General features: G+C 72.3%; 75 protein-coding genes and 1 pseudogene (1 of these 76 only partly in view). 32 read left to right on the top strand and 44 right to left on the bottom strand.

Features of this window, described 5'->3' with window-relative positions:
* Window positions 1-385: 385 nt before the first annotated feature.
* Window positions 386-1,393: a stage II sporulation protein M gene (locus ACSLTV_RS12365; protein WP_432135410.1), complete on the bottom strand. Its 1,008-nt coding sequence runs from the start codon at window positions 1,391-1,393 to the stop codon at window positions 386-388.
* A gap of 97 nt (window positions 1,394-1,490) precedes the next feature.
* Between ACSLTV_RS12365 and ACSLTV_RS12360 the strand changes: the two genes are divergently transcribed.
* Entirely contained in the window at window positions 1,491-2,471 is a 981-nt protein-coding gene (locus ACSLTV_RS12360) for an RDD family protein (protein WP_432135560.1), read from the top strand.
* A gap of 26 nt (window positions 2,472-2,497) precedes the next feature.
* Here ACSLTV_RS12360 and ACSLTV_RS12355 read toward each other — a convergent pair whose 3' ends face one another.
* The 8 genes from ACSLTV_RS12355 to ACSLTV_RS12320 form a co-directional block, all read right to left on the bottom strand.
* Window positions 2,498-3,112, bottom strand: coding sequence for a hypothetical protein (locus tag ACSLTV_RS12355; RefSeq protein WP_432135411.1), 615 nt, complete (start codon window positions 3,110-3,112; stop codon window positions 2,498-2,500).
* A gap of 175 nt (window positions 3,113-3,287) precedes the next feature.
* On the bottom strand, window positions 3,288-4,745 hold the full coding sequence (ahcY, locus tag ACSLTV_RS12350) for an adenosylhomocysteinase (protein ID WP_435612109.1): 1,458 nt from the start codon (window positions 4,743-4,745) through the stop codon (window positions 3,288-3,290).
* Window positions 4,746-5,041: 296 nt separating this feature from the next.
* A complete protein-coding gene (locus ACSLTV_RS12345; protein ID WP_432135413.1) occupies window positions 5,042-6,022 on the bottom strand; it encodes a cation diffusion facilitator family transporter in 981 nt (326 codons plus the stop codon).
* A gap of 153 nt (window positions 6,023-6,175) precedes the next feature.
* Window positions 6,176-7,327: a mannose-6-phosphate isomerase, class I gene (gene manA, locus ACSLTV_RS12340; protein WP_432135414.1), complete on the bottom strand. Its 1,152-nt coding sequence runs from the start codon at window positions 7,325-7,327 to the stop codon at window positions 6,176-6,178.
* Between the two features lie 59 nt (window positions 7,328-7,386).
* Window positions 7,387-8,517: an SIS domain-containing protein gene (locus ACSLTV_RS12335; RefSeq protein ID WP_432157731.1), complete on the bottom strand. Its 1,131-nt coding sequence runs from the start codon at window positions 8,515-8,517 to the stop codon at window positions 7,387-7,389.
* A 472-nt stretch (window positions 8,518-8,989) separates the two neighbouring features.
* Window positions 8,990-9,160, bottom strand: a complete 171-nt coding sequence (locus ACSLTV_RS12330) for a Trm112 family protein (RefSeq protein ID WP_432135416.1) — start codon at window positions 9,158-9,160, stop codon at window positions 8,990-8,992.
* Window positions 9,161-9,586: 426 nt separating this feature from the next.
* Window positions 9,587-10,951 carry a phosphomannomutase/phosphoglucomutase gene (locus ACSLTV_RS12325; protein WP_432135417.1) on the bottom strand — a complete coding sequence of 455 codons (1,365 nt, stop codon included), beginning with the start codon at window positions 10,949-10,951 and terminating at the stop codon, window positions 9,587-9,589.
* A 157-nt stretch (window positions 10,952-11,108) separates the two neighbouring features.
* Window positions 11,109-11,531 carry a DUF3499 domain-containing protein gene (locus tag ACSLTV_RS12320; protein ID WP_432135418.1) on the bottom strand — a complete coding sequence of 141 codons (423 nt, stop codon included), beginning with the start codon at window positions 11,529-11,531 and terminating at the stop codon, window positions 11,109-11,111.
* Window positions 11,532-11,794: 263 nt separating this feature from the next.
* On the opposite strand from ACSLTV_RS12320, the gene ACSLTV_RS12315 reads away from it, so the two are divergent.
* A complete protein-coding gene (locus tag ACSLTV_RS12315; RefSeq protein ID WP_432135419.1) occupies window positions 11,795-12,253 on the top strand; it encodes a metallopeptidase family protein in 459 nt (152 codons plus the stop codon).
* A 129-nt stretch (window positions 12,254-12,382) separates the two neighbouring features.
* On the opposite strand, the gene ACSLTV_RS12310 is transcribed toward ACSLTV_RS12315, so the two are convergent.
* The 3 genes from ACSLTV_RS12310 to ACSLTV_RS12300 all read right to left on the bottom strand — a co-directional run bounded on the left by ACSLTV_RS12310 (window position 12,383) and on the right by ACSLTV_RS12300 (window position 18,030).
* Entirely contained in the window at window positions 12,383-13,897 is a 1,515-nt protein-coding gene (locus ACSLTV_RS12310; RefSeq protein ID WP_432135420.1) for a DUF5719 family protein, read from the bottom strand.
* Entirely contained in the window at window positions 13,894-17,565 is a 3,672-nt protein-coding gene (locus tag ACSLTV_RS12305) for a glycosyltransferase (RefSeq protein WP_435612108.1), read from the bottom strand. The genes ACSLTV_RS12310 and ACSLTV_RS12305 overlap by 4 nt, the downstream gene beginning before the upstream one ends.
* A 201-nt stretch (window positions 17,566-17,766) precedes the next feature.
* The gene (locus tag ACSLTV_RS12300) at window positions 17,767-18,030 is read right to left on the bottom strand and encodes a WhiB family transcriptional regulator (RefSeq protein WP_003975777.1); all 264 of its coding nucleotides are present in this window, start codon (window positions 18,028-18,030) and stop codon (window positions 17,767-17,769) included.
* Between the two features lie 697 nt (window positions 18,031-18,727).
* Between ACSLTV_RS12300 and ACSLTV_RS12295 the strand changes: the two genes are divergently transcribed.
* The 4 genes from ACSLTV_RS12295 to ACSLTV_RS12280 all read left to right on the top strand — a co-directional run bounded on the left by ACSLTV_RS12295 (window position 18,728) and on the right by ACSLTV_RS12280 (window position 22,708).
* A complete protein-coding gene (locus ACSLTV_RS12295) occupies window positions 18,728-19,246 on the top strand; it encodes a cysteine dioxygenase (RefSeq protein WP_432135422.1) in 519 nt (172 codons plus the stop codon).
* Between the two features lie 34 nt (window positions 19,247-19,280).
* Window positions 19,281-20,240, top strand: coding sequence for a 2-phospho-L-lactate transferase (gene cofD / locus ACSLTV_RS12290; RefSeq protein WP_432135423.1), 960 nt, complete (start codon window positions 19,281-19,283; stop codon window positions 20,238-20,240).
* Window positions 20,241-20,290: 50 nt separating this feature from the next.
* Window positions 20,291-21,607, top strand: a complete 1,317-nt coding sequence (locus ACSLTV_RS12285) for a coenzyme F420-0:L-glutamate ligase (RefSeq protein ID WP_435612111.1) — start codon at window positions 20,291-20,293, stop codon at window positions 21,605-21,607.
* Window positions 21,608-21,727: 120 nt separating this feature from the next.
* Window positions 21,728-22,708: a DNA-3-methyladenine glycosylase family protein gene (locus ACSLTV_RS12280; RefSeq protein WP_432157735.1), complete on the top strand. Its 981-nt coding sequence runs from the start codon at window positions 21,728-21,730 to the stop codon at window positions 22,706-22,708.
* 512 nt (window positions 22,709-23,220) lie between these two features.
* On the opposite strand, the gene ACSLTV_RS12275 is transcribed toward ACSLTV_RS12280, so the two are convergent.
* A complete protein-coding gene (locus ACSLTV_RS12275) occupies window positions 23,221-24,303 on the bottom strand; it encodes a sugar phosphate nucleotidyltransferase (RefSeq protein WP_432135425.1) in 1,083 nt (360 codons plus the stop codon).
* A 180-nt stretch (window positions 24,304-24,483) separates the two neighbouring features.
* Window positions 24,484-26,133 carry a peptidoglycan recognition protein family protein gene (locus tag ACSLTV_RS12270; RefSeq protein ID WP_435612107.1) on the bottom strand — a complete coding sequence of 550 codons (1,650 nt, stop codon included), beginning with the start codon at window positions 26,131-26,133 and terminating at the stop codon, window positions 24,484-24,486.
* A gap of 127 nt (window positions 26,134-26,260) precedes the next feature.
* Between ACSLTV_RS12270 and ACSLTV_RS12265 the strand changes: the two genes are divergently transcribed.
* From ACSLTV_RS12265 to ACSLTV_RS12250, 4 genes are all read left to right on the top strand, one after another.
* Complete coding sequence (locus tag ACSLTV_RS12265) at window positions 26,261-27,019, top strand: TIGR03089 family protein (RefSeq protein WP_432135427.1); 759 nt, start codon at window positions 26,261-26,263, stop codon at window positions 27,017-27,019.
* A 270-nt stretch (window positions 27,020-27,289) separates the two neighbouring features.
* Window positions 27,290-28,510, top strand: coding sequence for an LCP family protein (locus ACSLTV_RS12260; RefSeq protein ID WP_435612106.1), 1,221 nt, complete (start codon window positions 27,290-27,292; stop codon window positions 28,508-28,510).
* A 269-nt stretch (window positions 28,511-28,779) separates the two neighbouring features.
* Window positions 28,780-30,543, top strand: coding sequence for an LCP family glycopolymer transferase (locus ACSLTV_RS12255; RefSeq protein ID WP_435612105.1), 1,764 nt, complete (start codon window positions 28,780-28,782; stop codon window positions 30,541-30,543).
* A 316-nt stretch (window positions 30,544-30,859) separates the two neighbouring features.
* Window positions 30,860-32,488 (top strand): LCP family protein, encoded by a 1,629-nt coding sequence (locus tag ACSLTV_RS12250; RefSeq protein WP_435612104.1) that lies wholly within the window; start codon window positions 30,860-30,862, stop codon window positions 32,486-32,488.
* A gap of 107 nt (window positions 32,489-32,595) precedes the next feature.
* Here ACSLTV_RS12250 and ACSLTV_RS12245 read toward each other — a convergent pair whose 3' ends face one another.
* Window positions 32,596-33,624, bottom strand: coding sequence for a glycosyltransferase family 2 protein (locus ACSLTV_RS12245; RefSeq protein ID WP_435612103.1), 1,029 nt, complete (start codon window positions 33,622-33,624; stop codon window positions 32,596-32,598).
* Between the two features lie 130 nt (window positions 33,625-33,754).
* Here ACSLTV_RS12245 and ACSLTV_RS12240 point away from each other — a divergent pair, with 130 nt between their 5' ends.
* Window positions 33,755-35,224 (top strand): LCP family protein, encoded by a 1,470-nt coding sequence (locus tag ACSLTV_RS12240; protein ID WP_432135432.1) that lies wholly within the window; start codon window positions 33,755-33,757, stop codon window positions 35,222-35,224.
* Window positions 35,225-35,438: 214 nt separating this feature from the next.
* Here the strand turns inward: ACSLTV_RS12240 and ACSLTV_RS12235 are convergent, their stop codons facing one another.
* Window positions 35,439-36,071 (bottom strand): HAD-IA family hydrolase, encoded by a 633-nt coding sequence (locus ACSLTV_RS12235; RefSeq protein WP_432135433.1) that lies wholly within the window; start codon window positions 36,069-36,071, stop codon window positions 35,439-35,441.
* Window positions 36,064-37,350, bottom strand: a complete 1,287-nt coding sequence (locus tag ACSLTV_RS12230; RefSeq protein WP_432157742.1) for an LCP family protein — start codon at window positions 37,348-37,350, stop codon at window positions 36,064-36,066. Before ACSLTV_RS12230 ends, ACSLTV_RS12235 begins: the two co-directional genes overlap by 8 nt.
* Window positions 37,351-37,469: 119 nt before the next feature.
* Here ACSLTV_RS12230 and ACSLTV_RS12225 point away from each other — a divergent pair, with 119 nt between their 5' ends.
* Entirely contained in the window at window positions 37,470-38,027 is a 558-nt protein-coding gene (locus ACSLTV_RS12225; RefSeq protein WP_432135435.1) for an acyl-CoA thioesterase, read from the top strand.
* Between the two features lie 149 nt (window positions 38,028-38,176).
* On the opposite strand, the gene ACSLTV_RS12220 is transcribed toward ACSLTV_RS12225, so the two are convergent.
* On the bottom strand, window positions 38,177-39,334 hold the full coding sequence (locus tag ACSLTV_RS12220; protein WP_432135436.1) for an acyl-CoA dehydrogenase: 1,158 nt from the start codon (window positions 39,332-39,334) through the stop codon (window positions 38,177-38,179).
* A gap of 204 nt (window positions 39,335-39,538) precedes the next feature.
* Here ACSLTV_RS12220 and ACSLTV_RS12215 point away from each other — a divergent pair, with 204 nt between their 5' ends.
* Entirely contained in the window at window positions 39,539-40,885 is a 1,347-nt protein-coding gene (locus tag ACSLTV_RS12215; protein WP_432135437.1) for a UDP-glucose dehydrogenase family protein, read from the top strand.
* Window positions 40,886-41,006: 121 nt separating this feature from the next.
* Here the strand turns inward: ACSLTV_RS12215 and ACSLTV_RS12210 are convergent, their stop codons facing one another.
* Complete coding sequence (locus ACSLTV_RS12210) at window positions 41,007-41,516, bottom strand: CGNR zinc finger domain-containing protein (RefSeq protein WP_432135438.1); 510 nt, start codon at window positions 41,514-41,516, stop codon at window positions 41,007-41,009.
* 109 nt (window positions 41,517-41,625) lie between these two features.
* Between ACSLTV_RS12210 and ACSLTV_RS12205 the strand changes: the two genes are divergently transcribed.
* Both ACSLTV_RS12205 and ACSLTV_RS12200 read left to right on the top strand, forming a co-directional pair.
* Complete coding sequence (locus ACSLTV_RS12205; RefSeq protein WP_432135439.1) at window positions 41,626-41,985, top strand: VOC family protein; 360 nt, start codon at window positions 41,626-41,628, stop codon at window positions 41,983-41,985.
* An 18-nt stretch (window positions 41,986-42,003) separates the two neighbouring features.
* A complete protein-coding gene (locus tag ACSLTV_RS12200) occupies window positions 42,004-42,393 on the top strand; it encodes a VOC family protein (RefSeq protein ID WP_432157743.1) in 390 nt (129 codons plus the stop codon).
* Window positions 42,394-42,500: 107 nt separating this feature from the next.
* On the opposite strand, the gene ACSLTV_RS12195 is transcribed toward ACSLTV_RS12200, so the two are convergent.
* The 4 genes from ACSLTV_RS12195 to ACSLTV_RS12180 form a co-directional block, all read right to left on the bottom strand.
* Window positions 42,501-43,628 (bottom strand): dipeptidase, encoded by a 1,128-nt coding sequence (locus tag ACSLTV_RS12195; protein ID WP_435612102.1) that lies wholly within the window; start codon window positions 43,626-43,628, stop codon window positions 42,501-42,503.
* 609 nt (window positions 43,629-44,237) lie between these two features.
* On the bottom strand, window positions 44,238-45,419 hold the full coding sequence (locus ACSLTV_RS12190) for a dipeptidase (RefSeq protein ID WP_432157761.1): 1,182 nt from the start codon (window positions 45,417-45,419) through the stop codon (window positions 44,238-44,240).
* Window positions 45,420-45,427: 8 nt separating this feature from the next.
* Window positions 45,428-45,952: a 5-(carboxyamino)imidazole ribonucleotide mutase gene (gene purE, locus ACSLTV_RS12185; RefSeq protein ID WP_432135441.1), complete on the bottom strand. Its 525-nt coding sequence runs from the start codon at window positions 45,950-45,952 to the stop codon at window positions 45,428-45,430.
* Complete coding sequence (locus ACSLTV_RS12180; RefSeq protein WP_432135442.1) at window positions 45,949-47,109, bottom strand: 5-(carboxyamino)imidazole ribonucleotide synthase; 1,161 nt, start codon at window positions 47,107-47,109, stop codon at window positions 45,949-45,951. Before ACSLTV_RS12180 ends, purE begins: the two co-directional genes overlap by 4 nt.
* Before the next feature lie 140 nt (window positions 47,110-47,249).
* Here ACSLTV_RS12180 and ACSLTV_RS12175 point away from each other — a divergent pair, with 140 nt between their 5' ends.
* On the top strand, window positions 47,250-47,813 hold the full coding sequence (locus ACSLTV_RS12175) for a GtrA family protein (RefSeq protein WP_432135443.1): 564 nt from the start codon (window positions 47,250-47,252) through the stop codon (window positions 47,811-47,813).
* A gap of 152 nt (window positions 47,814-47,965) precedes the next feature.
* On the opposite strand, the gene ACSLTV_RS12170 is transcribed toward ACSLTV_RS12175, so the two are convergent.
* Complete coding sequence (locus tag ACSLTV_RS12170) at window positions 47,966-49,234, bottom strand: ATP-binding protein (RefSeq protein ID WP_432135444.1); 1,269 nt, start codon at window positions 49,232-49,234, stop codon at window positions 47,966-47,968.
* 49 nt (window positions 49,235-49,283) lie between these two features.
* The gene (locus ACSLTV_RS12165) at window positions 49,284-49,961 is read right to left on the bottom strand and encodes a response regulator transcription factor (protein WP_432135445.1); all 678 of its coding nucleotides are present in this window, start codon (window positions 49,959-49,961) and stop codon (window positions 49,284-49,286) included.
* Window positions 49,962-50,496: 535 nt separating this feature from the next.
* On the opposite strand from ACSLTV_RS12165, the gene ACSLTV_RS12160 reads away from it, so the two are divergent.
* Window positions 50,497-51,993 (top strand): oligopeptide:H+ symporter, encoded by a 1,497-nt coding sequence (locus ACSLTV_RS12160; RefSeq protein ID WP_432135446.1) that lies wholly within the window; start codon window positions 50,497-50,499, stop codon window positions 51,991-51,993.
* Window positions 51,994-52,083: 90 nt separating this feature from the next.
* Here ACSLTV_RS12160 and ACSLTV_RS12155 read toward each other — a convergent pair whose 3' ends face one another.
* The 6 genes from ACSLTV_RS12155 to ACSLTV_RS12130 all read right to left on the bottom strand — a co-directional run bounded on the left by ACSLTV_RS12155 (window position 52,084) and on the right by ACSLTV_RS12130 (window position 58,233).
* A complete protein-coding gene (locus tag ACSLTV_RS12155) occupies window positions 52,084-53,382 on the bottom strand; it encodes a hypothetical protein (protein WP_432135563.1) in 1,299 nt (432 codons plus the stop codon).
* A gap of 179 nt (window positions 53,383-53,561) precedes the next feature.
* Window positions 53,562-54,902: a hypothetical protein gene (locus tag ACSLTV_RS12150; protein ID WP_435612101.1), complete on the bottom strand. Its 1,341-nt coding sequence runs from the start codon at window positions 54,900-54,902 to the stop codon at window positions 53,562-53,564.
* Window positions 54,899-55,906, bottom strand: coding sequence for a hypothetical protein (locus tag ACSLTV_RS12145; RefSeq protein ID WP_435612100.1), 1,008 nt, complete (start codon window positions 55,904-55,906; stop codon window positions 54,899-54,901). Before ACSLTV_RS12145 ends, ACSLTV_RS12150 begins: the two co-directional genes overlap by 4 nt.
* A gap of 95 nt (window positions 55,907-56,001) precedes the next feature.
* Window positions 56,002-56,757 (bottom strand): LPXTG cell wall anchor domain-containing protein, encoded by a 756-nt coding sequence (locus ACSLTV_RS12140; protein WP_435612099.1) that lies wholly within the window; start codon window positions 56,755-56,757, stop codon window positions 56,002-56,004.
* Between the two features lie 353 nt (window positions 56,758-57,110).
* Window positions 57,111-57,587, bottom strand: coding sequence for an ATP-binding protein (locus tag ACSLTV_RS12135; RefSeq protein WP_432135448.1), 477 nt, complete (start codon window positions 57,585-57,587; stop codon window positions 57,111-57,113).
* 268 nt (window positions 57,588-57,855) lie between these two features.
* The gene (locus tag ACSLTV_RS12130; protein ID WP_432135449.1) at window positions 57,856-58,233 is read right to left on the bottom strand and encodes an STAS domain-containing protein; all 378 of its coding nucleotides are present in this window, start codon (window positions 58,231-58,233) and stop codon (window positions 57,856-57,858) included.
* A gap of 251 nt (window positions 58,234-58,484) precedes the next feature.
* Between ACSLTV_RS12130 and ACSLTV_RS12125 the strand changes: the two genes are divergently transcribed.
* From ACSLTV_RS12125 to ACSLTV_RS12115, 3 genes are all read left to right on the top strand, one after another.
* Window positions 58,485-59,378, top strand: coding sequence for an RNA polymerase sigma factor SigF (locus ACSLTV_RS12125; protein ID WP_432135565.1), 894 nt, complete (start codon window positions 58,485-58,487; stop codon window positions 59,376-59,378).
* 347 nt (window positions 59,379-59,725) lie between these two features.
* Complete coding sequence (locus tag ACSLTV_RS12120) at window positions 59,726-61,375, top strand: ricin-type beta-trefoil lectin domain protein (protein ID WP_435612098.1); 1,650 nt, start codon at window positions 59,726-59,728, stop codon at window positions 61,373-61,375.
* Complete coding sequence (locus ACSLTV_RS12115; protein WP_435612097.1) at window positions 61,372-61,755, top strand: transposase; 384 nt, start codon at window positions 61,372-61,374, stop codon at window positions 61,753-61,755. Before ACSLTV_RS12120 ends, ACSLTV_RS12115 begins: the two co-directional genes overlap by 4 nt.
* Here ACSLTV_RS12115 and ACSLTV_RS12110 read toward each other — a convergent pair.
* From ACSLTV_RS12110 to ACSLTV_RS12095, 4 genes are all read right to left on the bottom strand, one after another.
* The gene (locus ACSLTV_RS12110) at window positions 61,663-62,349 is read right to left on the bottom strand and encodes a DUF6193 family natural product biosynthesis protein (protein ID WP_435612096.1); all 687 of its coding nucleotides are present in this window, start codon (window positions 62,347-62,349) and stop codon (window positions 61,663-61,665) included. The genes ACSLTV_RS12115 and ACSLTV_RS12110 overlap by 93 nt on opposite strands.
* A gap of 28 nt (window positions 62,350-62,377) precedes the next feature.
* Window positions 62,378-69,433 (bottom strand): polymorphic toxin-type HINT domain-containing protein, encoded by a 7,056-nt coding sequence (locus tag ACSLTV_RS12105; RefSeq protein ID WP_435612095.1) that lies wholly within the window; start codon window positions 69,431-69,433, stop codon window positions 62,378-62,380.
* Between the two features lie 118 nt (window positions 69,434-69,551).
* The gene (locus ACSLTV_RS12100) at window positions 69,552-73,163 is read right to left on the bottom strand and encodes a LamG-like jellyroll fold domain-containing protein (protein WP_435612094.1); all 3,612 of its coding nucleotides are present in this window, start codon (window positions 73,161-73,163) and stop codon (window positions 69,552-69,554) included.
* Between the two features lie 602 nt (window positions 73,164-73,765).
* The gene (locus ACSLTV_RS12095; RefSeq protein ID WP_435612093.1) at window positions 73,766-74,317 is read right to left on the bottom strand and encodes a hypothetical protein; all 552 of its coding nucleotides are present in this window, start codon (window positions 74,315-74,317) and stop codon (window positions 73,766-73,768) included.
* Window positions 74,318-74,535: 218 nt separating this feature from the next.
* Between ACSLTV_RS12095 and ACSLTV_RS12090 the strand changes: the two genes are divergently transcribed.
* Window positions 74,536-75,540 (top strand): DMT family transporter, encoded by a 1,005-nt coding sequence (locus ACSLTV_RS12090; RefSeq protein WP_435612092.1) that lies wholly within the window; start codon window positions 74,536-74,538, stop codon window positions 75,538-75,540.
* On the opposite strand, the gene hutI is transcribed toward ACSLTV_RS12090, so the two are convergent.
* From hutI to hutU, 4 genes are all read right to left on the bottom strand, one after another.
* Window positions 75,480-76,694, bottom strand: coding sequence for an imidazolonepropionase (gene hutI / locus ACSLTV_RS12085; protein WP_432135452.1), 1,215 nt, complete (start codon window positions 76,692-76,694; stop codon window positions 75,480-75,482). The two genes, ACSLTV_RS12090 and hutI, sit on opposite strands and share 61 nt — an antisense overlap.
* 77 nt (window positions 76,695-76,771) lie before the next feature.
* Window positions 76,772-78,106 (bottom strand): formimidoylglutamate deiminase, encoded by a 1,335-nt coding sequence (locus ACSLTV_RS12080; protein WP_432135453.1) that lies wholly within the window; start codon window positions 78,104-78,106, stop codon window positions 76,772-76,774.
* Window positions 78,103-79,326 carry an allantoate amidohydrolase gene (locus tag ACSLTV_RS12075; RefSeq protein ID WP_432157756.1) on the bottom strand — a complete coding sequence of 408 codons (1,224 nt, stop codon included), beginning with the start codon at window positions 79,324-79,326 and terminating at the stop codon, window positions 78,103-78,105. The genes ACSLTV_RS12080 and ACSLTV_RS12075 overlap by 4 nt, the downstream gene beginning before the upstream one ends.
* A complete protein-coding gene (hutU, locus tag ACSLTV_RS12070; protein WP_435612091.1) occupies window positions 79,323-80,987 on the bottom strand; it encodes a urocanate hydratase in 1,665 nt (554 codons plus the stop codon). Before hutU ends, ACSLTV_RS12075 begins: the two co-directional genes overlap by 4 nt.
* Window positions 80,988-81,139: 152 nt before the next feature.
* Between hutU and ACSLTV_RS12065 the strand changes: the two genes are divergently transcribed.
* The 5 genes and pseudogenes from ACSLTV_RS12065 (at window position 81,140) to ACSLTV_RS12045 (ending at window position 85,641) form a co-directional block, all read left to right on the top strand.
* Window positions 81,140-82,705 (top strand): diaminopimelate decarboxylase, encoded by a 1,566-nt coding sequence (locus tag ACSLTV_RS12065; protein WP_435612090.1) that lies wholly within the window; start codon window positions 81,140-81,142, stop codon window positions 82,703-82,705.
* Window positions 82,706-82,889: 184 nt separating this feature from the next.
* Window positions 82,890-83,282, top strand: coding sequence for a hypothetical protein (locus ACSLTV_RS12060; protein ID WP_432135457.1), 393 nt, complete (start codon window positions 82,890-82,892; stop codon window positions 83,280-83,282).
* Window positions 83,279-83,755, top strand: a pseudogene (locus tag ACSLTV_RS12055) (transcriptional regulator); the annotation flags it as partial. The gene ACSLTV_RS12060 and the pseudogene ACSLTV_RS12055, both read left to right, overlap by 4 nt.
* A gap of 991 nt (window positions 83,756-84,746) precedes the next feature.
* Window positions 84,747-85,253 carry a roadblock/LC7 domain-containing protein gene (locus tag ACSLTV_RS12050; protein ID WP_432135458.1) on the top strand — a complete coding sequence of 169 codons (507 nt, stop codon included), beginning with the start codon at window positions 84,747-84,749 and terminating at the stop codon, window positions 85,251-85,253.
* A 13-nt stretch (window positions 85,254-85,266) separates the two neighbouring features.
* Window positions 85,267-85,641, top strand: a complete 375-nt coding sequence (locus ACSLTV_RS12045; RefSeq protein ID WP_432135459.1) for a hypothetical protein — start codon at window positions 85,267-85,269, stop codon at window positions 85,639-85,641.
* A 164-nt stretch (window positions 85,642-85,805) separates the two neighbouring features.
* Here ACSLTV_RS12045 and ACSLTV_RS12040 read toward each other — a convergent pair whose 3' ends face one another.
* Both ACSLTV_RS12040 and ACSLTV_RS12035 read right to left on the bottom strand, forming a co-directional pair.
* Window positions 85,806-86,390: a hypothetical protein gene (locus ACSLTV_RS12040; protein WP_432135460.1), complete on the bottom strand. Its 585-nt coding sequence runs from the start codon at window positions 86,388-86,390 to the stop codon at window positions 85,806-85,808.
* Window positions 86,391-86,517: 127 nt separating this feature from the next.
* The gene (locus ACSLTV_RS12035) at window positions 86,518-87,354 is read right to left on the bottom strand and encodes a MurR/RpiR family transcriptional regulator (RefSeq protein WP_432135461.1); all 837 of its coding nucleotides are present in this window, start codon (window positions 87,352-87,354) and stop codon (window positions 86,518-86,520) included.
* Window positions 87,355-87,837: 483 nt separating this feature from the next.
* Between ACSLTV_RS12035 and ACSLTV_RS12030 the strand changes: the two genes are divergently transcribed.
* Window positions 87,838-88,290 carry a hypothetical protein gene (locus ACSLTV_RS12030; protein ID WP_432135462.1) on the top strand — a complete coding sequence of 151 codons (453 nt, stop codon included), beginning with the start codon at window positions 87,838-87,840 and terminating at the stop codon, window positions 88,288-88,290.
* Between the two features lie 473 nt (window positions 88,291-88,763).
* Here the strand turns inward: ACSLTV_RS12030 and ACSLTV_RS12025 are convergent, their stop codons facing one another.
* Window positions 88,764-90,152: a cystathionine beta-synthase gene (locus ACSLTV_RS12025; protein WP_432135463.1), complete on the bottom strand. Its 1,389-nt coding sequence runs from the start codon at window positions 90,150-90,152 to the stop codon at window positions 88,764-88,766.
* Window positions 90,153-90,301: 149 nt separating this feature from the next.
* Here ACSLTV_RS12025 and ACSLTV_RS12020 point away from each other — a divergent pair, with 149 nt between their 5' ends.
* The 4 genes from ACSLTV_RS12020 to ACSLTV_RS12005 all read left to right on the top strand — a co-directional run bounded on the left by ACSLTV_RS12020 (window position 90,302) and on the right by ACSLTV_RS12005 (window position 95,226).
* Window positions 90,302-91,333: an SGNH/GDSL hydrolase family protein gene (locus ACSLTV_RS12020; RefSeq protein ID WP_435612089.1), complete on the top strand. Its 1,032-nt coding sequence runs from the start codon at window positions 90,302-90,304 to the stop codon at window positions 91,331-91,333.
* Window positions 91,334-92,115: 782 nt separating this feature from the next.
* Window positions 92,116-92,796 (top strand): PH domain-containing protein, encoded by a 681-nt coding sequence (locus tag ACSLTV_RS12015; RefSeq protein ID WP_435612088.1) that lies wholly within the window; start codon window positions 92,116-92,118, stop codon window positions 92,794-92,796.
* 150 nt (window positions 92,797-92,946) lie between these two features.
* Complete coding sequence (locus ACSLTV_RS12010; RefSeq protein ID WP_432135466.1) at window positions 92,947-94,167, top strand: acetyl-CoA C-acetyltransferase; 1,221 nt, start codon at window positions 92,947-92,949, stop codon at window positions 94,165-94,167.
* A 270-nt stretch (window positions 94,168-94,437) separates the two neighbouring features.
* Entirely contained in the window at window positions 94,438-95,226 is a 789-nt protein-coding gene (locus ACSLTV_RS12005; RefSeq protein ID WP_432135467.1) for a hypothetical protein, read from the top strand.
* A gap of 3 nt (window positions 95,227-95,229) precedes the next feature.
* Here ACSLTV_RS12005 and ACSLTV_RS12000 read toward each other — a convergent pair whose 3' ends face one another.
* The gene (locus ACSLTV_RS12000; protein ID WP_432135468.1) at window positions 95,230-95,541 is read right to left on the bottom strand and encodes a hypothetical protein; all 312 of its coding nucleotides are present in this window, start codon (window positions 95,539-95,541) and stop codon (window positions 95,230-95,232) included.
* A 102-nt stretch (window positions 95,542-95,643) separates the two neighbouring features.
* Between ACSLTV_RS12000 and ACSLTV_RS11995 the strand changes: the two genes are divergently transcribed.
* Window positions 95,644-95,874, top strand: coding sequence for a DUF4287 domain-containing protein (locus tag ACSLTV_RS11995; RefSeq protein ID WP_432135469.1), 231 nt, complete (start codon window positions 95,644-95,646; stop codon window positions 95,872-95,874).
* Window positions 95,875-95,943: 69 nt separating this feature from the next.
* Here ACSLTV_RS11995 and ACSLTV_RS11990 read toward each other — a convergent pair whose 3' ends face one another.
* Window positions 95,944-96,360 carry the 3' end of a Bax inhibitor-1/YccA family protein gene (locus ACSLTV_RS11990; protein ID WP_432135470.1) on the bottom strand. The gene runs 450 nt beyond the window's last position, so the window shows 417 of its 867 coding nt (coding positions 451-867); the start codon falls outside the window, past its right edge; it ends in the stop codon at window positions 95,944-95,946.

Raw genomic sequence — 96,360 nt, 5'->3', positions numbered from 1 at the left:
TGTACTCACCCTCTCGGGCTTTCCTCCGGGCGCTTCCCTTCGGTCTTGCGTTTCCGACTCTATCAGATCTTTTCTCGACCCGATTTCCTCGGTGCTTTCCGGGCCCCGCTTTTTCTTCGCGGTTTCCCTTCCGGCGTTTCCGACTTTATCAGAACTTCTGGGCCGGTCTGACCGGCGGCCATTTGTTTCCGATTCATCGGGGGGCTCTGTGGAATCGAACCGATGGGAATCGTCGTTCCGTGAAGCCGATGTAGATACTAGCCGATGCCGACCGGATGACATCCAGTTCCAGGCAACTGTTCGAATCTACCTCCCCGCGCGACCCGTGTCAACGGCTCTTGTGGGGCGAAGAGGACAATAGCAGCTCAGCAGGCGTCCTCGCACATCAGGCGGCTGTGGGCACGGTGGCGCTGCGCTCGGCCGCCTGGATGTCGCCCGTCTCGCCGGACCGCGCGGCCCGCCCACCGAGCACGTACACGTAGGTCAGGAAGGCGAGCTCGGCCAGCACGCCGATGGTGATGCGGGCCCAGGTGGGCAGGCCGGACGGCGTGACGAAGCCTTCGACGGCGCCGGAGACGAAGAGGACCAGGGCGAGGCCGATGGCCATGCCGAGGGCCGCGCGGCCCTCCTCGGCGAGGGCGGTACGCCGGGTCCGGGGGCCCGGGTCGATGACCGTCCAGCCGAGACGCAGTCCGGTGCCGGCGGCCACGAAGACGGCCGTCAGCTCCAGCAGTCCGTGCGGAAGGACGAGGCCGAGGAAGGTGTCGAGTCGTCCGGCCGAGGACATGAGGCCGAATCCGACGCCCAGGTTGAGCATGTTCTGGAAGAGGATCCAGAGCACGGGCAGGCCGAGGAAGACGCCCAGGACCAGGCAGAGGGCGGCGGCCTGGGCGTTGTTCGCCCACACCTGGGCGGCGAAGGCGGCCGCGGGATGGCTGGAGTAGTAGGTCTCGTACTGGCCGCCGGGGCGAGTCAGCTCGCGTAGCTCGCTGGACGTCGCGATGGTGGCCTGTACTTCCGGGTGAGTGCCGATCCACCAGCCCAGGAGGACGGCGACCGCGGTGGAGATCAGGGCGGTGGGTACCCACCAGTGACGGGACCGGTAGACGGCGGCGGGGAAGCCGCGGGTGAGGTAGCGGGTGGCGTCGCGCCAGGAGGCGCGGCGGGTGCCGGTGACGACGCCACGCGCGCGTGCCACGAGCTGGCTGAGCCGAGCGGTGAGCTGGGGATCGGGAGCGCTGGACCGGATCAGGGACAGGTGTGTGGCGGTGCGCTGGTAGAGGGCCACGAGTTCGTCGGCTTCGGCGCCCGTCAGGTGGCGTCGGCGGCGCAGCAGGGCGTCCAGGCGCTCCCACTCGGCCCGGTGAGCGGAGACGAAGACGTCGAGGTCCATCGGTGTTGTCCTGCTCCGCTTCGTGCCGGGGTCGGATACGGCCCTCAGCTTGGCAGACTGGCTGCTCTCCGAGCAGGTCGGGAAAGGGGCGGCGGACGTGAGTGAGCTGGTGACGGGTGAGGCGGTGGCGTTGGAGGTGCAGCCCGCCAAGCTGCCCAGCAGGGCCCTGGCCGTGTTGCTCGATCTCACCGTGGCCTTGGTCGCGTATGTCGTCGTGGTGATCGGGTTGGTGGTGACGACGGCCTCCCTCGACGAAGCGGCACGGGTGGCGTTGTCGATCGCCGCTTTCCTGCTGGTGCTGGTGGGCGGGCCGATCGCGGTGGAGACACTGAGCCATGGGCGGTCGCTGGGGAAGCTGGCGTGCGGTTTGCGGGTGGTGCGGGACGACGGGGGCCCGATCCGGTTCCGGCATGCGCTGGTGCGGGGTGCGGTCGGGGTGGTGGAGATCCTGCTGACGGGCGGGGTGGTGGCGTGCATCGCCTCGTTGGTGTCGGCGCGCGGGCGGCGGCTCGGGGATGTGTTCGCCGGGACGCTGGTGGTGCGGGAGCGGGTGCCGGCCGGGCTGAACGGTCTTGTACCGCCGCCTGAGCCGTGGCTGGTGGGACGTTTCTCCGAGCTGGATCTGTCGGCGGTGCCGGACGGTCTGTGGCTGGCGGTCCGGCAGTACCTGGGGCGGATGGGACAACTGGATCCGCAGGTGGGATGGGCGATGGCGGAGCGTCTGGCGGGTGATCTCGCGGCGCTTACGGGGGCGCCCGTTCCGCCGGGAGCGCCACCCGCCGCGTATCTGGCGGCGGTGCTGCGGGAGCGGCAGGTGCGGGAGATGCGGCGCGCGGCCGGGGGTGGGGCAGTGGCGGGGGCAACGTACGGTCAGCCGGTGGGGGGCGCGTACGGCGCGCCGGTGGCTGGAAACAGTCCTGTGGCGGAGGTGTACGACTCCGCCGGTTCGGCGGGTGCCCCTTCCCCGGCTGCTTCCGGCGGGGGGCCGGGCGACGGCTCGTCCCCGGCCCCCGGGGTGCGGGCCGGGGACGAGCCGGCCGCCGGGCGGCCGTCGACGGGGTTCGTTCCGCCTGCTTGATCAGTCGGATCGGTCAGTCGGATCGGTCAGTCGAAGGCCGACGGTGGGGATTCGAGGTCTTCGAGTTCGATGCCGGGGGCGGCGAGGACGACGTCCCCGGCGATGTGGACCGTGTGCTGTTCGCCGGTGTCCAGGGCTGTGACCTGGTATTCGTCCACGGTCAGGGGGCCGTTGTCAGTGGCGTGTGCTTCTCTGTTCACCAGGGCCCAGGAGTGGTCCTCGGTGCGGGGCGCGAGGACGGGGTCCGTGAAGGTCACCACGCGCAGGCGGGTCGTGGGGGCGGAGGGGGTGAGGCGCAGGAGCCGGGTGGTGGCGACGAGGAAGGCGGGAGAGGTGCCGGCGAAAGTATGGGCGCGCACGTTGCCTTCGGTGGCTTGGCTGCCGGTGGGGTCGGTGCGGACCCAGGTGACGCCGTCGAGGGCGGCGCCGCGGACCTGCCAGCCGCCCGCGTGGAGTTCCAGGCGGAGGGGGCGGCCGAGTTCGTCGAGGGTGAGGTCGACGGAGCCGTGGTGATCGCCGCCGGGAGTGGTCAGCTGGGCGACGTAGCGCCAGCCGGACGGGCCGGGGGCGCAGTGGAAGTGCTCTTCGGCGAGGGGGGTGTGGTCGTGCGGGTCGTGGAGCGCGTAGCGGCCGCGGGGCATGAGGGTCCTGGGGTCTGACGGGCGGGGCGGGATGTGCCGGTCGCTCTGCCGAGCGGTCGGCGGCGGTCCCGTCGGCGGCCGAAGGGACAGGCCCCCGACACGGGGGTGCGGGGGCCTGTCTCCGAGGTGCGGGCGGCCACCGGCCCGGTGTGGTGTGCGGGCCGGTGGTGCGGGATCAGTAGCGGTAGTGGTCCGGCTTGAAGGGGCCCTCGACCTCGACGCCGATGTAGGCGGCCTGCTCGGGGCGGAGCTTGGTGAGCTTCACGCCGAGCGCGTCCAGGTGGAGGCGGGCGACCTTCTCGTCGAGGTGCTTGGGCAGCGTGTAGACGCCGGTCGGGTAGGCGTCGGGCTTGGTGAACAGCTCGATCTGGGCCAGGGTCTGGTCCGCGAAGGAGTTGGACATCACGAACGACGGGTGACCGGTGGCGTTGCCCAGGTTCAGCAGGCGGCCCTCGGAGAGGACGATGATCACCTTGCCGTCGGGGAAGGTCCAGGTGTGGACCTGGGGCTTGACCTCGTCCTTGACGATGCCGGGGACCTTGGCGAGGCCGGCCATGTCGATCTCGTTGTCGAAGTGGCCGATGTTGCCGACGATGGCCTGGTGCTTCATCTTGGCCATGTCCGAGGCCATGATGATGTCCTTGTTGCCGGTCGTGGTGATGAAGATGTCGGCCTTGTCGATGACCTCGTCGAGGGTCGTGACCTGGTAGCCGTCCATCACCGCCTGCAGGGCGCAGATCGGGTCGATCTCGGTGACGATGACGCGGGCGCCCTGGCCGCGCAGGGACTCCGCGCAGCCCTTGCCGACGTCGCCGTAGCCGCAGACGACCGCGGTCTTGCCGCCGATGAGGACGTCGGTGGCGCGGTTGATGCCGTCGATCAGGGAGTGGCGGCAGCCGTACTTGTTGTCGAACTTCGACTTGGTGACGGCGTCGTTGACGTTGATCGCCGGGAACAGGAGGACGCCGTCGCGCTGCATCTCGTACAGGCGGTGGACGCCGGTGGTGGTCTCCTCGGTGACGCCGCGGATCTCGGAGGCCAGCTGCGTCCACTTCTGCGAGCCGTCCGTGATGGTGCGGTGCAGGAGTTCGAGGATGACGCGGTGCTCGTCGGACTCGGCGGTGTCGACGGACGGGACCTTGCCGTCCTTCTCGTACTCGACGCCCTTGTGGACGAGGAGGGTGGCGTCACCGCCGTCGTCGAGGATCATGTTGGGGCCGCCGGTGGGGCTGTCCGGCCAGGTCAGGGCCTGCTCGGTGCACCACCAGTACTCCTGAAGGGTCTCGCCCTTCCAGGCGAAGACGGGGATGCCCTGGGGGTTGTCGGGCGTGCCGTTCGGGCCGACGGCGATGGCAGCGGCGGCGTGGTCCTGGGTGGAGAAGATGTTGCAGGACGCCCAGCGGACCCGGGCGCCGAGGGCGGCGAGGGTCTCGATCAGGACGGCGGTCTGCACGGTCATGTGCAGGGAGCCGGTGATGCGGGCGCCGGCCAGCGGCTGTGCCTCGGCGTACTCCTTGCGGATCGCCATCAGGCCCGGCATCTCGTGCTCGGCGAGCGTGATCTCCTTGCGGCCGAACTCGGCCAGGGAGAGGTCGGCGACCTTGAAGTCCTGTCGGTTGTCGACAGTCGTCATGGGAGGCTGCTCCTCGGGGTTGGGTCGAGGTGTGGGTACGGCTGGTCTGCGCGGCGGCGGACACAGGGGTGCCCGAAGAGGACACGGGCATGTCCACGTGCGCGCAGCGCAGTCCGTCGGAGGCCCTCTCTCCCTCGGTCGGTCCGTGCTGGGACCGCCCGACCGCCATCAGCAGCGACGTCTGGCTCCGTTCCAAGCTACCTGATGGGCGCTGCCGTCCCCAGTCCGTCTCCGGACAGATCACGCCGATCACTGGGGGTGACCGGCGGGAGAGCTGCCGTGGGTGGGGGGCGCGGTCAGTGGTCGGTGTTCTGGAGGGCGGGTCCGCCGGGGGTGGCCTCGGGGTCCGGGCCCTTGGCGGCCTCGGTCGCGCTGTAGATGTCGGGTTCGAGGTAGATGACGCGGGCGATGGGGACGGCGTCGCGGATGCGGGCTTCGGCTGCGTCGATGGCGGTGGCGACCTCGGCGGCGGTGTCGTCGTGCTGGACGGCGATCTTGGCGGCGACGAGGAGTTCCTCGGGGCCGAGGTGGAGGGTGCGCATGTGGATGATGCCGGTGACGGTGTCACCGTCGACGACGGCGGCCTCGATCTTCTTGACCTCCTGGGCTCCGGCGGCCTCGCCGAGGAGGAGGGACTTGGTCTCGGCGGCGAGGACGAGGGCGATGAGGACGAGCAGGACGCCGATGCAGAGAGTGCCGATGCCGTCCCAGACGCCGTCGCCGGTGAGCAGGGTCAGGCCGACGCCGCCGAGGGCGAGGAGCAGGCCGACGAGGGCGCCGAAGTCCTCCAGGAGGACGACGGGCAGTTCGGGCGCCTTGGCGCGGCGGATGAACTCCTTCCAGGACTCCTGGCCCCGCAGTTGGTTGGATTCCTGGACGGCGGTGCGGAAGGAGAAGCCCTCGGCGAGGATCGCGAAGACGAGGACGCCGACCGGCCAGTACCAGTGGTCCAGTTCGTGCGGGTGCTTGATCTTCTCGTAGCCCTCGTAGATGGCGAACATGCCGCCGACGGAGAAGAGGACGATGGAGACGAGGAAGGCGTAGATGTAGCGTTCGCGGCCGTATCCGAAGGGGTGTTGCGGGGTGGCCTCGCGCTGGGCCTTCCTGCCGCCGAGGAGCAGCAGGGCCTGGTTGCCGGAGTCGGCGACCGAGTGCACGCCCTCGGCGAGCATCGAGGAGGAGCCGCTGAAGGCGAACGCCACGAACTTGGATACCGCGATGGCGAGGTTCGCGCCCAGTGCTGCCACGATCGCCTTGGTGCCGCCTGACGCGCTCATGTCCCCGCGTGTTCCTTCCGCTCGTGCGTTGCCGATGGTGCGGTGCCGTGGTCGGCCGAGCCACCGTCGGCCGTGCCGCGGCCGGCGGTGGTGCCGGTGGGTCATTCTTGCAGCACGGTGCGGTGACGGCGGCTCAGCCGTCCACAGGGGCGGTCATACGATCACAGTGGCGCGGAAGAGGGTGCCGGAGCCGGCCGCCTCGGCCTTCTCCCCCGCGGGCACGAACACCGAGCCGCCGGGGGTCAGCCGGTGCTCGCCGACGCGGACGGTTCCCGCCGTGCAGAGCAGGATCTGCGGGGTGCGCAGGGTGAGGTCGTGGGCGGCGGTGCCCTCGGGGAGGACGTAGCGGGAGAGGCGGAACTCGTCGATGGGGGTCTCGTAGACCTCCTCGCCGTCCGGGGCGGCCTCGGGGCGCAGGACACCGGGGTCGCCGGGCTCGAAGCGGACGACGCGCAGGAGTTCGGGGACGTCGACGTGCTTGGGGGTGAGGCCGCAGCGCAGGACGTTGTCGGAGTTGGCCATGATCTCGACGCCGAGGCCGCTCAGGTAGGCGTGCGGGATGCCGGCGCCGAGGAAGAGGGCCTCTCCGGGCTGCAGGCGGACGTGGTTGAGGAGCATCGCGGCGATGACACCGGGGTCGCCGGGGTGGTGGTGGGCGATGACGGCGTAGGGGGCGTGGTCGCCGCCGAGGCGGTCGCAGGCTGCCGCGGCCTGGGTGACGGTGTGGGCCATCTCGTGGCGGTCGGCGGTGAGGACGGCGGTGAGGACCTCGCGCAGGGCGGCGTCCTCGGGATGGGCGCGCAGCGCGTCGACGTACGGCTTGAGGGAGTCGACGCCGAGGGCTTCGAGCAGGTCGGCCGCGCGCGCGGGGTCGCGGAAGCCGCACAGTCCCTCGAACTCGGTGAGCGCGCAGATCAGTTCGGGCTTGTGGTTGGGGTCCTTGTAGTTGCGGTGGCCGGCGTTCGCGGGGATGCCGCGGCGCTCTTCGTCGTCGTATCCCCGCTCGGCCTGGGCGCGGTCGGGGTGGACCTGGAGGGAGAGGGGGGCGGCGGCGGCGAGGAGCTTGAGGAGGAAGGGCAGGCGGGGGCCGAACCGGGTGACGGTCTCGCGGCCGAGTTCCCCCTCGGGGCCGGCCTGGATGACCTCGTCGAGCGTGCCGCGCGGGGTGCGCGAGGGGGCGCCGGGGTGGGCGCCGAGCCACATCTCCGCCTGGGGTTCGCCGGTCGGTTCGACGCCGAGGAGCCGGGGGATGGCGGTGGTCGAGCCCCAGGCGTAGGGGCGGACGGTGTTGTCGAGGCGGTCCATGCGGTTCTCTCTGCCTGCTCTCTCTCGGTGCGGCGCGTGCGTACGCCCGGGGGGTTACATCAGGCCCCCGAGGCGAGCGCCAGGTAAACGGCGGCGAAATCCGTGATGGCGATCAGTTCGGCGAGTGTCTCCAGCTCGTCGCCGGGTTCGGGTTCGAGTTCGCTGATCGGTGTGTCGTGGCTGAGGACCAGCTCACGGGCGGCGGGTGCGGCGGTGAGGCCGCCGATGGGGCGGTCGCGCAGCAGTACCACGCGCGCGTGCAGGGCGGCCGGCTCCTCGACGCGGTCGCGGAAGAAGTCGTCGGGGTCGGCGCTGGCGGCGAGCGGGCCGGCGAGCAGGGCGCTGTGCTCGGCGAGCGCCTCCGGGAGTTCCGCGACGAGGGAGGGGCGGCCGGCGAGTTCGGCGAGGGCCGCGGCGAAGCGGCGGCCGGCGGGGCCGGCGGAGGCGCCTTCGGTCCACACGACGGGCAGCGAATCGGCGAGTTCGGCGGCGAGGGTCTTGGCGGGGTTGCTGTAGGTGGCGATGGCGGGGCCGCAGCGTTCGGCGACCTGGTCGAGGCGGTCGGCGACCTTCCGCAGGGTCTCGGCCGGGGCGGGGATCAGGGCGATGCGGTCCAGGAGGGCCAGCAGCGGGGTGAGCAGGGCCCACAGGACGCCGGGGGCGGAGGCGGCGAGGGGGATCTCGTCGGGTTCGTAGGGGGCGGTCGCCATCGGGACGAACAGGCCGTGCGCGACGCCTGGCGTCTCGGTGAGCGGGGAGCGGGCGGGGGCGACGGCGACGACGGTGCAGCCCCGGCGGTACGCCTGCTCGGCGAGGAGGCCCAGGCCGGGTTCGCTGCCGTCGGGGGTGGCGATGAGGAGGAGGTCGACGGAACCGGCCCAGCCGGGGAGTTCCCAGCGCAGGGCGCCGGCGGCCGGGGCGACGCCGGTGGGTGCCAGTCGGGTGACCGGGCAGGCGGCGCCGGCGAGGGTGCCGAGGAGGTCGGCGACACAGGTGGCGGCGGCGCCGGGGCCCGCGATCATGACGGCGCGCGGGCGGCCGTCCGGCTTCAGCTCGTGGACGCCGGCCTCGGTGGCGTGCCGCGCGGCGGTACGGACGCGGGCGCCCGCCTCGGCCGCACCGCGCAGCAGCGCGCGGCGGTCGACCTCGGCCAGCGCTTCCGGCGTGTCGAGCAGCGATTCGTCGAACATGGCGTCAGTCTCCGGTCGCCGTTGGTCGTCGGGGGTGGGGCGCTGTGAGGGGGCGCCGGGGAGGTTCGCTGGTGGTGCCGGGGCGGAGCGGGGTGGGTGTGGCGGTGGCCCGGGCGGGGCGCCGGTGCCGGTCGGGGTGTCGCCGGAGCCCGGGTCTCGCCGGTAGGGGGCACGTCGCCGGGGAGCGGGTGCCCCGCGGGCCGGGTGGGCCATCGGCCGGCGGGGTGCTTCGCCGGTGGTCCGGGAGGGGGCTTGCGTGGGGCGGCGCCAAGTGGCGCGTGATCGCTCGGGGTCGCCGTGCGGTCGTACGCCGGGGGTGACGGGGTGGTCGCTCCGCGGCGGGGCCCGGACCGGGGCCGCGGGCGCCTGGTCGGCCCGCCGGAGGGCCGGGGTCCGTACGTGCCGTACCCGTCCGGCCGGGGCGGTGCGGACGCGGCCGGCGCGGGCCGGCGCTTCGGGCGGGCGCCCCGGGTCACGCGGGGCGGCGGGCCTCGTCGACGAGCAGGACGGGGATGCCGTCGCGGACCGGGTACGCCAGGCCGCAGTCCTGGCCGGTGCAGATCAGCTCGGCGTCCCGTTCCTCGAGGGAGGAGTGGCAGGCCGGGCAGGCGAGGATCTCCAGGAGGCCGGCTTCGAGCGGCATGGGGTGTCCCTTCGGAGTGAACGGCGCGGGGTGCGTCCGGGTACGGATGCGCCTGGTCAGCGTACCGCCGGTGGGGGCCGCGGTGCGGGTTGGAAGGGAACGGGGCCGCGGGACGTGCGCGGCGGCCCGCGATGCGCCGGTCGGGGGCTGGACCGGAGCCCGGGCGGCGGTCGCCCGAGCCCGCGCCCGGTCGGTTGCGGGCGGCCGGGGCGCCGTTGGAATTGCGGGCGCGGTCGAGCCGGCGCGCGAGCGCCACCCGCGCGCCTCCCGCCCCCGGCTCACGTCCACGCGCCCCCTGCTGCGCCCCGGCGCCCCGGTGTCGCGGCCACGCTCCCGCCCCGGTGCGCGCGCCCCGCACGGATTCCGGGCCGTGCGCGCTGCCCGGGCCGCGTGGGGGCCCCGGGCAGCGAGAGGCGGGGAGGCGGGTCAGCCGCGGATGACGGCGAGGACCTCGTCACGGATCTTGGCCATGGTGGTCTCGTCGCGGGCCTCGGCGTTGAGGCGCAGAAGGGGCTCGGTGTTGGAGGGGCGGACGTTGAACCACCAGTCGGCGGCGGTGACGGTGAGGCCGTCGAGTTCGTCGAGGGTGACGTCCTCGCGGTCGCCGTACGCCGCCCGGATCGCGGCGAGCCGGCCGGCCTGGTCGTCGACGGTGGAGTTGATCTCGCCGGAGCCGGCGTAGCGGTCGTACTGGGCGACCAGTGCGGAGAGCGGGCCGTCCTGGCCGCCGAGGGCGGCGAGGACGTGCAGGGCGGCCAGCATGCCGGTGTCGGCGTTCCAGAAGTCCTTGAAGTAGTAGTGGGCCGAGTGCTCGCCGCCGAAGATCGCGCCGGTGCGGGCCATCTCGGCCTTGATGAAGGAGTGGCCGACCCGGGTGCGGACCGGGGTGCCGCCGTTCTCCTCGACCACCTCGGGGACGGTCCACGAGGTGATCAGGTTGTGGATGACCGTGCCCTTGCCGCCGTGGCGGGCGAGCTCGCGGGCGGCGACCAGGGCGGTGACCGCGGACGGCGAGACGGGGTCGCCGTGCTCGTCGACCACGAAGCAGCGGTCGGCGTCGCCGTCGAAGGCGATACCGAGGTCCGCGCCCTCCTCACGGACCCGCTGCTGCAGGTCCACGATGTTGGCCGGGTCGAGGGGATTGGCCTCGTGGTTGGGGAAGGTGCCGTCGAGCTCGAAGTACATGGGGATCAGGGTCAGCGGCAGGCCCTCGAAGACCGTGGGGACCGTGTGGCCACCCATGCCGTTGCCCGCGTCGACGACGACCTTGAGGGGGCGGATGGAGGCCAGGTCGACGAGGGAGCGCAGGTGCGCCGCGTAGTCCCGCAGCGTGTCGCGGCGGGTCACGGTGCCCGCCTCGGCCGCCGGCTCGGGGGCGCCCGACTCGCGTCGGCGCTCGACGAGTTCGCGGATGTCGGCGAGGCCGCTGTCCTGGCCGATGGGGGCGGCGCCCGCGCGGCACATCTTGATGCCGTTGTACTGGGCGGGGTTGTGGGAGGCCGTGAACATCGCACCGGGCAGGTCCAGGGCGCCCGAGGCGTAGTAGAGCTGGTCCGTCGAACACAGGCCGATCTCGGTGACGTCCACACCGCGGGCGGCCGCGCCGCGCGCGAAGGCGGCGGCCAGGCCGGGGGACGAGGGACGCATGTCGTGGCCGGTGACGATGGCCGTCGCGCCGGTCACCTCCGCGAAGGCCGCCCCGAACAGTTCCGCCAGCGACTCGTCCCACTGATCCGGGACCACCCCGCGTACGTCGTACGCCTTCACGATCTGCGACAGATCAGCAGCCACGGCCAACCCTCCTGGAAGTCCTATCGGTCACCCCAAACTACCCGCCCCGGCCGACAGTCCGCTGTGGGGCGGCCGACTGGACCCCAGCCGTGACCGCAGGTCGAAGGGGTATGGCCGGATAGCGACAGGCGCTGTCACAACTCGACCGTTGCAGGCGTCAGTTGTCGGGTGAGCGCAGGACGCGCAGGTGGCCCCGGCGGGCGACTTCCATGGGGTCGGCTGCGCGGCCGCCGCCCGCTGCTCCGGCCGCCCGCTCCTGGGGGCGGGCCGCCTCGCGGACGGCGTTGGCGAGGGCCTCCAGGTCGTCGCCGCTGGGGCGGGCCGGAGCCGAGCCGTCGAGCAGGCGGACGACCTCCCAGCCACGCGGCGCGGTGAGGCGCTCGGAGTGCTCGGCGCACAGGTCGTAGCAGTGGGGTTCGGCGTAGGTGGCGAGCGGGCCGAGGACCGCGGTCGAGTCGGCGTAGACGTACGTCAGCGTCGCCACGGCGGGTCGGCCGCAGGCGGTTCGCGAACAGCGACGTACAGGGCTCACGACGTTGGACGGTACCGCACTCTTGAGCGGGCCGCGACGACTCTCCACCAGGTCACTCCACCGTGTCGTGTTGTGAAACGCCTCACGGGCACCTCCTGTCATACCTCGCTGACCTGCGTGAACACCAGTCTTATCCCGATACGGTCCGCGCCGGGCCGGGCACAGTCAGGGACAAACGACCGCAATTGGGCATGAGGTCGCCGCTCTGGGAGTGATACGGAATCGAGTCCCAGGTTGGCCGGAACGGTCGGTCCGCGACATGGCGTGCGGGACAGGTGGCCGGGCGTGGCGAGGACTACGCTTCAGTAGTGATGGACAACCCCGTACCGCCCCGTGCCGCAGGCCCCGGGCCCCGCCGTCGTGATCGTCACGGTCGGGGCATGCGCGGGCCCATCGCGCCGCCGCAGGTGCCGTTGGCCGCCAGTCGTGCGGAGGCGTTCGCCGATCTCGTGCAGGACTCCGTCGAGCGGCTGGAGCGGCGGTGGCCTCAGCTCGCCGAGATCGACTTCATGGTGCTGGAGGTGCCCCGGCTGGACGGGCCCGCGGGGCTCGACGGCCGGTGGAACGACGAGGCGGTGCCGCTGGGCGGTGTGATCCCGGCGCGGGACGGGCGGCGGGCCCGGGTGGTGGTGTACCGGCGGCCGGTGGAGATCCGCACCAAGGGACGGGACGAGCGGGCGGCGTTGGTGCACGAGGTGGTCGTGGAACAGGTCGCCGAGGTGCTGGGGCTGACGCCGGAGACCGTAGATCCGCGGTACGGGGAGGACTGACGGTTCCGGGCGGCCCGTGAGCCGGTGGAGGGGGCGGGCGCGGGTGTGCTCGCCCGGACCTGCGGGACGGCAGTGCGCGGGAGTTCCGGTGCCGGGGCGAGCGAGGCCGCCCCGGCACCGGGGGAGCCGCTACTTGAGCAGGACCGTCAGGTCCTCCCGCGCGTCCGGGACGGTGACCGTGCCGTGGTCGTCGGGCAGGGTCTGGACGGTGAAGGCGGCGGTGTCGGTGTCGGTGGACCTCAGGGTGCGGGAGGCGTAGACGGGGGCGCCGGAGAGGTGTTCGACCGTGAGGGCGTACGTGCCCTTGAGGCCGGCCGGGGCGGGCGGGGTGATGTCCTGGGTGGTGCCGGACTTGATCGTGTAGGTCTTGCTCACCGGCGTGCCGCCCTCGCTGCCCGCCGACGCGGTGACCTTGACCTGGGCCGTCCCGGTGGGGGCGGTCAGGGAGAGGGTGGTGCCCTTGGCGCTGTTGCCGACGGCCGACGCGCGCGTGCCCACGGCGGCGGTGGCGGGAATGAACGCCGACTCCTGTGCGTCGCCCTTGCCGCGCACGACCCGGACGGCCGCGACCACCGGCACCGACCGGTCCGTCGGGGTGAGGACCAGGGAGCCGGCCTCGCCGCGCGTGATGTCACCGAGGTCCGCCGCGGCCGTCATGCCGGCCTTGACGTGCAGCGTCTCGTGCCCGGCGGGGTTGATCAGGCCGGAGACGGATGCCAGCTGGACCTTGAGGTCGGCGTCGGAGCCGCCGGGCGCGAAGGCGACCAGCCGGACCGACACGGCGTCCTTCGGGATGCCCGGGATGACGAGGCTGCCCGCGGGTTCGGCGGTCGCGGCCAGCCAGTCGCCGCCCAGCTTGTCGTCCAGGGCCTGTACGGCGGCGGCGACGCGCCCGCTGCGGACGTTCACGTGGACGGTGAGCTCGTCGAGCTTCTTGTCGGTGAGCGTGGACAGCAGGATGGGGTCGCTGGAGTGCGGTTTGACGGTGAGGTTCTCGCCGGCCGTGGCGGCGAGCGTGCCCTCCTGGTCGTAGAGCTCGATGTCTACGACGGCGGCGGAGTCGTCCGGGTTGGTGAGGTGGACGTAGTCGGTGCGGTCGGCGGCGGTGCTCGCGCCGGGGAACCAGAAGTCGGTGTCCGGGGCGGTGCAGTTGACGCCGAGCAGGCCGCGGCCGGTGCCGGCGGAGACCTCGGTGGTCTGCTGGAGGGTCCAGCCGGACGCGTAGCCGCCCTCGGCGACGCCGACCAGGGCGGGGTCGTCGCCGCCCGAGGTGGTGCCGGTGGCGGGGGTGCCGGGCGCCTTGGCGGTGAGGACGGGCTTCGACGTCTTCTTGTCGCCGCCCGCCTTGTCGCCGCCCGCCTTGTCGCCGCCCGCCGCCGTGCCCGCCTCGGTGGCGGGGGTCAGCCGTGCCGTGCCGCGCCCGCCGGCGCCCTTGGTGACGGGTGTGAAGGACGTGTAGACGGTGTCGGCGAGTTCCGAGCCGCTGGGCGCCGGGCAGATCAGGCTGGTGCGTTCCACGGGCAGTTCGGCGGCCGCCTCGGTGGTGGCGGGCGCGGCCGTGCCGGGCAGCTCCAGCGCGGCGAGTCCGGTGACGGCGGCGAGCGCGGCCGTGCCGGCGATCAGGGACACGAGGGTGCGGTTCACTGCTGGCTCCCGTCGGGGCGCTCACTGCCGGTGCCGTGGGGCTGGTGCTGCGCCGGATCGTAGGCGGGGTCGTAGCCCTGGCCGTACGCCGGGTCGTAGGGCTGCTGGTAGGTGCCCTGGTCGTACGGCGCCGCCTGCTGCCCGTCGTAGGCGTACGGGTCGTACTGGCCGCTCTGGTACGGGTCGTAGGTGGGCCCGCCGTAGCCGTCGGCCGGGTACTGCTGGGCGGCCTGGTACTGGTCGGCGGAGTGGTCGTCGTACCCGGTGGGCGCGGGAGCCGGGGTGTCCCAGTCGCCGTAGGGGTTCTGCTGGGGGACGGCGGGGGGCTCCTGCTGCGCGGCGGCCGGGTCCTGGGCCGGGTCGTCGGCCTCGGCGCGGTCGCGCAGGCGGCGTGCGCGGCGGCCCTCGCCGGCGGTGGCCTGGGCGGGGACCGGCTGCTCCTCGGGGAGGTCGTCGTCGACGTCGCGGCGGCGGCCGGGGAGGGCGAGGACGACGAGGACGAGCGCGAGGAAGCCCTGGGTCCACAGCCAGAGGGAGTGGGTGAACGGGTCGTCGTAGACGACGTCCAGGGTGCCGCCGGAGGCGGGGAGTTCGAAGCCCTGGGCCCAGCCGTCGACGGTGGTGGCTTTGAGGGGTCGGCCGTCGAGGGTGGCGGTCCAGCCGTCCGCGGCGGTGTCGGCCAGGCGCAGGAGGCGGCCGTCGGCGCCCTCGGGAATCTCGGTGTGGATCTCGACGGGCCCGGCGGCGACCGGCACCGGGGTGCCGGAGCCGGAGGCGGGGACGATCGCCGCGCGGGAGACCTCGCCTGCCACGGACCACAGAGCGCTGCCGCCCTGCTGGCTGAGCCGCTTCAGGCCGGGCGTGGCGTCCAGGACGCGGGTGACCTCGCGGGGGCTGTCCTGGTGCACCAGGACGTACGCCACGGCGAACTTGCCGAGCTGGTCGGCCTGGTCGGCTCCGGACCCGGCGACGAGGTTGGCGACGACCTTGTCGAGCTGTCCGTTCTCACCGTCGGCGGCGGCGAGTTCGGCGTCGCCGAGGCGGACGCCGGAACCGCGCACCAGCATGTAGTCGATGCCTGCGGCGGAGTCGCCGTCGAGGACGAGCGTGCGGGCCTGGTCCCGGTTGCCGGACTCCTCGGCGACGAACGCGGGTACCTGGACGGGATCGCGGCGTTCCAGGGGGCCGTCGGCGCCGCCGATCATCCAGCCGGCGGCGACGAGCAGTGGGCCCGCGGCGGAGGCGAAGGCGATGAGCGCGGCGACCGGCTGGCGCCAGCCGAAGCTCTGCTCGGCTACCCGCGCGCGTGCGCCGTCGGCGCCGAGGACGGCGGCGGCCAGCAGGGCGACGCCGTACACGAGGGTGGCGGGGCCGGCCCAGGCGGAGCCGTTGGACAGGGCGGCGAAGACGAAGCCGACCACGGCGGCCACCCAGGCCGTCCAGATGGCGAACTGCCGCTCGGTGCGCAGCAGGGCGGCCAGCGCGGCGAGGACGATGCCCATGAGCATCAGGCCGTGGACCGTGCCGGGGCCGCCGGGGCTGGCGCCGAGCAGGTCGAGCGCGGAGGCGGCGGAGGCGCCGTGGTCGAGGCCGGCCTCGGTGAAGAAGCCGAACGGCAGCAGCGACAGCGACCAGGGAGCGAGGACCAGCAGGGGGGTGCCGAGCTGGGCGAGGAAACGCAGGCCGTAGGCGGTGATGTCGGTGCGGCGGGCGGCCAGGACGGCGAGGCCGAGGACGAGGGCGATCGGCCACACGATCGGGGTGAACGCGGTGGTGAGGGTCAGCAGGAGCGCGTACGCCCAGGTGGCGCGCCAGCTGCCGCGGGTGTCGCGGCGGCCGGTGAGTCCGGCGGCCGCGACGCCCGCGCGCGCGATGAGGGGCAGCAGTACGGCGAGGACGGCGGTGCCGACCCGGCCGCCGGCGAGGGCGCCGGTGGCGGCGGGCAGGAAGGCGTAGACGACGGCCGCCCACGCGCGCAGCAGGCGGGACTCGACGAGCGGGCGGGACGCGAAGTACGCGGTGAACCCGGCCAGCGGCACGGAACAGACCAGCAGGACCGTCAGGGCGAGTCCGGTGGAGCCGAGCAGCAGGGTGGCGAGGCCGGCGATGATCGCGAGGTAGGGCGGCGCGGACGGGGTGCCGCCGGCGCCCACCGGGTGCCACGCGTCGAGGTAGCGGGCCCACAGGTCGGAGGCGTCGGCGGGGGCGGGCAGCAGGGCGCCGCCGGCCAGCGCGCCGCCGCCGAGGAGGTTGCGGCAGGCGACCAGGGAGACCAGGAGCAGGACGAGGAAGAGCACCGGTCCGGGCCTGCGGGCGATGCGCTTGAGCCGGGCGAACTGCTCGATCTCGATGAAGTCGGCGTCGTCGCCGCCGGGGCCGGACTCCAGGCCGCCGCCGTGCCGGCCGGCCGAGGCGGTGTCCTGGTCCGAGCCGCCGAGGAGGTTGCCGGCGGCCTGTTCGACGGTGGCCCGGACGGTCGCGCCGGGCGGCGGGAACAGGGGGCGCAGTTCGTCCTTGTCGACGGCCGGGCGACCGCGCCGGCGGCGGCCGGCGATGATCCGCTCCGGCCGCAGCAGGGTGCCGAGCAGGCCGCGGATCTCGTCGACGGCCTGGCCGGGGACCTTGCCGACGAGGTAGGCGAGGGTGCGCAGGAGGGTGCCGAGGACGATTCGCAGCAGTACCCAGGGCAGGGCGGCGGTGCGGGTGTTGACGAGCAGGGTGTAGACGGCGCCCGCCTTGTCGACCTTGTGCGGGGAGGCGGTGGTGCGGCCGGCGCAGTCGACGGTGCGGCGTTCGCGGGAGGCGGCCTCGGCGTGCCGTACGACGGCCTCGGGGGCGACCAGGACGCGGTGGCCGGCGGCGTGGGCACGCCAGCACAGGTCGACGTCGTCGCGCATGAGGGGCAGGCGCCGGTCGAAGCCGCCGAGCTGTTCGAAGACGTCGCGGCGGACGAGCATGCCCGCGGTGGACACCGACAGGACCGGGCGGACGTGGTCGTGCTGGCCCTGGTCCTGTTCACGGCGGTCCAGGCCGGTCCAGCGGCGGCCGGAGGAGGCGATGGTGACGCCGACCTCCAGCAGTTGGCGGCGGTCGTACCAGCCGCGCAGCTTGGGGCCGACCACTGCGACGTCGTCGCGGCCGAGTTCGAGTTCGTTCTCCACGACCCGCAGGAGTTCGGCGAGGGCGTCGGGTTCGGGGGCGCAGTCGTCGTGCAGCAGCCACAGCCACTGGACGGGTTCGCCGTGGGGCAGCTCGGGCAGGTCGTAGGCGTCGTCGCGCCAGGTGCGGGTGACCGGGTCCCAGCCGCTGGGGCGCTTGAGGTACGGCAGGTCGTCCGGGGTGAGGACCGGGGCGGTGCGGGTGGCCTCCTCGACCGCCTGGCCGAAGCCGGTGCGGCGGGCGAGGTGGAGCACCCGGTCGTCGCCGAGGGCGTCGGTGAGCAGTTGGGCGGAGTGGTCCGCGCTGCCGGTGTCGGCGGCCAGGGCGAACTGGACGGGGCGTTCCTGGCCGAGCAGCCCGGCGAGCGCGTCGGGCAGCCAGCGGGCCCCGTCGTGGGAGACGAGGACCGCGGTCACCACGTGACGCGGGAACTCGGGGAGGCGGGTCGGATCGTGTCCCGCTGCGGTGGCGGTGCCCTGGTGGGCGGCCGGGTGGCTGTGGACGGTCATCGAGGTACGGGCCCCGGTTCGATGGACTGCGGTGGACGACGCCGGTGCCGTATGGGGGTGGCGGGGCGTCTCGGACGAGCGCCCACACTATCGGCTGGGCATGACTGCGGCCCGCCGCCTGTGGACAACCCACCTGCGACGGGCCGTTGGGCCCGTGGTCCGCGTCCGCCGGCGTGGGGGTGCCGGGGTGCGGCGGTCCGGTCAGACGGCCGCCTTCTTCAGGCGGCGTCGTTCCCGTTCGGACAGGCCGCCCCAGATGCCGAAGCGTTCGTCGTTGGCGAGGGCGTACTCGAGGCATTCGGAGCGGACCTCGCAGGCGAGACAGACCTTCTTGGCCTCGCGGGTCGAGCCGCCCTTCTCGGGGAAGAAGGACTCGGGGTCGGTCTGGGCGCACAGCGCGCGCTCCTGCCAGCCGAGTTCCTCGTCCGCGTCGTCGACCAGCAGTTGCTGCACCAGCTCGGTCATGTGCGCCCCTCGTCTGTCTTTCGCGTCCCCGTGACGTTGCCGTTACCGATTTCGGCTGAACGACACGAGTGAAATTACAAGTGTGCTGCTCCGGGCGAGTCAAGCCGAGATCTGCTATTGGGCCCCTTATTCACTCTGCGGAACCAAGGCCATGCGGTAAGTGTTCAAATCGCCATAAACCTTGACACCCAGACGGGGTCCGGGCCCCGCAGGGAGAAGGACGCCCGCGGGATCGATCCCGTTCCGACACGCACGGCGAAGCGATCCAGATCACGGTCGGGTCACGGGATCGCAACGGGGCTTGCGCACCCGGCTTGTGCGCCATGTGTCCCGAGAACCCGATGAACAAACCTTTCATCTTTCAGATGAACCGGATGAGGTGAACCATGTCCCACATACCGGGCGTCGAGTTGACACTTCGGGTGTGAACCGCTGTCCTTGTGGGCATGCTCGCGAACTTGGCACTCACCTCGACCCGCCCCGCCGGGTCCCACGGTGCCGCCCGCGCTCGCTGTAGCCGTTGCCGCTGTTCCAGCTGTTGAGCCCATCGCGCTCCGGTTGTCCCCTCTGAGTCCACCGCGACTCGGCTGCTTGTTCCCCGCCTGCACCAAGGCATCCCCGTCCCCCGCGATCCGGGCCGGACGGACCGCGACACCCAGCCCCCGCACCCTTCTTCCGCCGAGGAACCACGCACTCCATGAACAGCGACAGCGACCTGCAGATCGCCGGCGACCTCCTCGAAGTACCCCACCTGCTGCAGCCCCCGCGCGAGCACCCGGCCACCGTGGCCGAGTTCGCCGGCCTGGCCCGCCGCGTCGCGGCCGACCGCGCCCAGTGGGAGCCCCTCGTCCGCTACGACGCCACCACCCGCTGGTACCACCGGCTGCGCACCGGGCCGGGCTACGAGGTGTGGCTGCTGTCCTGGCTGCCCGGCCAGGGCAGCGGGACGCACGACCACGGCCCGTCCTCCGGTGTACTCACCGTCCTGGACGGCACGCTGACCGAGCGGACCGGACGTGCCACGCGCGCGTTGGCCGCGGGCGCGCAGCGCGTGTTCGCGCCCGGGTACGTGCACGAGGTCGTCAACGACACCCTGGAACCGGCGGTCAGCCTGCACGTCTACTTCCCCGGGCTGACCGAGATGCCGATGCACCACCCCGCGCGCTGCGAGGGGCGCGCGGAGCCGGCCGCGCCACTGCGTTCCGTGACCGCCTGACGCGTTGTCGTACCCGCCTGCCAGACTTGGGGCCATGCGCATTGTGGTTCTGGCAGGCGGCATCGGCGGTGCCCGGTTCCTGCGCGGTCTGAAGAAGGCCGTGCCGGACGCGGACATCACGGTCATCGGCAACACCGGCGACGACATACACCTCTTCGGCCTGAAGGTCTGCCCGGACCTCGACACGGTGATGTACACGCTGGGCGGCGGCATCAACGAGGAACAGGGCTGGGGGCGGGCCGACGAGACCTTCCACCTGAAGGAGGAGCTCGCCGCGTACGGCGTCGGGCCGGAGTGGTTCGGCCTGGGCGACCGGGACTTCGCCACGCACATCGTGCGCACCCAGATGATGGGCGCCGGGTATCCGCTCAGCGCCGTCACCGAGGCGCTGTGCGACCGGTGGCAGCCGGGCGTGCGGCTGATCCCCATGACGGACGACCGGGTGGAGACCCATGTGGCCGTCGAGCTGGACGGCGAGCGCAAGGCGATCCACTTCCAGGAGTACTGGGTGCGGCTGCGCGCGTCGGTGGCGGCGCAGGCCGTGGTGCCGGTGGGCGCCGAGCAGGCCAAGCCGGCGCCCGGTGTGCTGGAGGCCGTCGCCGAGGCCGACGTCGTGCTGTTCCCGCCGTCCAACCCGGTCGTCTCCGTCGGCACGATCCTCGCCGTGCCCGGCATCCGGGAGGCGATCGCCGAGGCGGGCGTGCCGGTGATCGGCCTCTCCCCCATCGTCGGGGACGCCCCCGTGCGCGGCATGGCCGACAAGGTTCTCGCGGCGGTCGGCGTGGAGGCGACGGCCGCGGCGGTCGCCGAGCACTACGGCCCGGGGCTGCTGGACGGCTGGCTGGTCGACACGGTCGACGCGGGTTCCGTGGAGCGCGTGGAGGCCGCCGGGATCCGCTGCCGCGCCGTGCCGCTGATGATGACCGACGTCGACGCGGCCGCGCGGATGGCCCGGGAGGCGCTGACGCTGGCGGAGGAGGTGCGCGGGGCGTGACCGGACAGGAGTCGCGGAAGGCCGGGCAGGCCGGTGAGGCCGGGGGCGCGGTGGAGGAGGTCCCGGACGGCTACCGCGTGTGGGCGGTCGACGGGATCCCCGAGGTGGCCGCCGGGGACGACCTGGCCAAGCTGATCGCCGGCGCCGAGCCGGGGCTGGCCGACGGGGACGTGCTGCTGGTCACCTCGAAGATCGTGTCCAAGGCGGAGGGCCGGCTCGTCCGGGCGACCGACCGGGAGGCCGCGATCGACGCGGAGACCGTGCGGGTGGTGGCCCGGCGCGGGACGCTGCGGATCGTGGAGAACCGGCAGGGGCTGGTGATGGCCGCCGCCGGTGTCGACGCCTCCAACACTCCCGCGGGGACCGTGCTGCTGCTGCCCGAGGACCCCGACGCGTCCGCGCGCGCCGTCCGGGAAGGCCTGCGGGCCGCCCTCGGCGTCAACGTCGGAGTGATCGTCACCGACACCTCGGGGCGGCCCTGGCGCTCGGGGCTGACGGACATGGCGATCGGCGCCGCCGGCGTCCACGTCCTGGACGATCTGCGCGGGGGCACCGACGCGCACGGCAACCCGCTCAGCGCGACCGTCGTCGCCACGGCCGACGAACTGGCCGCCGCAGGAGACCTGGTGAAGGGCAAGGCCGCCGGGCGGCCGGTGGCCGTCGTGCGCGGGCTTCGGCAGCTCGTCCTGCCCGACGGCGACGGCGACGGGCCGGGCGCCCGTGCGCTTTTGCGCGGCGGCCCGGACGACATGTTCCGGCTGGGCACCTCCGAGGCGGTCCGGCTGGCGGTCACCCAGCGGCGTACGGTGCGCTCGTTCACCGGCCGGCCGGTCGACCCGGGTGCCGTGCGGCGGGCGGTCGCGGCGGCCGTGACGGCGCCGGCGCCGCACCACACCACGCCGTGGCGGTTCGTGCTGCTGGAGTCGGAAGGGTCGCGGGTGCGGCTGCTCGACGCCATGCGCGAGGCGTGGATCGCGGATCTGCGGCGGGACGGCAAGAGCGAGGAGTCGATCGCCAAGCGGGTGAGGCGTGGGGACGTACTGCGCAACGCGCCCTGTCTGGTGGTGCCGTGTCTGGTGATGGACGGGTCGCACACGTACGGGGACCCGCGGCGCGACGGCGCCGAGCGGGAGATGTTCGTCGTCGCGGCCGGGGCCGGAGTGCAGAACTTCCTCGTCGCGCTCGCCGGGGAGGGGCTCGGATCGGCGTGGGTGTCCTCGACCATGTTCTGCCGGGACGTGGTGCGGGAGGTGCTCGGGCTGCCCGAGGACTGGGATCCCCTGGGGGCCGTGGCGGTGGGCCATCCCGCGGAGGAGCCGAAGGCCCGGGGCGAGCGGGACGTGGCGGGGTTCATCGTGGTGCGGTGACCGTAGGCTCGTAGCCCATGGCGGTGCCGGAGGCGGAACCGCCTGCGGCCCGGCCTCCGGCCGCCGCCCGTCGACCTTCGACCTTCGACCTTCGACCTTCGACCGGTAGGGATCTCGCTCGTGGCAGGACGTTTCGCGTCTCGACCCGCTCGTACTTCCGTGCGGGCCGGGGCGGCGGCCGCGCCCGGGCGGGTACGGACCTACGTGCCGGACGGGCCGCTCGATCTGGGGCTGGTGCTCGGGCCGCTGCGCCGCGGACCCGGCGATCCGACGTTCCGGGCGCTGCCCGACGGGTCAGTGTGGCGGGCCGGCCTGACCCCGGTCGGGCCCGGAACGCTGCGGGTGGCGATGGACGACGGCGCGGTGCGGGGTGAGGCGTGGGGACCCGGGGCCGAGTGGCTGCTGGAGCGGTTGCCGGAGCTGCTGGGCGGCGCCGACGATCCGTCGGCGTTCGTGCCCCGGCACCGGCTGGTGGCGCTGGCCCGGCACCGGCGGCCGGGGCTTCGGCTGACGCGGACCGGGCTGGTGCTGGAGTCGTTGATCCCGTCGATCCTGGAGCAGAAGGTCACGACCGACGAGGCGTACCGGGCCTGGCGGCTGCTGGTGCGCAAGTACGGGGAGCCGGCGCCCGGACCCGCGGGGTCGGGCGAGCGGCCGATGTGGGTGATGCCGGCGCCTCGCACCTGGGCGCTGATCCCGTCGTGGGAGTGGCATCGGGCCGGAGTGGACTACAAGCGGGCGGCGACGATCCTGCGGGCGGTGAAGGTGGCCGCGCGGATGGAGGAGGCGGCGGGCATGGAGCCGGCCGAGGCCCAGGCGCGGCTGGAGGTGGTGCCGGGGGTGGGGCCGTGGACGTCGGCGGAGGTGGTGCAGCGCAGCCACGGGGCGGCGGACGCCGTCACCGTGGGCGACCTGCACCTGCCGGGGATCGTGGGCTTCGCCCTGGCCGGGGACCGGTACGCGGACGACGCGGTGATGCTGGACCTGCTGCGGCCGTACGCGGGGCAGCGGCACCGGGCGGCCCGGCTGATCCTGCTGAGCGGGCGGATCCCGCAGCGGAGGGCGCCTCGGATGTCTCGGGGGGACATCGGCAAGTTGTGAGGCCAGGGGACTACGCCCCCTGGCCTCAGCCACGGGTACGAGTACGGGCGTGGGCTCCGGCCCGGCGTGCAGGACCGGATCCCGGCCCGGGCGTGGGCTCCGGGCCGGGCTGGATCACCGGGTCCGCGACGGCTCCCGCCCGACCCCGCGTCGGCCGTCGGCCCGGGGCGGCCGCTCGGCCCGGCGGCAACCGCTCGGTCGGCCTGAACCGACGATCCGGCTACCGCCGTTCACCCCCTTCGACCACCGATCCGGTGGCCGCTTGCCCGGCCCCTTCGACCACCGATCCGATGGCCGCCGCTCACCTCAGTCGGCCTGCACCACCGACCGGCGGCTGTCGACCCGCGCCTCGGCCGCTCGACCCGTGCCGACGGCCCCGGGCCACTTGAGCCGCGTGGGCCGACGACCCCGGACCACCTCACCTGCATGGGCCGACGACCCCGGACCACCTCAACCGGGTGAGTCGGCGGCCCAAGCCGGCCGGTCGGCCTGGGCCGCCGGCCCGGTTCGCGTCACCGGTCCGGTGAGAAGCGCAGGGCGCCCGGCGGGATGCGGGCGTCGCACCAGACTCGGGCGCCGTCGCGGAGCTCGTTGTCGGGGCCGACGACGGCGCCGTCGCCGATCACGGTGCCGGTGAGAACCGAGCGTTCGCCGACGCGGGCGCGGATGCCGATGAGGGAGTCGGTGATGACGGCTCCGGGCTCGATGACCGCGCCGGGAAGGATGGTCGAGCCGAAGACCCGGGCGCCCCCGGCGACGAAGGCGCCCTCGCCGACCACCGTGCCACCGGTCAGCTTGGCATCGGGCGCGACCTGGGCCGTCGGCAGGACGAGCCGGTCGCCGCAACGGCCGGGGACCGCCGGTGACGGGGCACGGCCCAGCACGAGATCCGCCGAGCCGCGCACGAAGGCCGCCGGAGTGCCGAGGTCGAGCCAGTAGGTGGAGTCGACCATGCCCTGGAGGTGGGCGCCCGCCGCCAGGAGGCCGGGGAAGGTCTCGCGCTCCACCGAGACCGGGCGGCCCACCGGGATGGTGTCGATGACCGAGCGGCGGAAGACGTAGGCGCCCGCGTTGATCTGGTCGGTGACGATCTCCTCGGGGCTGGTGGGCTTCTCCAGGAAGGCCAGCACCTTGCCGGTGTCGTCGGTGGGGACCAGGCCGTAGGCCCGCGGGTCGGTCACCTGGGTGAGGTGCAGGGAGACGTCGGCCGACGTCTCCTCGTGGGTCGCCACCAGCCTGCGGATGTCCAGGCCGGTCAGGATGTCGCCGTTGAAGACCAGCACCGGGTCGTCGGGGCCCGAGCGGAGCCGGGAGGCCACGTTGCGGATCGCGCCGCCGGTGCCCAGGGGCTCGTCCTCGGTGACGTACTCGATGTGCAGGCCGAGCGCGGAGCCGTCGCCGAAGTGCGGTTCGAAGACCTCGGCGAGGTAGCTGGTGGCGAGCACGATGTGGTCGACGCCGGCCGCTCTCGCGCGGGCCAGCTGGTGGGTGAGGAACGGTACCCCCGCCGCCCTGACCATCGGCTTCGGGGTGTGCACCGTGAGCGGGCGCAGCCTGGTTCCCTTGCCGCCGACCAGGAGGATCGCTTCTGTCACCTGTCGTCTCTGCTTCCTGCCGGGACCGGCCGACTCACTCGCGGCCGGTCAGTGTGTGCAGACCGGTGTGTGGCGCCTTCGATGGCCGTGCGGTGTCGCGTGCGGTGTCGTCCCGTCCCAGTCCCACGACTGTCCCCCCGACGGCGCTGAATGTGCCCCCCACTGCCCGTGCCTCCGGCCTCAGCGCCCCTGGAGGCGCGCCGCCGTCGAACGGGCCGAGCCGAGTTTGCCGTAGAGCTGGCGCCCTGGGCATTCCGTGGCGAAACCGTCGCGGTGACCGGAGATGACGTGCAGTCGTACCTTCTTACCTTTTCGGTAGAGATTGCCACCGCCGGACGTCAGGTATGTCCTGCCCTTGGGATTGGCCCCGTACAGCCCCAGCTTCCACGCGGTGAGCTTGGCGACGGCCTTCACGGCGGCGGCGGGCGGCTTGCTGGAGCCGAACGTGCCGATGACGGCGATGCCCGTGCTGTTGGTGTTGAAGCCGAGGGTGTGCGCGCCCATGACCGGCTTCGACACTCCCCCGGCCCGGCCCTCGTAGATGTTTCCGCACTTGTCGACGAGGAAGTTGTAGCCGATGTCCCGCCAGCCCATGCTCTTGACGTGGTAGCGGTACATACCGCGGATGAGTGAGGGTGCCTGGGAGCACTTGTACGTGTTGCCGGTCACCGTGTGGTGCACGAAGGCCGCCTTGACCTTCTTGGTGTAGACGAACTTCCGCTCCCGCAGCTTCTCGTCGGCGCCCCAGCCGCGCCGGGTGACGATGCGCGGGCGCGGTCCGATGTACGGCTTGGCGCGCTGGGCCTCCGTCAGTTCGGCGCCGCGCAGGGAGAGCAGTTCGCTGACGGTGCGGGAGCGGTCCAGGGCAGGGATGTCGGTGGCGCCGATGGGGGCGAGGTCGGCGTTGGCGGCCGACGCGGCCGCCGACTGGGCGCTGAGGACGGCGGGGGTCACGACGGTGCTCGCCTCGTCCGGGACGTCCAGGGTGCCCGCGGAGCGGAGGGGGCTGAGGGCGGCGAGGCGGCCGTGCGCCGTTCCGGTCACGGGCAGGTGCCGGCCGGCGGCGGGTACGGACGGAGCCGTACCGGGGTTCACGAGGTCCAGGCGCAGGCCTTCCGGGAGGCCCGGTTGCACCGCCTGACTCCGCGTTCCCGGCGCGGACCGGTCCGCGGCCTCGGGGCGGACGCGGACCTCCACGCCGTCCGAGGGGCCCACCCACAGCGGGGCGGTACCGCCGCGTACGCGGCCGGAGGCGGCCTCGGGCGAGTCCGGGTCGGCGCCGTGGTCGGCGCCGTCGGGCTCCAACTCGCGCCAGTCGGACCAGGCGTCCGTGCCGGCGGCACGGGTGCGGACCTGCACCCGGCCGCGCAGTTCGGCGTGCGGGTCGTCCCACACGACCCCCAGGAGCGAGAAGCCGGCCACGGTGCGGCGGGGCAGCCCCTGTTCGGCGGTGGCGCCGCCCACGGCCCGGTCGCGGACCAGCGGGACGAGCGGCAGGGACCGGGTGCTGCCGGCCACGTCGGGGACGGCGGACGCATCGGGGACTGCGGGCACGGCGGGCGCATCAGGGACGGTGCGCACGCCGGGGACGGAGGGGACGGAGGGGACGGAGGGCGGCGTTCTGGGGCTGTGCGGGGCGGCCACGCGGGCCCGTGCGGCCGCCGCCTCCCCCAACGGCGCGGCGGGGACGGGCGCCGCGACGGCGGGTGACGCAGCGGCAGCCGCCGCGAAGGCGGGGGGCGCCAGGGGCAGAGCGAGGGCGGCCGCGCAGGTGACGCCGATCGAGGAAGCAAGCAATCCACGCATGCCCTCGATCCTGGACATAGTCATACATATCTGTCCATCGGGGAGTTGACGCACTGTCCGGTGGAGGGGCACGGCGCGTTGCGCCGAACCGGTGGTCCGGGCCGGGGGCGCCGCTGGGTGGGCCGGGGTGGCTGCGCGTACCCTTGCGCGGATGAACGCCACCGATCGCACCCCCGCCGACCTGCTCGGTTCCGCGCTCGCCGCGGACCCCGCGCGCCCACTGGTGACCTTCTACGACGACGCCACGGGCGAACGCGTCGAACTGTCCGTGGCCACCTTCGCCAATTGGGTGGCGAAGACGGCGAACCTGCTGCAGGACGGGATGTCCGCCGAACCCGGGGACCGGGTGGCACTGCTGCTGCCGGCGCACTGGCAGACGGCGGTCTGGCTGATCGCCTGTTCGTCGGTGGGCGTCGTCGCGGACGTGGCGGGGGATGCCGGACGGGCCGACCACGTGGTGGCCGGGCCCGGACGGTTCGAGGAGGGGCTGGCCTGCCGCGGGGAGCGGTACGCGCTGTCGCTGGCGCCGCTGGGGAGGCGGTTCGTGCCGGGGCCTCCCGAGGGGTACGCCGACTACGCGGTGGACGTGCCGAGTTTCGGGGACCGGTTCGCGCCGTACGCGCCGGTGGACCCGGAGGAGCCGGCGCTGATCGTCGCGGGGGCGGAGCTGACCGGCGCCGAGCTGGTGGACCGGGCGCGGGCCGACGCGGCGGGCCTGGGGCTGACCGGGCCGGGGTCGCGGCTGCTGTCCGGGCTCGGCTACGAGACGTGGGAGGGGCTGAGCGCCGGGCTGTACGCCCCCCTCGCCAGCGGGGGTTCCGTGGTGCTGTGCCGGAACCTGGACCAGGCCGGGGAGGACGCCGTGGCCCGCCGTATCGACAGCGAGCGCATCACCGCGACGGCTCGCTGAGAACCCTCCGCCCGGCGGCCATCCCCGTCCGCACCGAGCTCGGCGGCCTCCCCGCCGACGCTCGGCGGCCCGCACACCCGACGCTCGGAGGTCACCCCCGCCCAACCCACCACTCGGCAGCCACCCCCGGCGCGCCGCATCCCTTCTCCCTTCACCCGTTCAGCCCACCCCCGCCCGCACCCTCGCCCCGCTCGCGCCATCGTCGTAGAGGCAGGCGTTCGTCGTAGAGGCAGGCGTTCCTCGTCCGGACCGGCGAGAGGGGTGGACGGCGTGGGCTCTGGCGTGGAGGGCGGTGCGGGGCGGGCCGCCGCGGCTCGCGGGGGGCGCGGTGCCGGGGCGACCCCGACGGGCGCCGGCCGGGCGCGCCGGCGGCGGCGCAGGTGGCTGTGGGGCGCGGCGGCCGGGGTCGCGGCGGTCGCGATGGGAGCCGGCGTGGTCGGGACCGTGCTCTACGCGAAGCTCAGCGCGAACATCACGGCGGACGAGGCGGCTGCGGCCGAACTCGCCCGGTACGAGAAGGAGCGGCCGACCGTCCTGGTCAAGGGCGCGCGGAACATCCTGCTGATCGGGTCGGACTCCCGGGCGGGCGCCGAGAACGGGCGCTACGGGCGTGACCCGGGGACCGAGCGGTCCGACACCACGATCCTGTTGCACCTCGACGCCCGGCGCCGCAGCGCGACCGCGGTGTCGCTGCCCCGGGACCTCATGGTGCACGTGCCGGGCTGCCGCACCCCGGACGGCACCCGAACCGGCCCCGCGTTCGCCATGCTCAACCGTGCCTTCCAGGCGGGCGGCTCCGCGTGCGCCGTCCGGACGGTCGAGAAGCTGACCGGAGTGCGGATCGACCACCACGTGGTCGTGGACTTCAGCGGGTTCAAGGACCTGGTCGACGCGGTGGACGGGGTGGAGGTGTGCCTGGCGCGGCCCGTCGACGACAAGGCCGCCAAACTGAGGCTGCCCGCGGGGCGGGTCACCCTCGACGGGGAACAGGCCCTCGGCTTCGTCCGGGCCCGCAAGTCGCTCGGCGACGGCAGCGACACCGAACGGATGGACCGGCAGCAGCGCTTCCTGGGCGCCCTCGTCAACAAGCTGCGCGGCAACGACGTCCTGCTGAACCCGGTGAAGCTGTACCCGGTGCTCGACGCGGCGACGTCGTCCCTGACCACCGATCCGGGGCTGGCGAGTCTGCGCGGTCTCTACGACCTTGTGCGCGCGGTGCGCGACGTCCCCACCGAACAGGTGCGCTTCCTGACCGTTCCGCGGGAGTCGTACGTCTACGACCCCAACCGGGACCAGCTGGCGGAACCGGCGGCAGAGGAACTCTTCCGGCGGCTGCGCACCGACGCGCCGATCGAGGTCAGGGCGGACAGCACGCCCGGCCCGCGCGGCGACGGGCGTGCCGGGGATCCGGCGGCCGCGACCTCCCCGCCCGGCACGCCCTTCCGGGGCCGTACGGCCGCCGAGGACCCCTGCGGGAAGAGCAGCGGGTAAAGCGCTTGCCAAAACGTGGGCGGGGTGCGCGGTCCAGGCGAACGCCAGTTCACGGATATACACCGGATTGCCCGGTTGTATGGACGTGGAATGTGTCACCGTCGTCGCTCGACGCCGAGTCGGCCGGATAGTGTGAGCGCCCCGGTGCACCCGGCCGCGAGGTCCATCCCCGGGCCGAGCGCCGAGTGACCGAGTGACTGGATCGACCCGAGCGCCTTTGGTCAAGGGGGGAAGGCGCCGCGTGGCCCCGACGGAGGATTCGGACAACCGTGGACGCGCAAGGCCGTGGGCGGGCGGACAACATCGACCCCGCAGACCAGTGGGTACTCAATCCGGACACCGGCGACTACGAGCTGCGACTGGCCCCTTCCGCACCGCAGTCGGCGGTCCCCGGACCCCGTAGAGGCGCAGCGCCGGGCGCGCGGGGCTCCGGTGCCGCCGGGTCCGGGCCGCGCGTCCGCACTCCCGCCCCTGAGCGGGAGCGGCCGCAGGAGGTGCCGGGGCCGCGCCGCCGCCGGGGTACGCCGGCCGACGAGCCGCAGCCGGGCCGGCGCGGCCGCCGGCCGGCGAAGAAGAAGTCGAAGGTCAAGAAGGTGCTGCTGTGGACCGGCGGCACCATGGCGTTCGTGATGGTGGCGGCCCTCGTGGGCGGCTATCTGTACCTGGAGCACCTCAACGACAACATCACGGCGGTCTCCGACGACGGCGCCAGCACGGGCGGCTTCAAGAAGGACCAGGCCATCAACATCCTGGTGATCGGCACGGACAAGCGCACCGGCGACGGCAACGCCGGGTACGGCGACGCGGGCAGCCCCGGCCACGCGGACACCACCATCCTGCTGCACGTCTCCAAGGACCGGTCGAACGCGACCGCGCTGAGCATCCCGCGCGACCTGATCGTGGACGTCCCGGACTGCCCGACGGAGCAGGAGGACGGCACCACCAAAGTCATCCCGGGCACGACCGGGGTCCGCTTCAACACCAGCCTGGGCCAGAGCGGCCGTACACCGAGCTGCACCCTGCGTACCGTCACCGCGCTGACCGGGATCACGCCGGACAACTTCATCGTGGCCGACTTCAACGCGGTCAAGACGCTGTCCTCGGCGGTCGGCGGCGTCGAGGTGTGCCTCGCCAAGGACATCGACGACCCGGACTCCCATCTGAAGCTCCCGGCGGGCAAGCACGTCGTCGAGGGCGAGCAGGCGCTGGCGTTCGTGCGCACGCGGCACTCCGTCGGCCTCGGCGGTGACCTGAGCCGGATCGAGATCCAGCAGCAGTTCCTCAGCTCGCTGATGCGCAAGCTGAAGTCGAACGACACCCTCACCAGTCCCACCAAGATGATCAAGCTGGCGGAGGCGGGCACCAAGGCGCTGACCGTCGACAGCCAGCTGGACAGCATCGACAAGCTCAAGGACCTCGGCATGGAGCTGGGCAAGCTCGATGTCAAGAACCTGACCTTCGTCACCGTGCCGGTGCTCGACAACCCGGCCGAGAAGGTGAAGGCGACGGTCGTGCTCAACGAGGCGACGGCGCCCCCCGTCTTCCAGATGATCAAGGACGATGTGTCGTTCACGGAGGTCAAGCAGCAGCAGAAGGCCTCCAAGGACGCGGCGGCCGCCGCGGCGGAGGCCCGGCTGAAGGGCACTCAGTCCGCGGCCTCGGAGGTGCGGGTGCGCATCCTCAACGGCGGAGCCGCGGCGGGCAGCGCGTCGAAGACCCTCACCTGGCTGCAGAACAGCAAGGGCGTGACCAAGTCCGAGAACGCGGGGAACGCGGAGACGGAGCTGGCGAAGACCACCCTGGAGTACGCGCCCGACCAGGCCGACCAGGCGCGCAAGCTCGCCGCCATCATGGGCCTGCCCGGCACGGCGCTGAAGCCCGGCGAGAGCGTCACCAACGCGCAGGGGCTGCCCACGATGACGCTGACGCTCGGCAAGGACTACAAGGGGGCGGGCGTCTCGCTGACCGCCCCGACGACGGCACCGTCGTCGGTGCCGAAGGCCACCGCGGACAAGGTGCAGTGCGCGAAGTGACGGCCGACCGGTAACCGCCCGTCGGGTGCCGCCCGACCGGTGATCGCCCGTCAGGTGGCCGCCCGTCAGGTGCCGCCCCCTCAGGTGGCCGCCCGGGCAGCGGCCGGCCGGTCGATGGCCGGCCGGTAGTTCCGGGCGTCGTGCGGTACCCGGCGGGTGAGGCAGGTGAGGCCGGGTGCATCAAAGAGTGGTCAAGACTGGGTCCGGCTGTGACGAGAGCGGCCGATCGCGCGTCTTGTACAACGTGGCGGCGGTCCCGTGCGTCTCATGAACGCGGGAAGAACCCCGCGCGCGGCGCGGCTGGAGGGTAGGGGAAGTGGCGCAGAGCAGTGTGCGGGGGGAGGCACCCGCGGCCGGGGACACCACGTCCACGGCACCTGAGGCATCCGGTGCGGCCGAACCGGCGGGCGGGCGGAGCGGCGCGGGCCGCAGTCCTCGCCGTCGGCGGGTGCTGCGCTGGTCGGCGACCGTGCTAGCGGTGGTGATACTGGGCACCGCGGGCGCGGGCTACCTGTACTACGAGCACCTCAACGACAACATCAAGAGCGACGAGCTGTACATCGGCGACGCCAAGGAGCGCGCCGCGGCGGCCCCGGCGAACGCGGAGGGCCAGACCCCGCTGAACATCCTGCTGATCGGCTCGGACGCGCGCAACACCGAGGCGAACCAGAAGCTCGGCGGGGCCCGGGAGACCTTCGGCGGACCGCCGCTCGCCGACGTCCAGATGCTGCTGCACGTCTCGGCGGACCGCTCGAACATGTCGGTGATCAGCATGCCGCGGGACACGCTGCTGCAGATCCCCAAGTGCACGGACCCCGACGACGGCACGGTGTACCAGGCGAGCCAGGGCCGGATGATGACGAACGAGTCGCTGAGCCGGGGCGGTCCCGGCTGCACGGTGGCCACCTGGGAGAAGCTCACCGACATCCGCATCGACCACTTCATGATGATCGACTTCGCGGGCGTGGTGTCGATGGCGGACGCGATCGGCGGCGTGCCGGTGTGCGTGGACGCCAACGTGTACTCGCACACCTCCAGCGGCCACGGCTCGGGCCTGCGGCTGGAGAAGGGCACCACCTACATCAAGGGCGAGCAGGCCCTGCAGTGGCTGCGCACCCGCTACGGCTTCGAGGACGGCAGTGACCTCGGGCGGGCCAAGGCCCAGCACATGTACATGAACTCGATGGTGCGGGAGCTGCGCGCCAATGCCAAGCTGAGCAGCCCGAACAAGCTGCGCAAGCTCGCCGAGGCGGCCACGAGGGCGATCACCGTCGACGACGGCCTGGACAGCATCAAGAAGATGTACGACCTGGCCGGCGAGCTGCAGAAGGTGCCCACCGACCGCATCACCATGACGACGATGCCCAACCGCTACGTCGGCGAGCGCGTGGAGCCCACCAAGGACGCCGAGCGGCTGTTCCGGCTGGTGCGCGAGGACATCGCGCTGGACGGCAAGGACACCGGGAAGAAGCCCGCGCCGAGCCCCTCCCCCACCGTGACCGACCCGGCCGCCGACCCCGCCGACCTCGCCGTGCAGGTACACAACGGCACCGGCACCGACACGCTGGCCCCGGCCCGCGGCCGGGCGACCGACGTGACCGGGCTGCTCACCGCCAAGGGCTTCGCCAAGGCGGTCACCGACCCCTCGGCGGCGACCGCCGAGCCGGCCACCGAGGTCAGCTACCCGAGCGCCGACCTGCGCGGCGACGCCCTCGCGGTCGCCCGGGCGCTCGGCATCCCGGAGAGCGCCGTGCGACGGTCCACCGAGGTCTCCGGCGTCACCGTCGTCGTCGGCGCGGACTGGCGCGAGAACGCGGCCTACAAGGTGCCCGAGGAGAGCGACGAGGTCCCCGAGTCGGCGGACCTGATGAACGCCTCGGACACGGGCCAGTGCATGCACGTGGACCCGTCCTTCACCTGGACCGAGGAGCCGGACGGGTCCTGAGGGCCTGGCAGGTCCGGAACCGGACGGCCTAGGGCCTGCTCGAATCCAGAACCCGACGGGCGCCGAGGGCCTGGTGGGACCGGAACCGGACGGTCCTTGATAGGCCGTCAGACGGAGCTGGGCACCGCCGGGCGGCGGGACGCGATGACCTTCCTGGCCAGCGACTTGGGGCTGGTCAGGAAGCCCCAGCCCCACGACATGTGCATGGTGGCGAGGGCGACGGGGATCCGCAGCCGCGCCTTCAGCGGCAGGCCCCTGCCGGCCGGAACCGACCCGGCGGCGATCGCCGCGAGGTAGCCGCCGGGGATCACGAAGCCTGCCGGGGTGAGCACGGCACCGACCACCAGACCCGCCGCGATGGCGCACACCGCCACCGGCGGCGCGAGATAGCGCAGGTTGATCGACCCGGAGTGGTAGCGGGCGACGACGTGCCGCCAACGCCCGTAGTCCTTGTACTGTTTGGCGAGCGCCCGCACGCTCGGCCGCGGGCGGTACGACACCCGCAGCTCGGGCGAGAACCAGATCAGGCCGCCCGCCTCCCGGATGCGGAAGTTCAGCTCCCAGTCCTGGGCGCGGATGAACTCCTCGTTGTAGCCGCCCTGTTGCTCCAGCGCCTCGCGCCGGAACACCCCGAGGTACACGGTCTCGGCCGGGCCGGCCTGCCCTCCGGTGTGGAAGGCCGCGTTGCCGACGCCGATCTTCGAGGTCATCGCGGCGGCGACGGCGTGCTCCCAGTCGTTCTCGCCCTCGGCGTGCATGATGCCGCCGACGTTCTGCGCGCCGGTCTCGTCCAGGAGCCGCACGGCGGTGGCGATGTAGTCCGGGGAGAGCATGCCGTGGCCGTCGACGCGGACCACGACCGGATGGCGGGAGGCCTTGATCGCGGCGTTCAGCGCGGCGGGCGTACGGCCCGTCGGGTTGGGCACGGTGTGCACGCGCGGGTCTTCGGCCACGAGCTCGGCGGCGATCTCGTCCGTGCGGTCCGTGGACGGACCCAGGGCGATCACGACCTCCATCTCACCGGAGTACTCCTGCGCGAGGATCGCTTGGACGGCTCCGCGCAGATGCCGCTCCTCGTTGAGGACGGGCATGATGACGGACACGGCGGGGAGCTGCGCGTCGGACTTGGCGTTCATAGAGCGCTCACGTTACCGCGAACGGGGGACACGGCGACCCCCCACCGGGTGTGCCACCGCCGGCCGACGATCGTATGGGCCTACGGTTCTCAACGCCTTCCCCCCGCCCGGCGCCGCCCGGAGGTGTCCCATGCCCGCCGCCCCACCGCCCCGGTCCCCGCGCACCCGGCCACCGCGCCGCGGCCCGCGTCCGCCCGCGCCCCGCAAACGTCCCCGCTGGGCCCTGCGGGCGGCGACGACGCTGTCCGTGGTGGTGCTGGCGGCGGCCGGCATCGGCCACTCGCTGGTGACGACCCTGGACGCCGACATCGCCCGGGTCGACCCCTTCCGGGACATGAAGAACCGCCCCCGCCCCGGCCACGGCATGAACGTGCTGCTGGTCGGCACCGACGGCCGGGACCGGATCACCCCGGCCGAGCGGCGGCGCTACCGGCTCGGCGGCGCGCCCTGCCACTGCACCGACACGATCATGATCGTGCACATCTCGGAGGACCGGGAACGGGCCAGCGTGGTCAGCCTGCCGCGCGACTCCTACGCCGAGACACCCCCGCACACCGACCGCACCACCGGCGAGAAGCACCACGGGCACCCGGTCAAACTGAACGCGGCGTACGCGGAAGGCGGGCCCCGGCTCACCGTCCGTACCGTCGAGGCGATGACCCGGGTGAAGATCGACCACTATCTGGAGGTCGACTTCACCAGCTTCATGAAGACGGTGGACGTGCTGGGCGGTGTGAAGATCTGCACGGCCGAGCCCCTCAAGGACTCGTACACGGGCCTGGACCTGCCGCCCGGCACCCACACCCTCGACGGCGGCGAGGCCCTGCAGTACGTGCGCTCCCGCCACGCGGACGCCTCCTCCGACCTGGGCCGGATGAGGCGCCAGCAGAGGTTCATGGCGGCTCTGGTGGACCGCGCCACGTCGTCCGGGCTGCTGCTGAACCCGCTGAGGTTCCGGGACGTGGCCCGGGCGGTGCTGGGCTCGGTGCGGGCGGACCGGGGCTTCGGCACCGACGAACTGCTGGACCTGGGCCGCGCGATGCGCACGTTCTCGCCGCGTTCCTCGGAGTTCATGACCGTGCCCATCGGGCAGATGGGGTACTCGGTGCCGGGCATCGGCTCGACGGTGAAGTGGGACCGGGCCGGGGCGGAACGCGTCTTCCGGTCGCTGCGCGACGACCGGCCGCTGGCGACCGCGCGGCCCGCACCCCCGCCCGGGAAGACCGCCCCGCGCGTCGAGGTGGCCCCGCGGCGGATCCGCGTCCAGGTCGAGAACGGCACGCGTACGGCCGGACTGGCCCGGCGGGTCGACGCGGCGCTGGCCGCGGCGGGCTTCCGTACGACCGGGCGGCCGGTGACCTCCGCCCAGCGCGACGTGCGCCGCACGATCGTCCTGTACGACCCCCGCTGGGACCGTTCGGCGAAGTCCCTCGCGGCGGCCCTGCCGGGCAGCGAACTGCGGTCGGCGAAGGGCCTGGGGGCCACTCTGAAGGTGATCGCCGGGTCCGGCTTCCACGACGTGCGGCCGGTGCGGGCGCCGGTCCCGGCGCCGAGCGGCGGGGCCGAGGTGGTGCGGGGCGACGAGGTCCGCTGCCCATGAGGACCCGGCTGCCGGGGCACGGGAGTCCCGACCGCGAAGACGCCGGGAGCACCGAGGCGTCAGGACCGCGGAGACGTCGGAACCGCGCAGGCACCACACGCACCCGAAGCCCCCGGACCGCGGAGACGTAGGGACCGCGCAGGCACCACCCGCGCCCGAAGCCCCCGGACCGCGGAAAGGTCGGAACCGCGCGGGCGCCGCGCGGGCTGAAGTGTCAGGAGTCGAACAGCGGGGCCAGCGCGCGCTCCAGGTCGGCGGCGTGGCGGAAGTGCACCGTGGGCATGGACAGCGCGGCCGCGGCCTCGACGTTCTCCCGGGTGTCGTCGACGAAGAGGCAGCGCTCGGGCCGCACGCCGGCCCGGGACGCGGCGAGTTCGTAGATCCGCGGGTCCGGCTTGGCGAGGCCGACGCGGGCGCTGCTGACGACGTGGTCGGCGAGGTCGGCCAGCCCCAGGGCGGCCAGGTCGGCCTCCAGGCCGAGGGGGGCGTTGGTGACCAGGACCAGCGGGACGTGGACCCGGGCCCGGCGCAGCAGCGCCACCACCGTCTCGTCGGCGTGGAACGGCGACTCCAGCAGGGTGGCGCCCAGCTCCCAGGCGGTGTCGTCGTCGACCAGGCCGGCCAGGCCGCGTGCGATGGCGGCGACCCACTCCTGCTCGGTGATCCGGCCCAGCATCAGCGGCAGGTCGGTGCCGGGGGCGAAGGCGACCTTCTGGGTGGTGCCCTCTGCGAGCCCGGCGGCGCGCTCCAGCGCCGTCAGGGCGGAGCTGTCGTAGTGCCGGATCACGTTGTCGACGTCACACAGCACCGCGTCGAAGGACCGGCCGCCGGCGGGCCGGTCAGTCACCGGAGACCGTGACCTTCTCGTCGTTGTTCAGCTGCTGCACCAGCTGCTTGACCTTGGCCTTGTCCCAGACCAGGTTGGAGCCCGCGGAGCCGGAGATCGGCATGTTCATCGAGGTGCCGTCGCCGCCGTTGACGCCCTTCATCGCGAAGAACATGGAGCCGAGGTCCCACAGGCTCATGTCCTCGTCGACGATCAGGGAGTCCAGGCCCGCGCCCATCGTCGGGTAGAACTTGAACGGGTTGAGGACCGTGCTCGGGGTGGCCACCTGGTGGGCGAGGGCGGCGAGGAACTTCTGCTGGTTCTTGGTGCGGTCCAGGTCGGAGCGGGCGAGCGCGTAGCGGGTGCGGACGAAGGCGAGGGCCTCCTCGCCGTTCAGGGTCTGCTTGCCCTCTTCGAAGTCGGCGCCGGACCTGGTGTCCTTCATGCCGCCCTTGGGGATGTCGATCTCGACGCCGCCGACCGCGTCGACGATGTTCGCGAAGCCGGCGAAGCCGATCTCGACGTAGTGGTCGATGCGCAGCCCGGTGTTGAACTCGACCGTGCGGACCAGCAGTTCGGGGCCGTCCATGGCGTAGGCGGCGTTCAGCTTGGTGTGCTTGCCGGTGCCCTTGTAGGTCTTGCCGGACTCGGAGCCGACGAAGGTGGGGATCTCCACGTCCGAGTCGCGGGGCAGCGAGATCAGCGTGTCGCCGTTGTCGCCGACGTGCAGGATCATCATCGAGTCGGTGCGCTTGCCCTCGGCGGAGCCGGTGTGCAGCTTCTTCTTCTCCTCGGCGGACATGCCCTCGCGGCTGTCCGACCCGACGATCAGGTAGTTGGTGCCGTCGCCGCCCTCGGGCCGGTCGATGACCTTGGACAGGTCGACCTCGCGGTTGAGCTTGGAGTCGGCCCAGAAGTAGGTGCCGACGGCGGTGACGACCAGCACGGTCGTCACGGTGATCGCCGTCCACTTGATCCGCCGGCGCCAGTCCGGCGCGGGGCGCGCGGCGCGGGCACCACCGGCCCCGCCGCCGGAGCCGCCACCGGGACCGCCGCCGTAGACCTGGCCCGTGCTGTAGCCGCTGTCGTAGCCGGACAGCTGGGCGTTGGTGAAGTCACCCTGTCCGTGGCCGCCCGCGTGCCCGCCCTGCGGGGGCACGCCGGGGGGCTGCGGCGGGGCGGCCGGGCCGCGCCGGACCTGACGCATGACGCGCGCGCTCTCCGGCTGCGCGCCGGCGCTGCCGCGTCCGTACCGGTCGCCGCGGTCGCCGCCGGACCATCCCTGGGGCCAATCATTCATGCGCCCCAGTGTGCCGGGCGCGGCCGCACGTCCAGTAGGGACGTCGGAAAATCAGGGCACCGCTGTTGCCAACCTGACACAAACTCCCGCCTTGTCCGGCGCGGCATAAGGTGGAGGTCATGACAGATCGCGTCACCGCAGCGGACTCGGACACCCCGGAGATCCCGGGCAAGCCGACATCCGCCTCCCGCACCACCCTCAGCCACATCATGACCCACAACGACACCAACCTCCTGGGCACGGTGCACGGCGGCGTGATCATGAAACTGGTCGACGACGCGGCGGGCGCCGTGGCCGGCCGGCACAGCGGTGGCCCCGCCGTCACGGCCTCCATGGACGAGATGGTCTTCCTGGAGCCGGTCCGTGTGGGGGACCTCGTCCACGTCAAGGCACAGGTCAACTGGACCGGCCGGACGTCGATGGAGGTCGGGGTGCGGGTTCTCGCCGAGCGGTGGAACGAGTCCACCCCGCCCACCCAGGTCGGCTCGGCCTACCTGGTCTTCGCCGCCGTCGACGCCGACGGCAGGCCGCGCCGGGTTCCGCAGGTGATGCCGGAGACCGACCGCGACCGCCGCCGCTACCAGGAGGCCCAGATCCGCCGCACCCACCGCCTGGCGCGCCGCCGGGCGATCAAGGAGCTGCGGGAGAAGCGGCTGGCGGAGGGGTTCGAGCACTGAGGCCTCGCCTTTCACCGGAGCCGCGTCTCGGACCGCAGCGGCTTCCCGGCACCGCGGTCGCGGGGCCCCTCGGCCGGGGTCCGGCCGCCCACTCACGACGACAGCCCCCGGCTCACGCCGGGGGCTGCGTTGTTCGGGCTGGTCAGCGGCTAGGGCAGGTTCCTTGCCATCACGATCCGCTGAACCTGATTCGTACCCTCATAAATCTGCGTGATCTTGGCGTCGCGCATCATGCGCTCGACCGGGTAGTCGCGGGTGTAGCCGTAGCCGCCGAGGAGCTGGACGGCGTCCGTGGTGACCTCCATGGCGACGTCGGAGGCGAAGCACTTGGCCGCGGCGCCCTGGAAAGTGAGGTCGCTGTCGCCGCGCTCGGACTTGGCGGCGGCCGCGTAGGTCAGCTGGCGGGCGGCCTCGATCTTCATGGCCATGTCGGCGAGCATGAACTGGATGCCCTGGAAGTCGGCGATCGGCTTGCCGAACTGCTTGCGCTCCTTGACGTAGCCCTTGGCGTAGTCGAAGGCGCCCTGGGCCACGCCGAGGGCCTGGGCGGCGATGGTGATGCGGGTGTGGTCGAGGGTCTGCATCGCGGTGGCGAAGCCGGTGCCCTCCTTGCCGATCATGCGGTCGGCGGGGATGCGGACGTTGTCGAAGTAGACCTCGCGGGTCGGGGAGCCCTTGATGCCGAGCTTCTTCTCGGGCGCGCCGAAGGAGACGCCCTCGTCGGACTTCTCCACGACGAACGCGGAGATGCCCCGGGAGCGCTTGGCCGGGTCGGTGACGGCCATCACCGTGTAGTACTCGGACTCGCCGGCGTTGGTGATCCAGCGCTTGACGCCGTTGAGGATCCAGTGGTCGCCGTCGCGGACCGCCTTGGTCTTCATGCCGGCCGCGTCGGAGCCGGCGTCCGGCTCGGACAGGCAGTACGAGAACATCGCCTCGCCCTTGGCGAGCGGGCCCAGGTACTTCTTCTTCAGCTCCTCGGAGCCGGAGAGGATCACCGGCAGGGAGCCCAGCTTGTTCACGGCCGGGATGAGGGAGGACGACACGCAGACGCGGGCCACCTCCTCGATGACGATCACCGTGGCGAGCGCGTCGGCGCCCGCACCGCCGTACTCCTCGGGTACGTGCACGGCGTGCAGGTCGCCTGCGACCAGGGCCTGAAGGGCCTCGCGCGGGAAGCGGGCCTCCTCGTCCACCGCGGCGGCGTGCGGCGCGATCTTCGCCTCGGCCAGCGAACGGACGGCGTCGCGGAGCATGTCGTGCTCCTCGGACGGGCGGTACAGGTCGAAGTCAGCCGATCCGGCCAAGGTCTCTCACGCTCCAAAGACGCTGTGATGCTGCCGCTTACTACCGTTGCTAATTACCGTTAAGTAACCCAAATTTTAGAGGGCCCGCCCCCGGCACGGGTACGTGACCTTGGCGACAGCCCGGAAACCGCCCGGTGAGGGGCGCTGCCCCACCCCCGATATGCTCGGGCAGCGCAGAGAACGCCGTCCAGTCCAGGAGCACGCATGGCCGCCCTCAGGATCACCGTGATCGGTACCGGCTACCTCGGGGCGACGCACGCCGCCGCCATGGCGGAACTGGGCTTCGAGGTGCTGGGGCTCGATGTCGCCCCCGAGAAGATCGCGATGCTGGAGCGCGGCGAGACGCCGATGTTCGAGCCGGGGCTGGAAGACCTGCTGCGCCGCCACGTCGCCGGGATCCCGGGGTCCACCGGGCGGCTCAGGTTCACCACCGACTGGGCCGAGGTGGGCGCCTTCGGCGACGTGCACTTCCTCTGTGTGAACACCCCGCAGAAGCACGGCGAGTACGCCTGCGACATGTCGTACGTGGACGCCGCGATCGCCTCCCTCGCGCCGCACCTGGACCGGCCCGCGCTGGTCGTCGGCAAGTCGACCGTGCCCGTCGGCTCCGCCGACCGCCTCGCCGCCTACCTGGCCGCGCACGCGCCCGCCGGGGAGGGCGCCGAGCTGGCGTGGAACCCGGAGTTCCTGCGCGAGGGGTTCGCCGTGCAGGACACGCTGCACCCGGACCGGATCGTGGTCGGGGTGCGCAGCGAGCGGGCCGAACACACCCTGCGCACGGTGTACGCGACGCCGGTCGAGGAGGGCTCGCCCTTCGTGGTCACCGACTTCCCGACGGCCGAGCTGGTGAAGACCTCCGCGAACTCCTTCCTCGCCACCAAGATCTCCTTCATCAACGCCATGGCCGAGGTGTGCGAGGCGGCCGGCGGTGACGTGGCCAAGCTGGCGGAGGCGATCGGGTACGACGACCGCATCGGGCGGAAGTTCCTGCGGGCCGGCATCGGCTTCGGCGGCGGCTGTCTGCCGAAGGACATCCGGGCGTTCATGGCGCGCGCCGGTGAGCTGGGCGCCGACCAGGCGCTGACCTTCCTGCGCGAGATCGACTCCATCAACATGCGCCAGCGCGGCCAGATGGTGGAGCTGACCCGGCAGGCGCTGGGCGGCGGGCCCTTCCTGGGACGGCGGGTCGCGGTGCTCGGGGCGACCTTCAAGCCGGACTCCGACGACGTGCGGGACTCGCCGGCGCTCAACGTCGCCGGGCAGATCCACCTCCAGGGCGGCCAGGTGACCGTCTACGACCCCAAGGGGATGGAGAACGCCCGGCGGGTGTTCCCCACCCTCGGGTACGCCGAGCGCGCGCTGGACGCGGTGCGCGGTGCCGACGTGGTGCTGCACCTGACCGAGTGGCGGGAGTTCCGGGAGCTGGACCCGGCGGAGCTGGGGGAGGTCGCGGCGGGCCGCGTCATCCTCGACGGGCGCAACGCGCTGGACCCGGAGGTGTGGCGCAAGGCGGGCTGGACGTACCGAGCCATGGGCCGTCCCACGGCCTAGCACGGCGCACCCGGACAGTCGCGTCGCAGGGGCGGGCCGGGCGGCGGACGGACGCCGGTTCGGCCGAGGCTCAGTCGGCCGAACCGGCGTCCGAGTGCATTCTGCACCACCTCGGGGCGCGTCAGGGCGCCTTCGCGCGGTAGCGCCGCATCTTCGCGCGGGCGCCGCACACCTGCATCGAGCACCAGCGGCCGCGGCCGGCCGGGCTGCGGTCGTAGTACGCCCAGTGACAGGTGGGTGCCTCGCACGCCTTGAGCCGGGCCCAGGTGCCGTCGACCAGGGCGCGAGCGACGGCGACGGCGACCCGGGAGAGCAGCGGGCCCTCGTCGGCCCGCAGGGACGCGGAGCCGTCGTGCTCGTCGACGGCCACGTACAGGGGCGCCCGCGCGAGAAGGTCGCCCAGGGGGGTCACCGCGCGGTGCGGTGGGTGGCCGGCGTGGGCGAGGAGCGTGGCCCGCAGGGACTCGCGCAGGTCGCGGGCTTCGTTCACGGCGTCGGCGCCGTCGGTGAGCCCGAAGCGCGCCCGGCCGTCCGCCGTGTCGAGCGCGTCGGCGCCCGACTCGATGTCCAGCGTGTTCACCAGGGCCTCGACCAGCGCCAGGCCGCCCGGCGCGGACGCTCTCTCACTCATGGCTGCACGGTACCTCCCGGGATTCCCCTTGCGACGTTACCGGCAAGAGGGCAGGATGCGGTTACACGGTTACCGGCAATCGCTGGTAACGGGTAACGAGGAGGAAGACATGGCTGTCGCCGAGCTGGGTGCCGTCGTCCTGGACTGTCCCGACCCGCGCTCGCTCGCCGGGTTCTACGCCGAGGTGCTGGGCGGGACCGTCGAGGGGGACGGGGAGTGGGTGGACCTGAAGATGCCCGGCGGTCGGTCGCTGGCGTTCCAGGCGGCCCCGGGGTTCGTGCCGCCGCGGTGGCCGGCTCCCGACCACTCGCAGCAGTTCCACCTGGATCTGACCGTGCCCGACCTCGACGCGGCGGAAGAGAAGGTGCTGGCGCTGGGCGCGCGGCCGCTGGACACGGAGGACCGTTCGCGCGGCTGGCGTGTGTACGCGGACCCCGCCGGGCACCCGTTCTGCCTCTGTGCCTGCTGACCTCACCGTGGAGGTGCCATGGCGTCCGTCGCCCGGCTGCGCAACGTCGTCCTCGACTGCCCCGACCCGCTCGGCCTCGCCCGGTTCTACGCGGCGGTCGCCGGGGGCACCCCGCAGGCCGAGGACGACGACTGGGTCGTCCTGGACGTTCCCGACGGCCCCCGGCTCGCTTTCCAGCGGGCGCCCGGCCACCGGCCGCCGCAGTGGCCGCGGCCGGACCACTCCCAGCAGTTCCACCTGGACTTCGACGCCGGGGCCACCTGGGCGGAACTGGACGCCGCCCACGAGCGGGTCATCGCCCTCGGCGCCCGCCCCCTCGACCTGACCGACCGCGAGGCCAAGGACTTCCTGGTCTACGCCGACCCGGCCGGCCACCCGTTCTGCCTGTGCCGCATCGAGCACGGCTGAACCCGCTCCCCCGTGCGCTCCCACGGCCGGTCCCGTCGCCCCGGGGCCGGCCGTCGCGGTGGCGGGGTGCCCGGGGCACGGGCGGTGCGGGGCGGCGCCCGCGGCGGCTACGCGTCGAGGGCGGCGATGTCGGCCGTCGAGGGCTCGTGGCGGTCCCGGCCGGCTCGGGAGAGGAAGTCGGCGGCGCGCAGGGCGCGTTGGGCGTTACCCCAGGTGAGGAGGGCGAGGTCGGTCTCGGACCAGCCCCGGCCGAGGAGCTCGGCGATGAGCCGGGGATAGCCGGAGGCGTCGGCGAGTTCCCGGGGGTGGGCGGCGCCGGAGTCGTAGGTGCCGGCGAGGCCCACGCTCTCCGGTCCGGCCAGGGCGCGGACGTGGTCCAGGTGGTCGGCGACGTCACGGATGCCCGGCCCGGTCTGCTCCGCGGTCAGCGGGACCATGCACAGGCCCTTGGCCGCGCCCAGCTCGGTGAGCAGGTCGTCGGGCAGGTTGTCCGGGTGGGGCCGCAGCGCGCGGGCGGCGGAGCGGGTGCACAGCACCGGCGCCTTGGACAGCACCAGCGTACGGGCGATGGTGGCGTCGGATGCGCCGGAGAGGTCGGCGAGCACCCCGAGCCGGTTCATCTCGCGGACGACCTCCTCGCCGAACCGGGTCAGTCCCGCCTCGCTCGCCCAGGAGGTCCCGGCCAGGGTGAGGACGCGCAGTCCCAGCGAGTGCAGGACGCGCAGGATGCCCAGGGAGTCGTCCAGAGCGGGCGCCGCGGCCGGACCCAGCAGCACCGCGACCCGGCCGCAGTTGCGGGCGTCGATGACCTGCCCCGCCGAACGGGCCAGCCGCAGCCCCTCGGGGTGCGCCTTGATCACCGAGCGGACCAGGTCCAGCTGCTCCAGGGTGGCGCCGACGGCCCGGTTCGCGACCAGTCCCTCGGGCAGGTGCAGGGACCAGAACAGCGCCGCGACATGGCCCTCGCGCAGCCGGGGGACGTCCGTGTCGACGGCGGTCTCCCCGGCCTGAAGGTCGTACCAGGGCAGATGGCGCAGCGCCCAGGGCAACCCGCTGTAGCCGTCGGCGATGGGGTGGGCGGCGAGCAGGGCGTGCGCGCGGTCCAGGGGGTCGCCCACGGGCTCGTCGACGCCGGGCCCCGCCAGGTCCGGGCCCTGTGGCTCCGGGAAGGGGCCGTCCAGCGGCCGCTCGCCGACCTCGGGCGCGGTGTGCAGTTCGTCCTGGAGGTCGGCCATGGCGGTCTCCGTACGTCGTGATCGGCGGCATGGTCTGCGCTGGGCGATCAGCAGTACGCATCACCGTCGCACGGAGGCGGGCGGGTCACCCGCCGGACGGTGCGTTCGGGTGCCCCGCGCCGGACCGCGTCGTCCGTACGCCGGGCTCGCGCGACCCGGCGTGCGCCGGGTCGCCCCCTCGCGCCGGGCGCACACACCGCGCACGCACGCCCCTCCAGCACACCGGACCGCGCGCGCCATCTCCCGCGCACGCCCCTCCAGCACACCGGACCGCGCGCACCGGGCCCCGCACGCCGGACCGGAGGCCGCCGGGCGGCGCACACCCAGCCCCGCACGCCGGACAGCGCACGCCGCCCACATACACCGGGCCGCGCACACCGGGTCGTGCACGCTGGACCGGGGCCGCCGACGGCGCACACCGGAGCGCGCATACGGATCCGCACGCGCCGGGCCGTGGAGGCCGCTCGCCCCACGCCGGGCGGCGCACGCCGCTCACCCACACCGGACCCCGCACGCCGGACCGGGGCTACCGGCCCCGGTCGCGCGGCCGGGCGCGCACGACTCGCCGCACCCCCGGGCACCCCGCACCCCCGGGCGCCCCCGGGCCGCTCAGCCGCCGTCCAGCGACTCGATCGTCGCGTTCGACGCCCCCCGCGTCGCCCGCAGCTCGCGGGCCACGTCCTCCGCCGCGCCCAGCACCCGCACCGCGTTGCGCCAGGTCAGCTTGGCGAGGTCGGCGCGCGACCAGCCGCGCTCCAGCAGTTCCGCGAGCAGGTTCGGGTAGCCGGAGACGTCGGCCAGGCCGTCCGGGGTGAAGGCCGTACCGTCGTAGTCCCCGCCGATGCCGAGGTGGTCGACGCCCGCGACCTCGCGCATGTGGTCGAGGTGGTCGGCGACCGTGGCGACGGTGGCGACCGGGCGCGGGTGCGCCTCCTCGAAGGCGCGGTGCACCGCCATGGCCTCCGGGGTGGTGGCCAGGTGGTGGAAGCCGTGGGCGCGCATGTTCTCGTCGGCGGCGGCCGTCCAGTCCACGGCGGCCCGCAGCACGAACTTCGGCACGAACGTCACCATCGCCATGCCGCCGTTGGCGGGCAGCCGCTCCAGCACGTCGTCCGGGATGTTGCGCGGGTGGTCGCACACCGCGCGGGCCGACGAGTGGGAGAAGATCACCGGCGCCGACGTGGTGTCCAGCGCGTCCCGCATGGTCGTGGCGGCCACGTGGGAGAGGTCGACGAGCATGCCGAGCCGGTTCATCTCCCGCACGACCTCCCGGCCGAAGGCGGACAGCCCGCCGACCTTCGGCTCGTCGGTCGCGGAGTCCGCCCAGGCCACGTTGTCGTTGTGGGTGAGCGTCATGTACCGCACGCCGAGCGCGTACAGACCGCGCAGGGTGCCGAGGGAGCCGGCGATGGAGTGCCCGCCCTCCGCGCCCATCAGGGAGGCGATCCGCCCCTCCGCGCGCGCCGCCTCCAGGTCGGCGGCGGTCAGCGCGGCCCGCAGCTGCCCGGGATGCCGGTCGATCAGCTGCCGTACGCAGTCGATCTGCTCCAGGGTCGCCGGAACCGGGTCGGGGAGGTCCGACCGCACGTACACCGACCAGTACTGCGCGCCGACCCCGCCCGCGCGCAGCCGGGGCAGGTCGGTGTGCAGGTGCGCGTCCTGCCGTACGGCGATGTCGCGGGCGTCGAGGTCGTAGCGGACCTGCTCGCGCAGCGCCCAGGGCAGGTCGTTGTGGCCGTCGACGACGGGGAACTCGCGCAGCAGTTCCCGCGCCTCGTCGAGTGAGGTCATGGCGGCCGTCACGTCCCGAAGCCGAAACCGCCGCCCGCGCCCTCGACCTTGGCGCGCAGCCGCTTGCCCTTCTCGGTGGCCTGGTCGTTCAGGTCCTGCTGGAAGTCGCGCATCCGGCCGAGCAGGTCCTCGTCATGGGCGGCGAGGATCCGGGCGGCCAGCAGACCGGCGTTGCGGGCGCCGCCGACCGAGACGGTGGCGACGGGCACACCGGCCGGCATCTGCACGATCGACAGCAGGGAGTCCATGCCGTCGAGGTACTTCAGCGGCACGGGCACGCCGATGACCGGCAGGGGCGTGACGGAGGCGAGCATCCCGGGCAGGTGGGCGGCGCCGCCGGCGCCCGCGATGATCACCTTGAGCCCCCGGTCCGCGGCCTGCTCGCCGTAGGCGACCATCTCGCGCGGCATCCGGTGCGCCGAGACGACGTCGACCTCGTAGGCGATCTCGAACTCGTCGAGCGCCTTGGCGGCGGCCTCCATGACGGGCCAGTCGGAGTCCGACCCCATGACGATGCCAACTACAGGGCTCATTCCGTGATCGTTCCTCTGAGGTAGCCGGCTGCGTGACGGGCGCGCTCCAGCACGTCGTCCAGGTCGTCGCCGTAGGTGTTGACGTGGCCGACCTTGCGGCCGGGCTTCACGTCCTTGCCGTACATGTGGATCTTGAGCTTGGGGTCGCGGGCCATGCAGTGCAGGTACGCGGAGTACATGTCGGGGTAGTCGCCGCCGAGGACGTTGACCATGACCGTCCACGGGGCGCGCGGGCGCGGGTCGCCGAGGGGGAGGTCGAGGACGGCCCGGACGTGGTTGGCGAACTGCGAGGTGATCGCGCCGTCCTGGGTCCAGTGGCCGGAGTTGTGGGGGCGCATCGCCAGTTCGTTGACGAGGATGCGGCCGTCGCGGGTCTGGAACAGCTCGACGGCGAGGTGGCCGACGACGCCCAGTTCCCTGGCGATGGTCAGGGCCATCTCCTCGGCCCGCAGCGCGAGCGCCTCGTCGAGGCCGGGCGCGGGGGCGATGACCGTGTCGCACACGCCGTCGACCTGTCGCGACTCCACGACCGGGTAGGCGACGGCCTGGCCGTGCGGGGAGCGCACGACGTTGGCGGCGAGTTCGCGGACGTAGTCGACCTTCTCCTCCGCGAGGACCGGGACGCCCGCCTTGAACGGCTCGGCGGCCTCCTCGGCGCTGTCGACGACCCACACGCCCTTGCCGTCGTAGCCGCCGCGGACGGTCTTGAGGACCACGGGGAAGCCGTCACCCTCGGCGCCGTCCGCCAGGCCCTCCGCCGCGAAGGCCGCCACGTCCCGCGGATCGCTCACGATGCGGTGGCGCGGGCAGGGGATGCCGATCGCGTCGAGCCTCGCGCGCATCACTCCCTTGTCCTGGGCGTGCACCAGCGCGTCGGGGCCGGGGCGGACGGGGATGCCGTCCGCCTCCAGCGCCCGCAGGTGCTCGGTGGGTACGTGTTCGTGATCGAAGGTGATCACATCGCACCCCCTGGCGAACTCGCGCAGGGTGTCCAGGTCGCGATAGTCGCCGACGACGACATCGTTCACCACCTGGGCCGCCGAGTCCTGTGGGGTGTCACTGAGGAGCTTGAACCTGATGCCGAGCGGGATGCCCGCCTCGTGTGTCATACGAGCGAGCTGGCCACCGCCGACCATGCCGACTACCGGGAACGTCACGCCCCTAGGGTATCGGCCGCCGCCGGAGGGGAGGATTCCGCCTCGGTGGCCATGAGAGCGACCACAGGAAATCCTCGAACGTGGATGGTTAGCATGGCTGGGTTGACGCATCCGCGACCCGGACGGGGGCCTGTACGACCATGGGACATGGTTCCTCGGGGCTGCGCCGCCTTGCGCACGAAGTCGCCAAGTTCGGCGCCGTGGGCGGGGCCGGCGTCCTGGTCAACCTGGGCGTCTTCAACCTGGTGCGGCACACGACCGACCTGCAGGTCGTGCGGGCCGGTGTCATCGCCACGGTCGTGGCGATCGTCTTCAACTACATCGGGTTCCGCTACTTCACCTACCGTGACCGCGACAAGAGCGGCCGCACCCGCGAGCTCGCGCTGTTCCTGCTGTTCAGCGGGGTCGGCCTGGTGATCGAGAACGGGCTGCTCTTCGCGGCGACGTACGGATTCGGCTGGGACACCCCGCTGCAGAACAACATCTTCAAGTTCCTCGGCATCGGTGTGGCGACGCTGTTCCGCTTCTGGTCCTACCGCTCGTGGGTGTTCCGGGCGCTGCCGGTGCGGGAGGCGGAGGCAGGGCCGGGAGCGCGGCCGGAAGCGGAGGCTGCCGCGCCGGGGACGCGGTCGTCCACGGGCGTCCGGCCGGCCGCCCCCGCCCAGCAGCAGCCGCACGAGTACCTGACCCGGACGACTTCCTGACCCGGATGACTTCCTGACCCGGACGACTTCCTGAGGCGGTCGGCTCGGGACAGCGGGGCCGCGGGCCGACGACTGCCCGGCCCGTCGGCTGCCTGGCCCGACGGCTGCCTGGCCCGACGGCTGCCTGGCCCGACGGCTGCCTGGCCCGACGGCTACCTGACCGTCTGTTCCTGCTGCTCCGACTTCCGCGGCGGCGTCCGCGACAGGAACAGGCCGAACACCGGCGGCTGGGCCTGCAGCATCTCCAGCCGCCCGCCGTCCGCCTCCGCCAGGTCGCGGGCGACCGCGAGTCCGATGCCGGTCGAGTTGCGGCCGCTGATCGCCCGTTCGAAGATCCGCGCACCGAGGTCGGCGGGGACGCCGGGCCCCTCGTCGGTGACCTCGATGACCGCCTGGTTGCCGGTGACCCGGGTACGCAGCGCGACGGTGCCGCCGCCGTGCATCAGCGAGTTCTCGATCAGCGCGGCCAGGACCTGGGCGACCGCGCCGGGCGTGCCCACCGCCCTCAGGTGCCGCTTGCCGGAGCTGACGATGGCCCGGCCCGCGCTGCGGTAGGCCGGCCGCCACTCGGCTAGCTGCTGCTGGATGACCTCGTCGAGGTCGAAGGTGACGGCCGAGCCGGTGCGCGGGTCGCGGGAGTTGGTCAGCAGCCGCTCGACGACGTCCGTCAGCCGCTCCACCTGGGCCAGCGCGACGTTCGCCTCGTCCTTCACGGTGTCCGGGTCGTCGGTGAGGGTGATCTCCTCCAGCCGCATGGACAGCGCGGTCAGCGGTGTGCGGAGCTGGTGGGAGGCGTCGGCGGCGAGCCTGCGCTCGGCGGTCAGCATGCGTGCGATCCGCTCGGCGGAGGAGTCCAGCACGTCGGCGACCCGGTCCAGCTCGGGGACGCCGTAGCGCTTGTGGCGGGGGCGCGGGTCGCCGGAGCCGAGGCGTTCGGCGGTCTCGGCGAGGTCGGTCAGCGGGGAGGCGAGGCGGTTGGCCTGCCGGACGGCGAGCAGTACGGCGGCGACCACCGCGAGCAGGGCCACCAGCCCGATGATCAGCAGGGTGCGGCCGACCTCCCGGGTGACCGCGGACCGCGGTTCCTCGACCCGTACGGTCTCGCCGCCCTCGCCGCGCTCCTCGGCGTGGATGACCTCGCCGCCGGGTTCGGTGCCGAGTTCGATGGGGTCCCGGCCGGGGATGCGGACGACCGCGTACCGGTCCTCGGTGACCTGCTCGCGCAGCAGCTCGGCGGTCACGTCCTCGTGCCCGAGGAGGCGGCTGTCCACGATGCCGACGAGGCGTACCGCCTCGGAGTCCACCCGCTCCTGGGCGCTGCTGCTGATGGTCCGGGTCTCGACGATGACGAGGGAGATCCCGAAGACGGCGATCACCACCAGCACGACGGCGAGGGTGGACTGGATGAGTCGACGACGCACGGAACGGCTCTCCGGGTCAGGTCCTGCGGCCTTCCGGCCCTGTCTGCGCTCAGCTCTTCTCGAAGCGGAAGCCCACGCCGCGGACGGTGGCGATGTACCGCGGGTTGGCCGCGTCGTCGCCGAGCTTCTTGCGCAGCCAGGAGATGTGCATGTCGAGGGTCTTGGTGGAGGACCACCAGGTGGTGTCCCAGACCTCACGCATCAGCTGGTCGCGGGTGACGACCCGGCCGGCGTCGCGCACCAGCACCCGCAGCAGGTCGAACTCCTTGGCGGTCAGCTGGAGTTCCTCGTCGCCCATCCACGCCCGGTGCGACTCGACGTCGATCCGCACCCCGTGGGTGGCGGGCGGCTGCTGGGGCTCGGTGGAGCCGCGCCGCAGCAGGGCCCGCACCCGGGCGAGCAGTTCGGCGAGGCGGAACGGCTTGGTGACGTAGTCGTCGGCGCCCGCGTCCAGACCGACCACGGTGTCGACCTCGTCGGCCCGCGCGGTCAGGATCAGGATGGGCACGGTGTGGCCGTCGGCGCGCAGCCGGCGGGCCACCTCCAGGCCGTCCATGCCGGGCAGGCCCAGGTCCAGCACCACCAGGTCGATGCCGCCCTGCATCCCGGCGTCGAGCGCGGCCGGTCCGTCCTCGCGCACCTCGACCTCGTACCCTTCGCGGCGCAGTGCGCGGGCCAGCGGCTCCGAGATGGACGCGTCGTCCTCGGCGAGCAGTACACGGGTCATGAGCCGATGGTAGTCCGCGGCGCCATTCGGCCGAGGTGTGATCGCTGAGCCGGATTCTTACCGAGGGACACACCGGACAAGCCGCCCTCCGACGAGGCGCCCGATTGGTCACCGAGAGTGGTCCAGACCTATGGTTTCCATGGTGGTACCGGATATGGACCTTGGAGCCCATGCATCTGGCTCCTTGATCGCCTGTGATCCATCTCTCAAGTGCTTCCATATCCGGCACTGTCCTGCCGTATGGTGAAACAACGCCTGTAGCACCGCAGGGACCTTTGGCGACGACTTGACGCTGAAGGTCTCTTTTGTGTGCGGGCCGGCCGAGGCCGGCCTCGAAAGGAATGACCTGTGGCCGGGCCTCATGCGCGACGACATGCGCAAGGGCGTGGATCCCGGTGGTCGCCGTCCCCGCTCCCCGACCCGGTCGGAGCGGACTCCCCCCGGGCGTGGGGCGGACGGGCCGATCGCGCCGGTGCCGGCCGCCCCACCGGGCGCGCGTCGCTCCACTCGCGCGTCCCGACCAGCAAGGAACGACATGGCGACCAGCCTGACGAAGGACTCGGTCCAGCCGGGCACCCCCGGCCCCGACAAAGCCTTCTTCGGCCACCCCCGCGGTCTGGCCACCCTCTTCATGACCGAGATGTGGGAGCGGTTCTCCTACTACGGCATGAAGGCCCTGCTCCCGCTGTACCTGGTTGCTCCGGGCGGCCTGCACCTGAGCGCGGGCACGGCGACCGCGATCTACTCGGTGTACCTGTCCCTGGTGTACCTGCTCGCCCTGCCCGGTGGCTGGTTCGCGGACCGCGTGCTCGGCCCGCGCAAGACCGTCGCCGTCGCCGGCGCGATCATCATGCTCGGCCATCTGACCCTGGCCCTGCCGTGGGCCGGCACCTTCTACGGGGGCCTCGGTCTGGTCGCGATCGGTTCCGGACTGCTCAAGGCCAACATCTCGACGATGGTCGGCCACCTCTACGACGGCCCGGAGGACCCGCGCCGCGACGGTGGCTTCACGGTCTTCTACATCGGCATCAACCTCGGTGCCTTCGCCGCCCCGCTGGCCATCGGCACCGTCGGTGAGAACGTCAACTGGCACCTGGGCTTCGCGCTCGCCGCCCTCGGCATGGCGCTGGGCCTCACCCAGTTCCTGCTCGGCGGCCGCCACCTGGACAGCCGGTCGGACGTCGTCCCGACCCCGCTGACCGCCCCGGAGAAGGCGGCGACCCTGCGCAAGGCCGCCTTCTGGGCCGCCGTCGCCGCGGTCTTCTACCTCGTCGTGGGCGTCTCCGGCGTCTACACCCTGAACTGGCTGCTGGTCCCGATCACGATCGCCGGCCTGGTCATCCCGGTCCTGGTCATCGCCCGGATGAAGCGGGACAAGGAGCTGGACCGCGCGGAGCAGTCCAAGCTGACCGCCTACATCTGGTTCTTCGTCGCCGCGGCCGTGTTCTGGATGATCTACGACCAGGGCGGCTCGACCGTGTCGCTGTTCGCCGAGTCCTCGGCGGAGAACTCGGTCTTCGGCTGGGAGTTCCCGGTCTCCTGGTACCAGTCGGTCAACCCCGTCATGATCATGGCGCTGGCCCCCGTGTTCGCCTGGGCCTGGCTGGCGCTGGCCCGGCGCGGCAAGGAGCCGAGCACCGCGGTCAAGTTCACGATGGGCCTCGTCCTGATCGGCGCCTCCTTCTTCCTCTTCCTGGCGCCGCTGTCGATCGCCGAGGGCGGGCACAAGGCCGCCGCGCTGTGGCTGGCCGCGATCTACTTCGTGCAGACGCTCGGTGAGCTGACGATCTCCCCGGTGGGCCTGTCCGTCACCACCAAGATGGCGCCGCAGAAGTACGCCTCGCAGATGATGGGCGTCTGGTTCCTGGCGGTCACCGCCGGTGACGCGACGACCGGTCTGCTGTCCATCGCCGAGGTCGACCTCAACCGGATGGGGGTCGTGGCGCTGGAGGCGGTGCTCGCGGTCGTCGCGGGTGCGGCCGTGTGGATGTACCGCAAGAAGGTCAAGGAACTCATGGGCGACGTTCACTGACGTCCGCCGTCGGCAGGGCCGTGAAGGCCGTCGCACCCCGGTGGGGCGCGACGGCCTTCCCCTGTTCGTGGGCGGCCGCCGGCGGGCAGGTCACCTGGCCCGGCGACGGGGCATGTACGTGAAGACGGCCGCTCCCAGGAGGACGGTGGTGCCCGCGACCAGCCCCAGGGCCTTGAGGGCACCGTGGTCGCCGGAGCCGGTGTCGGCCAGGCCGCCGCCGGTGGACGTACCGCCGGAGGAACCGCCGGCCCCGGAGGAACCGCTGCCGCCGGAGGCGCCGCTCGCCTGTTCGGTGGTGTCCAGAGTCAGGGAGACGGCCGTGCGGTCGGGTGCGCAGGTCGTCGTCGTGCCCAGGGCGTTGATGGTGAGGACGCCCGGGGAGAGGGTGGAGACGCCGGTCGCGCCCGGCCTGTAAGTGCCCTTGAGGTCGGGAATCTCGATCGGCTCCCCCGATTTGACCGGCCGGGCGTTCGCCGGGCCCTCGACGTGGACGGTGCCGGAGTCGGCGCCGCCCAGCGCCACCTCCATCGACGGTTCGACGGAGTTCGCCGGGATGTCGGCGGGGCTGTTCATCACCGACTTCCTGAACCGCACGGTGAGGTCGTAACCACCGCCGCTCTTCCTGGCGTCGATCTGGACCGGCGACGTCGCCTTCTTCTCGCCGAGGGGCGACTGGCAGGTGTACGGCACGTCCACGACCTTGCCGGTGAAGTCGGTCTGCCCGCCGGTGTCGCCGGGTGACGGGCTGGGGCGGCTCGACGGCGACGGGGGCGGCGAACCCGACGGCGGCGCCGAGGGCGAGGAGGACGACGGGGGCGAGGAGGAGGGCGGCTGCGACGCCGTCGGGGACTGGCTCGTCGGGCCGCCGTCCCCGGCCGTCACCGTGATCGTCGCCGCCGGCGCCACCGGCTCGGTCGGTGAGCAGGTCGTGTTCGTGCCCATCGCGTTGACGACGTACGCGTCCGGGGTCAGCGTCACCCGGCCCGCCGCCGTCAGCTCCAGCGTGCCCCTCATGTCCGACAGCACCATCTGGGCGCCCTTGGGGATCGGGGGGTTCTTCCGGGGCCCCCGCAGCGCGATGTCGGTGGTCTGCGCGCCGGCCGCCCGGAGGGTGCCGGAGGGCTGCACCGAGTCGGCCGGGAGATCGATGATGTCCGGGTTCCTGGACGCGGGCCGGGTGAACTTCCAGACGATGTCGACGGTCTCGCCCACCTTCGCCGTGGCCGGAACGGTGATGTCGACCTTCGTGGTGCCGTCCACCGGGGGGATGCCGGCGGGCGGCACGCAGTGGGTGGCGTACGACACCTCGGCGGCCTGGGCCGGTCCGGTGGCCAGGCCGAGCAGGGCTGCCGTGCCGACGGCCAGGGCGGCGGCGGTGACGGCGGCCAGGCCTCTGGGGAGGGGAGGGCGGCCGGAGGCACGTTCCGGAGCGCGTCGGGGAGCACGTCCGGGGGCGCGTCCGGGAGGACGCTCGGGGAGGGGTGCGGGGCCTGGGGCGGTGGCTGGGCCTCGGGCGGGGCCGGTGGCTGGGCCGGGGACCGGGCCGGGGGTGGCTCTCTCGCGCTCGCTCACGTGGGGGTTCCCTTCCTGCCGGGCGTCGTGGGGGTCGTGCGACGCGTCGGGCGGTCGTCTTCGTGCGGTGCGGAGAGCCGCCCCGCCGGGCCCGGATCGGTGTCCGGGGTGAACCACGGCAGGGTCGGGGTGCGGGTGGGTGCCGGTGCCGGTGCGGGTTCGGATGGGCGGGGGTTCCTGCGGCCGGTCAGGCGTACGGCGAGCGCGGTGGCCCCGCGTACGGCGGGCGCGGTGAGGCGGCGTACGGCGGCGAGCGGCCTCGGGGTGAGGCCGGGGTCGGGGCTCGGGGTGGAGCTCGGGGTGGAGCTCGGGTGAGGGAGAGGCTGCTCGGGGAGGAGTTGCTCGGCGGGTCGCCGCTCGGCGAGAGGCGGGGCCGGGGGAGGCGGGGTAGGACCCCGGGCGGGGAAACGTCGGGTGACGGCGGGTCGCGCGGGGCCCCGGGGACGTACCCGGTCCACCACCGCCATCCCGGCACGGAACACCCCCACCGGGACCACCAGGCACAGCAGCACCCAGAACACGGTGACGCCCCACGGCCGGCCGACGCCCCACGGCTGCCGGGCGAGGACCTTCCCGCCGTACCGGACGGAGACCGTGTAGTCGCCGTGCGCCCCGGCGGACAGTTCGACCGGCAGTTCGACGCGGGCCTTCTTGCCGGGGGCCAGGGTGCCGCGCCAGCGCCGCTCCTCCCACTGCGGGGCGAACACGCCGTGGGCGGTGCCGACCTGGAAGACCAAGTCCTTCAGCGGCTCGGTGCCGACGTTGCCCACGGTGAGGACCAGGGTGCGGGCCGGGGGCGCCCCGAACCAGGTGAGCAGGGAGCCGGAGCCCTCCAGCCGGGGCGGGGACAGCATCCGCAACCGGCCGGCGGAGGGCGGGGGCAGCGCCGCCACGGGGTGCCCGGCCACCTGGAACACGGCGTCGGCCCGTGCCCGCTCGCCGGTCGCGGTGGCCGCGTGGACCACGCAGGGACAGGGCACCGGCGGTTCGGCGACGGGGAGGCGGTGGCTGAACCGGCCGTCGGCGTCCGTGGTGACGGCCCGGCCGTCCGCGTTGGCACAGGAGTTGGTGCCGCCGATCACGCCCCGGGCCGGCACCGACTGTCCGCAGATCAGCAACATCACCAGGGTGCGGGGCCGCCAGCCGCTGCCCCTGACGGTGACCGAGCCGCCGACGCCGGCCTGGGTGGGGGCGACGGTCACGACCGGCCCGGCTTCGGCCGCCGACGCCGGGCCGGTCAGGGGGGACAGAGGGAGCAGGGGGAGCACGGCCAGGAGGGACACCAGCAGCGGCAGAAGCAGCCGCCTCGACGGCCTGGCCCTGACCCGCGGCTTCACTTCGGGGCTCCCGTCGGTGCGGGCGCCGGCCGGAGCGGTCCGGCCGGCGCAGACGGTTCCTGCGGCGAGGTCGGTGTCGTCGGCGCGGGCGGTCCGGGCACGGACGGCTCGGTCGGTCCGGGCGGTCCGGGCGGTCCGGGGGGCGCGGGCGGTCCGGGGGGCGCGGGCGGTCCGGTGAGCATGGCGTGCGCGGGCGCGCGGTCGGCTCCCCGCCTGCGGCGTCCCCGTCGCCGTAGCGAAGCGGCCGCACCCACGAGCGCCGCCGCTCCCGCCGCCGTACCCGCCACCGCGCCCCACGGGACGAAGGTCGCCGACGCGTCGGCCGTGGCGCGGGCACCACCGGGGGCGGTCACGGTCAGGCGTACGGTGACGGCGTCCAGCACCGGGCGGTCCGGCCAGGGCTCGGTCAGCCGCAGCCGGCCGCCCGGGGGCACGATCACCGGCAAGGGGCGCTCGGCGCGGTCGAGGACGGGGCCCAGGACGCCGTCGGCCCGTACGGCGAGGTGCGGTGCGAGTGCGGTCGTACCCCGGTTGACCAGCGTGTACGTGATGCCGTCGGCACCCACGGCCGCCTGCTCCACGCTGAGCGCGGCCAGCTTCGGTCCGCCGACCCGCAGCAACAACCGTACCGTCGCCTCCCGGCCCTGCGCGTCCCGTACGACCACGCTGCCCGTGCGGTCACCTGGTGCCGCGTCCGCCGGGACCGTGACCGTGAAGGGGATCTCGGCGCGGGTGCGGGCCGGGACGCGCGGTGCCGGGTCGGCGAAGACGAGGGGCGGGCCGGTGCCGGACAGGCGGACGGCGAGCGGGTGGTCGTCCGGGTTGGTGACGGCGACGGTGTCCTGCAGAACCGTTCCGGGGGTGCCCTCGGCGTAGAAGGAGGGGCGTCCGCCACCGGAGGGCGCGGCCGACCAGCCGCCCCCGGTCTCCGCGAGCGGCGGGGCGGCGCCCAGCAGCAGCGGCAGGGCCGGCAGCAGGACACGGACGGCGACGGCGTACGGCATCGGCGGCTCCGGCGGTCGTATCCGCAGTGCTCGGGTCGGCAGTGCTCGGGTCGGCTGTACTCGGGCGGGCTGTACTCGGGTCAGCAGTGCCCGGGTCAGCGGCGGGTGGGGCTGCCGGGGGCGGGCTCGTTGCGGGCGGGCCGGCGGCGGCTCAGCCACAGGGCGCCGGCCGCGCCCGCGAGGAGGACCGTGCCGCCGAGGGTGGCGAGGGCGACGGCGGAGTCCTCGGGGCCGGTCCGCGGGAGCCGGTTGCCGGAGGCTTGGCCGCCGGAGCCCTGGCCGCCTGCGCTTTCGTTGCCGGAGCCGGGTTTTGACGGGGTGTCACCGCCCCCGCCACCGCCGGCCGCCGTCACGTCGAGAGTGAGGGACGGGCCGGGGCTGTTGGTGGGCGTGCAGGTGGTGGTCGTGCCGAGGGCCTTGATGGTCAGCACGCCGGCCGTGAAGGTGACCTTGCCGCTCTTCTTCGGGGTGTAGGTGCCGCTCAGATCGCTGATCTTGATGGGGGTGTCGGCGGGGATGGCCGCCTGGTTGGCCGGGCCGGTGACGTTCAGCGTGCCGCTGTCGGCGCCGCCCAGCTTGATGGTGGCGCTCGGGTTCATCGCGCCCTTGCCCAGTTCGACGGGGCTGGAGGAGACACCCTTCTGCCAGGACATGGTGATGCGGTAGCCGGAGCCGCTCCTGACGCCCTTGATGTCGATGGGCGACACGGCGCTCTTGTCGCCGATGGGCGTCTCACAGTGGTAGTTGACGTCGACGACCTCGGCCCGGGCGCCCGGCGCGGCCGTCAGGACGGCGGCCCCGGCCAGGGCGGCGGCCGACGCCAGCGCGGCGCCTCGCTTGTGCTTCGACACGGTCCGTCCCCTCACTCCCGCGGTGTCCCTTGCCCGGCCGCCTTCCTGACGGCACATCAGATCGGCCGTCAAGGTACGCCCGGGGACCGAAGGAGGGAAGACAAGCGGCGCGCCGGAAGCGCCGGGCGGCGCCGAAGGACGTGGGGACCGGAGAAGGCGGGGCCGCCCCCGCTCAGGCGCCCCGCACCGGCAGCCCCGGACCGCTCCCTGCGCCGGGGCGCCGAAATCCTCACCGAAGCGCCAGAGGTCAACGCCGGAGCCCCCAGGATCTACGCCGGATCGCCCAGGATCTACGCCGCGGCACCCAGGACAGCAGCCTCAGGGCGCCAGGGGCTGCGCCGAAGTGCCCAGGTCTACGCCGGAGCGCCCAGCTCCGCCCAGACGGTCTTGCCGGCGACCCCGGGCGTACGGACGACCCCCCAGTCCAGGCACAGCCGCTGCACGATGAACATGCCGTGCCCCCCGGGCCGCCCGGAACGGTGCGGGGTCCGGGGTGCCGGCTGCCCGCTGCCGCGGTCGACGACCTCGACGCGGATGACCTTGTTGTCGCAGCCCAGCCGCATCTCCTGCGGCCCCTCGGCATGCAGGCAGGCATTGGTGACCAGCTCGGAGACCACGAGCAGTACGTCCTCGGCCGCGGCACGCTGGTCCGCGGTGGCGGCGGGCAGCCACCCCCACGCGTACAACGCCTGCCGGGCGAAGTCCCGGGCCAGCGGGACGACGCCACTCGCGCCGTCGAAGTCCAGTCTGCGGACCTGACGGCCGGCCGATGCCCCCGAAGCGCCGCTGGGCTCCGGGGAGCCCGGCGAGACAGGCCGGGTGGTGCTCATCAGCGCTTCACCTCACCGATTCACCAGTTCACGATGGAAAGATCACGTTTTGAAGGGTCCAGGACATCGAAGAAGTCGCGGTTGCTGCGCCACCGCTCCGTACGGCTGTCCGTCGCCGTTGCTCTGTGCCGTTGTTTGCGTGTGTGCCGATGTCCGGTTCCGTCGGCACGTCGGGACACCGCCGCCCGCATGTCTCCTGCCCGACGGATGCGACGGAACACCCCCCTTTCGGCACTCCGTGCAGGAAGGGAAGTGACCTGCGCGACAATCAGCCGTCTTCCTCGGCGAGGGCCGCCTCGACCGAGTCGTGCACGGTGAAGACGGCGTCGGCGCCGGTGATCTCGAAGACCCGGGCGACGACCGGCAGCATCCCCGCCAGATGCACTCCTCCACCTGCGGCCTCCGCCTTCAGCCGTGCGCCGAGCAACACGTTGAGTCCGGTGGAGTCGCAGAACTCCAGCCGTGAGCAGTCGATCACCAGTCGACTGAAACCCTTGGTGAGACAGGCGTCGAGGGGTTCACGCAGCAACTCGGCGGTGTGGTGATCGAGCTCACCCGCCGGCGTCACGACGGCGCTGGAGCCCTCTTCCCGCACCTCCACCAGAAGCCGGCCCGACTGTGCGCTGCCGACTGTCCCGCGGTCCATGCCGTCTCTCTCCCGGGGTCGTCTCGGTCCGTGCTGATGCCCTCGAACACTACGCCTTCGTTACGCGTTTCCACAGCCGAACAACCCCCCGTAAACGGACATAAGTACACAGATCGTACTTGCGGTGACCTCGGGAAAGCGGGTAGGGCTAGTAGAGACACGTAACCGACACGGCCGGCTTTGGAGGCGCCGCACACCGCAGTGCACGTACTGGCTTCGGCAGCCATATGCCGAGAACGATGGAGGACATCATGTCACCGCGGCTCGACGCACCGCATCCCTACGGTGCGACGTCGACACCCACTCCGGAACATCTGGATCCCATCCATCCCGTCGATGTCATCGAGGGACTCCCCGAGATCCCTCCGTACGACGAGGTCGGACCCGTCGACGCGCGGGCTCTCTCCAAGACCCTTTTCGAGCGGCTCGAATCCCTCGAAGAAGGCACCCACGAATACTCGTACGTCCGCAACACCCTGGTCGAACTCAACCTGGCCCTGGTCAAGTTCGCCGCCTCCCGCTTCCGCTCCCGCAGCGAGCCGATGGAGGACATCATCCAGGTCGGCACCATCGGCCTGATCAAGGCGATCGACCGCTTCGAACTCTCCCGAGGCGTCGAGTTCCCCACGTTCGCGATGCCGACCATCGTCGGCGAGATCAAGCGCTTCTTCCGCGACACGTCGTGGTCGGTACGGGTACCGAGGCGACTGCAGGAACTCCGTCTCGACCTGGCCAAGGCGGGCGACGAACTGGCCCAGAAGCTCGACCGCGCCCCCACCGTCGCGGAACTGGCCGAGCGCCTCGGCATATCGAACGACGAGGTCGTCGAGGGCATGGCCGCCTCGAACGCCTACACCGCCTCCTCGCTGGACGCCCAGCCCGAGGAGGACGACACCGAGGGCGCGCTGGCCGACCGCATCGGCTACGAGGACCACGGACTCGAAGGCATCGAGTACGTCGAGTCGTTGAAGCCCCTCATCGCCGAACTCCCGCCGCGCGACCGCAAGATCCTCTCCCTGCGCTTCGTGGCGAACATGACCCAGTCCGAGATCGGCGAGGAGCTGGGCATCTCCCAGATGCACGTCTCACGGCTGCTGTCGCGGACGCTCGGGCGGCTGCGCAAGGGGCTGATCTCGGAGGAGTAGGCGTCGCCGGGCGCGACCGGCGACGGAGCCGGTTACGCGACGGGCGGTGACCCGCGAACGATGCCCTCCGCGGCGCGAAGGGCGACCGGCGACAGCCCCGAGAGGCGCCCGGCGTCGCGACCGGCGAAGTGCCGGCGATGCCGATGCGCCGGTGATGTGCCCAGCGGTGTGAACCAAGAGCGCGGGCGGCAAACCTGATGAGGTGGCCGCCCGCTCTTGGTCGTCCGGACACGCACTCCCCCGAGCCCCGGTTACCCCGGGAAACCTCCCCAAACGTGTTCTGCGCCACTATGGTCACCCCACCCCAGACCGACCAGTAGGTCAGTTTCAGGTGAGGAGCGACCCCCATGCCCCGTGCCGACGCGAGCGGCCGAATCGGCGGACCGTCCATGTCCGGTGCCCCCGACACGCGTCTCGCCGAGCTGCTGCGGGCGGCGCCCGCGCTGGCGTACCCGGCGCTGCGGGAGCTGCGCGAGCGGCACGAGCCGTACCTGCTCGACTACGCGCGGCTCTGCACGGTGGGCGAGACGGCGGCCCGCGGTCTCGCGGCCCGCGCCTTCGCCCTGGCGGCCCGGGAGACGGCCCACGGCAACGACCCCGGGCTCCCCTGGCGCCACCACCTCCTCCTGCTGTCCTGCCGACTGGCCGCCGACTGGGCCGGCGACGACCGGGCCGCGTCCCTCAACACGGCCGTGGTCACCACCCCCGTCCCCACCCCGCCCCTCCTCCCCGCCTTCCGCAGCCTCTCCTCCCGCACCCAGGCCCTGCTCTGGTACGGCCTGGTCGAGCGGGAGCCCGCCCCCCGTACGGCGGCCTTCCTCGGGCTGCCCCCCGAGGACATCACCCCCGGCGTCGCCCCGGCCTTGCAGACCCTGGCCCGCACCGCCCTCCGCCTGCGCCTCACCGCCTCCCCCGACCCGGACTGCGCCGACTTCCACCGCCTCATCGAGGAGTCCGTCCGTCCCGACACCCCCCGCCACAGCGCCGACCTCACGTCCCACAAGGCCCACTGTCCCCACTGCACGGCCGCGTACGAGGAACAGTGCGCCCTGCGGGACGCCCCGGCCGCGACCCTGGCGGAGGGCCTGCTGCCTTGGGCGGGGACGGCGTACGCGGCGGAGCGGCGTACGGCCGCTGCAGCGGTCGCGGGCAGCGAACACCCGTCGACGCCGGCCACCACTCCCCCGCCGCTCCCGACACCGCTCCGGGAGCAGACGCCCGCGACGGCCTGGCCCCCACCCCGCCGCTTCGTCCTGGCCTCGGCGGCACTGGGCGTGGCCCTGGCCCCCCTGCTGCTTCTCCTCACCCCCGGGGACGCCCCGACCGACCCCGCGACGGACACGGTGGCGGCCACCCCTCGCCCCCTCCCCCCGGTCACGGTCCCGCCACCCCAGCCGTCCCCCGCACCGGCCTCTCCGTCACCTTCTCCGTCTCCCTCACGCACCGCCACATCCCCTACCCCGACCCCCACCCCTCCCCCCACCCCGGCCCGCACGCCCACCGCGCCCCCGAAGACCCCGAAACCGACCCCGAAGCCCCAGCCGGCCCCGACCTACCCGCCCGGCGCCGCCTACGCCCAGGTCGTGAACCTCACCACGGGCCGCTGCCTGGAGGTCGCCGGCGACTTCACCAACGGCACGGACGTCGTCACCGTCCCCTGCTCCGCCTCCCCCAGCCAGCGCTGGCGCTACGACGCCGACCTCGGCGTCCTCCAGTCGTACGCCGACCCCGCCTACTGCCTGGACAGCCGCGGGTCCACCGACCGGGGCGCCGGCATCTGGACCTGCTCCTCGGTCTACGGCCGCAACGGACGCAACCTCACCTTCCTGATCCCCTCCGACGGCACCATCCGCCCCGCCATCGACCCCGACACGACCCTGACCGACAACGGCTACGGCGACGTGTGGTTCCAGCCGGCGGGGTGGGGCGGGGGGCAGCGGTGGGGGGCCTTGACACTGGATCCTGAGGATCTGAGAGCGGACATCTCGTGGTCGTGAAGAACTATCCGCCGCAGTTCAAGGCGGACGCGGTCGCGCTGTACCGGTCGCGGCCCGAGGCGACGATCAGGCAGGTCGCCGCCGATCTGGGGATCAACCCCGAGACCCTGCGGAACTGGGTCCGCGCCGCTGGTGCGAGCCGGCCGCGGGGGCGCCGGGCGGAGGTGCCGACCGAGCCGCCGACACCGTTGGAGGCGGAGAACGCCGCTCTGCGCAAGAAGGTCCGCGAGCTGAAGGAAGAGCGCGAGATCCTGCGGAAGGCGGCGAATGAAACAAAGGAAGCCACCTCATTCCAAATCTGGTCCTCGCTCAAGAAACTCGGCGGCGGATACGACCGCCTCCATCAAGCCGCCAGCGACGAAAGACGAACCAGGCACTGAAGTATCTTCGACACGATAGCGACCGCTATCCAGAGGTTTGATGTGAATCTCGCGCGATCCCTGCACTCCAAAATTCGCACTGAGCCGCAATGTCCCATGGCTCAAATTCGGGAACAATCGACGGAGGCGATACTCGGCGTGAGCGGCCTCCACAAGAGGTCGCTCGTCTTCAAATATTTCCGAATTCAGAAGCCAGTCCCACTGGGCCCGCACCGGATCACCCGCCTCCCGCTCCCTAGCGAGTCGCGTAAGCACCATGAAAGGAAAATTCTCTGCGAACTCACCTACCGACATGCCATCACGCCACGCCACCGACGCAGCAACCAGAGCAGCGAGATCATCGGTGGCACCTTCAGCCCAGACAAACCGGCCCTCTTGGACGCCAACAAAGAATGTCCTTGTGGACTCGTCGAGCCACACCAAGATTTTTCCACGACTTGAATCCACCTGCGCGGTGGAGATCACGCCGGACCCACCCTCGGATTGACTGCACACTCCGGCCAAATCGAGGCCGACTTTATCTGCCACTTCAGCCATGGCCGAAGATAGCGAGCCAGCATCCCGAATCTCCGGATAGAGATCGAAGTTGATCATTCCCATCAACACTACCCCGTCCACAAACTCAATCTATGTAGGGACGAATTCTACCGAACGAACCCCAGTCAGGTTCCGGCACTGGGAATTCAACGAGAGAACCGCCCTTACCTGGCCGATAGAACTTGATACTGTCCCACGAACGTCCGCCATGAACCACAGACCTTGCAATCATACCCATCTCGATATCTGTGGCATACGGGTGCCCTGCGGTAAGCCCGTCCCTCGCAGCGTCAGCGAAAGACCCAACTCCCTTCATGTTCACGTGAAGAGTATTTTTGGTATCCCTGATCGCTGCCTCCACCGGCCCTTGCCAGCCTTCCACTTTCCCGAAGTGCTTGTAGCCCTGCTTTTCGGCCCACTCGTAGGTGCCTTCAGCCTTCTGACCCAACGCAACGTTGCAATTGTGAACGAGTATTGGAGTCTGTCCAGCCAGCACATAGTACGCATGGATGTCCTCGATGGTGAGATCATGCGTGCGCTGGCGCTTGGTGTAGTGGCTGACTGCAGTGATCTGGACATGGGTCCCAGTGCTGGTGCGGAGCATCTGGCCAACTTGGAGGTCCCCTGCCTCTACCCATTCCTTCAGGTCGGGAACCCAGAAGGGGTGGGTATCAGTTGCCACGATGCTGGAATAGTCGCCGCCCACGGACAGGACAATCTCGGTGAAGTCCTTGTCATCTTCAGTAGTGATCGTCTCAGCTACGCGCCTTTCAGTGGTCTCACCTGTCTCCGTGTCCGTGGTGACGACCACATCACCGACTTCGACGTCTTCGATAGCCTTTTGCGTTCCGTCTGCAAGGAGGACATCGGTCCCCGGAAGGAAACTGTGCCGGCACCCGCCGAGGATCGTTGAGGCCAGGTTTCCTACGATTTTTGCTTCCATGAGTGCGTAGAAGCTGCCGCCCCAAGCGGCGCCCCAGGCGGCCCCCTCGCCCTGGTCTGCGAGTTGACCTGAAGCGCTGTGATCAGCTTCGTCGTCCAGGTAGTTACCTACTGCACTGCTAGCTGCCCCAGCAACTCCACTGCATCCAGCCGCTACAGCGAACCCCGCACCACCCGACAGCGCCCCTGTGCCTCCGGCGACGCTATAACAGACCGTACCTACAACGAATTCGGTTCCGAACTGAACCAATTCTCTATGATCAGATGCCCATTCCTTGGTGTCCTGCAGTGCCTCACCTACGCCACACCATGTGTGCCAACTGCAATCATTGCCGCCGTCGTCGCCGGTATCGCCGGTACTCTCATCAGCTGTACCTCCGCCGCTTCCGGTGCTGCCCCCGATCTGGGTTCCGACAGTCGTGGCGGCAGGGGCGTCGCCACCACTGCTGTCGATCCAGCCGCCACTATCGCCCGGGAAGATCTTCCGGCCATCGGGGTCGGAGTAAGTGACAGGGCTATTCGCCGCGTAGCTGTAGCCGTTCAGGGTCTGGGCGTTGGTGGCGTCCAGGACAGGGTCGACGCTGATGAACTGGCCGATAGTGGGGTCGTACTCGCGGGCGCCGATGTGAGTCAGGCCAGTCGTGGTATCGCGGGTCTTGCCGAGGAAGCCCTTGTCATCGGGCCAGGGGCCGTAGAGGGGCTTGCCACGGTCGGCGCCGAAGGGGGTGGTGTAGCGCTTGGTGAAGGTCTGGTTGGTGTCCGGGGTGAGCGCCAGGCTGGAGGTGCCGTGGTGGTCACCGGACAGGTAAGTGAGCTTTTCGGTGCCTGATTCGTTGGAGCGGACTGCTGCCGTGACGCCGCCGGCCGCGTAGTAGCGCTGAGCCCAGGTGGTGCCGTCGGCGCGGAGGTGGAGTTCGGTGGCGCCCGCGTACAGGATGCGTTCGCCGTTCTCGGTGGCGCGGATCAGCAGGGCGCCGGTGGCGTCGTAGACGTAGTCGGTGGACTTCCCGTTCTCCGTGACCTTGCTCAGCTGACCCTCGTCGGACCAGAGCAGGTCCTGGCCGGCGGCGGGGCCAGGGCGCTTGATGGTGTTGCCGATGGCGTCGTAGGAGTAGCTGCGCTGCGGGGTGGTGCAGTCCGTGCCCGTCGTGGTGCCGGTCAGGGTGTGCGGCTGGGCGGGCTTGGTGTAGCAGTACGTTGTCTTCGTGTCGCCGTCGCTCTTGTGAACCGTTTCGCTGGTGCGCTGGCCGGCGGTGTTGTACGTGTAGCTGTTCCAGTACGGGGCCGGGCCCGAAAGGGCGGAAGCGCTGCGGGTGTCGGCGCAACCCTGGGAAGTGGGCGTCCAGGCCTCGGTCAGACGCTGGTGGCCGTCGTAGGCGAAGCACTGGGTGTCCGGTGAACTGCCGCCGCCGAGCGTCGTCGGGTCGCTGATCGCGGTGACGTTGCCGGTCTGGTCATAGGTGTAGTTCAGGTCCTGCAGCATGTACGGGTGGGTCTGGTCCGTGACATTGCTGCGGGTGAGGCGATCCGTGCCCTCCTCATAGCGGTTGGTGACGTAGAAGTTCTTGTTCTCGGAGCCACCGGTGCCCAGCGTGAGCTGGAGAGGCTGGGCGAGGGCCGAGTAGGCCACGGCTCTGAGGTAGCCGGTCGAGCCTGTGATAGCGGTCAGGTCGCCCAGACCGTCGTAGGCGAAGCTGATGATCTCCGAACTCAGGCCGCCCATCGCGGGCTCGCTGCTGTACTGCAGCGTGCCGTCGAGGTTGTAGTACGAGGTGTATGTCAGCGCCGACGGTGCGCCTGCCTTCACGAACGCTTCGCTGCCGGGCAGTTCGAGCTTCGAGGCGGTGGGGCGGTTGAGTTTGTCGTAGGCGGTGACGGTCTGCGTGTAGGCATCGCCCGTCCTACCTCCCACGTAGCGGGTGGAGGACGTCGGCAGACCTTTGAAGACCGTGTCGTACGTGTAACCGGTGAGCTGGTTGGCGTCCGTCATCGAACCGGACCATGTGCCGGTGACACGGCTCAGCTCGTCGTACGCGCTGAGGACGGAAGCGCCGCGCGCGTCTGTGGTCTTTGTGACACGGTCCAGGACGTCGTACTGGAGGGTCGTGTTGCCCTTGTCCGGATCCGACATGCTGGTCTGGCGACCGAACAGGTCGTAGACGTAGGACCAGGTGGCCCCGTCGGGGCCGTTGATCGTCTTCGGCTTACCGTCCGGGGTGTATTTGAACTTCGTCGACGTGTACGAGGCCCCGGGGCCTGTGCCGTAGGCGGCATCGGCGGGCGTCGTGCTCGCGTAGGCGCGCGTCTCCGTCGTCCGGCCGCGTACGTCCGTGATCGTGCGCTGGGCCGATCCGCCCTCCAGGGCGGTCGTGGCGACGGAGTCGCCCGTATAGCTCGTGGTGGTCGACCACTTCTTCACGCCGTAGACGTACAGGGTGCTTTGCGTCGCGCGTCCAGCGCCGTCGAACACCGTCTCCGACTGCTTGGGAGCGCCGCCGTACTCGGCCCGCGCGTAGGTTCCGTTGGGGGTGCTCGTTGTGTCGAAGATGTCCGCGTACGTCTGGTACGCCAGGCCGCGCGTGTCGTAGCGGGTGTCCGTCAGGAGCCGACCACCCTCCGGAGTCGGCGACTGGGTCTGCAGCGGGCGCAGCAGCGCGTCATAGAGGGTGTAGCTCGTGTTGTAGGTCTTGCCGTCCCTCTTCAGCGTCGATGTCGACACCCAGGACGGCTCGGGGCTGCCGAGGTGGTAGTCGAAGGTCACGCTGGCCGCGTCGCCACCGCCACGGACGCGGTTGGCCTGCCACACGGCAGTGATGCGTCCGAGCGCGTCATAGGTCGTCTCGGTCTTGTTGTTGTTCGGGTCGTAGGTGCGCAGGGCCAGGCTGCGACGCGGGTCCAGGTAGGTGATGGTCCGGTGCCCTGTGGTGGCGGATCCGACGGGAGGTGCGGTGACGGTCGTTCTCGTCAATGGTCCCGCGTCGGCCGGCACGTAGGCCGTGGTGCTGGTGCCGCCGTCGGCGTTCGTGACGCTCACCGGGCGGCCAAGGGTGTCGTAGGTGGTGGTGGCCGTGGTCTGCCAGCCCGTGGGCAGGCGTTCTCCGCCCAAGTCCGCGGTGGCGGCGTAGCCGGTGGCGCGGCCGGTCCAGGTGGGCTGGCCCTTCGTCGGCTTCTGGGTGGCGGACCAGCTGCTGGCGCCTGGGGTGTCATAGACGGTGGCGCTGTCCGCGAGCACGTCGCCGCGCGTTGCGTATGTCGCCGGCAGGTTCAATGAAGCGTCTGCGGTCGCGCAGGTGCGTGCGACGGTGCGGATTCGGGAGACCAAGCTGATCAGGCCGACGTCGGTGTTGCGGGCGTACCACGTCCGGGTACAGGTCTCATCGCCGTTCTTGTCGGCATCCCCCAGGTCCTCGACCGTGGTGGGCATGCCGTAGGCGTCGAAGGTCGTGGCTGACTGCCGCGAACGCCATGTGTTCGATGCCGTCAGATAGGTGTAGCCATATGTCTTCTGGGTGCGGACGTAGCGGGCCACGTGATCACCGGCACCGGGTGGGCTCTGGCGAGCCGTCTCCTGCGACCACGGGTCGTTCGCCGTCGCCGCGAGGGCGGTGGTGCCGTTGTACGTGACCTGCTCGCGCAGCTGTCCCGCGTAGGGGGCACTGTCGGTGATCGAGGCCACGGTCAGCCCCGGTACGGACAGCGGGGCGACGGAGACCGACTTCGTGGTCCCGTCCGTCTTCTTGTCGCCGTGCATGCCCTGCATGTACAGGGAAACCGTCTTGGAACGTGTCCTGCCGGTTGCACCCGTCCAAGCGGTGACCTGGCGGTAGCCCCGCCAGTCCGACCACGTGCGCTCGTCAGCCGGGGCGAACGGGTCGTCGTTGTAGTGCCACGCCGCACCGCTGTACTCGTAGGCGTGCTGCACCGCCTCGTTGTTCGCCGCCGGATCGAAGACGCCTACAGACAACACCCGGTACTTGTGGAACCAGTCGATCGAGGCGTTCTCGGCACCGTTGATGTTCCAGAACTGCGGGTAGCACGAACGCGTGTTGGTGTCCGGGGCCGCGTCCAGGACCTCGCTGCGCACGCACTCCTCACCCGACAGCGTCACTCGTGTGATGGCTCCCGTCTCAGACGTCACCGTCGAGATGCGAGGCCGGGTCAGCGGCAGGATGTCGTCCGTCGCGTCCACCCGGTTGGGGCGAAGCTGGTAGGTGAACGAGATGGGGTTGAGCCCGATCGCCGTGTCACCGGCCTTGCCGGTCCGCTTCAGCGACTTCAGCGTGAGCACCTGGTCGCTGCTGTCGCCGATGTCCCCACCGTCGAGGTACTCCTGGGTCAGTTCCCAGGAGTCCACCGGGTCGTAGGTGGCCGTGGTGGCTTTGTACGAGAAGGTGTCGATGCCGGTCAGACGCTTGAGGATGAAGAACGACGGACCGGCCGCGTAGCACTCGGTGTCGCCGCTGGCGCAGATGGCGTCGTAGGGAACGTCAGGCCAGTCCTCGGCGGTCTCCTTGGTCGGGCCGCCGGAGCAGTCCGAGGCTGTGCAGCGATCGGCGTAGCGGAAGGTGACCTTCGCGTCCGCCTTGTCGGTGAACAGGACGCCGGCCCGCAGACCGTACTCGACGCGGTTGAGGAAACCACCCCGGGTGTAAGCGGCGTTGGCGGTCGTCGCCTTGTTCTTCTTGTAGTAGTTGGTCTTCTTCGTGTACCAGTACGTGGCCGCGTTGCCCCGGGTGTCCTCGACATAGTCGAGATTCCAGCGCCAAGCTTGCGTCAGCGCCCGGTCGGCGAACGTGCTGCCTGCGGAATAGCCCGGCTCGCCCGAGTCATCGCCGAACACGGGGACTGTCCACACCGAGTTGGTGCGCTGCGTGTCCGCGCCGTCCAGTTTGTTCTTGCCGAACACGTACTTGGTACCGTCTCCTGTGGTGACGGTCCAGTACTCGCCGTTGTCGTCCTCGTTGTCCGCGCCTGTGGACCGGGTGACCTTGGAGGCGTCGTCGTCCTCCAGGCGCCACGCGCCGCTGTTCTTGTCCTTGACCAGCCGGGTGGATTTGCCGTTCAGCACCAGACGCGCGTTGTCGTACTTCCAGCACTGGTCGAAGACGTCAGTGTGGCCGTCGTCGTCGCAGGAGCCGTAGGCGCGCTCGATGTAGGACTCGGTGAGCGCGAAGCCCTCACCGACCGTCGTGCCCTGGTTGTTGGTCGTCGCGGTACGGCCGTCCACGCTGCCGGAGTCGTACGACAGCGACAGCGACGGCGCGGGACCCGCCGCTGCGGGCGGCATCGTGAAACCGTACGACCAGGTGAAGGAGCCCGAGCTGCCACCCGACTGCCACGCCGAGGACTCCGACAGCGGTGTGGCCGAGAAGTCCCCCGCCCCCTTGGGAGACTCCCCCGAGCCGGAGGACGTGGCGGTGACGGCCAGGACTGTGGCGGTCGAGGAGCCGCTGTCGGCGGCCCGCAGGAGCTGGGGCGACGCGCCGGACGCAGACTCGGCGAGGCTGACCTGTGCGGAGACCGACTGGCGTTCGATGTCGTTCTGCGAGTTCAGGGGCGTCTGTTTACGGCATTCAGGCTTCTGCGGTGTCGTGAGTACACAGGCGGGCAGTCGCACCAGGTGCAGCCGCTGAGACCAGCCACCGCCGATGGCCGAGGCGAAACTGCTGTAGTCGACACTCACTTCGGCAGCACCTGGCGTGGCTGCCTCAGCGGTGAGCAGCACCCCAGTGATACCGGCCTTGTCGGCAGCCTTCTGGTCCAGGACGGTCACCCGTGCGGAGCCGCCCGCAGCGGCTGTGCCGGCCTTGGCAGGAGCCATCGTGACAGGGACACCCGCCAGGGCTGCCCTGCCCGCCTTTCCGCCGGCCAGGTTGACGGCCGCTGCCCCCGGCTTCGGCCAGACGGCCTTCCGCTCCGACTCGGCGCGTCGGGCCTGCTCCGCGTTGGCCTTCTGCTCCCGTGCCACCTGTTCGCGGGCCTTCTTCGCGCCCGGCCCGTCGAACTCCTTGACCTTGCTCACACGGGACTCGGGCACTTCGGGCCGACCGAGAGCACTGGGCCCTCCGGCAGCCTCGGCCGCCTGGGCCACGCCTACCGGAACGACGAGGGCCAAGGCCAATGACTGCACCAGCAGCCGACCCGTGCGCCGCCGATGGCGTCTACCGCGCACCTTTGAGGTGCCTATGCCAAAGACCATTGCTCTCGTCCCACCCAGTCCCGTTTCAAGAAGTTTCGGCAAGTCGCTCGCGCGGCACCGCGTGCACCGCGCCTCAAGGTGAGGTCAACCCGCTCGGGCTGACGTCACCACCTGCTCGTCAGTCGCCTGCGGTCTCTGCGACCTGGTTCGCACTGGCCATGGCGCCAGCCCATACACGCACCTCAGCGATGCGTCCGTAGTACTGCCGGGTGCCGCTGTCAAAGCCCTTGCCGACGATGAAGTCACCCGATCCGACCTTCGCCGTGTATGCCTGGGCATCTTGGTTTCGGTTGATCCCGAGATAGAGGCTGATGGTGGCTGCCTGGGCGTCGAACACACCGGTCAGCCGGGTCATTCCGTTCGGCAGCGGCGTTCGAGCCGACACCACCGACGAGGACGTCCCGTCGGCGTTCAACCGCCCGAAATGCCACTTGCCGTACGGGACCAGACGCTCATCGCCGACAGCGTCATCGAACTCGCTCACCAAGTCGGTCAGTTCGAACCATATGTTCCACGCGGAACCGTCCGCGGCCTTCTGGCCCAGCACTTGTCCCGTGTAGCCGACGCCCTTGCCGGCCAGCGTGTCCGCATTCACGGAAGCCAGCGTGGTGACCGTGAAGGACCCGGTGTCGTCCACGATCGGCCCTGCCGCAGTGGCGGCCTCACCCGCGCCGTCCAGCAGGATCGTCTCACCGTCCAGCGAGGCCCCGCCGGTCAGGGTCAGCGACCTGCCGTAGCCGGCCGTGTCCTGGATGGTGCCACCGATGCTCTGGCTTGCTTGCCAGTCCGCGACCAGTTCCACGCTGTTGAAACCGTCACTGATCGCGAGCCGGGCCTCGTCGGCGATCTCAGCTTCGCTCAGGGCCCGCTGCCAGGCCGCAACCTCGTCGATCGAGCCCGGGAAGTAGTCGACGTAGCTGCCGTGCCACACTACGCGTCCGATCTGCAGCGGCCCGGCCGCCTGCCAGGAAGGCTCTACCGAGTCACTGCCCTGCAGCTTGCCGTTCACGTACAGCCGGATCTGCTTGGCCGGAGCGTCGTACACGGCTGCCAGATGTGTCCACACGCCGGGTGTCGCCGGCTGCTTGGCCACCACAGTCTGGTCGACGATATTGCCACTGCTGTCGTCCCTTGGCGACGTACGCAACGACCAGGTCCCCAGCGCGCTCTGGTAGGAGAGGTAGAAACCGCTGTAGAAGTCGCCGTCCTGTCCAAGCACCGTGCGGTTCCCGGTGGCACCAGGATTGATCATGGCCCACGCGGACACCGTGTACGAGGCCCGTGTGTCAACGACCTGACCCTCGGCCGACGCGTATGCGCTGCTGCCGTTCAGGGACAGGCCCTTGTCCGCGATCGGGCTCTCCGGACTTGAGCCGTCCTGCTTAAGCTCTCCCCGGCGACCTCGGTCATCAGGCGTCGCATCACCCGCGAGGGTCGCGTTGTACTGCGGGACTCCGTCACCGGCTGCGGAGTCGACGGCCGCGCCCGTCTCCTGATCGATTTTCTCGAACTGCCAGCGGCCCACCGGACCAGCCCCCGGTGCGACCAGGAATTGGATCTGGTTGAACGTTCCCGTGCGTCCGGCGCCTATGTTGTCCACGCCCCGCGCTCGCAGGATGTACGTCCCCGAACGGTCAATGGGCACCGTGACCGTCGAGCCGCTGGACACAAGCCCGGTGGACCAGTCGCCGGTGAGAAGGGTGTACTCGTAGGACACCACAGTGCTGTCCTCCGCCGTGTTCGGCGACAACGTGAACGTCACCGGGGTTCCAGGACCGCCCTGCGCCGCGCAGGTGGTACCGCACTCGCTGTACGGACTCTTGAGCGTGATCTGTGGTGGCTTGGGCGCCTGTGAGTCCACCCGGAAGTAACAGAACCCGTCCGACACCTCACTGCTGAGGTAGCTGGATCCATTGTTGTAGTACGACCATGTCCAGGCGTGATAGCGATACAGCTTGCCGTCGGTGAGATTCGACCACTTCAGGCTGACCAACTGGTCGTCCTTGGCGGGAGTGGGCGTAGGTGCCAACGAACCGTTGCCCGCAGGCGTGTCCGTCCAGGTGCCGTCGGGGTTCTGGTGGTCCAGGTCGAAATAGACACGCAGCTGGGCGTTGGCCTCGCCACCCGGCTGAGTCTGGGCCACCGCCCGCAACAGGGGTGCGGGGTCGGACACAATCGCGGGCTTCGAGGCGTCCTTCATGCACGAGGTGCCCGTTCCGGTGGCCAGTCCCAGCCCAGTCGGCTTGGCCGGCAGGCCGACGAAGGTCACCGCCAGTACCGCGTCGTTCTTGAACCGCTTCCACGCCGAGGTGTCCGACTCGTCGTGCGCACGGACTTCCAGTGTCAGCCGCGAGAACTTCCCCTGCGCGAAGGCCTGCACGGTCGGAGTGAGGTTCTCGTTCGTCTCTTCCGGGTTGTCGTGGAACTCGATCGGCGCGTCCGGCGCGTCCGGGTCGCACAGCGAACCCCGGCCGGCCGAGACGTACCGGTCCACCATCCAGTCAAGCTCGGTGGGCCGCGTCGACCACGTCGTGGAGGAAGAGATGTTGTTCGTCCGGACCAGATCCACCCATCGCGGAGCGCACTGGAACGCCCACGGCTCCGTCACCCGGAACGTGGCATCAAGCACCTTCTTGCCGGCCAGCTTCGCCGGAGAGAACTCGAAGTACAGCTTCTGCACATACCCGGGGCCGCAGTAATAGCCGTTCCAGGTACCGCACTTGCCCGCACCCTTACCCTGACCGTCGTCGCCGTTGCTCCAGCCGTAGGACTCGTAACCGTCGCTGCGCAGGAGAGTGCGCTCCGAGGAACCCCAGGTCACCGGTGGGTCGATGAAGAGAGGGAATGCCGATGCCTCGGTCTGCGTCAGCATCTCCGGGGCGGGAACCACCGAGAGCGAGTCCTCGGTGACTTGTACGTCCATTCGGGCAACCTTGTCGCCCTGGCCGGGTTCCAGGCCCGAGCCCGAGGGTGCCGTCTCCGACGGGTCGGACGGCTCGGCGGCGGTCGCGCCCGACGTCTCGAGCCTCGCCAGCTGCGTCTGCGTCCCGGTCGGCTCATCCGCACCCGCCGAGTCCCACATCCGCGCGGGCGGCGCCCTGAACACCGTACCGCCGTTCCCGTCGACGGCCGTGAGGTTGCCCGACACTCCCTTGTGTATCTTCAGGCCGTCGCTCTTCATCCCGAACGTCAGCTTCTTCAACTGGTCGTTCGTTGCCGCCTCGGGCGTCTTGACCACGAAGACCTGTTGGAGGCTCTCCGGCGTCGTCGTCACTTTCAGGTCAACGCCCGGGAGCACCTCGGGGTACAGGGCGTTCGGGCCGTCCAACTGCGGTGCAGGAAGTGCGCCGGGCCACTGCAGCTCCAGCGAGCGGCCTTCATCCTCGATCACTGCCAGCGGGCTCTTGTCGCCGCCCGACGAGAGGGCGATCCGTACGGCCGCCGCCTTCGGACCCACCGAACCGTCGGAGCGTCTCTCCAGCGTCGCGTCCGGCGCCTGCCATCCGCCGTCCGGTGTGCCCACCCGCACGGGGACGGCCGACTCTTCCAATGTGAAGGTGTCACCATCGGGGTTGGCGTAGACCGTCGAGCGTTCAGAGCGCTCCCCCAGTACCTCAACCCGCTGGCCGGTCTCCTTGGCCTTCGCCAGCGCCTGTTGAGCCTCGGACAAGGGGGCGGGATCTGATGTGGGAACGGCCGCGGATGCCTGCTGAGCAGGCAGCACCAACATCCCCAGCACAACAGCGAACGCAGCGGCCGTAGCGGCGGCGCCTCTAGGTCTCCGGCGTCCAGGACGACCTGCCGCGTTTGTACCCACCTGCACCGATACCCGCCCCCGAAATCACAAGATCTTCAAAAAGTGGCCACATTCAAGGTGCAACCTCACGGTGCGTCAAGGGAGATTCACGGTAGGCAGTGGTTATAAGTCGACACCAAAGGTTCAAATGGGGCGGCATCCAAACGATCAAATTCGGTCAGGGTTCGATGACGACGTGATTGCGCCGTCTGATGCAGTCAACCCTGGGCCGGAGGCTCTCGGCAGCACGCTGCAGATCGCACTGGCAGGTCAGAGGGGAGGCGGCCACTGTCGGTGGGGCGATTGACAGCAATACGGGGTAGTCGATTCCAAGCCAACGATGAGGCAGCGGATCGGTCCCAACACCAGCTCAGCGCCCCGACGCGACCCAGCAGGCCCAAGTACGCGCCTTCATGGCACGGGGCAGCCCCCGCCGAGGGAGGTCGCCTCGGGCGAGGGCTGTTGAACTGCGCCAACTTGAACCAGTGCGCAGCGGACATCGAGGAGGCGGGGTCCCCGACGGCCCGCACCGACGGTCAGGGCTGACCGATATCCACGGCCCACACGCCCGTGCCGTCATCGGCCTCTGGTCTCGCGGTCAGGATCTGCCCCTCCACGCCATCCGACGCGGCGGCGCATACCGCGTGCACGCACGGCCACTTCATCCACGCCGCCGCCAACTGTTCGACCGCGGCGGCACCCGCGAAGTCGAGCGGCAGGAACTCCAGGCCGGGCAGGGCGCCGGCATACGCGGCCACGCCGGGGTGCTCCAGGCCTGCGGCGACGAGGCACAGGGCGGGGACGCGCGCGCTGGACCGGATCTCGGCCTCCACGACGGCCAGGCCGGAGACCAGTCGGTGTCCGCGGCATAGGGCCAGGACCGCCGTGTGATCGAGAGTGACCATGTACGGGCCCAGTCGACCGGTGTCGATCGCGGCCCGCCACTCCCACGCTTCGCGGACGTCGTCGTCGGTGAACTCCTCCCGCAGGTGGGCACGGACGTAGGCCATCGCCTTGGCCGTGTCTTCGGCCTGCTCGGCCCCGGTGGGGGCGGCGACGACTCGTTCGGCGTAGGCACGCCTGCTCATGCCGCGTTCTTCCGCCAGCACGCGGAGGCGATCCCTTGTCGATTCACTGATCTTGAGCGTGGTGTCAGCCGTAGAGGAAGAACACTCCTGAACACCGGCAGACGGCGGCTCCTCGCCCGGCCGCGCTCACCTGCTGGAACACACTCAGCGCATACGCGTCGCGCGGCTACCCTGACCCGGCTCTGTGCCAACCCGTCGTCGATCGCCGAGGAGACCCCATGTCCGCCAGGTCCGTCCGTGTCGGCCGATGGGCCGATCTGCCCGTGCTGCTGGTGGCGGTGGTGTGGGGGTCGAGTTATCTGGCCGCCAAGGGGGTGACGACGGCGGGGACGGTGGTGGGGGTGCTGGTGCTGCGGTTCGCGGTGGTGGTGCCGGTGCTGGTGGCCGTGGGGTGGGGGCGGCTGCGGGCGTTGAGCGCCGCGCAGGTGCGCGGGGGTGCGGTGCTCGGGGTGGTGCTGGCCGGGATCTTCCTGCTGGAGACGTACGGGGTGGTGCACACGTCGGCGACCAACGCGGGGCTGATCATCAGCCTGACCATGGTGTTCACGCCGCTCGCGGAGAGCCGGGTGCGCGGGACGCGGCTGCCGGGGGCGTTCCTCGCGGCGGCCGGGGTGTCGGTGGCGGGGGTGGCACTGCTGACGCAGGGGGCCGGGTTCACCGCGCCGTCCGGGGGCGATCTGCTGATGCTGGGGGCGGCGCTCGCCCGGACCGTGCACGTACTGGCGATGGCGCGGATGGAGTCGGTGCGGGGCGCCGACTCCATGTCGTTGACGACCCTTCAGCTGGCCGGCGCCGTGGTCGTGTTCGGGGCGCTGGCGGTGGTGCCGGGGACCGGGGCGTCGCCGTGGGCGACGGCCGGCGGGTTCGACGGCGGGGACTGGGCCGGGCTGCTGTACCTGTCGGTGCTCTGCACGCTGTTCGCGTTCTTCGTGCAGATGTGGGCGGTGCGGCGGACCTCGCCGTCCCGGGTCAGTCTTCTGCTGGGCACCGAGCCGGTGTGGGCGGCGCTCCTCGGTGTCGCGCTGGCCGGGGACCGGCCCGGGTGGCTCGGGTACGTGGGTGCGGTGCTGGTGCTGGCCGGTACGGGGTGGGGGCGGACGGTGGCCGACCGCGCGGTGCGGTCGGCCGGGGCCGGAGAGACGGGGGTGCGGGCGGAGGGCGGTCAGGCGACCCGTACGCCGGCCCGCCACACCCCGGACACCAGCGGGACGCCCGGGCGGTAGGCCAGGTGGACGTGGCTCGGGGCGTCGAGGAGGAGCAGGTCGGCGCGGGCGCCCGGGGTGAGGCGGCCGATGTCGGTGCGACGCAGGGCCGCCGCGCCGCCCGCCGTGGCCGACCAGACCGCCTCGTCGGGGGTCATGCGCATGTCCCGTACGGCGAGGGCGATGCAGAACGGCACCGAGGACGTGAAGGACGAGCCCGGGTTGCAGTCCGTGGACAGGGCCACGGTCACGCCCGCGTCCAGGAGGCGGCGGGCGTCCGGCCACTCGGCGCGGGTGGAGAACTCGGCGCCGGGGAGGAGGGTCGCGACCGTGTTCCCGGCGGCCAGGGCGTCGACGTCGGCGTCCGTGAGGTGGGTGCAGTGGTCGGCGCTCGCCGCGTCCAGTTCGACCGCGAGCTGGACGCCGGGGCCGTAGGAGAGCTGGTTGGCGTGGATGCGCGGGTGCAGTCCCCTGGCCTTGCCGGCAGTGAGGATCGCCCGGGCCTGGTCGCCGTCGAAGGCGCCCTTCTCGCAGAAGACGTCGATCCAGCGGGCGTGCGGGGCGCAGGCGTCGAGCATCTCGCCGGTGACGAGGGCGACGTACGCGGCGGGGTCGTCGGCGAGGTCCGGGGAGACGATGTGGGCGCCGAGGTAGGTGACCTCGTCGGTGTGGCGGGCGGCGATGCGCAGGGCTCGGGCCTCGTCCTCGACCGTCAGGCCGTAGCCGGACTTGGTCTCGAAGGTGGTGGTGCCCTGGCGGAGGGCCTCGGCGAGGTGGTGGGTGAGGTTGGCCTCCAGTTCCCCGTCCGTGGCTGCGCGGGTGGCGGCGACCGTCGTACGGATGCCGCCGGCGCTGTACGGGCGTCCCGACATCCGGGCGTTGAACTCCTGTGTCCGGTCGCCCGCGAAGACCAGGTGGGAGTGGGAGTCGACGAAGCCGGGGAGGACCGCCCGGCCGCCGGCGTCGACCCGATTGTCAGTGGCGGGTGCTTTGCTTGATTCACCGGTCCACACGACACGGTCGCCTTCGATGACGACGGCCGCGTCCTGGATCAGGCCGAGGGGGGAACTGTCACCCAGGGAGGGGTCGTTGGTGACCAGGGCTGCGATGTTGGTGATGAGCGTGGTGGCGGTGCTCGCGGAGTGGTCGGGGCTGACGTTCGTCGCGCTGCTCATGGCTTCCTTGCTGGCCTGGTCGGCGTTGGGGGCGGGTTCGGGGGCCGGCCGCGCGGGGGCGCGGCAACGGGCCGGGGTCAGTCGCGCAGGGCTGCGACGGCGTCCGCGAGGGCGCGCGGCACATCCGGTACGAGAGTGTGCGCCCCGTCCCGGACGACGTGCCGGCCTGCCACGACCGTATGCGACACGTCCGCTGCCGACGCGGCGAATACGGCCGTCTCGGCGCCGAGTCGCGCAGGCGGCCCTGCCGTCCTGACCGAGTCGAGGGCGATCGTCGTGAAGTCGGCGAGCGCGCCGGGCTCCAGCGTGCCCGCGCCGTCCCAGCCGAGGGCGGTGTGGCCGTCGGCGGAGGCCGCCCGCAGCAGGGCCGCCGCCGTCCAGTGGCCGCGGGTGCGGCTGCGCAGGCGTTCGTTCAGCTCCATCGCGCGGGCCTCTTCGAGCAGGTCGATGACGGCGTGGCTGTCGGAGCCGAGGCACAGCGGGGAGCCCTCGTTCTGCAGGGCCACGGCGGGCCCGATGCCGTCGGCGAGGTCGCGCTCGGTGGTCGGGCACATGCAGGTGCCGGTGGCGCTGGAGCCGATGAGGGAGATGTCCTCGGCGGTGAGGTGGGTGTTGTGGACGCCGGTGGTGCGCGGGCCGAGGACCCCGTGCAGGGCGAGGAGCTGGGTGGGGGTGCATCCGTGGATCTCCCGGCAGGCCTCGTTCTCGGCGGTCTGCTCGGACAGGTGCACGTGCAGCGGGGACCGCCGCTCCTGCGCCCACCGGGCCACGGTCGCCAACTGGTCGGCGGGCACGGCCCGCACCGAGTGGATCGCCGCTCCGATCCGTGCGTGATCCCGTTCCTTGAGAAGTGAACAGCGTGTGGCCCAGTTCTCGGCGGTCCGGTCGGAGAAGCGGAGCTGGTGGGTGCTGGGCGGTTGTCCGAAGCCGGCGGAGAGGTAGGCGGTGTCGAGGAGGGTGATCCGGATGCCGGCCTCGGCGGCGGCCGCGATCAGGGCCTCGCCCATCGCGTTGGGGTCGGCGTACGGGGTGCCGCCGGGGGCGTGGTGGAGGTAGTGGAACTCGCCGACGGCGGTGATGCCGGCCAGGGCCATCTCGGCGTACACCGCGCGGGCGAGGGCGTGGTAGGTGTCGGGGGTGAGCCGGTCGGCGACGGAGTACATCACCTCGCGCCAGGTCCAGAAGGTGCCGCTGCCGACCTGGACGGTGCCGCGCAGGGCCCGGTGGAAGGCGTGCGAGTGGGCGTTGGCGAGGCCCGGGAGGGTCAGCCCGCGCAGCACCTCGGCGCCGGGCGGCGGGGTGTCCGCGTCCGTGCGGACGGCGGTGATGCGGCCGTCGTGGACGTCGAGCGCCACGCCCGGCTCGACGCGGTCGCCGAGCCAGGCGTGTTCCAGCCAGTACGTCTGCGTCACCTGCAGGCCAGTCCTTCCAGTACGTCGGCGAGGGCGAGCACTCCGGCCACGCAGTCGTCCTCGGCCGCGGACTCGGCCGGGGAGTGCGAGACGCCGGTGGGGTTGCGTACGAACAGCATGGCGGTCGGGACGGTGCCGGACAGGATCCCGGCGTCGTGTCCGGCACCGGTGCCGAGAACGGGGACGGCGAGGTCCGGCGCCTTGTCCCTGCCGAGGATGCGGGCGAGTTCGTCGCGCAGGGCGTGGTCGAACTCGACGACCGGGGTGAAGGACTCCCGGACGACGTCCAGGCCGATGCCGTGGGCCTCGGCGTGGGCGCGGGCGGCCTTCTCGATGCCGTGCACCACGGTGTCGAGGCGCTCCTGGTCGGCGGCCCGGCTGTCCAGCCAGCCGCGTACCAGGGAGGGGATGGCGTTGACGCCGTTCGGTTCGACGGAGATCTTGCCGAAGGTGGCGACGGCGTCGGCGTGTTCGGCCTCGCGGCGGGCGGCGAGGACGGTCTCGGCGTAGGACAGCATCGGGTCGCGGCGGTCCGCCAGCCGGGTGGTGCCGGCGTGGTTGGCCTCGCCGCGGAAGTCGAAGCGCCAGCGGCCGTGCGGCCAGATGGAGCTGGCGACGCCGACGGCGTCCCCGGTGAGGTCGAGGGCGCGGCCCTGTTCGACGTGGAGCTCGACGAAGGCGCCGATGCGGGCGAGGCGTTCGGGGTCGGGTCCGATGGTCTCGGGGTCGTACCCGGCGGCTTCCATGGCCTGCGGGAGGGTGGTGCCGTCGCCGTCGGTGAGCCGGTGGGCCTGCTCGACGGTGAGCTGTCCGGCGGTGAGCCGGGAGCCGACGCAGGCGAGGCCGAAGCGGGCGCCCTCCTCGTCGCCGAAGTTGACGACGGCGACCGGCTTGACCGGCCGCGCCCCCCGGCTGCGGAGTTCGTCGAGCGCGGCGAAGGAGGACACCACGCCGAGGGGGCCGTCGAAGGCGCCGCCGTCGGGGACGGAGTCGAGGTGGGAGCCCGTGACGACGGCGTCGCCGGCGGTGGGGTCGCCGAGCCAGGCCCACTGGTTGCCGTTGCGGTCGACCTCGTAGGTCAGGCCGCGGCTCGTCGCCTGGTCCCGGAACCAGGCCCGGCAGTCGGCGTCGGCGGCGGTCCAGGCGAACCGGCGGTAGCCGCCGGAGGCGGAGCTGCGGCCGATCGGCAGCAGCTCCGCCCACATGCTGTGGAAGCTCAACGCGGGTCACCCTCGCGCATCGGGACCCGGACGCCGCGCTCGGTGGCGACCGACTCGGCGATGCCGTAGCCGGCGTCGACGTGCCGGATGACGCCCATCCCCGGGTCGTTGGTGAGGACGCGGCGGATCTTCTCGCCGGCGAGCGGGGTGCCGTCGGCGACGGTGACCTGGCCGGCGTGGAGGGAGCGGCCCATGCCGACGCCGCCGCCGTGGTGGATGGACACCCAGGAGGCACCGGAGGCCACGTTGACCATGGCGTTGAGCAGCGGCCAGTCGGCGATGGCGTCGGAGCCGTCGAGCATGGCCTCGGTCTCGCGGTAGGGGGAGGCGACGGAGCCGCAGTCGAGGTGGTCGCGGCCGATGACGATCGGTGCGGACAGCTCGCCGCTCGCGACCATGTCGTTGAAGCGTTCGCCGGCCTTGTCGCGCTCGCCGTAGCCGAGCCAGCAGATGCGTGCGGGCAGGCCCTGGAAGTGGACCTTCTCGCCGGCCAGCTTGATCCAGCGAGCCAACGACTCGTTCTCGGGGAACAGGTCGAGGATCGCCTTGTCGGTGCGGGCGATGTCGGCCGGGTCGCCGGACAGGGCCGCCCAGCGGAAGGGGCCCTTGCCCTCGCAGAACAGCGGCCGGATGTACGCGGGCACGAAGCCGGGGAAGGCGAACGCGCGGTCGTAGCCGGCGAGCCGGGCCTCGCCGCGGATGGAGTTGCCGTAGTCGAAGACCTCGGCGCCGGCGTCCTGGAAGCCGACCATGGCCTCGACGTGCCGGGCCATGGACTCGCGGGCGCGGGTGGTGAAGCCGGCCGGGTCCTTGGCGGCGGCGTCGGCCATGTCCTCGAAGGCGGTGCCGACGGGCAGGTAGGCCAGCGGGTCGTGGGCCGAGGTCTGGTCGGTGACGATGTCGATGGGGGCGCCCATGGCGAGGAGCTGCGGGACCAGTTCGGCGGCGTTGCCGAGGACGCCGATGGACAGCGGGCGGAGGGCGTCGCGGGCCTCGACGGCGAGCTGGAGGGCGTGGTCGAGGGAGTCGGCCTTCACGTCGAGGTAGCGGTGCTCGATGCGGCGGTCGATGGCGCGCGGGTCGCAGTCGACGCAGATCGCCACGCCGTCGTTCATCGTCACGGCGAGCGGCTGGGCGCCGCCCATGCCGCCGAGGCCGGCGGTGAGGGTGATGGTCCCGGCGAGGGTGCCGCCGAACTTCTTGGCGGCGACGGCGGCGAAGGTCTCGTAGGTGCCCTGGAGGATGCCCTGGGTGCCGATGTAGATCCAGGAGCCGGCGGTCATCTGGCCGTACATGGTCAGGCCGAGCTGCTCCAGGCGGCGGAACTCCTCCCAGTTGGCCCAGTCGCCGACGAGGTTGGAGTTGGCGATGAGGACGCGCGGGGCCCACTCGTGGGTCTGCATGACGCCGACCGGGCGGCCGGACTGGACCAGCATGGTCTCGTCCTGCTTGAGCGTCTCCAGGGTGCGGACCATGGCGTCGAAGGAGCGCCAGTCGCGGGCGGCCTTGCCGGTGCCGCCGTAGACGACGAGCTTGTCGGGGTGTTCGGCGACCTCGGGGTCGAGGTTGTTCTGCAGCATCCGCAGGGCGGCCTCCTGCTGCCATCCCAGGGCGCTCGGCTGGGTGCCGCGCGGAGCTCGGACGGGCCGGGGTCCTGACATGGTGCCTCCTGTGGACGAGAGCGGGTCCGGGCGGTCGGCTCCGGGCCGGGTCTGCGTGTTGCTGTGGATATTCACATCCTGCTGTTCTGAATAGAACTAGTCAATAGGGGTGGCTGCCGACACGCGCGCGATGGGGGTGTTTGGCTGGATCCATGGGCGCGACCGAGAGACCGACGGGCAATCCTGGAGCGGGCGACGGAGGGGCCGACGAGGCCGAGGGCGACGGCACGGGGGCGCGAGTGGACTTCCTGCGCGGCGACGACGACAGCCACCATGACGGCGACCACGACGGCCGGAGCGGCGCCGGCCGCAGCGGCGACGACCGCGCCGACGGCCGCGACGGTCGCGACGACCTCGACGAGGCCCCCGGGCGGGAGCGCGCGCTGCGGCGGGACGCGGCCGTGCGGGCCGCCGTGGCGCAGGGGCTGCTGGGGCCCGGCTCCCCCATCGTCGGATTGCTGGACGTCACCGGCGTTCGCGCGGTCGCGGCGGCGCTGCGATCGGCGTTCGCGGCGGTGGTGCCGGCCGGCACGCCCGTGCTGCACGCGTTCGCCGTGAAGGCGACGCCGCTGGTGCCGGTGGTACGGCTGCTGGGCGAGGAGGGGCTGGGCGCGGAGGTGGCGAGCCCGGGGGAGCTGGCGCTGGCGCGGGCGGCCGGGATCCCCCCGTCGGCCACCGTCCTGGACTCCCCCGCGAAGACCCCGGCCGAACTGCGCGAGGCCCTGGCGCTGGGGATCGCCGTGAACGCGGACAACCCGCAGGAACTGGGGCGCATCGACGCGCTGAGGGCCGCCGCGCCCAGCGCGTCACCGGTGGGCCTGCGGGTGAACCCGCAGGTCGGGGCCGGCTCCATCGGGGCGCTGTCGACGGCGACGGCGACCTCGAAGTTCGGGGTGGCGCTGCGCGACGAGGGGGCGCGGGAGTGGGTGGTGCGGGCGTACGCCGAGCGGCCGTGGCTGACCCGGCTGCACGCGCACACGGGGTCGCAGGGGGTGCCGCTGCAGCTGATGGTGCGGGGCGTGGCGGCGGTGTACGAGCTGGCCGAGGAGATCAACGAGCGGCTCGGACGCCGGCAGATCGACACCGTCGACATCGGCGGCGGGCTGCCGGTGAACTTCGCGTCGGAGGCGACGACGCCCACGTACGCCCGCTACGCGCGGCTGCTCGCCGAAGCGGTGCCGGGGCTGGTGGACGGGCGGTACGGGCTGGTCACCGAGTTCGGGCGGTCGCTGCTGGCCGAGCAGGGCGTGGTGGTGGCGCGGGTGGAGTACACCAAGACGGCCGGCGGCCGGCCCGTCGCGGTGACGCACGCGGGCGTGCAGGTGGCCACCCGGACGGTGTACGCGCCGGGGGCGTGGCCCCTGCGGATCGCCGCGTACGACGCGCAGGGCCGCCCGAAGCCGGGGCCGGCGGTGGTGCAGGACGTGGCGGGACCGGCGTGTTTCGCGGGTGACCTGCTGGCGGAGGGCCGGGAGCTGCCCCTGCTGGAGCCGGGGGACCACGTGGCGGCCCTGGACACGGGCGCGTACTACTTCGCCCACCACTACGCGTACAACTCGCTGGCCCGGCCGCCGGTGCACGGATTCGCGCCGGACGGGCGGGGCGGGGTCGCCTTCGCGCCGGTGCGCGCGGGCCAGACGGTCGACGAGATCGTCGCCGAGGCCGGAGGGGCGCACGCGGACGCGCTCACCTCGCTGCGGGAACCCGGGCGCGGTTGACGCACGCCGGGGTCCGGGGTGTTGAACAGCCCTGTGCACAACAGCCGTTCGAGGGACTTGAGTTGGGTCACCATAGCGGCTGCGGGCACGTTCCACAGGAAAATGCCAGAAGACTCACTCCTCGTCCACACAGTGCGTAACGTCCCCCTCACTCAGCCGAACCGAAGGCGGGAGGGGAGCCACGGTGCCCGGAATCGACGAGTGCCTACTGGAGGCCATGCGGCTGCCCGGAGCAAGGGGGGTCGCGCTGGTCGACTGGACCAGCGGACTGGCCCTGGGAGCGGTCGGGGAGTTCCCCGGCGGCGACCACGAGGCGGCCGCCGCGGAGGCCGCCGAGATCGCCCGGCTGACCGCCGAGCAGCGGGCGTTCGCGCCGGACGACGGCGGCGACGCGCCCGACCCGCCGCTGGAGGACCTGATCGTCAGCAACCGGGACAGCTACCACCTGCTGCGCTTCGTGCAGACGTCGTTCGACAGCAGCGTGTTCCTCCATCTGTTCCTGGGCCGGGCCGAGGGCAACCTGGCCCTGGCCAGGATCCGGCTCGGCGAGATGGCCGGACGGCTGGTGCTGGAGTGACCGCGACCAAGGCGGCCCCGCCGCCCCCGCCCCCACTGCCGGTCCGTGACGGGTCGGCGGCCCGTGAGCGCGCGGCCGGCGGCGGCGTCTCGCTGTCGCCGATGCTGACCCGGCTGGCCGCCGAGCGGGCCACCGGAGTGCTGGAGCGGGAGCACGGCACGCTGCACCTGGCCGAAGGCAGGGTGGTGCACGCCGAGAGCCCGCTCGCCCCCGGCCTGGGCGACCTCCTGCTCGCCCACGGCACGATCGACGCCGACACGTGGCTGCGGACGCTGGCGGAGGGCCCCGGCGGGGAGTACGGGGCGGCGCTGCGGCTGCTCGACTCCGGCCGGGTGGCGCGCGGGGCGCTGGAGGTGTGCCATCTGGGGGCGCTCTGCGACGCGGCGTACTTCGCGCTCGCCCCGAGCAGCGCGCCCGGACGCTTCCGCTACGGCACGGCACTGGTGCCGGGGCTACTGTCCCCTGACCCGCTGCCGGACCCACTGCCGGACCGGTTCTCGGACCCGCTGCCGGACGCGGTGCAGTCGGGCAGGTGTCCCGGCGGCTCGTCGGCGGGGGGGCTCGCCACAGACGGCTTGCCCGCGACCGCCCTCGCCTGGGGCGAGGCGTCCTCGGGCGGCCTGCGACCGGCCGACCTGGCATGGGGCACCGGCCCCTCGGCCGACCTGCCGTCGGGCGACCCGCACTCCGCCCACCTGACCTCGGGAGAACTGTCGCCGGGAGAACTGTTGCCGGGTGGTCTGACGTCGGACGACCCCTCGTCGTACGGCCTGCCCTCGGACGGTCGGCCGGCCGACGACCCGTCCTCAGGCGGTATGCCGTCGGGCGACAGGGCGTCCGGCACCTGGGCTTTCCACGGCCGGGGCAGCGGCGGCCGGTCCTCCGTCGCCCATGCCCCGGGCGACCGGGCTTCCGGCTACCGGACCTCCGGTGACCGGGCTTCCGGCGACCAGGCCTCCGGCTGGGGGCGTGCGGGCGGAGCCCACCCGCACGTCCTGGGTTCGATCGCCGTGGCCGCGCTGCAGCGGGCGACCCTGCGCCGTCGGGCGCTGCTGGACCGGCTCTGGCCGCAGCAGCTCGCCGACACCGCGCCGCTGCTGCGCACCGGGGCGGCCGCCGTCTCCGCGGCCACCGCCCGGCACGGTGCCGTGCTCGCGCTGGTGGACGGGGAGCGCACCGCCTCGGACATCGCCCGCGCACTGGGCCGACGCGCCTGTCCCACGCTGGCGGACGTCCGCCGGCTGGCCGCCGCCGGCCTGGTTTCCCCCAAGCCCCCACCCGTCGTCCCACCCCCACCCCACCGACCGCACCGACCGCCGGGACCGCCCGGACCACCCCTGCCCGGCGCCTGGCCGGGCGGCCTGCCCCCCGTCAACGACCCCGACATCACCCTGCTGAAGAGGCTCAGGGATGCGCTGGAGGCCCTTTGAGCGGCAACGACCGCACGCCGAGAGGAGAGAAGTCATGGCCGACGAGCCCGCGCTGCTCGACGAACTGCGGCGGCTGCGCGCCCGTGTGCCCCAGTTGACCGGTGCGCTCGTGGCCAGTGTGGACGGCCTCGTCCTCGCCCACGACACACCGGGCGTCGAACCGGAGGGCCTCGCGGCGCTGACCGCCGCCGCGCTCGGCGTCGCCGTGCGCACCACCGACGCCACCGGCCAGGGCGCCCTGCGCGAACTGCTGCTGCGCGGCCAGTACGGCTACGTCGCCAGCTACGCGGCGGGCGACCAGGCCGTGCTGACACTGCTCGCGCAGGACCGCGTCAACGTCGGCCGGCTCCATCTGGAGGGCCGCCGGACCGGCGCGCGCGTCGGGGAGCTGGTGGACGCGGCCCCCGAGCCCGCCCACCACCTGCCCGGCCCCGTCACGGCCCCGAGGCCCGTGCGGGCCAGGGCCGTCACCCGCACCACCACCGCCACCACCACCGCCGCCAACACCACCGACCACTCCCGTACCACCAGGGAAAGCTGAGAGGAAACCTGTCATGGCCAACACCGAGATCGCCCTCAAGGAAGCGCTCGCGTCCATCGAGGGCGCCACCGGAGTCGCGCTCGTCGACTACACCAGCGGTATGGCGCTGGGCACGATGGGCGGCAGCAAGGACTTCGACCTGAACGTCGCCGCCGCCGGCAACACCGACGTCATCCGCGCCAAGATGCGCACCATGGAGCACCTGGGGCTCAAGGCCGAGATCCAGGACATCCTGATCACCCTGAGCGACCAGTACCACCTGATCCGCCTGGTCGGCGGCCGCAGCGGCAACGGGCTCTTCCTGTATCTGGTGCTGGACGCCAAACGGGCCAACCTGGCGATGGCCCGCCACCAGCTCCGAAGGATCGAGGAGACCCTGGAGGTCTGAGCCCGGCCGGTCCGGGCCCGGCGAGTGCGGGGCCCGGACCCACCGGGCCGACCGCCTCACCCGCGGTCAGACCGGCGTCACCCGCCGTCAGACCGCCGCCGTCAGACCGGCCTCACCCGCCGTCAGACCGGCCTCACCCGCCGTCAGACGGACGCCGCGGGCCGTCAGACCGGCGCCGCGGTGCGGCGGCGGGCCCCGCCGGGGGCCGCGTCGCCCGCCGCGACGCCGGTGCCCCGGAAGCCCTTGACGGCCTTGCCCGCAGGGCGCCCGCCGCGCCGGTCCAGCCAGTCGACGCGCACCCACAGCAGCGCCTCGGCCTCCTGCTCCCGACGCCCCAGCCAGGCCGCCTTCAGCCACAGCCCGGCCGCGCAACCCGCGAGCAGCAGCCCGCCGGCGGCCGGCACCGCGAAGGAGGAGCCGAGGGCCGCGGCGAAGGCGAGCAGCAGCCACCAGCGGTGGCCGCGCCGCCAGCTCCGTACGGTCACCGCGCGGTCCTGCAGCACGTCGTACTTGCCCGCGCGGGCGGCGCCCGCGGCGAGCGCCCGGTAGCGGCGGCGGCCCCGCACGGCCACCACGGCCGTCGCCAGGACGAACAGCGCCGCCCCGGCCATTACCCCGATCCGCCGCCCGGTGATTCCGGGCACCAGTACGCCGACGCCCGCCGCGAACACCCCGCACCACCACAGGGGGGCCGCCCCGGCACGTACGACGACGGCCACCCGAGCCAGTCCCTGACCTCCGCGTGCCACGTTCCGCCTCCTCGTCGTCCCGGCTCCGGGCGCGCCCGTCGCGAGCGCGCCCGCCATGAGCACATCCGGACCGGAGAGTAGCGAGCGAACCTGAGACGGTCATGAGAGCCCGCGCCACGGGCCGGGGTCACTCCACGAACAGACCCCGCGCGGCGGCCCTCGCGTCGAACTCCTCCAGCCGGGCCTGCGCGTCCGGCAGGTCGTCGCACATCGCCTCCAGCAGCACCCGGCCCAGCAGCATCGGGGCGCAGGCGGTGTCGAAGGCGAGCCCGGTGCCGACGGCGGCCGGCAGCAGCAGGTCGGACACCTTGGCGATGGGCGCGAAGGCGGAGTCGGCGACACTCACCACGGTCAGCCCGGCCTCCCGCGCGTACGCCAGGGTGTCCAGCACCTCACGCGGATGCCGGGGCAGCGCGAAGCACAGCAGGGCGGTGGCGCCGGCCCGGACGGCCGCGTCGACCCGGTCCTGGACCATGGAACCGCCCTCGTCCAGCAGCCGCACGTCCGGGTGGACCTTGGCGGCGAAATAGGCGAAGCCGTACGCCTGTGCGGCGGCGGCCCGCAGGCCCAGCACCGGCAGCGGGCGGGACGCGGCGAGGGCCCGGCCCGCCCTGCGCACGGGGGCCGGGTCGGCGAGGGCGTCGGCGAGGTGGCGCAGGTTCTCGATCTCGGCCTCGACGGCCTGCTGGTACTCGTTGTACGAGCCGCTGTCGGCGGTCTGCTCGGCGGGTGCGACCTCGCGCAGGTGGCGGCGCAGCGCCGGGTAGCCGTCGAAGCCGAGGGCGACGGCGAAGCGGGTGACGGAGGGCTGGCTGACGCCGGCCAGTTCGGCCAGCTCGACGCTGGAGAGGAAGGGCACGTCGGCGGCGCGCCGGACCATGCTGTGCGCGATCCGTCGCTGCGTCGGCGTCAGCCGGTGCCCCTCGAAGAGCGTCTGCAGCCGTGCGGCCGGGCTGTCGGTCATGACCTGCTCCCCCTCCACCTATTCAGTCACCAAGCACTCTGCATGAGGTCATACAGGCCGGGCAAGGGGAACGGGCCACGGGTCACCGGACGGGGGACTCAGCCGACACGGCGCCAGATGTGCGCGTCGGCCTCCTCGCCCCGCCGTTCACGGAGGCCGCCCCTCCGCCCTTCCGCCCCTCGGACTCTCAGCCCTCCCTCCCTTCACCCCTCAGCCCCTCCGCCCCTCACTCCTCGGTATGCCGCACCGCCCGCTCGGGCAGCCACAGGGCGCACAGGGCGGCGCCGGCCACGAGGGCGAGGGCTGCCCAGAGGGCCGTGGAGGCCGCAGTGGGGAAGGCCGCCGGCCCGTCCTATGTTGATCTCCGGGATCGCGGCGTTCGTTCCGGCCTGACCCGGCGGCCGCGACCGCGTGCCGCCCCCGCTCCGACAGGGGGGCTACCCCCAGTGCGACCGGTGGCCGGAATGCGTAGCGTGGCTGCCCATGACGGGATGGGAGACCACCATGGACGCCGCGCGCGACGCCGAGCTGAAGAAGGAACTCGACGCCACTCTGCACGCCCGCAGGGAACTGGGCGAGGACTACGACTCCGCGCTGGTCGAGTCCTTCCTGGAGAAGGTCGACCAGCGCATCGACGGGGCGGTGGAGCGCCGGGTGCGCCGGCAGCTGGCCGAGCAGCAGATGACGGAGGCCCGCGACTCCCGCTCCCCCGGCGACGGCGACTCCTGGGGCGAGCGGTTCGGCTTCGGCATCGTGTCGCTGGTGCTGGCGATCCCGCTGTCCGGGATCGGCGCGGGCACCGCGGGCCTGTCCGGTCTGTTCGTCTCCTGGGCGGGCATCGTCGGCGTCAACGTGGTCCAGGCGGCCCGCGCCAACCCGGGACTGTTCCGCCTGCGCCGCCGTAAGGAGTCGCAGAACGGCGACTGGGAAGGCTGACGACGCACGACGCCGGAACATCGTGGGGGGAGGGGTTACGCGGGGACCGCCGCACCCCCATCACTGGGGGGCGGGACGACGGCGGTCCCCGCGAGGGACGCGGGCCGGCCGGAACCGGATGTGCGCGTCCGTGGCGTCCATGGAGGTCCGGGAGCCGCTCCGGAGGTCCTGGCGCCGTTCGGTGCCGGCCCGGGAGGGGAGCCGCTCCCTCCCTGCCGACACCCCACACTCTGCCGAACGCGTGTTAAGCGTGTGCTGCGTGGACGTGACACCCTCGTACCGGTTCCGCGTCCGGCCGATCGGCCCCGGTCACCGCAAGTTCGCCGTGTACGGGGCGCGTTCACCGCAAGTTCGCCACCCGGACCGGTCCCGGCCCGCCAGGACGCGCCCCGCCCCGGCCGGACCCGGCCGGGACCGTCCGGGACCGTCCGGGACCGTCCGGACGCGCCCGGCCCCGCCCGGCGGGCCGGGCTCTAGCGGCTGCCCTTGGCGAGGAACGCCAGCAGGTCCTGCCGGCTGACCACCCCGGTCGGCTTGCCCTCGACCAGGACGATCGCCGCGTCGGCGGTGCCCAGCACCGACATCAGGTCGCCGACCGGCTCACCGGAGCCGACCTGCGGCAGCGGCGCCGACATGTGCTTCTCCAGGGGGTCGTCCAGCGACGCCTTCTTGCTGAACAGGGCGTCCAGCAGCTCGCGTTCGACGACCGAACCGACGACCTCCGCGGCCATCACGTCAGGGTGCCCGGCGCCCGGCTTGACCACCGGCATCTGCGAGACGCCGTACTCGCGCAGCACCTCGATGGCCTGGCCGACCGTCTCCTCGGGGTGCATGTGCACCAGCGACGGGATGGCGCCGTGCTCCTTGTCGTCGAGGACGTCACCGACCCGGGCGTTCGGGCCGGTGTCCTCCAGGAAGCCGTAGTCGGCCATCCACTCGTCGTTGAAGATCTTGCTGAGGTAGCCGCGGCCGCTGTCCGGCAGCAGTACCACCACGACGTCGTCCGGCCCGAGCCGCTCGGCGACCCGCAGCGCGGCGACCACGGCCATGCCGCAGGAGCCGCCCACCAGCAGGCCCTCCTCCTTGGCGAGCCGGCGGGTCATCTGGAAGGAGTCCTTGTCGGAGACGGCGACGATCTCGTCCGCGACGTCACGGTCGTACGCGCTCGGCCAGAAGTCCTCGCCGACGCCCTCCACGAGGTACGGCCGCCCCGAGCCGCCCGAGTAGACGGAGCCCTCCGGGTCGGCGCCGACGACCTGGACCCTGCCGTCGCTGACGTCCTTCAGGTAGCGGCCGGTGCCCGAGATGGTGCCGCCGGTACCGACGCCCGCCACGAAGTGGGTGATCCTCCCCTCGGTCTGCTCCCACAGCTCCGGGCCGGTGGAGTGGTAGTGCGAGAGGGGGTTGTTCGGGTTGGAGTACTGGTCCGGCTTCCACGCGCCGGGGGTCTCGCGCACCAGCCGGTCGGAGACGTTGTAGTAGGAGTCCGGGTGCTCCGGCGCGACGGCGGTCGGGCAGACGACCACCTCGGCGCCGTACGCCCGCAGCACGTTGATCTTGTCGGTGCTGACCTTGTCAGGGCAGACGAAGATGCACTTGTAGCCCTTCTGCTGCGCCACGATCGCCAGCCCCACACCGGTGTTGCCGCTGGTCGGCTCGACGATCGTGCCCCCCGGCTTGAGCGCCCCGCTCTCCTCGGCCGCCTCGATCATGCGCAGGGCGATGCGGTCCTTGACCGAGCCACCCGGGTTGAAGTACTCGACCTTGGCCAGGACGGTGGCCTGGATGCCCTTGGTCACGCTGTTGAGCTTCACCAGCGGGGTGTTGCCGACGAGGCTGATCATCGAGTCGTGGAATCGCACCGTTGTCTCCGGTTGCTTGCAAAAACAGTGGTCCTAGTGGTCCCGCCAGCCTAAGGCGTGCACGGACCGTTCACTCCCTGTCGCGATTGGACAGCGCCCGGTACGGGGCAAGGAGTGGGTGTACGGCTATGAGGAGGTGGCGGCGAGGCATGACGAGCATGTCGAGGGCGAGAGTGGCCCGGCGTATCGCGGCCGGCGCGGCCTACGGCGGCGGTGGCGTCGGCCTGGCCGGGGCGGCGGTGATGGGCCTGCTGCTGGCGGAGGCCCACCTGGCCCGCCGGTATGTCAACGGCACGGGCGCGGCCCCGCACGTCCCGGGCGCGGACGGGCTGTACGGGCGCGCGTACGACACCACCGCCGCGTCCCTGCAGGAGGAACCGCTGCTGCTGGTGATGCTCGGCGACTCGACGGCCGCGGGTCAGGGCGTGCACCGGGCGGGCCAGACCCCGGGCGCGCTGCTGGCGTCCGGCCTGGCGGCGGTGGCCGAGCGTCCGGTGCGGCTGCGCAACGTCGCCCTCCCCGGCGCCCGCTCCGACGACCTGGACCGCCAGGTCGGCCTGGTCCTCGGCGACTCCGATCGGGTGCCCGACATCTGCGTGATCATCGTCGGCGCGAACGACGTCACCCACCGGATGCCGCCGAACCGTTCGGTGCGCCATCTCGCGTCGGCGGTACGGCGGCTGCGGACGGCCGGCGCGGAGGTGGTCGTCGGCACCTGCCCCGACCTCGGCACCATCGAGCCGGTGCAGCAGCCGCTGCGCTGGCTGGCCCGGCGCGCCTCACGCCAGCTGGCCGCGGCGCAGACCATCGGGGTGGTGGAGCAGGGCGGCCGTACGGTGTCGCTGGGCGACCTGCTGGGACCCGAGTTCGAGGCGAACCCCCGGGAGCTGTTCGGCCCCGACCACTACCACCCCTCGGCGGAGGGGTACGCCACGGCGGCGATGGCGGTGCTGCCCACGGTGTGCGCGGCCCTGGAGCTGTGGCCGGCCGACGAGGAGCGTCCGGAGACCGCCCGCCGCGAGGGCTTCCTGCCGGTGGCGCGGGCGGCGGCGGAGGCCGCCGCGGAGCCCGGCACCGAGGTGGCGGCGGCCATGCCCACCGGCCCCCGGGGCCCCTGGGCCCTGCTCAAGCGCCGACGCCGCCGGCGCGTCCCCGAGCCGGAGAGCACTCCGGTGACCTGACAGCCGCCCCGGTCGGGCCCGGCCACCACCCGCACCGGCGCCCCGGCCACCGCCCCCGGCCGGTTCCGGGGCGCCCGGCCCGCCTCCGCGCGCCCGTCCTGCGCCCGCCTCCGAGCCCCGGGCCCCCGTACCCGGGGCTCGGAGGACCGTGGCCAAGCCCCGGCCTCCCCCACACCCGACCGGCAACCGGCGGCCGACCCCCGGCCACCCCGCACACCCGCGCACCCGCGCACCCGTCGGCGACCGGCGGCCGACTCCCGGGCCACCCGCGCCCGTCCACGCCCGTCCGCCACCGCGCACCCCGGTGGCCCGCGCCCTGACAACCACCCCGGCCCCCACCCGCCCGCGCCCTGACAACCACCCCGGCCCCCATCCGTCCACCCCCATCACAGACCCCGCCGCCCCACAGCCACCGAGAGGGCCGACCGGAACAGCCGCACCACCCCGCCGCACCCGTGCTTCAGCCGACCCGGAACCCGCCACCACGCCGGACCACCTGGGCAGACCGCCCCGGAACCCGCACCCCCTCCGCGCCACCCGCGCCACCCGCGCCACCCATGCCACCCGCGACGCCCGACCCGGAACCCGCACGCCACCCCGCCGCGCTCACCCCCACAGACCGGCCGGTCCCCGCCAGTTGGCCGGAATGTGCCGCTGTGGGAAGGGTTCGGCCGGCTCTAGAATCCCTCGCCCCCGGATCGCGGGGTGGCGAGAGGGGGCACATGGACGTCGGGGTGTCGTTGCCGCGGAGGTACGGGACCGGGCCAGGGCGGATGGTGGGCGTGGTGGTCGCCACGGTGCTGTCCCTGCCGGCCGGGCTGTACCCGCTGTGGACGGACGGGAGCATCCCGCCCGGTGTGCGGTTCCTGGTCACCGTGGCGTTGCTCGCCTTCTTCGCCTGGCTGTTCGCGGCGGCCGCCCGGGCGGCGACGGTGGCGGACCGCCGGGGCCTGCGGGTGCGCGGCTTCCTCGGCACCCGTGCCATCGCCTGGGCGGATGTCCAGGACATCCGGTCGGAGACCAACCCGGGGTCGGCGTTCCAGGACGGCGCGGCCCGGCGCGTCTGCTGCGCCTACGGCTCCACCGGCCGCCGGGTGCTGCTGATGTACGTGGACGACACCCATGTCCGGCTCGACGACGAGCTGGCGTTCCTGCGGCGTGCCTGGCGGGAACTGCGGGGCCCCGGCTGGCGGCCGGTTCCCGGGCTCGCCGCGCGGATCCGCAGGGGTGAGGCCCGCCGGCTGGCCGTGCTGATGGGGGTGGCGGCCGCCGTCGCGGTCGGGATCCTGGCGGTGCTGCTGATGGTGGTGGCGATGTTCGTCGACCTGCCGGGGGCGGCGCGGGTGGCGCTCTCCCCGGCCGTCGCGATCGGCGTGGTGGTGCCCGCGGTCTTCGTGGTCACCGCGTCGGCGTTCTACCTGCGGCGGCGGAACACGGGGGAGCCCCAGCCGGACGCGCGGTGAGACCCGGGCCGCGGGAGGGGCGCCCAACAGGCAAAGCAAGCGCTTAGAAAGATGCGGCCAGGGTCACACCGCGTCACCCGTGACCTGGGCCATACGGCCGGGTAACTTCCCCCTCAGTCCGCCGATCTCCCTCAGCCCCATGGAGCCGTGATGCCCGAAGCCGTCATCGTCTCGACCGCCCGCTCCCCCATCGGCCGCGCCTTCAAGGGCTCCCTGAAGGACCTGCGCCCGGACGACCTCACCGCCACGATCATCCAGGCCGCCCTGGCGAAGGTCCCCGAGCTGGACCCCAAGGACATCGACGACCTGATGCTCGGCTGCGGCCTGCCCGGCGGCGAGCAGGGCAACAACCTCGGCCGGATCGTCGCCGTGCAGATGGGCATGGACCACCTGCCCGGCTGCACGATCACCCGGTACTGCTCCTCGTCCCTGCAGACCAGCCGGATGGCACTGCACGCCATCAAGGCCGGCGAGGGCGACGTCTTCATCTCGGCCGGCGTCGAGATGGTCTCCCGCTTCACCAAGGGCAACTCCGACAGCCTCCCGGACACGCACAACCCGTTCTTCGCCGAGGCCGAGGCCCGTACCGCGGCCGTCGCCGAGTCCACCGGCTCCACCTGGCACGACCCGCGCGAGGACGGCCTCGTCCCGGACGCCTACATCGCGATGGGCCAGACCGCCGAGAACCTCGCCCGCCTCAAGGGCATCACCCGCGCGGACATGGACGAGTTCGGCGTCCGCTCCCAGAACCTCGCCGAGCAAGCCATCAAGAACGGCTTCTGGGAGCGGGAGATCACGCCGGTCACCCTCCCCGACGGCTCGGTCGTCGCCACGGACGACGGCCCCCGCGCCGGTGTCACCCTGGAGGGCGTCCAGGGCCTGAAGCCGGTCTTCCGCCCCGACGGCCTGGTCACCGCCGGCAACTGCTGCCCGCTCAACGACGGCGCCGCCGCGCTCGTCATCATGTCCGACACCAAGGCGCGCGAGCTGGGCCTGACCCCGCTCGCCCGAATCGTGTCGACCGGCGTCTCCGGCCTCTCCCCCGAGATCATGGGCCTCGGCCCGGTCGAGGCGAGCAAGCAGGCCCTGTCACGGGCCGGCCTGACGATCGACGACATCGACCTGGTCGAGATCAACGAGGCGTTCGCCGCCCAGGTGATCCCCTCCTACCGCGAGCTCGGCATCGACCCGGACAGGCTGAACGTCAACGGCGGCGCGATCGCCGTCGGGCACCCCTTCGGCATGACCGGCGCCCGGATCACCGGCACGCTGATCAACTCCCTGCAGTGGCACGACAAGCAGTTCGGCCTGGAGACCATGTGCGTCGGCGGCGGCCAGGGCATGGCCATGGTCATCGAGCGCCTGAGCTGACCCCTGGGTGACCGTCACGGCACCACCCGTGACCGCCCGGCCCGGAGTCCGGTACGCCACCGGCCTCCGGGCCGTTTTGTGATCCAATCTCCCCCAGGATGTGACCTATCTCGCTCCCCGCCGGGAACCCGCAGCTCAGAGCAGCTTCACCCCCGGACGCCGGGCGCAAAGTCCTGTCCCTTTCGTGACGTTACGCACTGACAGCCGGATGGTCAGCCCTTCAAGCTGTTGTAGGAAGTCGGGGGTCGACTTTGAACCGGGAGTACGTCAGTGAGCGCCATGCCGATCGCCCTGCTGGTCACCACGGCCGCCACCGGCGCCGTGGGCGTCGCCGTCCTGCGCACCCTCATGAAGCTGCGCCGGCAGGTCGCCGCCCTGCACACCCAGCTCGCCGCCGACCACGCCGAGCTGACCCGGGGGCTGGTGCCCGCCGCCCGTACCGCCGACACCGAGGAGATACGCGCCGCGGTCGCCGAGGCGCTGGCCGAGGAGCGGGAACGGGAACTCGCCGAGGCGCGGGCGTTCTGGGCCGCGCAGGAGGCCCGTGACGCCTCCGACGCCCCGACGCTGCTGGGCCTGCCCGACAGTGAGCTGTTCCTGCCCCGGCAGGCCGATTTCGCGGGCCTGGAGCCGCTGGAGCCGGTGAGCGAGCCCACCACCGACGCCGACGAGTTCGCCGGGGAGTCCCCGGAGCTGGCCGCGGCCCGCCGCCGGCACCCCTCCCACCCGGACTTCGTGCCGGTGCAGTCGCCCGTGGTCAACGACCACGAGCGCACCGTGGCCGCCCTGGAGGAGCTGGCCTCGTCCGGCATCGAGCTCACGGACGTCCGGCCGGGCCCCCTGGGCACCCTCGACGTCTACGTCTTCGCCGACGGCACCACCCTGTGCATGACCCCCGGCCACCGCGAGACCGCGGAGCGCCTGGCCGCCTCGCTCACCGCCGGCGAGGCCCCGGTCCTGCTGGGCGGCTCGGGCATCTCGGGCGCCTACACCCTGACCTTCGCGTGCGGCGAGGAGAACGTCTACATCCTGGCCGACCGCGTCATCGCGAGCCTGTAGCCGTCACACGCCGGCCCGCTTCTGCGCGGCCTCGACCAACGTCACCGCATCGGAGAGCTGGCCCTCGTCCCGCAGGACGAGGGCCAGGTCGTGTGCGGCCACGGTGATCTGGTCGGCCGCGGCGAACATGCCCGCGTCCGGCATCTGCCGGGGCTCGCAGCCCGGCGTCTCCAGAACCTGTGCCCGGCGGGCCAGTTCCCTGGCCAGTTCCAACGCCTCCGCGGCGGCGCTCCGCTGCAACCGGGACTGGGGTGCCGCCCTCAACCGGTCGGCGAAATGATCAACGGCGCGGGTCAAGGGAGTCGTATCCACCACGAGCCGAGCGTACGCGCCGCACCGCGACTGTTGCCAACAGGCGAACGCTGAGGCACCGTGACCTGAAGGACCGGCTCACAGCCCAGTCGTTCGGAGGCGCCGATGTCCCAAGTCTTCTCTGACGAGACCCATCGCAACCTGCTAGCCCGCATCCCGCACTGCACCGGCCGCGAGATCTCCGACTGGCTGCGCGCCGTCGAGGAAGGCCCCGCTCTCTTCCGCTTCGAGGAGAAGGTCAGCTGGTTGCGCCACGAGCACAACCTGGCGTACGGCCACGCCAAGGCGATCGTCCACGAGTACGACCTGAGGAGGGCCGCGCGCAAACTGGCCTGAGGACGCCGAAGGGCCCCGGGAGGAACCCGGGGCCCTTCGTGGTGCGCGGCGCGGCGCGCTCGGGACCGGTCAGTCGTCGCCGCTGAAGATGGCGACCAGCCGCAGCATCTCGATGTAGATCCACACCAGGGTCATGGTCAGGCCGAACGCGGCCAGCCAGGACTCCTCGCGCGGGGCGCCGTAGGCGATGCCGTCCTCGATCTGCTTGAAGTCCAGCGTCAGGAAGAAGGCGCCGAGCACGATGGCGATGATGCCGACGATCGCACCCAGCGGGCCGAAGCTGCGCAGACCGCCGTCCTCGGCGACACCGAACGCGACCAGCAGCAGGTTGACCGCCATGACGAGCATGAACGCCACGGCGATGGACAGGCCGACCCGGGCGTAGCGGGCGGTCACCCGGACCCAGCCGGCCTTGTAGACCAGCAGGGTGGCGCCGGTGACGGCCATGGTGCCCAGGACCGCCTGGAAGGGGGCGCCGGACCAGCG

Source organism: Streptomyces sp. bgisy159 (assembly GCF_965341775.1).
In the GTDB taxonomy this organism is placed as follows: Bacteria; Actinomycetota; Actinomycetes; order Streptomycetales; family Streptomycetaceae; genus Streptomyces.
The sequence above is the reverse complement of the archived record's forward strand: the minus strand, read 5'-3'. Positions and strand labels throughout refer to the sequence as shown.

Coding starts and splice junctions, on each gene's coding strand:
- ACSLTV_RS12365 (WP_432135410.1), bottom strand. CDS start 1,393: ATGGACCTCGACGTCTTCGTCTCCGCTCACCGGGCCGAGTGGGAGCGC.
- ACSLTV_RS12355 (WP_432135411.1), bottom strand. CDS start 3,112: ATGCCCCGCGGCCGCTACGCGCTCCACGACCCGCACGACCACACCCCC.
- ahcY (WP_435612109.1), bottom strand. CDS start 4,745: ATGACGACTGTCGACAACCGACAGGACTTCAAGGTCGCCGACCTCTCC.
- ACSLTV_RS12345 (WP_432135413.1), bottom strand. CDS start 6,022: ATGAGCGCGTCAGGCGGCACCAAGGCGATCGTGGCAGCACTGGGCGCG.
- manA (WP_432135414.1), bottom strand. CDS start 7,327: ATGGACCGCCTCGACAACACCGTCCGCCCCTACGCCTGGGGCTCGACC.
- ACSLTV_RS12335 (WP_432157731.1), bottom strand. CDS start 8,517: ATGTTCGACGAATCGCTGCTCGACACGCCGGAAGCGCTGGCCGAGGTC.
- ACSLTV_RS12330 (WP_432135416.1), bottom strand. CDS start 9,160: ATGCCGCTCGAAGCCGGCCTCCTGGAGATCCTCGCCTGCCCGGCCTGC.
- ACSLTV_RS12315 (WP_432135419.1), top strand. CDS start 11,795: ATGGACAACCCCGTACCGCCCCGTGCCGCAGGCCCCGGGCCCCGCCGT.
- ACSLTV_RS12305 (WP_435612108.1), bottom strand. CDS start 17,565: ATGACCGTCCACAGCCACCCGGCCGCCCACCAGGGCACCGCCACCGCA.
- ACSLTV_RS12300 (WP_003975777.1), bottom strand. CDS start 18,030: ATGACCGAGCTGGTGCAGCAACTGCTGGTCGACGACGCGGACGAGGAA.
- ACSLTV_RS12295 (WP_432135422.1), top strand. CDS start 18,728: ATGAACAGCGACAGCGACCTGCAGATCGCCGGCGACCTCCTCGAAGTA.
- cofD (WP_432135423.1), top strand. CDS start 19,281: ATGCGCATTGTGGTTCTGGCAGGCGGCATCGGCGGTGCCCGGTTCCTG.
- ACSLTV_RS12270 (WP_435612107.1), bottom strand. CDS start 26,133: ATGACTATGTCCAGGATCGAGGGCATGCGTGGATTGCTTGCTTCCTCG.
- ACSLTV_RS12265 (WP_432135427.1), top strand. CDS start 26,261: ATGAACGCCACCGATCGCACCCCCGCCGACCTGCTCGGTTCCGCGCTC.
- ACSLTV_RS12245 (WP_435612103.1), bottom strand. CDS start 33,624: ATGAACGCCAAGTCCGACGCGCAGCTCCCCGCCGTGTCCGTCATCATG.
- ACSLTV_RS12240 (WP_432135432.1), top strand. CDS start 33,755: ATGCCCGCCGCCCCACCGCCCCGGTCCCCGCGCACCCGGCCACCGCGC.
- ACSLTV_RS12230 (WP_432157742.1), bottom strand. CDS start 37,350: ATGAATGATTGGCCCCAGGGATGGTCCGGCGGCGACCGCGGCGACCGG.
- ACSLTV_RS12225 (WP_432135435.1), top strand. CDS start 37,470: ATGACAGATCGCGTCACCGCAGCGGACTCGGACACCCCGGAGATCCCG.
- ACSLTV_RS12215 (WP_432135437.1), top strand. CDS start 39,539: ATGGCCGCCCTCAGGATCACCGTGATCGGTACCGGCTACCTCGGGGCG.
- ACSLTV_RS12210 (WP_432135438.1), bottom strand. CDS start 41,516: ATGAGTGAGAGAGCGTCCGCGCCGGGCGGCCTGGCGCTGGTCGAGGCC.
- ACSLTV_RS12205 (WP_432135439.1), top strand. CDS start 41,626: ATGGCTGTCGCCGAGCTGGGTGCCGTCGTCCTGGACTGTCCCGACCCG.
- ACSLTV_RS12200 (WP_432157743.1), top strand. CDS start 42,004: ATGGCGTCCGTCGCCCGGCTGCGCAACGTCGTCCTCGACTGCCCCGAC.
- ACSLTV_RS12195 (WP_435612102.1), bottom strand. CDS start 43,628: ATGGCCGACCTCCAGGACGAACTGCACACCGCGCCCGAGGTCGGCGAG.
- ACSLTV_RS12190 (WP_432157761.1), bottom strand. CDS start 45,419: ATGACCTCACTCGACGAGGCGCGGGAACTGCTGCGCGAGTTCCCCGTC.
- purE (WP_432135441.1), bottom strand. CDS start 45,952: ATGAGCCCTGTAGTTGGCATCGTCATGGGGTCGGACTCCGACTGGCCC.
- ACSLTV_RS12175 (WP_432135443.1), top strand. CDS start 47,250: ATGGGACATGGTTCCTCGGGGCTGCGCCGCCTTGCGCACGAAGTCGCC.
- ACSLTV_RS12165 (WP_432135445.1), bottom strand. CDS start 49,961: ATGACCCGTGTACTGCTCGCCGAGGACGACGCGTCCATCTCGGAGCCG.
- ACSLTV_RS12160 (WP_432135446.1), top strand. CDS start 50,497: ATGGCGACCAGCCTGACGAAGGACTCGGTCCAGCCGGGCACCCCCGGC.
- ACSLTV_RS12145 (WP_435612100.1), bottom strand. CDS start 55,906: ATGCCGTACGCCGTCGCCGTCCGTGTCCTGCTGCCGGCCCTGCCGCTG.
- ACSLTV_RS12135 (WP_432135448.1), bottom strand. CDS start 57,587: ATGAGCACCACCCGGCCTGTCTCGCCGGGCTCCCCGGAGCCCAGCGGC.
- ACSLTV_RS12130 (WP_432135449.1), bottom strand. CDS start 58,233: ATGGACCGCGGGACAGTCGGCAGCGCACAGTCGGGCCGGCTTCTGGTG.
- ACSLTV_RS12125 (WP_432135565.1), top strand. CDS start 58,485: ATGTCACCGCGGCTCGACGCACCGCATCCCTACGGTGCGACGTCGACA.
- ACSLTV_RS12120 (WP_435612098.1), top strand. CDS start 59,726: ATGCCCCGTGCCGACGCGAGCGGCCGAATCGGCGGACCGTCCATGTCC.
- ACSLTV_RS12110 (WP_435612096.1), bottom strand. CDS start 62,349: ATGATCAACTTCGATCTCTATCCGGAGATTCGGGATGCTGGCTCGCTA.
- ACSLTV_RS12105 (WP_435612095.1), bottom strand. CDS start 69,433: ATGGTCTTTGGCATAGGCACCTCAAAGGTGCGCGGTAGACGCCATCGG.
- ACSLTV_RS12100 (WP_435612094.1), bottom strand. CDS start 73,163: ATGTTGGTGCTGCCTGCTCAGCAGGCATCCGCGGCCGTTCCCACATCA.
- ACSLTV_RS12095 (WP_435612093.1), bottom strand. CDS start 74,317: ATGAGCAGGCGTGCCTACGCCGAACGAGTCGTCGCCGCCCCCACCGGG.
- ACSLTV_RS12090 (WP_435612092.1), top strand. CDS start 74,536: ATGTCCGCCAGGTCCGTCCGTGTCGGCCGATGGGCCGATCTGCCCGTG.
- hutI (WP_432135452.1), bottom strand. CDS start 76,694: ATGAGCAGCGCGACGAACGTCAGCCCCGACCACTCCGCGAGCACCGCC.
- hutU (WP_435612091.1), bottom strand. CDS start 80,987: ATGTCAGGACCCCGGCCCGTCCGAGCTCCGCGCGGCACCCAGCCGAGC.
- ACSLTV_RS12065 (WP_435612090.1), top strand. CDS start 81,140: ATGGGCGCGACCGAGAGACCGACGGGCAATCCTGGAGCGGGCGACGGA.
- ACSLTV_RS12050 (WP_432135458.1), top strand. CDS start 84,747: ATGGCCGACGAGCCCGCGCTGCTCGACGAACTGCGGCGGCTGCGCGCC.
- ACSLTV_RS12045 (WP_432135459.1), top strand. CDS start 85,267: ATGGCCAACACCGAGATCGCCCTCAAGGAAGCGCTCGCGTCCATCGAG.
- ACSLTV_RS12035 (WP_432135461.1), bottom strand. CDS start 87,354: ATGACCGACAGCCCGGCCGCACGGCTGCAGACGCTCTTCGAGGGGCAC.
- ACSLTV_RS12030 (WP_432135462.1), top strand. CDS start 87,838: ATGACGGGATGGGAGACCACCATGGACGCCGCGCGCGACGCCGAGCTG.
- ACSLTV_RS12020 (WP_435612089.1), top strand. CDS start 90,302: ATGACGAGCATGTCGAGGGCGAGAGTGGCCCGGCGTATCGCGGCCGGC.
- ACSLTV_RS12010 (WP_432135466.1), top strand. CDS start 92,947: ATGCCCGAAGCCGTCATCGTCTCGACCGCCCGCTCCCCCATCGGCCGC.
- ACSLTV_RS11995 (WP_432135469.1), top strand. CDS start 95,644: ATGTCCCAAGTCTTCTCTGACGAGACCCATCGCAACCTGCTAGCCCGC.